The organism is Microbacterium sp. NPDC057407 (assembly GCF_042803895.1).
In the GTDB taxonomy this organism is placed as follows: domain Bacteria; phylum Actinomycetota; class Actinomycetes; order Actinomycetales; family Microbacteriaceae; genus Microbacterium.
This window is the reverse complement of record NZ_JBHVCA010000005.1, coordinates 110,578-191,572: the sequence shown is the minus strand read 5'-3', so window position 1 is coordinate 191,572 and position 80,995 is coordinate 110,578. Positions and strand designations below refer to the sequence as shown.

74 protein-coding genes (1 of these 74 cut by a window edge) are annotated in these 80,995 nt (G+C 71.2%); 29 read left to right on the top strand and 45 right to left on the bottom strand.

Annotated elements, in window-relative coordinates; genetic code table 11:
- Positions 1-116: 116 nt before the first annotated feature.
- The 12 genes from ACFUTX_RS14070 to ACFUTX_RS14015 form a co-directional block, all read right to left on the bottom strand.
- Positions 117-941 (bottom strand): phosphate ABC transporter ATP-binding protein, encoded by an 825-nt coding sequence (locus tag ACFUTX_RS14070; RefSeq protein WP_378865997.1) that lies wholly within the window; start codon positions 939-941, stop codon positions 117-119.
- Between the two features lie 338 nt (positions 942-1,279).
- Positions 1,280-2,158, bottom strand: a complete 879-nt coding sequence (locus ACFUTX_RS14065; RefSeq protein ID WP_378865851.1) for a sortase — start codon at positions 2,156-2,158, stop codon at positions 1,280-1,282.
- 307 nt (positions 2,159-2,465) lie between these two features.
- Positions 2,466-3,266, bottom strand: a complete 801-nt coding sequence (locus ACFUTX_RS14060) for a hypothetical protein (protein ID WP_378865849.1) — start codon at positions 3,264-3,266, stop codon at positions 2,466-2,468.
- A gap of 20 nt (positions 3,267-3,286) precedes the next feature.
- Complete coding sequence (locus ACFUTX_RS14055) at positions 3,287-4,402, bottom strand: hypothetical protein (RefSeq protein WP_378865846.1); 1,116 nt, start codon at positions 4,400-4,402, stop codon at positions 3,287-3,289.
- Positions 4,403-4,496: 94 nt separating this feature from the next.
- Positions 4,497-5,861 (bottom strand): hypothetical protein, encoded by a 1,365-nt coding sequence (locus tag ACFUTX_RS14050; RefSeq protein WP_378865843.1) that lies wholly within the window; start codon positions 5,859-5,861, stop codon positions 4,497-4,499.
- Between the two features lie 41 nt (positions 5,862-5,902).
- The gene (locus tag ACFUTX_RS14045; RefSeq protein ID WP_378865841.1) at positions 5,903-7,006 is read right to left on the bottom strand and encodes a hypothetical protein; all 1,104 of its coding nucleotides are present in this window, start codon (positions 7,004-7,006) and stop codon (positions 5,903-5,905) included.
- Positions 7,007-7,202: 196 nt separating this feature from the next.
- On the bottom strand, positions 7,203-9,830 hold the full coding sequence (locus ACFUTX_RS14040) for a hypothetical protein (RefSeq protein WP_378865838.1): 2,628 nt from the start codon (positions 9,828-9,830) through the stop codon (positions 7,203-7,205).
- A gap of 5 nt (positions 9,831-9,835) precedes the next feature.
- Complete coding sequence (gene pstS / locus ACFUTX_RS14035) at positions 9,836-11,485, bottom strand: phosphate ABC transporter substrate-binding protein PstS (RefSeq protein WP_378865835.1); 1,650 nt, start codon at positions 11,483-11,485, stop codon at positions 9,836-9,838.
- Entirely contained in the window at positions 11,482-12,741 is a 1,260-nt protein-coding gene (pstA, locus tag ACFUTX_RS14030; protein WP_378865832.1) for a phosphate ABC transporter permease PstA, read from the bottom strand. Before pstA ends, pstS begins: the two co-directional genes overlap by 4 nt.
- Entirely contained in the window at positions 12,741-13,817 is a 1,077-nt protein-coding gene (gene pstC / locus ACFUTX_RS14025; RefSeq protein ID WP_378865829.1) for a phosphate ABC transporter permease subunit PstC, read from the bottom strand. The genes pstA and pstC overlap by 1 nt, the downstream gene beginning before the upstream one ends.
- 174 nt (positions 13,818-13,991) lie before the next feature.
- Positions 13,992-15,686, bottom strand: coding sequence for a PASTA domain-containing protein (locus tag ACFUTX_RS14020; RefSeq protein WP_378865826.1), 1,695 nt, complete (start codon positions 15,684-15,686; stop codon positions 13,992-13,994).
- Positions 15,673-16,206: a hypothetical protein gene (locus ACFUTX_RS14015; protein WP_378865823.1), complete on the bottom strand. Its 534-nt coding sequence runs from the start codon at positions 16,204-16,206 to the stop codon at positions 15,673-15,675. Before ACFUTX_RS14015 ends, ACFUTX_RS14020 begins: the two co-directional genes overlap by 14 nt.
- 278 nt (positions 16,207-16,484) lie before the next feature.
- Here ACFUTX_RS14015 and ACFUTX_RS14010 point away from each other — a divergent pair, with 278 nt between their 5' ends.
- Together ACFUTX_RS14010 and ACFUTX_RS14005 are read left to right on the top strand one after the other, a co-directional pair.
- Positions 16,485-18,188 carry a M23 family metallopeptidase gene (locus ACFUTX_RS14010; protein ID WP_378865820.1) on the top strand — a complete coding sequence of 568 codons (1,704 nt, stop codon included), beginning with the start codon at positions 16,485-16,487 and terminating at the stop codon, positions 18,186-18,188.
- Positions 18,189-18,238: 50 nt separating this feature from the next.
- A complete protein-coding gene (locus ACFUTX_RS14005) occupies positions 18,239-19,174 on the top strand; it encodes an FKBP-type peptidyl-prolyl cis-trans isomerase (protein WP_378865817.1) in 936 nt (311 codons plus the stop codon).
- 160 nt (positions 19,175-19,334) lie between these two features.
- Here the strand turns inward: ACFUTX_RS14005 and ACFUTX_RS14000 are convergent, their stop codons facing one another.
- Positions 19,335-20,744, bottom strand: coding sequence for a serine/threonine-protein kinase (locus ACFUTX_RS14000; protein WP_378865814.1), 1,410 nt, complete (start codon positions 20,742-20,744; stop codon positions 19,335-19,337).
- Between the two features lie 242 nt (positions 20,745-20,986).
- Between ACFUTX_RS14000 and ACFUTX_RS13995 the strand changes: the two genes are divergently transcribed.
- The 3 genes from ACFUTX_RS13995 to ACFUTX_RS13985 are packed head-to-tail and all read left to right on the top strand — an operon-like array spanning position 20,987 to position 23,818.
- On the top strand, positions 20,987-21,664 hold the full coding sequence (locus tag ACFUTX_RS13995; protein ID WP_378865812.1) for a response regulator transcription factor: 678 nt from the start codon (positions 20,987-20,989) through the stop codon (positions 21,662-21,664).
- Entirely contained in the window at positions 21,657-22,964 is a 1,308-nt protein-coding gene (locus tag ACFUTX_RS13990) for a sensor histidine kinase (RefSeq protein ID WP_378865809.1), read from the top strand. The genes ACFUTX_RS13995 and ACFUTX_RS13990 overlap by 8 nt, the downstream gene beginning before the upstream one ends.
- Positions 22,965-23,020: 56 nt before the next feature.
- Positions 23,021-23,818, top strand: a complete 798-nt coding sequence (locus ACFUTX_RS13985; protein WP_378865806.1) for a PepSY domain-containing protein — start codon at positions 23,021-23,023, stop codon at positions 23,816-23,818.
- Between the two features lie 44 nt (positions 23,819-23,862).
- On the opposite strand, the gene ACFUTX_RS13980 is transcribed toward ACFUTX_RS13985, so the two are convergent.
- The 5 genes from ACFUTX_RS13980 to ACFUTX_RS13960 form a co-directional block, all read right to left on the bottom strand.
- Positions 23,863-24,867 (bottom strand): alpha/beta hydrolase, encoded by a 1,005-nt coding sequence (locus tag ACFUTX_RS13980; protein ID WP_378865804.1) that lies wholly within the window; start codon positions 24,865-24,867, stop codon positions 23,863-23,865.
- A 63-nt stretch (positions 24,868-24,930) separates the two neighbouring features.
- Complete coding sequence (locus ACFUTX_RS13975; RefSeq protein ID WP_378865801.1) at positions 24,931-26,304, bottom strand: FAD-dependent oxidoreductase; 1,374 nt, start codon at positions 26,302-26,304, stop codon at positions 24,931-24,933.
- Positions 26,305-26,357: 53 nt separating this feature from the next.
- Complete coding sequence (locus ACFUTX_RS13970) at positions 26,358-27,413, bottom strand: polyprenyl synthetase family protein (RefSeq protein WP_378865798.1); 1,056 nt, start codon at positions 27,411-27,413, stop codon at positions 26,358-26,360.
- Between the two features lie 154 nt (positions 27,414-27,567).
- Positions 27,568-28,299 carry a bifunctional demethylmenaquinone methyltransferase/2-methoxy-6-polyprenyl-1,4-benzoquinol methylase UbiE gene (gene ubiE / locus ACFUTX_RS13965; RefSeq protein ID WP_378865794.1) on the bottom strand — a complete coding sequence of 244 codons (732 nt, stop codon included), beginning with the start codon at positions 28,297-28,299 and terminating at the stop codon, positions 27,568-27,570.
- A gap of 113 nt (positions 28,300-28,412) precedes the next feature.
- A complete protein-coding gene (locus ACFUTX_RS13960; RefSeq protein WP_378865791.1) occupies positions 28,413-28,961 on the bottom strand; it encodes a DUF402 domain-containing protein in 549 nt (182 codons plus the stop codon).
- 76 nt (positions 28,962-29,037) lie between these two features.
- Between ACFUTX_RS13960 and ACFUTX_RS13955 the strand changes: the two genes are divergently transcribed.
- The gene (locus tag ACFUTX_RS13955) at positions 29,038-30,333 is read left to right on the top strand and encodes an isochorismate synthase MenF (RefSeq protein WP_378865788.1); all 1,296 of its coding nucleotides are present in this window, start codon (positions 29,038-29,040) and stop codon (positions 30,331-30,333) included.
- Between the two features lie 30 nt (positions 30,334-30,363).
- On the opposite strand, the gene ACFUTX_RS13950 is transcribed toward ACFUTX_RS13955, so the two are convergent.
- From ACFUTX_RS13950 to ACFUTX_RS13940, 3 genes are read right to left on the bottom strand one after another with little or no spacing between them, the layout of a single operon-like run.
- Positions 30,364-31,227 carry a polyphosphate kinase 2 family protein gene (locus tag ACFUTX_RS13950; protein WP_378865785.1) on the bottom strand — a complete coding sequence of 288 codons (864 nt, stop codon included), beginning with the start codon at positions 31,225-31,227 and terminating at the stop codon, positions 30,364-30,366.
- Positions 31,228-31,281: 54 nt separating this feature from the next.
- Positions 31,282-33,093, bottom strand: a complete 1,812-nt coding sequence (gene menD / locus ACFUTX_RS13945; protein WP_378865783.1) for a 2-succinyl-5-enolpyruvyl-6-hydroxy-3-cyclohexene-1-carboxylic-acid synthase — start codon at positions 33,091-33,093, stop codon at positions 31,282-31,284.
- A 2-nt stretch (positions 33,094-33,095) separates the two neighbouring features.
- Positions 33,096-33,590 (bottom strand): PLD nuclease N-terminal domain-containing protein, encoded by a 495-nt coding sequence (locus tag ACFUTX_RS13940; protein ID WP_378865780.1) that lies wholly within the window; start codon positions 33,588-33,590, stop codon positions 33,096-33,098.
- 97 nt (positions 33,591-33,687) lie between these two features.
- Here ACFUTX_RS13940 and ACFUTX_RS13935 point away from each other — a divergent pair, with 97 nt between their 5' ends.
- On the top strand, positions 33,688-33,996 hold the full coding sequence (locus tag ACFUTX_RS13935) for a DUF4229 domain-containing protein (protein WP_378865777.1): 309 nt from the start codon (positions 33,688-33,690) through the stop codon (positions 33,994-33,996).
- Positions 33,997-34,250: 254 nt separating this feature from the next.
- Here the strand turns inward: ACFUTX_RS13935 and ACFUTX_RS13930 are convergent, their stop codons facing one another.
- Positions 34,251-35,231 (bottom strand): 1,4-dihydroxy-2-naphthoate polyprenyltransferase, encoded by a 981-nt coding sequence (locus tag ACFUTX_RS13930; RefSeq protein WP_378865774.1) that lies wholly within the window; start codon positions 35,229-35,231, stop codon positions 34,251-34,253.
- Positions 35,232-35,371: 140 nt separating this feature from the next.
- Between ACFUTX_RS13930 and ACFUTX_RS13925 the strand changes: the two genes are divergently transcribed.
- Positions 35,372-35,758 carry a VOC family protein gene (locus ACFUTX_RS13925; RefSeq protein WP_378865771.1) on the top strand — a complete coding sequence of 129 codons (387 nt, stop codon included), beginning with the start codon at positions 35,372-35,374 and terminating at the stop codon, positions 35,756-35,758.
- Between the two features lie 72 nt (positions 35,759-35,830).
- On the opposite strand, the gene ACFUTX_RS13920 is transcribed toward ACFUTX_RS13925, so the two are convergent.
- The 5 genes from ACFUTX_RS13920 to ACFUTX_RS13900 form a co-directional block, all read right to left on the bottom strand.
- Positions 35,831-36,985: an AMP-binding protein gene (locus ACFUTX_RS13920; protein ID WP_378865768.1), complete on the bottom strand. Its 1,155-nt coding sequence runs from the start codon at positions 36,983-36,985 to the stop codon at positions 35,831-35,833.
- Between the two features lie 88 nt (positions 36,986-37,073).
- Positions 37,074-37,982 (bottom strand): 1,4-dihydroxy-2-naphthoyl-CoA synthase, encoded by a 909-nt coding sequence (locus tag ACFUTX_RS13915; RefSeq protein ID WP_378865765.1) that lies wholly within the window; start codon positions 37,980-37,982, stop codon positions 37,074-37,076.
- A 20-nt stretch (positions 37,983-38,002) separates the two neighbouring features.
- Entirely contained in the window at positions 38,003-38,803 is an 801-nt protein-coding gene (locus tag ACFUTX_RS13910) for an LLM class F420-dependent oxidoreductase (protein ID WP_378865763.1), read from the bottom strand.
- 21 nt (positions 38,804-38,824) lie between these two features.
- Positions 38,825-39,775, bottom strand: coding sequence for a permease prefix domain 1-containing protein (locus ACFUTX_RS13905; RefSeq protein ID WP_378865760.1), 951 nt, complete (start codon positions 39,773-39,775; stop codon positions 38,825-38,827).
- A gap of 1 nt (position 39,776) precedes the next feature.
- On the bottom strand, positions 39,777-40,112 hold the full coding sequence (locus ACFUTX_RS13900; RefSeq protein WP_378865757.1) for a PadR family transcriptional regulator: 336 nt from the start codon (positions 40,110-40,112) through the stop codon (positions 39,777-39,779).
- A 135-nt stretch (positions 40,113-40,247) separates the two neighbouring features.
- Between ACFUTX_RS13900 and ACFUTX_RS13895 the strand changes: the two genes are divergently transcribed.
- The 3 genes from ACFUTX_RS13895 (at position 40,248) to ACFUTX_RS13885 (ending at position 44,024) form a co-directional block, all read left to right on the top strand.
- Positions 40,248-41,213, top strand: a complete 966-nt coding sequence (locus ACFUTX_RS13895) for a TIGR03885 family FMN-dependent LLM class oxidoreductase (protein WP_378865754.1) — start codon at positions 40,248-40,250, stop codon at positions 41,211-41,213.
- Positions 41,210-42,871: an alpha-amylase family protein gene (locus tag ACFUTX_RS13890; protein ID WP_378865751.1), complete on the top strand. Its 1,662-nt coding sequence runs from the start codon at positions 41,210-41,212 to the stop codon at positions 42,869-42,871. The genes ACFUTX_RS13895 and ACFUTX_RS13890 overlap by 4 nt, the downstream gene beginning before the upstream one ends.
- 139 nt (positions 42,872-43,010) lie before the next feature.
- Positions 43,011-44,024, top strand: coding sequence for an o-succinylbenzoate synthase (locus tag ACFUTX_RS13885; protein ID WP_378865749.1), 1,014 nt, complete (start codon positions 43,011-43,013; stop codon positions 44,022-44,024).
- Between the two features lie 9 nt (positions 44,025-44,033).
- Here ACFUTX_RS13885 and ACFUTX_RS13880 read toward each other — a convergent pair whose 3' ends face one another.
- Positions 44,034-44,666: a TetR/AcrR family transcriptional regulator gene (locus ACFUTX_RS13880; RefSeq protein WP_378865747.1), complete on the bottom strand. Its 633-nt coding sequence runs from the start codon at positions 44,664-44,666 to the stop codon at positions 44,034-44,036.
- A gap of 147 nt (positions 44,667-44,813) precedes the next feature.
- On the opposite strand from ACFUTX_RS13880, the gene ACFUTX_RS13875 reads away from it, so the two are divergent.
- Positions 44,814-47,741 carry an MMPL family transporter gene (locus tag ACFUTX_RS13875; protein WP_378865745.1) on the top strand — a complete coding sequence of 976 codons (2,928 nt, stop codon included), beginning with the start codon at positions 44,814-44,816 and terminating at the stop codon, positions 47,739-47,741.
- Positions 47,738-49,732, top strand: coding sequence for a YhgE/Pip family protein (locus ACFUTX_RS13870; RefSeq protein WP_378865742.1), 1,995 nt, complete (start codon positions 47,738-47,740; stop codon positions 49,730-49,732). Before ACFUTX_RS13875 ends, ACFUTX_RS13870 begins: the two co-directional genes overlap by 4 nt.
- Before the next feature lie 521 nt (positions 49,733-50,253).
- Here the strand turns inward: ACFUTX_RS13870 and ccsB are convergent.
- From ccsB to ACFUTX_RS13835, 7 genes are all read right to left on the bottom strand, one after another.
- Positions 50,254-51,291 (bottom strand): c-type cytochrome biogenesis protein CcsB, encoded by a 1,038-nt coding sequence (ccsB, locus tag ACFUTX_RS13865; protein ID WP_378865739.1) that lies wholly within the window; start codon positions 51,289-51,291, stop codon positions 50,254-50,256.
- Between the two features lie 4 nt (positions 51,292-51,295).
- Positions 51,296-53,086 carry a cytochrome c biogenesis protein ResB gene (locus ACFUTX_RS13860; protein WP_378865736.1) on the bottom strand — a complete coding sequence of 597 codons (1,791 nt, stop codon included), beginning with the start codon at positions 53,084-53,086 and terminating at the stop codon, positions 51,296-51,298.
- Positions 53,067-53,909 carry a cytochrome c biogenesis CcdA family protein gene (locus tag ACFUTX_RS13855; protein WP_378865733.1) on the bottom strand — a complete coding sequence of 281 codons (843 nt, stop codon included), beginning with the start codon at positions 53,907-53,909 and terminating at the stop codon, positions 53,067-53,069. Before ACFUTX_RS13855 ends, ACFUTX_RS13860 begins: the two co-directional genes overlap by 20 nt.
- Positions 53,906-54,541, bottom strand: a complete 636-nt coding sequence (locus ACFUTX_RS13850) for a TlpA family protein disulfide reductase (protein WP_378865730.1) — start codon at positions 54,539-54,541, stop codon at positions 53,906-53,908. The genes ACFUTX_RS13855 and ACFUTX_RS13850 overlap by 4 nt, the downstream gene beginning before the upstream one ends.
- On the bottom strand, positions 54,541-55,173 hold the full coding sequence (locus ACFUTX_RS13845) for a histidine phosphatase family protein (protein ID WP_378865727.1): 633 nt from the start codon (positions 55,171-55,173) through the stop codon (positions 54,541-54,543). The genes ACFUTX_RS13850 and ACFUTX_RS13845 overlap by 1 nt, the downstream gene beginning before the upstream one ends.
- Before the next feature lie 24 nt (positions 55,174-55,197).
- Positions 55,198-55,917, bottom strand: a complete 720-nt coding sequence (locus ACFUTX_RS13840; RefSeq protein ID WP_378865724.1) for a DedA family protein — start codon at positions 55,915-55,917, stop codon at positions 55,198-55,200.
- A gap of 124 nt (positions 55,918-56,041) precedes the next feature.
- Positions 56,042-56,521 (bottom strand): DUF6264 family protein, encoded by a 480-nt coding sequence (locus ACFUTX_RS13835; protein WP_378865994.1) that lies wholly within the window; start codon positions 56,519-56,521, stop codon positions 56,042-56,044.
- A gap of 96 nt (positions 56,522-56,617) precedes the next feature.
- Here ACFUTX_RS13835 and aspS point away from each other — a divergent pair, with 96 nt between their 5' ends.
- The 5 genes from aspS (at position 56,618) to ACFUTX_RS13810 (ending at position 62,083) form a co-directional block, all read left to right on the top strand.
- A complete protein-coding gene (gene aspS, locus ACFUTX_RS13830; RefSeq protein WP_378865721.1) occupies positions 56,618-57,958 on the top strand; it encodes an aspartate--tRNA(Asn) ligase in 1,341 nt (446 codons plus the stop codon).
- Between the two features lie 144 nt (positions 57,959-58,102).
- A complete protein-coding gene (locus tag ACFUTX_RS13825) occupies positions 58,103-59,242 on the top strand; it encodes an ABC transporter substrate-binding protein (RefSeq protein ID WP_378865718.1) in 1,140 nt (379 codons plus the stop codon).
- 53 nt (positions 59,243-59,295) lie between these two features.
- Positions 59,296-60,177, top strand: coding sequence for an ABC transporter permease (locus tag ACFUTX_RS13820; RefSeq protein WP_378865715.1), 882 nt, complete (start codon positions 59,296-59,298; stop codon positions 60,175-60,177).
- Positions 60,174-60,971 (top strand): ABC transporter permease, encoded by a 798-nt coding sequence (locus ACFUTX_RS13815; protein ID WP_378865712.1) that lies wholly within the window; start codon positions 60,174-60,176, stop codon positions 60,969-60,971. Before ACFUTX_RS13820 ends, ACFUTX_RS13815 begins: the two co-directional genes overlap by 4 nt.
- Positions 60,968-62,083: an ABC transporter ATP-binding protein gene (locus ACFUTX_RS13810; protein WP_378865709.1), complete on the top strand. Its 1,116-nt coding sequence runs from the start codon at positions 60,968-60,970 to the stop codon at positions 62,081-62,083. The genes ACFUTX_RS13815 and ACFUTX_RS13810 overlap by 4 nt, the downstream gene beginning before the upstream one ends.
- A gap of 30 nt (positions 62,084-62,113) precedes the next feature.
- Here ACFUTX_RS13810 and ACFUTX_RS13805 read toward each other — a convergent pair whose 3' ends face one another.
- From ACFUTX_RS13805 to ACFUTX_RS13785, 5 genes are all read right to left on the bottom strand, one after another.
- Positions 62,114-62,371, bottom strand: a complete 258-nt coding sequence (locus ACFUTX_RS13805; protein WP_378865706.1) for a glutaredoxin family protein — start codon at positions 62,369-62,371, stop codon at positions 62,114-62,116.
- A gap of 34 nt (positions 62,372-62,405) precedes the next feature.
- Positions 62,406-62,699: a rhodanese-like domain-containing protein gene (locus tag ACFUTX_RS13800; RefSeq protein ID WP_378865703.1), complete on the bottom strand. Its 294-nt coding sequence runs from the start codon at positions 62,697-62,699 to the stop codon at positions 62,406-62,408.
- A 69-nt stretch (positions 62,700-62,768) separates the two neighbouring features.
- Positions 62,769-62,867 (bottom strand): 30S ribosomal protein bS22, encoded by a 99-nt coding sequence (locus ACFUTX_RS13795; RefSeq protein ID WP_003792170.1) that lies wholly within the window; start codon positions 62,865-62,867, stop codon positions 62,769-62,771.
- A gap of 81 nt (positions 62,868-62,948) precedes the next feature.
- Complete coding sequence (locus ACFUTX_RS13790; protein WP_045277098.1) at positions 62,949-63,140, bottom strand: helix-turn-helix domain-containing protein; 192 nt, start codon at positions 63,138-63,140, stop codon at positions 62,949-62,951.
- A 94-nt stretch (positions 63,141-63,234) separates the two neighbouring features.
- The gene (locus ACFUTX_RS13785) at positions 63,235-63,648 is read right to left on the bottom strand and encodes an ArsR/SmtB family transcription factor (RefSeq protein WP_378865699.1); all 414 of its coding nucleotides are present in this window, start codon (positions 63,646-63,648) and stop codon (positions 63,235-63,237) included.
- A gap of 134 nt (positions 63,649-63,782) precedes the next feature.
- Between ACFUTX_RS13785 and ACFUTX_RS13780 the strand changes: the two genes are divergently transcribed.
- Positions 63,783-65,162 carry a TrkH family potassium uptake protein gene (locus ACFUTX_RS13780; RefSeq protein ID WP_378865991.1) on the top strand — a complete coding sequence of 460 codons (1,380 nt, stop codon included), beginning with the start codon at positions 63,783-63,785 and terminating at the stop codon, positions 65,160-65,162.
- Positions 65,155-65,826: a TrkA family potassium uptake protein gene (locus ACFUTX_RS13775; protein WP_169581887.1), complete on the top strand. Its 672-nt coding sequence runs from the start codon at positions 65,155-65,157 to the stop codon at positions 65,824-65,826. Before ACFUTX_RS13780 ends, ACFUTX_RS13775 begins: the two co-directional genes overlap by 8 nt.
- 199 nt (positions 65,827-66,025) lie before the next feature.
- On the opposite strand, the gene proC is transcribed toward ACFUTX_RS13775, so the two are convergent.
- A complete protein-coding gene (gene proC, locus ACFUTX_RS13770; protein ID WP_378865696.1) occupies positions 66,026-66,871 on the bottom strand; it encodes a pyrroline-5-carboxylate reductase in 846 nt (281 codons plus the stop codon).
- Positions 66,872-66,941: 70 nt separating this feature from the next.
- On the opposite strand from proC, the gene ACFUTX_RS13765 reads away from it, so the two are divergent.
- The 6 genes from ACFUTX_RS13765 (at position 66,942) to ACFUTX_RS13740 (ending at position 71,486) form a co-directional block, all read left to right on the top strand.
- Positions 66,942-67,355 (top strand): ArsR/SmtB family transcription factor, encoded by a 414-nt coding sequence (locus tag ACFUTX_RS13765; RefSeq protein ID WP_378865693.1) that lies wholly within the window; start codon positions 66,942-66,944, stop codon positions 67,353-67,355.
- Position 67,356: 1 nt separating this feature from the next.
- The gene (locus ACFUTX_RS13760; protein WP_378865690.1) at positions 67,357-68,037 is read left to right on the top strand and encodes an SRPBCC domain-containing protein; all 681 of its coding nucleotides are present in this window, start codon (positions 67,357-67,359) and stop codon (positions 68,035-68,037) included.
- A gap of 136 nt (positions 68,038-68,173) precedes the next feature.
- The gene (locus ACFUTX_RS13755) at positions 68,174-69,286 is read left to right on the top strand and encodes an alpha/beta hydrolase (RefSeq protein WP_378865687.1); all 1,113 of its coding nucleotides are present in this window, start codon (positions 68,174-68,176) and stop codon (positions 69,284-69,286) included.
- Between the two features lie 52 nt (positions 69,287-69,338).
- Complete coding sequence (locus ACFUTX_RS13750; protein WP_378865684.1) at positions 69,339-70,304, top strand: cation diffusion facilitator family transporter; 966 nt, start codon at positions 69,339-69,341, stop codon at positions 70,302-70,304.
- A 6-nt stretch (positions 70,305-70,310) separates the two neighbouring features.
- Complete coding sequence (locus tag ACFUTX_RS13745; RefSeq protein WP_378865681.1) at positions 70,311-71,240, top strand: LLM class F420-dependent oxidoreductase; 930 nt, start codon at positions 70,311-70,313, stop codon at positions 71,238-71,240.
- A 42-nt stretch (positions 71,241-71,282) separates the two neighbouring features.
- Positions 71,283-71,486, top strand: coding sequence for an alpha/beta hydrolase family protein (locus tag ACFUTX_RS13740; protein ID WP_378865678.1), 204 nt, complete (start codon positions 71,283-71,285; stop codon positions 71,484-71,486).
- A gap of 6 nt (positions 71,487-71,492) precedes the next feature.
- Here ACFUTX_RS13740 and ACFUTX_RS13735 read toward each other — a convergent pair whose 3' ends face one another.
- Complete coding sequence (locus tag ACFUTX_RS13735; RefSeq protein ID WP_378865988.1) at positions 71,493-71,924, bottom strand: nucleoside deaminase; 432 nt, start codon at positions 71,922-71,924, stop codon at positions 71,493-71,495.
- 91 nt (positions 71,925-72,015) lie between these two features.
- On the opposite strand from ACFUTX_RS13735, the gene upp reads away from it, so the two are divergent.
- Entirely contained in the window at positions 72,016-72,648 is a 633-nt protein-coding gene (gene upp, locus ACFUTX_RS13730) for a uracil phosphoribosyltransferase (RefSeq protein ID WP_378865675.1), read from the top strand.
- A 330-nt stretch (positions 72,649-72,978) separates the two neighbouring features.
- Here the strand turns inward: upp and ACFUTX_RS13725 are convergent, their stop codons facing one another.
- Both ACFUTX_RS13725 and ACFUTX_RS13720 read right to left on the bottom strand, forming a co-directional pair.
- Complete coding sequence (locus tag ACFUTX_RS13725) at positions 72,979-73,299, bottom strand: DUF3467 domain-containing protein (RefSeq protein ID WP_378865672.1); 321 nt, start codon at positions 73,297-73,299, stop codon at positions 72,979-72,981.
- 41 nt (positions 73,300-73,340) lie between these two features.
- Complete coding sequence (locus ACFUTX_RS13720) at positions 73,341-76,883, bottom strand: TM0106 family RecB-like putative nuclease (protein WP_378865669.1); 3,543 nt, start codon at positions 76,881-76,883, stop codon at positions 73,341-73,343.
- A 564-nt stretch (positions 76,884-77,447) separates the two neighbouring features.
- Here ACFUTX_RS13720 and ACFUTX_RS13715 point away from each other — a divergent pair.
- Positions 77,448-79,502: an NAD(+) synthase gene (locus tag ACFUTX_RS13715; protein WP_378865666.1), complete on the top strand. Its 2,055-nt coding sequence runs from the start codon at positions 77,448-77,450 to the stop codon at positions 79,500-79,502.
- 39 nt (positions 79,503-79,541) lie between these two features.
- Here the strand turns inward: ACFUTX_RS13715 and ACFUTX_RS13710 are convergent, their stop codons facing one another.
- The gene (locus ACFUTX_RS13710) at positions 79,542-80,120 is read right to left on the bottom strand and encodes a hypothetical protein (protein WP_378865663.1); all 579 of its coding nucleotides are present in this window, start codon (positions 80,118-80,120) and stop codon (positions 79,542-79,544) included.
- Between the two features lie 146 nt (positions 80,121-80,266).
- On the opposite strand from ACFUTX_RS13710, the gene ACFUTX_RS13705 reads away from it, so the two are divergent.
- Positions 80,267-80,995 carry the 5' portion of a lipase maturation factor family protein gene (locus ACFUTX_RS13705; RefSeq protein ID WP_378865660.1) on the top strand. Its footprint extends 753 nt past the window's final position, so 729 of the gene's 1,482 nt are visible here — the first part of the coding sequence; it begins with the start codon at positions 80,267-80,269; the stop codon falls past the right edge of the window.

Here is an 80,995-nt window from a genome sequence, read left to right as displayed (position 1 = left end):
CCGCAACCCCAACCCCCTTTCCGACTATACACCCGGCCCGCGGCGGGGTGTCTCGGGTTTTTTTCGCGACTCGAGCGCGGGCCGAGGGAGCAGGGCCGCGAGGTACCGCGACCGGGTCAGCCGAAGACGCCGTTCACGTAGTCGTGGGTCCGCGGGTCGATGGGGTCGGCGAACATGGCCTCGGTGTCGCCGTGCTCGACGATCGCGCCGGGCGTGCCGTGCGAGGCGAGGAAGAACGCGCACTGCTGCGAGACCCGCTGCGCCTGCTGCATGTTGTGCGTGACGATGACGATGGTCACCTCGCTGGCGAGTTCGAGCATCGTCTCCTCGATCACGCGGGTCGACGTGGGGTCGAGTGCCGAGCACGGCTCGTCCATCAGCAGCACCCGCGGCCGCACAGCCAGAGACCGGGCGATGCACAGACGCTGCTGCTGGCCGCCCGAGAGTCCCGCACCCGGCGAGCGCAGGCGGTCTTTGACCTCTTTCCACAGTCCCGCGCGGGTCAGGCACGACTCGACGAGCTCGTCCTTCTCGTCACGCGAGGCTTTGGTGCCGGTGAGGCGCAGACCGGCGATGACGTTGTCGTAGATCGACTGCGCCGGGAACGGGTTCGGCTTCTGGAACACCATGCCGATCTCTTTGCGGGCGTCGACGAGCTTGCGGGTCGGGTCGTAGATGTCGTCGCCGTCGAGCAGCACCTCACCGGCGAGCGACGCGGACGGCACCAGCTCGTGCATGCGGTTGAGGATGCGCAGGAACGTCGACTTGCCGCACCCCGAGGGCCCGATCAGCGACGTGATGATGCCGGCATCCATTGTCAGCGACACCCGGTCGAGCACCTTGCGCTCGCCGAACCACGCCGAGACGTTGCGGCCCTCGAGACTGGCCGGCTGCGGGGCGAGAGGAGGGGCGGATGCTGCGTGCCCCTTGCGTCCTGGCAGACGAAGGCCCGGTCGGCCGCCGCCCGGGGCCAGACTCGACACGGCCGCCGTCAGGCGCGCGGGAGACCACCGGGGGGTGGTGCGCCCCGCGGGGATGATCCGGGTGACGTCGTCGGTCGGGGCGGTGGCGTCGAGCGGTGGCTCGGGCGGGGTGCCGGGGCCCTCCTCCGACGTGATGACCACGGTGTTCGCGGTGGCGTCGGCGGGCTCCGTCCCCTCGACGTTCGGGAGCGACGGATCGGGGGCGGCGGTGGTCTCCGCGCCCTGGTCATGCGCGGTGGCGGGCCTGGTCATCGGTGGTTTCCGTTTCGGGTACGGGAGGGGCGACGCTCGCGCGTCTAGAGGAGGTTGGGGAGGAGCCGGACGATCTCGCCCGTCACCCACAGCGACGCCAGCATCGTGAGGGGGGCGAAGACGATCCACGTGCGTCGCGCCCCCACGTTGCGGTAGGCCCAGACGGCGGCGATCTCGACCACGACGAGGAACTGCAGCGCGAAGACGAGCGCCCACGCCATCGACGTGTCGCCGGCCATCGCGGTCTGCGACGGCGACAGCGTCGTGAACCGGGTCTGTCGAGGGCCGGCAGGCTGGACGTCGCTGACGAGTTGCGCGTCGACGCGAGCGATGCCCGTGGGCAGATAGGGGGCGCCGCGGGCTGTGGTGAGGATGACCCGACTCTCGCCTGCCGTGAGGGGCGGTGGTGACGGGTCCCCGGCGTAGCGGAGCCCGATCACCTCGAACCGGTGCTCGCCCTGCCCGGTGATGATCGTGAACTCGTCTCCGGGGGCGAGCTCCTGGATGCGACCGAAGGGGCCGCCGAACCCGGCGGCCCGGCCCATGATGACGCTCTCACCCGCCTGGCCCGGGAGGCTCGTGTCGCGCCGGTGACCGGGACCCAGCTGGGTCGTGCCGGAGTCGGTGCCCTCGACGATCACCTCTCGCACGCCGAGGCGCGGAATGTCGATGATTCCCACCGGCGCGCCGTCGGGCAGAAGGATCTCGTCGACGTCGCCCTCCGACACCGGCGCGGTTCCTTCTTGCAGCTGGGCTCGGAACGCGTCGCTCAGCTGCTGCTGCGCGACGAGGTGGCGCACCTGCCCTACGACGAGGATGTTCAGGGCGAGGGCGAGCAGCAGAGCCGACAGCACGATCAGGCCGCCGCGCACGAAGATCATCCGCGGGGGAAGGGGCGGAAGCTCGGGCTTGACCTTCGGCACGCGACGTGGGGGCCGCGGCGGGCGCTGGTCTCGTGGCTGCCGCGGAGGCCGGGGGGGCCGCGGGGGACCGCCGGCGCCCGGCATCCGCCACCCCGTCACCCGACGGAGGGCCGCATCGAGCGCGTCGGCGCGGGGTCCGTTCTGCGTGACCGTCACGCTGACGCCCCCTCGCGCGAGGGGACGCGGTCGGGCACGTCGATGGTCACGGCATATTCACGCACGACCCCGCGTCGGTTCGGATGCGCACCCCTGAACGGCTTGTGAACGCGCAGCGCACGAGCGTTGGCCGCGGTCCGATGGCGCACGCTCATATCGGGAGCCCCCGGAGTCGGAGCCGGAGCCCCCGCAGGCTGAGCACCCACCACGCCGCCCCGCCGAGCAGTCCCAGGGCGCTGACGAGCGAGATGCTGAACAGGGGCGGGATCACCACGAGGGTGTTGCGTGTGATCGGCGCCACCTCGTCCCCATCCATCGTGGCCGGCGGGAAGAACCGCACGTAGGCGCGCAGCACCGTCCGCTGGCCCAGCCCGTCGATCGTGACGAGCACCCGCCGGGTCTCCCCCGCCTCCAGGTCATCCACCGGCACGGCTTCCGTCTCGGCCACGGTGGTGCCCGTCACATCGGCGACCCAGAATCGCGCGGTCGCGTCGATGGACGTGGCGTAGTTGTTCCGCACGACGAACTCGAGTCGCAACGTGCCGTTGTCCACGCCGAACGACGGAGTCGCGGTGGCGATGAGTCCGCTCATCGTGATCGGTCCCGACGCGGCAGCATCGTCGCCGAGCGCATCGTCGGCGGCGACCGGGTCGGGGATCGTGGCCTGCGTGTCGTCGACGGGCGCGACCACTCCTCCGCCCGATCCTCCGCCCTGACCGGGAGGCGTGAACGGCGGTCCCGGGGGGCGCGGCGGCTGGGGGGTCGGCTTGGTGGTCGGCTTCACGCCGTCGGTGACGTCGACCACGAGATTGCCGTCGTCGCTCGTGTCCGCGTGGGCGGGCGAGCCTCCGAGGACGAGACCTGCGACGAGGAGGACGGATGCGGCGGCCACCGCACCGACCTCCACCAGCAGGCGCGCCCAGGCGCCGGCATCCCGTGTCGCGCCTGGCATCGCGCGGCCGGCGCGGCCCCTCACGAAGACGACCCCGCCCCCACGACCTCGCGCTCGGCGGCCTTGCGGGCTGCCTCGGCCTCGGTGTACGCGATCCATTCCTCGGCGCGACGCGCGTCGACCTTCGCGCGCCAGCGCCGGACGATCAGCGCGATCCCTACGACGGCGAGGGCGATGAGGATCGTCCACGGCGGAGCGAACAGGATGGTGTCGCGCGACGTCGCCGGGACCGGCAGAAGCTTCGTCGCGTCGTCGCCTTCGACGAACGGGTTCAAGGTGACATGGGCGTTGAGGTAGCCCCAGCTCGCGATCCCCGGCAGGTCGGTCTCGTAGGTGCGGGTGCCGCCAGGCAGCAGCTCGGGGATGCCGTCGCCCTGCTCGGCGCCGGTCGGGATGCCGAACCACGTGCTGGCCCCGACGGTGATGTTCGACGCGAGCGCGATGTTGCCCGTGTTCTCCACGGTGTAGCGGACGCGGACGGAACCGGAGAAGGGATTCCACCAGTCGCCGATGTAGTCGGCGTTGAGCCCCGCGATCGACAGGCCCGCCTGGATGTCGCCCGAGACCCGGAGGTACATGCGCGTGCCGAGGCGGCGGTCGAGCACGACCTGACCGCTCGGCGTCTTGACCGAGGTGGCCAGTCCGCCCACGTGGTCGCCCGGCGTCGCGTCGGCCGGGACGCTCACGGTGAAGGACACGAGCCGGGAAGCACCCGGTGCGAGCTCGAACTGCAACCGGTCGGTGCCGTTCTCGAACGTCACCCAGCTGCCGATGTCGGTGGCCTCGGCATCCGTCTCCAGCAGGGCGAACTCGCCCGCCTCGTCATTGAAGGCGTCGGTCGAGAGCACGGTGAAGGTCTGCACCGTCGTGCCGGTGTTGCGCACCACGTACTGGTCGGAGATCTTCTGCCCCGGGTCGGCGGCGTAGCTGAACCGGGTGCGGCCGTCGGCGGAGCCGTCGGGCCCCGCCGGAGCCGCCAAGATGCCGATGGTGTCGTCGGCCGCATGCGCAGCGGTCGGGACCGTCAGGGCCGCGCCGGCGAGTGCGAGTCCTGCCGCCAGTGACACGGCGACGGCCCGCCGGACGCCTCGGGCGGCGCGACGGGCGAGAGCGGCAGAGGAGGTGCTGGTGATCATGGCAGGCAATCCGATGGGTGCAGAGGGGAAGAGGGGACACGCCGTGTGGGAAAGACGCACGAAGCACCTTTCCCACACGGGTGTCTCTCGACGGTTACTTCGAGACGAGGTCGAGGGTCAGGGTCGCGGTGTGCACGCCCTTCGCCGCGTTGATCGGAGCCTTGAACGTCAGGTTCGTGTCGATCACGGCACCTTCGAATTCACCGGTCGACGAACCGGCGGCACCCTCGGCGAGGACGCCGAACGAGCCTTCGCCCGCGAGCTTCGGGGCCCCGGCGGTGATGCCCTGGAAGAGCGTCGTGCCGACGGGGGCGTAGCCGAGGGCCGCAGCCGGGACGGTGGTCGAGCCCGGACCGGCGAACGCCGACGACGAGATGTTCAGGTTCCAGCCCGAGAGCACGTCGCGGTCGTCGAACACCGTCACCGAGCCGAGCGGCACCGGGTTGCTGACGCGGTTGCGGCGCACGTCGCCGAGGTCGATCGTCTGCGCCGCGGGAGCGACGAGCGCGAACTTGCCCGACGTGGTGACCTCGACCTCGAGAGCCGTGGTGTCCTGGTTGGCCGGCGGGGTCGCGGTGAGGGTGAACGAATCCCACGACAGGCCGGTGTAGTCGCTCTGGGAGACCCACAGCTTGGTGGCCTGACCGACCGGGACCGCCGAGGCGTTGATCGTGCCGCGGCCGTTGGCGTCGAGCACCACCGTGCCCGCGAGTCCCGTGGGGAACGAACCGTAGGTGAGCGTCTGGTTGGCCTTGCCGGCGCCCGCGTCGATCTCGAGCGTCGTGCTGTCGATCGTCTCGGTCACGAGGCCCGTGTCGCGCAGACCGGCGGTCAGGTCGGCCTCGGTCGGTGCGACAGGACCGACCGGCACGTCGTACGTGATCGGACCGTAGGTGTAGGTGTCGGTGTCACCGTCGATCGTGACCGACCGGTACACCATGCCGACCGGCGTCACGCCGGCGTTGGTGGTGAACGCGATGCCCACGAGCCAGTCGCCGTCGGCGGCGAACACCGAGTCGATGCCGCCGTTGTTCCCGAGACCGAGGTCGCCCAGGGTCAGGTTCGGCTGGAGGACGCCGCCGTTCGGGCCCGACGCGCTGTCGACCGAGAACGCGCGCCAGCTGCCGGTGCCGCCGGAGAGCTCGCTCGGCTTGGCGATGAACTTCCAGACCTGGTTCCACGAGCCGGCCGGAGCGTAGTCGGCCGGGTCGAGCTCGGCGTTGACGTCTTCGTGGTCCGAGGTGGCGAACAGGAAGTCCGCACGAGCGAAGACGCGACCGTCCTGCTCGGCGAGCTCGCCGTTCTCATCGAAGATGTAGAAGGCGCCGGGCGAGCCGTTGGGCTGCGGGTTCTTGATCGGGTCGCCGGGGGCCGCGTTGGCCGCGACGGCTCCACCGCCGACGAGGGCGATCGTGAGCGCGGCAGCGGTCGCCACGCTCCACTTCTTGCTGATGGTCATGATGTTCCTTCTCGTTTCTGAGGGGGTGTCGCGAAAGGGTTTCAGGAGCGGAGAGCGGCGCGGAACGGCGTCGCGCTGGCGGGAGCGAGGAAGCCGAACTTCTTCTTGACCGAGCCGGCCTGCGCGGCGAGCGTGCTCTGCGTGTTGCCGAGCTTGGATGCCGCGTTGCTGACGAGGTTGGCGAGGTTCGGGTCGTACTTCGCGTCGCCGGCGGTCACACGAGCGGCCTCGACGACGATGTACGTGTCGCGGCCCCAGGTGCTGTTGGCGTAGAAGGTCGGGTTGGGGACCGTGGCGGCGCCGGTGCCCGTAACCGCGGGGGTGCCGGCGATCGGCGAGCCGATCTTCACGCCGTCACCGCGGCGGTCGACGCCCGCACCCGTGTTCTGCGCCACCCACTGGGCGGCCGACATCGGGGTGACGGCGTTCGCCGGGAAGGGCTCGCCGTTGGCGAGGTTCGACGTGTCGTGCTCCTGACCCGTGACGACGCAGCCGCCGAGGGTGCCGATGCCGACCTTGCTGATGAAGTCGTTGCGCGTGCCCGAGCCCGTCTGCGGGATGACGGGGGTCACCGTGACACCGCCGACCTGGGTGATCGTGCACTCGAAGATGCCCTTGAGCGTCGCCTGGTCGAGGTTGTCGAACGCGGCGTTGGCCCCGCCCGAGTGCGCGTACGAGAGGGCGTCGCGGCCGAACGGGATGTACAGGAGCGGCCCGTTCGCGACGACCGTCGCGCCCGACGATGAGCGCGCGACGTCCACCTGGTTCGAGATCGTCACGTTGGCGGGGCTGCCCGGCGTGGCAGACGTGTAGGGGTTGCCGTCGATCGACCGGCTGAGGGCGCGGACGCCGTCGCCCGAGCCGTTGGGGCGACCGAAGCGGGGGCCGCCGGACTTGGTCTGGATGGTGGTCGAGCCGGTCGCGTCGAACGACGCAGCGAAGAGCCCGCCGGCCGTCGAGCGCACGTTGCTGCCGGTGATGCCCGAGCCGTTGGTGAGGGCGTTGAGCACATCCTGCAGCGTGTCCGACCCCACGACGACCGGGCCGTTGGCGACGGGCTCGGCGTTGGCCGCCGGCATCGTCACCAGGAGTGATGCAGCGAGGCCGAGAGCGGCACCCGCTGCGATAACCTTCTTCTTGTTCACAGCTTTCCTTTTCTGGGTGTGGTGTGACATCCGTCGGCTCTGACCAGCTGACGGCTTGACGGCTCTCCGCGAGGGGGGCCGTCAAGACTGTGGGCGAGAATCGGGTCTCTCATCCCGACCCCCACGCTGGGCCCGCCAGGTGAACGGGCGACCCTCGTGCGGCAAAGGGCCGCTGTACTGATCCTTTGCGGCCGGATCATGCGCGCCTGCGCAGTCTCGACATGAGCGGCACGGCGGCTGCGGCGGCGAGGCCCGCGGCCACGCCGACCGGAACGGCGGCGGCGATGGGTCCGATGGAGGGGTCTTCGGGCGTAGCCGCCCCGGCGAGCACTCCGGCGGCGTCACCGGTGGCGTCCGGCCCGTCCGGTGTCCCGGCACCCGGGTCGCTGGAGGGCGACTGCGGGGTCGACGGCGAGGTGGCGGGATCTCCGGTCACCGCCGGCGGGGTGTCGCCACCGCCGCTCGTGGGCGGCGTGGCCGGATCCGATGCGATGCCCCGCTCGATGACGTCCGCGGCGAGAAGGGCCTGGGTCACCCACGACTTCGGCAGCGGCGCGTAACCCGGCGGCAGTTCGCCGGAGTCGGTGCCGGGGCTCTGCCCCTGATCGGCGGCGTAGCGGATGAGGTCGGCGTACACGGCCCGGGCCGCGGCATCCGTCTGCCGCGGATTCAGCGCGGCGTACACCGGAACCGTCAGCGGATACGCGGTCGGCGCCGCCTTGGCCTGCGCGCCGGTGAAGTCGAGCTCGAGCACCTTCGACTGCGTCTTCGTCGCCGACATCGCCGCCGCGGCAGCCGCCATGCTGTCCCGCGTCGGCGCGACGAACTCCCCGGCGGGGTTCCGCAGCGACGCGGTGGCCGTCTGATACAGCTCGGCCGCGGGAGCCGTGGTGAGGCCGATGACCTTCTGGCTGCCGAAGAGCTGGCGCACCGAGCTGCCGAATTTCGGCGGCTTGGCGTTCTTGTCCCACTCTCCGAGCACGGCGCCGTCGCCGCGCAGCACCCGGTAGGCGCTGTCGGCGAAGCTGCCCATGTAGGGCCGCCACGTGACGAGGTTGATCGCGCCGCTCCCGTCGGCGGGGTCGCTCTCGCTGGTGTCGGGCTTCTCGATGGGGTCCGCCTTGGGGAAGCTGTTGGTGGGCAGCGTCAGCGCCACTCCGCTCGGGTTGAGGTCGGCGTTGGTCGAGTACCAGGGGTTCACGACCATGCCGTACTCGTCGGGCTCGCCGTCGAGCCAGGCCCGGGCGGCGGGGTCCGACATGACGTACTCCCAGACGCGGGTGGCGATGTCGGAGCGGCCGGCGGGCACCAGGGCGTCGGCGACGGATGCTGCGACCACGATCTGCTTCGACCACTCTGGGTCGTTGATCGCCTGGAACTCCTTGTCCTGCACGATCGTGCGGGGGTTCTTGCCGGGATCGGAGAAGCTCTTGTACCCGATGTGCGCCTTGTCGGCCCCGGCGGGGAGGGCGTCGACGTACGACGCGGTGAGGAGCTTCGCGATGAGGCGAGGAGTCAACCGCAGCTCGGTCATCGGCAGCCCGGCACGCGCCTTCTCTTCTGGCGAGGCGTCGATCGGGTGGGGCTGGCGGTCGATGGCGAACGAGATCGCGATGCCCGAGATGGCGACCGGGGCGTAGGTGACGGGGTCTGCCGTCCCGCCGAGCTGGGCGACGTCGACCGGCCGCGAGGTGAAGGCGAGCGGACTCGGCTCCGTGCCCGCCGCCCGGAGAAGCGCGTCGGCCTCGTTGCTGACGTTCAGCACGAACGGCGCACCGTCGTCACCCTGGCACAGCTGCGGCTGCCACGAGCCGATGGCGTCCGCGATGAGCTCGCTTCCTGCGAGCTGGCGCTCGGCGGCGCCGATCTCGCATCGCACGCCGAGGGGCTTGAACTCGAGCTTCACCGCGAGGTGGTGCTCCCAGGCATCCCACCACAGTCCGGAGCGGGTGATCTCGGACGACCCCGAATCCCCTTGGCCGCGGGGGATGATCACGAGCCAGCAGGACTGCCCGGTGACGGTGCCGTCCGACCGGGTGACCGGTGCGCCACAGCCCAGGGCGGTCGACTGCATGTTGGTCTGCACCTCGAAGGGGACGGATCCGGATCCGTCCGCGCCGGCACCGGCCCACTTCACTTCGTTCGTCGTCGACGCGGTGAAGAAGGGACTGGTGTTGAGGTCGACGAACTCGGCCCCGGTCTTCTGCACGACGTTGCCCGCGGCATCCGTCTTCAGGTTGTTCAGCACCCGGTCGGCGGGCGCGCGTGTCTCGTCGACGATGCCCTGAGGGTTCACGGCGACGAAGGGGATGCCGGTGTAGGTCGGCTCGAAGAAGCTGTCGCTGAAGTCGGTGTACTTACGGTCTTCGTCTGCGACGTCGTCGGCCTCGGTCGTTCCGTCGCGGTAGGTGCCGGCCCCGAGGGTGCCGCCGTACTGGCAGGTGCGGCGATCGGGGTGGCCGGGGTGCTCGGGGTCCTCGCCCCAGCACTGCGCGATCTGGAGGAAGTTCGTGCCGCCCACGGTGCTGGACGGACGCTCCGACGGCTTGCCTCCCGTCCAGCTCACCCGGATGCCCTGCGACACCAGGTCCTTGGTCTGAGAGACCGTCACTTCGAGGTCGGGCATCGGGGCGTCCTCGGCACCGGGCACGAGCGCGTCCCGCGCATTGGTGAGGATGACCGCGCTCGAGGTGGGCTCGTCGCCGCTCGCGGCGGCGGCCGGCTCGGCGTCGACCGCGACGAACCCCGCGCCGAGAAGCGCAGCGGCCAGCAGAGCGACCGCGAAGGCGCTGACGCCGGCGCGCACCCGCCGAGCGCGCGACACGGCGATCACGCCTTCGAGCCCGGGCGCGAGGAGCCGGTTGCGCCTCGCCGCAGTCGCGGCGAGAGGAACGGCGGCACGAGGACGACAGCGAGGAAGAGCAGCACGGCGCCGAGCATCACGGACTGCTGCCAGCCCCACCTGTCCGCGTCGACCGAGAACGGCGACGCGACGGCGACCCCTGAGATCGCCCCATCCCCTGAGATGAGGTTGCCCTCGGAGTCGTAGACCGGCGCATCTCCGCCGGAGCCGCCAGCGGCAGTGTCGGTGCCCGACCCGGAGCCGCCGTCGGCGGCACCGGAACCGCCCGAGCCGCCGGAACCGCCCGAGCCGGCCGAGTCGCCGTCCCCGCTGGCCGAGCCGCCCGTCCCGCCGCCGGTCACCGGAGTGTCTTGCGGGGCACCGGCCGTGCCGGTCGTGCACTGGTTGGGTCCGCGCTTGTCACACGCGGCGGGCTGCTTCGCGGTGAGCGCGAGCTGGTTGTTCGCGGGCGAGTCGCCGGGTTTGAAGGTGGGGTTGTTGCACTTCGCCGGGTCGGTGTTGGCCGTGTTGCCGGGGATGCGCTTGATCTGATCGAATCCCGCGAGCACGAGGTTCATCGGCAGGGGCGAGTACCCGAGGTCCTCGGCCTGGCGCTGACCCTCGCACAGCATGTAGCTCGCGAACACGCTCAGGGTGCTGCCCTTCGCCTTCGTGAACACGCCGCCCACCGCGGTGGGCACGATCAGGTACGAGTAGCTCGACAGCGGGTACGTGCGGGGGTCGGCATTGTTGTAGACGCCGTCGAGGATCTGCGTGAGGTAGGCGGGCGAGGAGGGATCGTTGTTGATGGATGCCTTCAGCAACGCGACGGCGACCGAGTCGGCGGTCGGCTCGACGTAGTAGTCCGCCTTGTTGAGCACCTTCGCCACCGGAAAGCCCTGCTCGAGCGCGTAGGAGTACTCCACGTACGTGATCGCGCCCTCGCCGTAGTTCTGCGCCACGTAGCCGGCCACACCGTCCGACCGCGCCTGCGCTTTGCCGTTCGGGGGCGTCGGGAACTGCGATCGCATGCCCGCCGTCCACAGGTCGGGGTGCTGCTTCGACATCCACAGCGTGAACTGGGCCGAGGTTCCCGAGCCGTCCGACCGCACGACGGGGACGATCGCCTTGTCGGGCATCTTCAGGCCCGGGTTGTCGGCCTGGATGGCGGCGTCGTTCCACTTGCGGATGGCGCCGGTGAAGATCTTCGTGATCACCGCACCCGAGAGGCGCAGGTTCGTCACCCGCTTGCCGGCGATCGTCAGGTGGTACATGAACGCCGTGCCGCCGGCGACGATCGGCATGTAGGCGTATCCGCGCGGCGGCACCTCGGGGGCCGACCCGTCTTCGGGCCGCGTCTGGAAGGGGATCTCGCTGACCGCGAAGGTCTTCGTGTCGTTGATGTAGTCACGACGACCTTGGGTCGATCCGCCGCCGGTGTAGTTGACGGTCATGCCGTAGTTCTGCTTGACGTTGGTGCGCCACTGGTCGAGGGCGTTCTGCGACCAGGTCGACCCCGACCCGTCGATCGGCTCGTACGTGACCGCGGCCGCGGGCGTCGTGCCGCCCCCGACGACCAGTCCGACGGCGAGCAGCGCGGCGATGGCGCGGGCGCCATGACGCTTCCAGGTGTTCATTGCGGTTCCTCCTGCGGACGTTCGGGCGTCCGGGTCGGGGTGGTCTCTGCGACGGTGGGCTCGATCCGGGCGAGGTCGCGACGGGAGCGTGCGAGAGCCGTGCGCTGCTGGCGCGGCGAGAGCACGCCGGGCCCCCGGCCGCCGAGCACGCGGGCGGTGGCGAAGAGGGTGAGCACGAGCAGCATCAGCACCGCGGCGGTGCCGAACCCGCGCGCGATGTAGTTGGGCTCGGGCGACCCGACGAGGGTGAACACCTGCAGCGGCAGCGAGATCATCGGCCCGTCGAACGGGTTGGTGTTGAGCACGTTGGTGACGCCCGAGGTGAGCAGCACGGGCGAGGTCTCGCCGATCCCGCGGGCGGTGGCGAGGATGATGGCGGTCACGAGACCCGAGCGCGCGGTGGGCAGCACGGTGTGCCAGACGGTGCGCCACTTCGAGGCGCCCAGCGCGTAGGACGCCTCGCGGAGATTGCCCGCCACGAGACGCAGCACGACATCGGACGCCCGGATCATGATCGGCAGCATCATGACCGTGATGGCCAGCGCCGCCGCGAAGCCCGAGCGCTGCAGTCCGAGGCCGAGGATGATCGCGGAGTAGACGAACAGGCCGGCGACGATCGAGGGCAGCGCGGTCATGGCATCGACGATGGTGCGCACGAACCGGGCGAACCGGCCGCCGACCTCGTTGAGGAACAGGGCGGTGACGATGCCGAGTGGGATCGTGATGGCCAGCGCGATGCCGATCTGGATGAGCGTTCCCACGATGGCGTGCGCGATGCCGCCCACATCCAAGCCATCGAGCGGGCCGGCGAACTGCATGTCCTGGAAGAAGAAGTTGATGTTCGTGAGGGCATCCCACCCGCGGTACAGGGTGAAGAGCACGACGAACAGCAGGGCGGAGAAGAGGATGACCCCGGCGCTGGCGAGCACGACGGTCATCACGCGGTCTCGCACCTCGCGGCCGTCGGCCGAGATGCTCACCAGCAGCGCGTAGATGAGCACGAACGTGAGGAAGGCGACGACCACGAAGCCAGCGATGCCGCTGAGCGGCGCGATCCAGCCGAACAGCAGCCCGGCCACCGCGAGCGCAGCGGCCGCCGCGCCGAGCAGAGCGAACCGGTCCTCGAGGCGCGCCGCGTGCACCTCGCGCCGCTCCCCCACCTCGGTGGCATCGCGCACGGGGATGTGGGTGCGGGGCTCGAAAGCGTCGGGGGTGACGGATGCCTCGGCCGGCGCCTCCTCCACGGTGATGGTCATCATGCCTCGCTTTGAGCGCCCGAGCGCGACCGGGCGACGATCGACGAGGCCGAGAAGTTCACGACGAGCGTGATGATGAAGAGCACGAGACCCGCCGCCATGAGCGCGGAGAGGGCGAACTCGCTGGCCTCGCCGTAGCGCAGCGCGATGAGGGCCGACACCGAGTTCGCGCCGGTCTTGAGCACCTGCCCGTTGATGAAGAAGATCGGCGAGATGATCATGTAGACCGCGATCGTCTCGCCCAGCGCACGGCCGAGGCCCAGCATCGTGCCGCCGATGATGCCGCCGCGACCGAACGGCAGCACGACCGCGTGGATCATGCCCCAGCGCGTGGAGCCGAGCGCGTATGCCGCCTCGCGCTCCCCGGCCGGGGCCTGCATGAAGGCTTCGCGCATGATCGAGGTCTGCGTGGGCACGACCATCAGCGCCACGACGATCCCGGCGATGAAGGCTGACGAGGTGAAGGCCGAGGCATCCGTCAACGGCGCGCCCTGATCGTCGGTGACCGCGAAGAACGGAATCCAGCCGAAATAGGTCGAGATCCAGCGCGAGACGGGAATCACCGCCTCCTGCAGGAAGAAGACGCCCCACAGTCCGAAGACCACGCTGGGGACGGCCGCCATGAGGTCGACGAGGCTGATCGCCCACTGCTTCAGTCGGCCCCGCAGCACCTCCGAGATGAGCAAGGACGTGCCGAGAGCGAGGGGCACCGAGATGCACATCGCGATGATCGCGATCGTGATCGTTCCGAAGAGAACGGCAGCGATGCCGAACTCGCCCGTCTCGGGCGACCACTGCTGCTCCGTGAGGAAGCTCACCCCCACCCCGTCGGGGGGAAGGATCGCCTGACCCGCGCGCAGGGCGAGGAACAGGCCGACCGCGAGCATGATCGCCACCGTGGTGCCGCCGGCCGCGAACGCGACACGGCGGAACACGGTGTCGGCGAGCGTGGGCGCGGCCTTGAGCGACCGTGCGGTCTGGTCCACGTCGGCGGCGGGCGGCAGCACCGTGGTGTCGTCGACGAGCACGGTGGTGAACAGGGCGTCGTCGCCCCGCGTGGTGCGGTCAGGGCTCACGACGACGTCTCACGACACGACGAGTCAGCCATCGGTCTCCTCGGGTGGAAGCTGAAGGCTCGGGGGCAGGGCGGCTCCCCAGGCCACCGTCACTCTGAGGGCCGAAGGTGAACGCCGCGCGGCGTGCCAGCCAAGAAGGTGTGTACCCGTTGTTGAGGAGGAATGAGCGCGCGATCATGGCGCGGGCGTCGGAGAGATCGTTGGGGTCGGCACGGGGGAGGGATTGGGCGAGGGATCCACCGGGCGCGGCGTGGTCGTCGGTTCGGGGAACGCCGCCGGGAGGATCGTCACCGAGGAACCCACGAGGTGGATGGTGCCGCCTGCCGGATCGGTCCCCGCGACGGGCGACCTCGACGCATCGGTGGCGGCGAAGGCGGGCGCGAATCCGGCTGACTGCAGCGCGGCGACGGCGGCGGCACGGGTCATCCCGGTGACGTCGGGGACGGCGTTCCACCCCGAGGCGACCATCAGCTCCACCTGCTCCCCCACCGCGAGGCGGCTTCCCGCGGCAGGATCCGACGCGACGACGGTGTCGCGCGGACGCGGCCCGTGGACGGGGGTGATCGGAGCCGCCTCGAACCCCGCAGCACGGAGCGCATCCACGGCCTCGGCCGTCGAGTACCCGGCGAGGTCGGGCACCGCGGCGAACACGGCCGCGGGAGGGACGGTCGCCGCGACGGAGGGAGCCGGCGCGGCGACCGAGGCCGACACGGACGGGGACGGCGGGGGCTCCACCTCCGCCAGCGACACCGAGGGCGACCGCGACACGAGGAGCGCGACCGCGACAGCGACCAGCGCGGCCGCGGCTGCCGACAGTCCTGTGCGCGCGAGGATTCCGCCACGCCTCGGCGCCGGGGCGGAAGCCGGTGCATCTTCGGGCGCTGCCTGGCGCGGTCGTATGGACTCCGCTGCGTCGGCGGCCGCATGCGCACGTGCCGCCGCCACCGCGGACGCCGACCGCGCCGGGCTGCGGATGACGATGGGCGCGGACCCCGGTTCACCCGCGGTCGCGGCGGCGAGCGCGCGCCTCATCGCCGTCGCTGTGGGGAACCGGTCGTCCGGGTCCTTCATCATCGCGCGCGCCACGACACGATCGAGCCGGCGCGGCACGTGGGGGTTCACCTCGGACGGCACCGGCGGTGGCCATTCGAGATGCGCCCGCACCGTTTCGCCCACGCTGTCGCACGGAAAGGGAGGGCCGCCGGTCAGCGCGAAATACAGCAAGCCGCCGACCTGGTACACGTCTCCCCTCGCGTCGACGGGCTCGCCGCGCGCCTGCTCCGGGGAGAGATAGTTGACGTTCCCGATCACGCCCTCGCGGCCGGTCGCCCGCGCGCTGAGCAGCTCGTCGGTCGCGAGCGCCGTCGTGCCCGAGGCATCCGCGGATCCGAAATCGAGCAGCTTCACACTGTCGCGATCACGCGCGGGGTCGACCATCACGTTCGAAGGCGAGACGTCGCGGTGCGCCAGACCGAGGGCATGGGCCGCGCTGAGCCCTCGCAGCACGGCGCCCACGACGGACGAAGCTTCCGCGGGAGGGAGCGGCCCCCGCTCGGCGACGAGACGGGCGAGCGTCGTGCCCGGTGCGCGCTCGAGCGCGATCCAGCTCCCGTGCGTCTCGTCGGTCCCCGCCGCGAGGACGCGGACGATGTTCGGATGCTGCAACCGCATCGCCCGCGCGGCTTCGGCGAGGAACGCCGCCCGGGCGGCGGGCCGCGCGGAGAGATGAGCATGCAGCACCTTCAACGCGACCGCCGCGCCCGACTCGACGTCGACCGCGGCGTGCACCGTGGCGGACCCTCCCGCGCCGAGCAGCTCGCCCCGCGCGAAACGGCCGTCGACCAGCGACGACGGGTCAGGTGCTCGCATACGGAACCGCGGGCGGCCGGCGACGATATCGTCCGGACGAATCGCTGCGGTCGGGGGTCTCCCAGACCACCGCGGTTCGGAATGCGTGCAGCGCGCCGGCCGCCGCGAGAGCCCCGGCAGAGATCGAGCTGTACCAGCGGCTGCACGTCACCACGGGCACGTCGTCGGCGACGATCACCCAGCCGCGCGACCCGTTGTGAGGACCGTGGATCAGCTCGATCGACAGCGCATCCGAATCGGCCTGCAGCTGCTCCACGTGGGCTCGTGCGGTCGAATACCGGCGATACAGAACGTAACTCCGGCCCAGCTCCCGGTTGTTCGTCGCCAGCAGTCGCCAGAGCACCGACTCGGGGTGCACGGGCGGCGCCGCCGTGTGTGTGCGGGAGGGCTCTCGCGCGGGTCCGGCCAGGAGTCCACGGAATCGCGCCCAGGCCACCAGCATCGGGTCGTCCGCTGCCGCGAACTCGGTGAACCTCACCCGGGCCGCGGCGGCTCCCGCCCCGGAATCATTGAACGCCAAGGGAAGTCCCCATTCCCGACGCGCGCATCGCCGTCGACCTGTCGCTGAAGACCCCACCTCGGATTGCTGTTCGGGTCAGCACGGAGGGCGTCCGAAGCAGATCGTGGGGCCCCACCGTGAATTCCGCTGCCGTGTCCGTCATCCATTGCGTGACCGGTGGGTTACGTAGCGGTTCTGGTGCGGTCGAGCCCCTGCCCGCATCCGTCGTTGAGCCCCGATTCACATCTCCCTCGCTCCGATGTCACCGTCTCGATACCTCGTCGGCCGACCGTGGGCGCGTGAAGCGTTCCACCCGTCCGGCACCTCTCCGGCGTGCGCTCGCGTTAACCATCGCGGTCGTCGTGGCCGCCGGGCTCGTCGGATCCGGGTCGCCGTCGGTGGCGACGGCGGCGTCGATCGTCGATGACACGACCACACCTGCGCCGGTGGAACCGGTAGACCCGGTCCCCGACCCCGCCGGCCCTTCGCCCGAGCCGGAACCGCAACCCGAGCCCCACCCCAGTGCTCCCGTCACGCCGACTCCGGCGCCGCGCCCGACGATCCCACAGGACCCGTTCGTGCCCCGGCCGACCCCCACGACCCCACCGCGCGATGTGACGCCGAGCGACCCCTGGGCGCCGGTGCCCGACGGGCAGGCGCCTCCCACGACGAAGCCGTCGGCGATAGAGCAGCTGACCCCGGACGGCCCCACCCCGATCGCGGCGCCGGCATCGTTCGGACTGGTGTACCCGACCAACCCGTGGATCTACAACGGGCTCGAAGGCACGCGCTACCTCGACGTGCGTGAACGCGACGGCAGCCGCGTGACCCGCTGGCACATGGGCATCGACGCGCAGGGCCGCGTACGTCAGCCGATCTTCGCCGTGGCGCCGGGGGTGGTCCAGAGCGGCACCTGGGGAACCACCCGCCAGGACGGGCACGGCTACGGCAATCAGGTTCAGATCGCGCACGCCCAGGGCTTCGCGACGCGCTACGCCCATCTCGCCGACCCACCGCTGGTGCGGCCCGGTGAGCGGGTGAAGGCGGGCCAGATCATCGGGTACATGGGCGGCAGCCAGCGCGGCGACCTTGCTGCGCTTTCCCGTCACCTCCACTTCGAGGTGACGAAGAACGGCGTCCACATCGACCCGATCGCGTTCCTCGAAGGCGCGAAGCCCGCGGCCGACGAGCGCCGCGCGGACGCGACCCGGGCGACGGGGGCGCAGCTGTACGAGTTGCGCCCAGACGGGGCATCCTTCGTCTCGACGGCCACGGGAGTCCGTCTCGAGGCCACCGCTCTCACCGCCGTGGCCACGGCCGACGGCGCAGTCGAGATCCTCGCCAGCGAGGGTGGGCGACTCGTCTCGCTCACGCGCAGCTCCGGCAGGTGGGCGAAGGACGACACCGGTGTTGCTCTGGACGCCAGCAGTCTCTCCGGCGCCGACACGGGGTCGCAGCATCCGGAACTCCTCGCCGTCGAAGACGGCACCCTGGTTCACCTCGCGTACGGCCCGGACGGGTGGAACAAGACGTCGACGGGCCACGAGTTCTCGGGAACCGTCACCGCCGTGAGCCTGCCCGGCGGCCGGATCGAGGCGCTGCTCGAGCAGTCCGGCTACCTGTACCAGCTCACCCCGGCCGACGGCGGCCTGTGGAACATCACAGACACCGGCGTCGAAGTCGGCGACGGCCTCGACGCTGTCTACGCGGGCGGCGACCAGCCGGAGGCGATGACGACCATCGGGGGCACCCTGCACCGGGTGTCGTGGAGCGGCGGCGCGTGGACCGCCCAGGCGACGGGCCTTCCGGCGACGGGCGACCTCGCGACCGTCTACCAGGACGGCGGCTGGCCGAGCGCCCTCACGCTTGAGTCCGACAGCATCGCGCTCACCCGCGTCGAGGGCGGCGTCTGGACCCGCTACACCTACACGGCCCGCCCGCCCGGAACGGTCTTCGATGCGGTCGTGGTCGGCGGCGAGCCCGTCGTCTACGCGGCCGGGTGACGGGACTGCCAGCTGTGAACCTCGAGATCCAAGGCCCCCGGAGGACCCCCATGCGCACCCGCGCCGCCGCTGCCCTGTTCGTCGCCACCGCCGCTCTCGCCGCGGGGCTTCTGACCGGGTGCACGCCGAGCGCTGCGGAATCCGAGCTGCAGGTGCCGACGCCGGTCGACCTGTGCGCGGCCGCGGCTCCGGCCGGCCCGGCCTCCGACGCGGTGGCCGTCGCAGGCGAGGTCGGATCTCCGGCCACCGTGACGCTCGCGTCGCCGCTGTCGATCACCGGCACGGAACGCACGGTCGTCGTCGAGGGCGATGGTCCGGAAGTGGATGCCTCGAGCCTCGTCTCGTACGCGATGACGGTGTACGACCCGGCCACCGGTGCCGCCGTGCAGAGTCAAGGCTATGACGACGCGGCGACTCTTCCGGTGCCGGCCGCGTCACTCGGGCAGTACATCGGCTGCGCTCCGGTCGGCTCACGCGTCGTGGTGACGGTACCGGCGAGCGACGCGGATGCCGCGAGCGTGCGCGTGTTCGACGTGCTCGATACCCGGCCCGGCGTCGCGACCGGGGAGCAGCAGTCACCCGTCGACGGCATGCCCTCGGTCGAGCTGTCCGACGGCGGAGCGCCGACGGTGACCATCCCCGGCGCCGAACCTCCGGCCGAGACGCGGATCGCCGTGCTCAAGAAGGGCGACGGCGACCGGATCGAGCCGGGTGACACCGTCATGCTGCACTACTCGGGCGTGCGGTGGTCGGACGGCACCGTCTTCGACTCGAGCTGGGCGCAGGGCGCTCCGACCGTACTGACGACGTCGAACGTGATCGATGGCTACCGCGAGGCACTGGAAGGGCAGACGGTCGGCTCCCAGGTGCTCGCCGTGATCCCGCCGGGCGCCGCCTACGGCGAAGGATCGATCAACGAGGACGACCTGGTGGGCGAGACGCTCGTCTTCGTGATCGACATCCTCGCCACGACCCCTGCGCCCTGATCGGTAGCTCGACATCGAACGGTCGGGCCGTGGCATCCGCAATCCTCACCCTCGCCGGCTGACGCGCGACCCGCACCCTCGAGTCGCCAAGACACGCCGCTCGCCGCGCGCGCGGTCGGCGTGTCTTGGCGACTCGGGCGCGCCAAGCGCGCAGGGGCAGTCAGTCGTCGTCGCGCTCTTCCTTGTCGCGCTGCTTGCGCTCCTCCTCGGCCTGCTTCTTCTGCTCGCGTTCGAGCTTCTTCTGCTCTTCCTCGGCTTTCTTCGCGGCCTCCTCCGCGGCCTTGCGCTCCTCTTCGGTCAGGCCTGCGTCGTCCACGCCGGTGTCGTCCTCGGCCGGCGCGGGCTCGTCCTCCACCGGCTGTTGGTCGGCCGGCTCCGTGGGCGCGGGCTGCGGTGGATCGGCGGGCGAGCCGAGCGACGAGATCACCGCCGCCGCCCCGATGCCGATCACGAGAGCCACCAGCACCGCCGCGAGGACGACGAGCAGACGGCGGCGTCGAGGATTCGATGCGAGGGTCCGCCGATCGGCGGCGAGCGGTGGCGGCGACCCGGGGTCGGTCAGCACAGCGGTGGGGGCGGCCTCGGCCGACGGGCCCGCCGCGGCCGCGGCCGCTGCGGCGCCGCCGAGCGCGGCCACCCCCGCCACTCCGGCACCCGCAGCCGGTGCGAGCAGCGTCGGAGCGGTGACGGGAACGGTCGCGGCACTCGTGGACGCGCTCGCGGGCACTGTCGTCGAGGCATCCGTCGCGAGCCGTTGCGCGGCCTTCGCCACCTGGGCAGCGGTCGGGCGGCGCGAGGGATCGACGGCGAGCATGCGCGCGAGAAGGTCGCCCCATCCCGCACCCAGCGAAACCGGGATCACCGGCGGGGTCTCGGCGCGCGCGAGCACCGCGTCGATTCCCGCTCCGTGCGGGTGCGCCCGCTCGCCGGTGAGGGCTTCCAGCAGCACGAGACCCAGGGCATAGATGTCGGATGCCGCGGCCGGCTCTCCCCCGCGGATCTGCTCCGGAGCGAGATAGGCCATCGTGCCGATCACCAGCCCGGGCGACGTCAGGCGCGCGGTGTCGAGCAGATAGGCGATGCCGAAGTCGGCGAGCTTGGCGCGCGGACGCCCACCGGGAATCTGCGGCGGGCTGAGCAGCACGTTCGACGGCTTGATGTCGCGGTGCACGACTCCGGCGCGGTGCACGACGTGCAGCGCCTCGGCGAGCTCGCCGGCCAGATGCGCGACCACCGCGGGCGGAAGCGCGCCGACCGCGAGCCGCGACGCCAGCGTCGGGCCGTCGACGAACTCCATCACGAGGTACTCCGGCTGCCCCGGCACGAGGCGCGCGTCGAACAGCGTCACAAGAGAGGGATGGTTGAGCGAGGCGAGCACGGTCATCTCGCTGCGGGCGCGCTCGGAGGTGGCGCCGTCGATGCCCGGGCGCATGACCTTGACGGCCACCGTGCGGCCCAGCGTCACGTCCTCGGCGCGATACACGCGCGCCATGCCGCCTTCGCCGACGCAGTCGCCGAGCCGGTATCGACCGTCCAGCAGTGCTGCGGTCTCCTCTTCCTCCCCGGGCATCCGATCCTCCCCGTCGCCGACGTCGGGCGCACGGCGACCCATCGAACCTAACCCGACGGCCGCGCGACCGCCGCCCCCTTGACCGAGACGCTCGAGCGTCGAAACGTCTCGGTGCCGGATGCCGCGGCCTCAGGCATCCGCGTGCTCTCCGCGACTCGTTCCCTAGGCGCCGGCCCCCCGCCCGGCGCCGCCGCGCCGCTTCTTCAGGTCGGATTCAGCGCTGAGCGGCGAGACTGGTCCCGATGCGGATTCTGGTGGTCGACGACGAGGCGCGCCTCGCGGACGGTGTGCGGCGCGGCCTCGAGGCCGAGGGCTTCGCCGTCGACGTCGCTCACAACGGCGTGGACGGTCTGTGGCGCGCCCGCGAGAACCGCTACGACGCGATCGTGCTCGACCTGATGATGCCCGGCATGAGCGGCTGGAAGGTGTGCGAGGCGCTGCGGGCCGAGCAGAACTGGACCCCGGTACTCATGCTCACCGCGAAGGACGGCGAGTGGGACCAGGTCGAGGCGCTGGACGGCGGCGCCGACGACTACGTGACGAAGCCCTTCTCGTTCTCCGTCCTCGTCGCACGGCTGCGCGCGCTGATCCGGCGCGGCGGCGTCGAACGGCCCGTGGTGCTCGAGGCGGGAGACCTCACGCTCGACCCGGCAGCCCACCGCGTCTCACGCGGATCCACGCCCATCGTCCTGACCTCTCGCGAGTTCGCCGTGCTCGAGTACCTGATGCGCCATCGCGGGCAGGTGCTGTCGAAGCGGGACGTGCTGACGGGCGTGTGGGACGACGACTTCGACGGCGACCCGAACATCGTCGAGGTGTACATCGGCCATCTCCGCCGCAAGATCGACCGGCCGTTCGGGCGCGAGGCGATCGAGACGGTGCGCGGGGCGGGCTATCGGCTGGCGGCGAACGGTGGCTAGCGGCCGCTGGCGCTCGGTGCGGGCGCGGACGACCCTGTGGGCGACGCTCGTCGTCGCGGTAGCGGTCGGGCTCGGCGCCGTCGCCTTCTACGCGGTGCTCGACGCCGGCATCCGCGCGGGCGCCGAGCGGTCGGCAGAGCTCCGCCTCGACGAGCTCTCGTCGCGCATAGAAGACGGCGGACCCCGGGCGGTCGCCGACCTCGACGACGAGGTGGCGGTGGTCGTGTCGGACGACGGTCGAATTCTCGCGGCGAGCGACGAGGCGCAGGAGCGCACCTGGACTGCGAGTGACGAACCGCAGGTCGTCACGGTCGACGACGAGCCCGTGCTGGTCGTTGCGGAAGAGCTCGACGGCGACGGCATCCTGCTCGTCGGCGTCTCGCTCGACGACGACCGAGCCACCCTCGCGACCGTGGCGGGCCTCCTCGCCGTCGCCGTCCCCACGCTGACCCTGCTCGTCGCGCTTCTCACCTGGTGGGTGGTCGGGCGCGCGCTGCGTCCCGTGGAGCGGATCCGCGAGAACGTCGAGAAGATCACGGCCGAGCGGCTCGACCGACGCGTCCCCGTGCCCGATTCGGGTGACGAGATCGCGACGCTCGCGGTCACCATGAACGGCATGCTGGATCGACTGGATGCCTCGGCTCGCGCGCAGCGCCGATTCGTCTCGGATGCCTCGCACGAACTGAGATCGCCGCTCGCGACGATCCGCCAGCATGCCGAGCTGGCGATCGCCCATCCCGAGTCGACGTCGGTGCGGCAGCTCGCGGACGTCGTGCACGACGAAGGGCTGCGCCTCCAGGGACTCGTGGATGCCCTGCTGCTCCTGTCGCGCCTCGACGAAGGCGGTCGGTCGGGCGAGGTGCAGGATGTCGACCTCGACGACATCGCGCTCGGCGAGGTTACGCGACTGCGAACGCTCGGTCTGCAGGTCGACGGCTCGGGCGTCGGAGCGGCACGCGTGCGCGGAGATGCCCGCATGATCGGGCAGCTGGTGCGAAATCTGACCGACAACGCCGCCCGCCACTCGCGAGGGCGGGTGGCGATCAGCGTCACGACCCGCGACGGGGTCGCCATGCTCACGGTGGAGGACGACGGCGACGGCATTCCGCCCGCGGAGCGCGACCGCGTCTTCGAGCGGTTCGTGCGACTCGACGAGGCTCGAGCTCGCGATGCCGGTGGCAGCGGCCTCGGGCTGTCGATCGTCCGCGGCGTCGCTGAAGCGGCGCGCGGCACGGTCGCGGTGACCGAGTCGCGGTGGGGTGGCGCACGCTTTGCGGTCACGCTGCCCGCGGCATCCTGAATCCGCATTCAGCACTCTTCAGCGCAGCTTCAGTGCCCGCGCGCGACCATCGGACCATGACCGATCCGAACAGCAAGCACCCCGACAACGACCGCACGCAGCCCGTCCCGGATGCCGCGGCGAGGACAGACGCGACCACCGGCACCGACGGTGCCACGGTGACCACGAACACGGCTGACGGTTCCGGCAGGAAGCTCAGCCCGCGCCGGCGCACCCTCGTGACCGCTGTCGTCGCGACGGTCGGCGCGATCGCGCTGGTCGGCGGAGGGGTCGCTGCGGGCACCGCGATCGCCGACGAGGTCGGCGACGACGACGACCGCACCAGCGCCCAGACTCAGGCTGACGACGACGGCACCGCCGACGACAGCCGCGACGATGACGGCACCGACGACCGCGGTTCGGACGACACCGGCACCGACGACGACGACTCCTCGGCGGGCGACGTGCGCGGAACGACATCGGCCGACGAGCTCATCGGCGCCATCGACGCAGCCGCCGAAGCGAGCGACGGCGAAGCGACCTCGATCGAGGCCGAAGCCGGCGGGGCCTGGGACGTCACGTTCCATGCCGCCGACGGCGCCGAAACCGAGGTGCGGGTCGACGGCGACGGCACGGCGAGCGTGGTCTCGGAGGAGGGCGCCGACGACTCCGCGCCGGAAGGCGCTCTCGACGGCGCCACCGTCGACGCGCTCGTGGCGGCGGCGCTGGCTGACACCGACGGCACGATCCTCGAGCTCAGCCTCGACGACGACTCCACCGCGATCTACGAGGTCGTCCTGCGCGACGCGGACGGGAGCGTAATCGAGCTGACGCTCGACGCCGACTTCGCCGTCGTCGGTTTCGACGTGGACTGATCCCGAGCCCCGCGGGCGAGTCCAGGCCCCAAGACGAAGACGGTTCAGGAGACCGGATGCCTCGGCACGAGGCATCCGGTCATCCATGTCTCCAGCAGCCGGTACGCGGCGGCTCGCGGTTCCGGTCGAGACAGGAAGACATCGTGGATGGCGCCGGGGATGCGGCCGACGGTGACGAGCGGGCCGATCCGGGTCGCGCTGCGCGCGATGTCGTCGACGACGAGGACCGAGTCCGACGAGGTCATCGCCTCGTCCCAGGCCAGCGGCGGCGACGAACGGGTCGAGAGCAGCACAAGCGCCGGGCATCCGACGTCGAGGCCTGTCGCGACGCGGCGGTGGCCGTCGAGGATCGCGGCGAGCCAGGCCGGCCGTGTGGGGAAGCCGCGCTCGGGCCGCCACGTGGGCTGTTCGATCGGCAGCGGCAGCGCGCCGACCTCGGTCTGCGCCCGCGTATAGAAGCCGAGGTCGACCGCCGGCTGCGTCCCCCGCGGGTCGATCCGGGCGCGAGCGTGCACGAGCGGCGCGATCGCCTGCCGCCCGATCGCCCCCACCTGCAGTTCGAGCCACGGGCTGTTCAGCACGAGAGCCGACGCCCTCCCTCGGTGCCGGTCGGCCCAGAGCGTCAGGGTGAGACCCCCGGTGGAGTGCCCCAGGAGGACGAGCCGGCGCGAAGGTGCGGCATCCGTCCCCTGTCCCATCTCGGCGAGCGCGGCCTCGATGTCGGTGTCGTAGTCGTCGAGCGAGTCGATGAATCCCGGATCCTGCCCCGGTCGCAGGCTGCGCCCGTAACGGCGCAGGTCGAGGGCGTAGAAGCGGGCGCCGAGGGCGTTCCAGAAACGGGCGAGCTCGGTCTGGAAGAAGAAGTCCGACCAGCCGTGCACGTACAGCACGTCGACGTCACGAAGAGGTCGCAGCCACGAGGCGACCGGGTTCGGGATGCTGCGCACCAGCGTTGCGACGACCGCCTCGCCGGCATCGTCGACACCCAGGTCGAGCGTCAGCTGCTCGAACCGTTGCCCGAGGACGTCGGGTACCCACTGCCCCGCCATGCGCCGAGCCTAGCGAAGTCGATCCGCGGGGCCCGAGTCGGGCCGGACCACGTCGAACCGCGCCTACTCGCCGCGCGAGATCGCCACCATGTCTTCGCGGGGCACGACCTTCACGCGCGCACGGCCGTGCGGGGCACCGAGACCCATCTCGTGCTCGTCGAGGCGGTGCCAGCCATCGAGGTCGGTCCAGCGCACGCCACGCGAAGCGAGCAGGGCGGGGATGGATGCCTCGGACGGGTCTTCCGGGTTCCACCACGAGCCCTGGTCGTTGATGAGGTGGCGGACCGTCTCCATCGCGTCGGACTTCGTGTGGCCGATGAGGCCGACCGGTCCGCGCTTGATCCAGCCGGTGGCGTAGACGCCGGGCACCCGCTGGTTCGAGTCCTTGTGCAGCGCCTGGCCCTCGTGGTTGGGGATGACGCCGTGACGCTTGTCGAACGGAACCCCGGGCAGCGGCGATCCGAAGTACCCGACCGCGCGGTAGATCGCCTGGATCGGCAGCTCGCGGATCTCGCCGGTGCCGACGACCCCGCCCTCGCCGTCGGGACGCGTGCGCTCCCAGCGGAACGCCGCCACCCGGCCGTCGGCGTCCTTCACGACCTCGAGCGGCTTGGCATAGAAGTGCAGGTGCAGACGCCGCGACGCCGACCCGCCGGCGTTGTTCACCGACTCGCGCTGGCGCCACGACTGCAGCACGCGGTCGATGACGAGGACCTGCTTGTTGCTCGCGATCGCAGCGCGCGACGCCTCGTCGTAGTCGAAGTCCTCGTCGTAGACGACCATGTCGACGTCGCGCAGCTCGCCCAGTTCGCGCAGCTCGAGCGGCGTGAACTTCACCTGGGCGGGACCGCGGCGGCCGAACACGTGCACGTCGGTGACGCGCGAGGCGGCGAGCCCTTCGTATACGTTGGCGGGGATCTCGGTCGGCAGGAGGTCTTCGGCGTGCTTCGCGAGCATGCGCGAGATGTCGAGCGCGACGTTGCCGTTGCCGATCACTGCGACCGATTCGGCGTCGAGCGGCCATTCGCGGGGCACGTCGGGGTGCCCGTCGAACCAGCTCACGAAGTCCGCCGCGCCGTGCGAGCCTTCCGCGTCGATGCCCGGGATGTCGAGCGACGAGTCGCGGATCGCACCGGTCGCGAAGATGACGGCGTTGTAGTGGCGCTTGAGGTCTTCGAGGGTGATGTCCTCACCGAACCGCACGTTGCCGAAGATGCGGATGTCACCGCGGTCGAGCACCTCGCGCAGGGCGGTGATGATGCCCTTGATCCGCGGGTGGTCGGGGGCCACGCCGTACCGAACGAGACCGTACGGGGCCGGAAGCTGCTCGAAGAGGTCGATCGACACGTCGAACTTGCGCTCGGCCTTCAGCAGGATGTCGGCGGCATAGATGCCTGCCGGGCCCGCACCGACGATCGCGAGTCGGAGCTTGGTCATGGTGGTCCTTTCGGGAGAACTGCGAAGATCGGATGCCGCGCCCGGCGCCGCGCTCAGCTCGAGCGGTCTGCGACAGCCTGCGCGAAGCGGGTGAGCGCCTCACGGACCGCGCCGTCGGGCAGCGGGGCGAGGGCGTCGACGGCCTCGCGCGACCACGCGTGTGCGAGGTCGAGGGTCGCCTGAGTGGCTTCGTGGTCGCGGAGTTCGGCGAGCGCGTCGTCGAGGAGAGCGGGGTCGGCGCCTTCGGCGATGCGCTCGACGCCGTCGTCGATGCGTTCGCGAAGGGCGAGGGAGGAGGCATCCGTCCGCTCCGACAGCACCAGGTAGGGCATGGTGGGCACCCCGGCGCGCAGGTCGGTGCCGGGCACCTTGCCGGTCTCGTCGGGGTCGGCGGACAGGTCGATCACGTCGTCGAGCAGCTGGAACGCGACGCCCGCCTTCTCGCCGAACGTCACCATCGGCGCCTCGAACTCCTTCGGGCCGTTGGAGAAGATCACGCCGGTCTGCGCGGCCGCCGCGATGAGCGACCCGGTCTTGTCGGAGAGCACCTGCAGGTAGAACTGCACGCGGTCGTCGCCCTCCTGCGGGCCGATGGTCTCGTGCATCTGACCGAGCACGAGCCGCTCGAAGGTGTCGGCCTGCAGCTTGATCGCGCGGTCTCCGTGGCGGGCCATGATCTGGCTCGCGCGGGAGAACAGCAGGTCGCCGGTGAGGATGGCGACGCTGTTGCCCCAGACCGCGTGCGCACTGGGGACGCCGCGGCGCTTGTCGGCGGCATCCATCACATCGTCGTGATACAGCGAGCCGAGGTGCGTCATCTCGAGGGCGGCGGCGCCCTCGATGACCTCAGGCGTGGCGCCGTCGCCCAGCTGAGCGGCGAGAAGGGCGAGGATCGGGCGGATGCGCTTGCCGCCCGCGTCGTACAGGTAGCGGCTGGTGGCGTCGGCGAGCGCATCGGCCGACCGCAGCTCGCTCTCGAGCGCGGCGTCGACGCGTTTGAGCCCGGCCTCGACGGTGGACAGCAGCCTGCGCGAGCGAGGTCCGGCGAAGATGCGGTCGGTGAGGCCCAGCTTGCCCGCGATGCGCGAGCCCGACGCTGAGGGTGTCACCCTCCCAGCCTACCGGGGCGCGTGCCCGCCCCGTCCCGCCCGCGAGCCCGTCCTGCCGGCCCCCGTGCCCTGAGTCGCCAAGACACGCCGACCGAGCGACGCGGGAACGGCGTGTCTTGGCGACTCGACTGCGGGAGCGGACGCCCGGGCCGGGTCAGCGCGGCTTCGTGGCGCGGTGCAGGGCGACGATGCCCAGCGAGAGGTTGCGGTGCGCGACATCCGCCCAGCCGACCTCGCGGATCCACGCCGACAGCGTGCGCTGGTCCGGCCAGTCCCGGATGGACTCGTTCAGGTAGTCGTAGGCTTCGGCGTTCGAGCTGACCGCCTTCGCGACCACCGGCAGCACCCGGTCGTTGTAGAAGCGGTACAGCCCGTTGAACGCCGGCGACGGCGGGTGCGAGAACTCGCAGATCACGAGGCGCCCCCCGGGTCGCGTCACCCGCAGCAGCTCGGCGAGCGCCTGCTTCGGCTCGTTCACGTTGCGCAGGCCGAACGACATCGTCACCGTGTCGAACTCGTCGTCGTCGAACGGCAGGTCGGTCGCGTCGGCCTCGACGAAGGAGAGATTCGGGATGCCTCCGTGCCGGCGCCGCCCCTCGGCGATCATGCCCGGCGAGAAGTCGGCGGCGACGACGGTCGCCCCGCTGCGGGCCAGGGCCACGCTCGAGGCGCCTGTGCCTGCGGCGAGATCGAGGATGCGCTCACCGCGCCGGGGCGCGACCGCGCGCGTCGTGGCCGCACGCCAGAGGCGGTCGTTGCCCATGCTCAGCACGGTGTTGGTGCGGTCGTAGGCGGGCGCCACCTGGTCGAACATGCCGCTCACCCGCGACGGGTCCTTGTGCAGGTCGGCGCGGTTCGGCTCGTGTTCGGAAGGGACGGATGCCACGCCACGAGTCTAGGCGCGGCCAAGGGCCCGGTCGCCCGGCGTCGTGCCCCCGCGGGTGTCGTCCCGCGGCATCCGGGATCCCGCATCTCGCGGGCGAGGTCGACCCCGCCGCGTCAGTCGAGGTCGAGAGCCGCGAGGCGGTCGAGCCACTCGCCCGGCGTGGCATCGTCGAACGGCGCCTCCCCCGCGATGACGCGGCGCTCGAGGTCGACCGCGACCGCCTCGAGCCGATCGACGACGTCGGCCGGGTAGCCGAACGCCACGCGGTGCTCGTCCCATTCGTCGCGGTCGTCGATGTAGACGCCGACGCCCAGCCGGTCGACGACGTCGAGGTCCATGTCGATCCCGACCGGCCCTTCGCCGTTCCAGCGGGCGTCCCACGCGAGGTCGATGTAGGTGCGGGTGCGCTGGGGCGCGGCGTTGCGGGTGAACACCCACTCGCCACCGGGCGGCAGCAGCGTGACATTCGGATGCTGCGGAGCGAACGTGCGCCCCGGCCGCGAGCTGTCCCACCCGGGGAGCTGGCCGAACCAGTCGCCCCAGCGGTCGCTGCCCAGGTAGACGCACTCATGGACCCAGTGGGGCGAGTCGTCCCACTTGCGCCAGCGGAACAGCAGGCGCGTCCCCGGCTCGGGGCGGTCGGAGACGGCGGCGTCGGTCACGCCGCGAGTCTATGCGCGCCCCGGCATGCGCCGGCCCGCGGTCCGGGGTGGGGCGCGGCGACTCTAGGCTGGAGGCGTGACCGACCCGCTCCGCCCGCCGCGCCTGGTGGTCGAGACCCGAGAGGTCGACCCCGACCGCGATCTGCTGGCGTTCGCCGACCCCCGCTCACCGCTGGCATGGCTGCGCCGCGGCGACGGCATCGTCGGCGTCGGATCGGTCGTCGCCGGGTTCGAGTCGGGCGGCACCGCACCCGAGAGCAGCGAGTCCATCCCGTCCGCGGCGGACGCGTGGCGGGCGCTGTCGACGGATGCCGAGATCGACGACCCGGTCGGCCTCCACGGCACCGGGCTCGTCGCCTTCGGCACGCTCGTCTTCGACCGCCGCTCACGGGCCACGAGCCGGCTGATCGTGCCGGGGGCCATCGTCGGCCGGCGCGACGGCCGGGCGTGGATCACGCGGATCCGCGCGGCGGAGGCCGAGGCATCCGTCACCGATCCCGAGCCCGTGCCGTACGGCTCGTACTGGTCCGCGACGCTCGGTCCGGGGGCGCTCGACCCGGCGGCGTACCAGCGCGCGGTGCGCGAGGCCCTCGCGGCCATCGCGGCGGGCGAGGTCGGCAAGGTCGTGCTGGCGCGCGACCTCGTGGGCACCGTCCCCGCCGACGCCGACCTGCGTCGCCTCGTGCGCGCCCTGTCATCCGGGTACCTCGACACGTGGACGTTCGCGGTCGACGGCCTCATCGGCGCGAGCCCCGAGACCCTCGTCACGGTGTCGGAGGGTCAGGCGACCGCGCGTGTGCTGGCCGGCACGATCCCGCGCGGCGCCGACAACGACGACGACGCCGCGGCATCCTTCCACCTCGCGCACAGCGGCAAAGACCTCGACGAGCACCAGTATGCGGTGCAGAGCGTGCTCGACGCGCTCGCGCCGCACACCGCCGACCTCCGCGCCGACGATGAGCCGTTCGCGCTCGAGCTGCCGAACCTGTGGCACCTCGCGACGGACGTCGCCGGGCGGATCGCCGACCACGCATCGGCCCTCGACCTGGTGGCGGCACTGCATCCCACGGCGGCGGTGGCGGGAACGCCGACGGATGCCGCGATCGACGTCATCCGCAGGCTCGAGCCGTTCGACCGCCGCCGCTACGCCGGACCGGTCGGATGGGTCGACGCGAGCGGCGACGGGGAGTGGGCGATCGCGCTGCGGTGCGCCCAGATCGGCCCCGATCCCGCGGGTGGGCTTGCCGGGCAGGGCGACACGCTCCCGGTCGTCGCGCATGCCGGCGCGGGGATCGTCGCGGGGAGCGACCCCGAGACCGAGCTGCTCGAGACGCGCGTCAAGTTCCGGCCGATCGTCGACGCCCTGGCCTGACGCCGCGGATCACGCGCCGTCGCGCAGCATTCAGGTCGCGGCGAGGCGCTTCTTCTCGGCCTCGATGTCGAACGTCGCCGGTGGCCACTGCGGGTCGATCTCTTCGAGCGCTTCGAGAAGGAGGTGCTGCACTGCCAGCCGCGCGTACCACTTGCGATTCGCCGGGACGACGTGCCAGGGCGCGTACTCGGTCGAGGTGCGGTCGAACACCTGCTGGTAGGCGTCCATGTACATCGGCCACAGCTGCCGCTCGTCGACGTCGCCCGGGTTGTACTTCCAGTGCTTGTCGGGCCGCTCGAGCCGCTCGGCCAGGCGCGACTTCTGCTCGTCGGCCGAGATGTGCAGCATCACCTTCACGACCCGGGTTCCGGCATCCGTCACCTGCTTCTCGAACGTGTTGATCGCGCCGTACCGCCGCTCGATCTCGTCGTGCGGGGCGAGTTCGCGCACCCGGCCGATGAGCACGTCCTCATAGTGCGAGCGGTCGAAGACGCCGATGACGCCCCGCTCGGGCAGCCGCTTCGCCACCCGCCACAGGAAGTCGTGGTCGAGCTCTTCGGGGGTCGGCTTCTTGAACGCCGTGATCGACACGCCCTGCGGATCGACCGACCCGACGACGTGCCGCACGATCCCGCCCTTGCCGGCCGAGTCCATCGCCTGCAGCACGAGCAGCACGGCGGCGTCGGTCGCGTCGACCCTGCTCTGCGCGAACAGCCGCTCCTGGTACTCGTCGAGCTGATCGGCGCCGGCCGCGAGATCCTCGGCCGCCTGCGCCTTGTCCTGCTCGTACCCCGGGGTCGCGGACGGGTCGACGTCGGCGAGCGTGAAGCCCTCCCCCACGCGGAGCAGCTCGTCCACGTCGCCGGTCCAGTGCTTCTGGCTCTTCGCAGTCATGTGCCCATCATGCCGTCTCGGGGTCCGCTCACGCCTGCGCCCGCGGACGCCGGGTCAGCGGGTGAGCGGAACCTCGATCAGCTGCCGGCCGCCGACCGGCGCGGTGAGGGCCTGATCGAGCGCGGACCGCGTCGTGACGCGCTGGTACTCCCACCCGTACGCCAGGGCGAGGTGCTCCAGCCGCACGGCGTGGGGCGTGAGCAGCACGCGATCCATGGCCTCCGGCCCGGCCACCTGGGCGACCTCGAGGCCGTCGAAGATGGTGCCGCCGCCGTCGTTGCCGACGATCACCTGCAGCCGCGGCTCCTCCTCGCCGGGCGGCAGCAGCAGCGCCCCGGCATCGTGCAGCAGCGCCAGGTCGCCCAGGAGCAGACGGGTCACACCGGGCCGCCCCCCGGCCTGGCTGGCCAGCGCGATCCCGGTCGCGGTGGCCACGGTGCCGTCGATGCCGGCCAGGCCCCGGTTCGCGTGCACGGGGATCTTCTTGCCGCCCAGCAGGTCGTCGGCGACGCGCACCAGGCGGGACGAGCCGAACACCAGCCGGTCGTGCGGCCAGGTCGCCCGCCACACCGCGTCGACGAGCGCCGCGCGGTCGAGCGGCGCGCGCACGGCCGCGAGCTCGGCCGCGATCGCGCCGAGACGCTCATGCGGAACCGCGGAGGCGAGGCCGTCGGCGTCGGGAGCCGGCGGGGAGAGATCGACGGATGCCTCGCGCGACGCCCGCACCCACGCTCCGAGCCAGTCGCGGTCGGGCTCGCCGACGTCGACCGCGACGGCGTCGACCGCGGTCGTGACGCCGTTCAGGTTGAGCGGTTCGCCCGGACCGCGAAGCGCGATCACCTCGACGGCGGGGTCGGACAGCAGCCGGGCGACTTCGCGGCTGAGGGTCGGATGCCCGAGCACGATCGCGCGCTCGACGCGTCCCCCGAGCTCGGGGTCGCGCAGCAGGGCGCGGTAGCCGTGCACGAGGTTCCGTCCGTACCGGGCGCCGCTGACGATCTCGGCGATGAGCGGCCAGCCGCCGACGTGCGCGAGCTCTTCCGCACCGGGCCCGGCGTCGGCTCCGGCGACCACCACCGTGCGCGGCCCGCGAGCGAGCGGCAGCGGGGCGTCGGCCGGGTCGTCGGGCACGTCGGACTCGCCGATCCCGCCCCCGCCTTGGTAGAGAGCACCGGATGCCTCGTCCTCCGCCGACTCCGCGACGGGCGGTCCGTCGGGGTGGGCCGCGATCGACACCGTCAGCTCGGGCGTCGGCACCCCGAACCAGGCGGGGAGGTCGCCGGCGAGCGGCTCGCGGAAGGGGAGGTTCAGATGCACCGGACCCGCCGAGCGGAGGCCGGCGCCCAACGCCGCAGCAACCGCTTCTTCGGCGACACCGCGCAGCATGAGACTCTGCTCGCCGTCACCCTCGGGGTCGGGCGCCTCGGGAACGGGCAGGTCGGCCTCGAGGCGGACGCTCGGCGCGAACATCCCGGGCTGGCGCGTGGTCTGGTTCGCCCCAACCCCGCGAAGCTCCGGGGGCCGGTCGGCGGTGAGCAGCAGCAGCGGCACCCCGGCATGGTGCGCTTCGAGCGCGGCCGGCAGCAGGTTCGCGACGGCCGTTCCCGACGTGCAGACCACGGCCGCCGGCATCCGGGTCTCCCGACCGATGCCGAGCGCCGTGAAGCCCGCGACCCGCTCGTCGATGCGGACGTGCAGGCGGATGTCGCCCCGGCGTTCGAGCTCGGCGGCGACGAGGGCGAGGGCCTGCGACCGCGAGCCGGGGCTCAGCACGACGTGCTCGACCCCGAGCTCGACGAGCCGGGTGAGCAGTGCGGCGGCGGCGTCGGTCGCGGCGGATGCGAGTCCGCGGCCTTCGTCGACCACGGTCAGCCGACGGCCCCGCGCTGACCGCGTTCGTCGTCGCCCTCGTTGGGACGGACGGGCGGCTCGGCCGGGGTGTCGGGCGAGGCGGCGTTCGGAGTGGTCGCGTTGGGAGTGGTCGCGTTCGGGGCGGCGTCGCCGGCGGCGGCGGGCTGGTCGTGCTGAGCCGTCCACCGCGGGTCGTCGTCTTCGGCGTCGAGCTGTGCGAGCTCTTCTTCGAGCCGGCGGATGCGTTCGTCCTGATCGGTGATCGTGCCGAGCCGGCCGAGGAACTCGGGGTCGTCGTCGGGCGCCCGCCGGGCTGCGATGGCCGACTTGCGCACGCGACCGACCACCAGCCACAGGATGCCGCCCAGCACCGGAATGAGGACCACGATGAACAGCCAGACGGGCTTGCTGACGCCGCGGTGGCGGTTCGGCGGCTGCACCGCGCAGTCGACGATCGTGTAGACCCACAGAGCGATCGCCACCAGGCCGAGAATCAGCAGCAGCCGAGTCATCCTCCCATCCTAGGCGTGCCGCACCCACCGCGGCCCTGTCGTGATCGAACCGTCGCCTGGCCGGGAGCAGCCGCGGGGCCTCGCCTACGATGGAGGGGTGAAAGCTCGCTCCGCCCTGGTGTACACGGTGCTGCGGCTCCTCGCGTTCCTGGTGCCGTTCGGCATCCTGATGCTGTTCCCGATCATGCAGCAGTACTACTGGCTGGCGGCGATCTTCGCCGCCCTCATCGGCCTGAGCCTCTCGATGCTCTTCCTGCGTCGCCCGCTCGACGAGATGACCGCCGGCATGGCCGAACGTCGCGCCCGCGCCCGGTCGCGTGCGACGGTCAGCGACGAAGAGGCCGAAGACGCCGCCGCTGGCGAGGTTGCGCGGGCCGAGGCATCCGACGACCGCACCGCCGACTGACGGCGCGTCGATACCCGGCGGTCGGGGTTCGCGCCGGGCCGGCCGGACGCTCGGGGTTGGGTCTGATCGGGGTGCGAAAGCACCCCGACACGCCGCTCAACCCGGCACGTCGTGCGAACACCACGCCCCAAGACCGCCCGCCGCCCACACGGCGCCCACGCCTCGGGTTCGGGGCGCGAAAACACCTCGACACGCCGCTGATTCCGGCGCGTCGCGGCGAGACCACGCCCCAAACGCGCCGGGCCGGCCGGACCTCAGCCGACGAAGGCCCAGAAGAGGAACGCGCCGTAGGCGACCGACGTGAGCGAAGTCAGCCCGAGGGCGACCACGAGCTCCCTTGGGTCGCGGTACGTCCACACGATGAGGATCGCGGGAAGCGCCGCCAGCAGCACGAGCAGCGTCAGCCACGCGATCGGGTAGAACAGCGCCAGGAAGACGGCGATGCCGAACGGCGCCAGCACGAACAGGGTGAAGAGCCAGCGGGTGGCGGTGCGTCCGATCAGCACGGTGAGGGTGCGCTTGCCGGCGGCGCGGTCCTGGTCGATGTCGCGGAGGTTGTTCGCCAGCAGCACCGCACAGGCCAGCAGACCCGCCGCCACCGCACCGAACCACGCCTCCTGCGGAAGGGCGAAGGCCTGCACCCAGGTCGTCCCGAGCGTCGCGACCAGCCCGAAGAACACGAACACCATCAGTTCGCCCAGGCCGTAGTACCCGTAGGGGCGCTTGCCGCCCGTGTAGAACCAGGCCGCCACGATGCAGACGGCGCCGACGATGAGGAACCACCACTGCTGCGTGCGGATCGTGATCGCGAGCCCGGCGACCGCGGCGATGCCGAAGAACAGCAGCGCCGCCGTCAGCACGGCTCGGGGCGACGCCTTGCGCGAGGCGGTCAGGCGGGCGGGTCCGACACGGTGATCGTCGGTTCCGCGGATGCCGTCGCTGTAGTCGTTCGCGAAGTTGACGCCGATCTGCAGCGACACCGACACGATGAGGCAGAACAGCGCGATCACCCAGTGGAACACATCGGCCACGAGGATCGCGGCGCCCGTCCCGATGAGCACGGGCGTCACGGCGAGCGGAAGCGTGCGCAGCCGGGCGGCTCCGATCCAGTCCTTGGCGGTCGCCGGCTCGACCGCGCGCGGATTGCGGGGCTGGTGCGCCTTCTGCGGGTTGCCGCGCGGGGGCTGCTTCTTGGGACCCGGATGCCTGCGCTTCTTGCTGTGAGTGCCTGCCACGACTCGTCATCCTAGAGCCCCCGCCGATGCGCCACGGCGCGAGGCGCCCGTTCGGGGCACAGCGAGCATGCGACGGACGGCGTGCCCGCGACATCCGCAAGCCCCTGGCGGCCCACGGCGGAGCGGCGCACGATCGACGCATGCTGAGCATCGGAACCACCGTCCTCACCGTCGAAGACATCGACCGTGCCGGCGCCTTCTGGCGAGCGGCCCTCGGCTACGTGAACCGCACCGAGCCGAGCGACGACTGGGTGATCCTCGACCCGCCCGACAAGAAGCACTGGAGCGACCCGGGCGCGAGCCTCGCACTGTCGGTCACCGGGTATCCGCAGCACTATCCGCCGCGGATCCACCTCGACATCTACGCCGACGATCAGCTCGTCGAGGTCGAACGGCTTCTGTCGCTGGGTGCGCGCGAGGTCGACTGGGACGGCTACCCCGACGACGCCGACTGGATCGTGCTCGAAGACACCGAAGGCAACCGCTTCTGCGTCGTCGACACCGCCGTCAAGCCCGAGCACGACTGACCCGGTTCGCGGCGCGTCGACGAGCCCTTCGGTGCCGAACGGCCCGCGCGCCCGGCCGCGGAGCTGCCCACGTCAGTGCAGCGCGACCACCGCGCGGCGGATCGCCTCGCGATCGGGCTTGCCCGAGGGCAGAGTCGCGAGCTCGTCGACGAGCACCAGGCGCGACGGCCGGGCGTGCGCGCCGACCTCGGCCTTGACAGCCGCGCGGGCTTCCTCGAGCTGAACCGCCTCGCTCCGGCGAAGGGCCTCACCCCGTACGGCGACGATGACGGATGCCTCGCCCCACCGCTCGTCAGGAACCCCGACCACCACGGCCGAATCCAGGCCCGGCACGTCCCGCACCACGCGCTCCACCCGGTCGAGCGAGACGTTCACCCCGCCCGACACGATGACGTTGTCGAGGCGGCCCCGCACGCGCAGCACGCCGTCCTCGAACAGCCCGGCGTCGCCGGTGCGGTAAAAGCGGGTGCCGTCGTCCGACCGCGGGAACGCGGCATCCGTCGCCTCCGTATCGCCCAGATAGCCGTCGGCCAGCACCGGGCCCGCCACCTGCACCTCGCCCTTCTCGACGCGCACCGTCACCCCGCGCAGCGGCACCCCGTCGTACACGCACCCGCCCGACGTCTCGGTCGCGCCGTACGTGCGGACGATCGTGGCGCCGGCGCTCTCCGCCCGCTCGAGGACCACGGGAGCAAGCGCCTGGCCGCCGACGAGGATCGCCTGGAAAGACCGCAGCGCCGCTCGGACCGCCGTGTCGTCGTCCGCCGCGTCGAGCAGCTTCGACAGCTGCGCGGGAACGAGGGAGGTGAAGGTGGGGACGCGGATGCCCCGTTCGGTCGACGCCATCGTGAGCGCGGCCGCCGCGAACGCCTGCGGCGTGAACGCACCCGAGACCACGGCCGGCTCACGGTCGGCGACGAGCGAGCGCACCAGCACCTGCATCCCCGCGACGTATGTGGGCGGCAGCGCGAGCAGCCACGCACCCTCGCCGATGCGGTCGGCGGTCGCGAGCGCACTCGAGGTGAGGGCGTCGCGGCTGAGCACCACGCTCTTCGGAACCCCCGTCGAACCCGACGTCGTCACGACCACCGCGGTGCCCGCCCGCACCTCGATCGGGACGTCGCCCACCATGCCGAGGCTGAGCGCCGGGCCGGCGCCGTGCAGGGCCGAGCGGAGGCCGCGCAGGATGTCGCGGGGATCGTCGCCGACCACCGGTTCGAGTCTCATCGTCCGTGCCTCACCGGGTTTCGACGCGCTCGCTCAACCTTGACCCGCCGCGCATCGACGCCGCTGCGCGGCACTGATCCGCGGCGCGTCAAAAGTGCCATGGGTAGGGGGACCAGTCGGGGGCGCGCTTCTCGAGGAACGCGTCGCGCCCCTCGACCGCCTCGTCGGTGCCGTAAGCCAGACGCGTGGCCTCGCCCGCGAACACCTGCTGCCCGACCATCCCGTCGTCGAGGGCGTTGAAGGCGAACTTGAGCATCCGGATCGCGGTCGGCGACTTCGTCAGGATCGTGCGCGCCATCGCGACGGCCTCGCGCTCGAGCTCGACGTGCGGCACCACGCGATTGACGGCGCCCATCTCATACGCGCGCTGGGCCGAGTACTCCTCGGCGAGGAAGAACACCTCCCGCGCGAACTTCTGCCCGATCTGACGCGCGAAGTACGCCGAACCGTAGCCCGCGTCGAACGACCCGACATCGGCATCGGTCTGCTTGAACCGGCCGTGCTCGGCGCTGGCGATCGAGAGGTCGCACACGACGTGCAGCGAGTGGCCGCCACCGGCCGCCCACCCGGGGATCACCGCGATCACGACCTTCGGCATGAACCGGATGAGACGCTGCACCTCGAGGATGTGCAGCCGCCCGGTCGCCGCGGAGGCCGACTCCCCGTCGTCCGCCGAGTACTGGTACCCGTCACGTCCGCGGATGCGCTGGTCGCCGCCCGAGCAGAAGGCCCAGCCGCCGTCTTTCGCGCTGGGGCCGTTGCCGGTGAGCAGCACGACGCCGATCCGCGGGTTCTGGCGCGCCTGGTCGAGGGCCGTGTACAGCTCGTCGACCGTGTGCGGCCGGAAGGCGTTGCGCACCTCGGGCCGGTCGAAGGCGATGCGGGCGATGCGGCCGTCCTTCGACACGTGCGAGGTGATGTCGGTGAGACGGTCGGCGCCGGGCGCCGGCATCCATTCGTCCTCGTCGAACAGCTCCGAGACCATGGGGTTCAGCATAGGCGGGCGGATGCTGCCACTCAGGCGCCGTTCTTGGCGTCGCGCCACCGGAGCCACGACTGCACCAGGTCGTAGTCCCAGTCGGGACCCTGGAACCCGAGGGTGAACAGGCGCACGCCGGCGTCGAACAGTTCGTCGGCGTAGTCCTGCCCGCGCTGGTGCAGCTCGTTGGAGACGATGAGTCCCGAGGTGTCGCGCTGCTCGCGCTCGGCCCAGCGCTCGATGACCTCGATCTTGTGCGCCAGCTCGTCGGGGCGCACGAAGCTGTGCCAGATGTCGGCGTGACGGGCGACCAGGCGGAGGGTCTTCTGCTCGCCCTTGCCGCCGATCATCACCGGGATCTCGCGGGTCGGCGCGGGGTTGAGCTTCTCCCAGCGGGCCTCGATGCGCGCCAGCCCCTCGGCGAGGTCGTCGAGCCGCGATCCGGCGGTGCCGAAGTCGTACCCGTACTCCTCGTAGTCGCGGGCGAACCAGCCCGACCCGGTCGCGAAGATGAAGCGGCCCACGCCGTCCTTCGCAGAGATGTGGTCGATCGTGCGGGCCATGTCGGCCTGAAGGTCGGGGTTGCGGTAGCTGTTGCAGTTGACCAGGGCGCCGAACTCGACGCGCTCGGTCTGCTCTGCCCACGCGGCGAGCATCGTCCACGACTCGAAGTGCAGGCCGTCGGGGTCGCCGTAGAGCGGGAAGAAGTGGTCCCAGTTGAAGAGGATGTCGACACCCATGTCTTCGAGGCGGAAGACGGCGTCGCGGAAGGCGGAGTAGGGGGCGTGCTGCGGCTGAAGCTGCACGCCGAGGCGCACAGGAGTGTCGAAGAGCGGCATGGGCACAAGCCTAGGTGCGGCTCAGCGGCCGCGGCGCACCTTGAGGAAGCCGTCGACGGAGTCCCACACCGCGATGCCGGCGAACACGAACCCGAGCACGGTGGCCACGATCGCACCGACCTCGGCACCGCCCGCCCCGAGGATCGTCGGGAAGTACTCGGGGTTGATGAGCCGTCCGTCCATCAGCAGCCAGATGGCCGGGATAGCGATCGCAGCGTTGAGCACGGCGTTGGCGATCGCCAGACCGAGCGTCCAGCGGCCCAGCGCGTAGACCGCGATCGCGAGTACGGCCTCGAGCGCCATGAGCACGAACAGGGCGAGGATCCACGCCGGCCACAGGTCGGGGTCGAGGAAGGACAGCCCCGGCTCCGTCGGCACGAAGCCGATGAAGAGGTCCCAGAGGATCGCGCCGGCGGCGAGGCCGAGGAACACCAGCGACCCGATCATGTCGCTGATGCGCGCGCCGCGCTGACGCGGTTCGGGCAGCGAGTCGGGCGTCCACGGGCCGGTGACCGGCTCACCGCGGCCCGTGCGCTCGACGACGAAGAAGACCAGCGTCGTCCAGAAGGCCACGTGCACCGTCACGGTGAGGGCGAGCGGCCAGATGGCGCCCATGATCTCGCCGAACGTGGCGCCTCCGAGCACCATCGCGAACGACACCCCGAACACCGCGGACGGGATGACGATCGCCCAGAGGAGCTTGAGCAGGCGCCACCAGTCGAGGTAGTAGCGGGGCCCGATGAGCCACAGCGGCCGCTCGGTGTAGCCGGCGGCGAGCTTGTCGGGGTCGCCGAGCTCGGTGAGCACCTCGCGCTCGGCGGCGTCGCGCGGCTGGCCTTCGGCGACGCGCGCTTCGATCTGGTCGTCGATGGACGCCCGCAGCTCGGCGGCGAGGTCGGTGCGCTGCGACTCCGGCACGGTGCGCATGGCGGCGTCGACGTAGCGGTCGGTGAGGGTGGCGGTGGCGGTCATGTCAGTCCTCCTGAGGAAGGGCGTCGATCGCGGCGGCGATCGCGCGGAAATCGTCGGTGAGTGCGGCCGCGAGACGGGCTCCGGCGGCGCTGGTGCGGTAGAACTTGCGGGGCCGCGCCTCGTCGGTGTTCCACTCGCTCGTGAGATAGCCCTGCTTCTCGAGCCGCCGCAGCAGCGGATACAGGGTGTTGGCGTCGGTCGGGAACCCTCGCGACCCCAGTTCTTCGAGCAGTCCGTACCCGTACCCGGGGTCTTCGAGCAGTCGCAGGCAGGCGAGCACGATGGTGCCACGCCGCAGCTCCTGCAGGTGGGTGTCGAGGACGTCGGTTTCGCTCATGGCTCACACGGTACTGTGCGTCACACACTATAGTCAAGCACACATTGATCTCGCCGAACCATTGGTGTCCGAAGCCTCACGGGCGCCCCCCGCAAGGCCTTGAGTGATCGCCGAGCCCGCGCGGAGACTCGGGGGATGGTTCTCGTCGGCTATCACGCTTCCCATGAGCAGCTGCCGCCCAGCGCGCTGCTCCGCCACGTCGTCGGCGCCGAAGCGGCCGGCTTCGACGCCGCGATGTGCTCCGACCACCTCGCGCCCTGGGGCGTGCGCCAGGGCGAGTCCGGGTTCGCGTGGTCGTGGCTGGGCGCCGCGCTGGCCTCGACCTCGTTCTCGCTCGGGGTCGTCAACGCCCCGGGCCAGCGCTATCACCCGGTCGTGATCGCGCAGGCGATCGCGACGCTCGAGGAGATGTTCCCCGGCCGGTTCTGGGCAGCGCTGGGCAGCGGCGAGGCGATGAACGAGCACGTCACCGGCGACCCCTGGCCCCCGAAGGAGCGCCGCAACGCGCGGCTGGACGAGTGCCTTCAGGTGATCCGGCGCCTGCTCGCGGGTGAACAGGTCTCTCACGACGGAGAGGTGCGGGTGCACCGGGCGCGCGTGTGGTCGCGGCCGCAGACCCCGCCACCGCTGTTCGGCGCGGCCGTCAGCGCCGAGACGGCGCAGTGGCTGGCCGGCCGGGTCGACGGCCTGGCCACCGTCGCGCAGAAGCCCGAGGATCTGCGCCGCGTCGTCGAGGCGTACCGCGGCGCGGGCGGCACGGGACCGTGCACTCTCCAGGTGCACCTGTCACTGGCGGAGACGGATGCCGCGGCCCTGGCGCTCGCGGAGGATCAGTGGCGGAACGGCTTGATCGGTCCGCCCCGCGCGTGGGACTTCGATCAGCCCGAGGACTTCGACGCCGCCGTCGGCGACCCCGACGAGGCTCAGCTGCGCCAGGCGGTGCTCGTCGACGCGGATGCCGCGTCCCTCGCAGAGCGCATCGCCGAGCTCGTCCGCATCGGCTTCGACCGGGTCTACCTCCATCACGTCGGCAAAGACCAGGACGCGTACCTCGCCCGCGCGGAATCGGAGCTGCTCCCGGCGCTGAGGAGCGCACTGTGAAGATCACCGACACGGGCGACCTGTGGTGGAAGACCGCCGTCGTCTACTGCCTCGATGTCGAGACCTACCTCGACGACAACGGCGACGGCGTCGGCGACTTCGCCGGCCTCGGGCGGCGCATCGACTACCTCGCCGACCTCGGCGTCACGTGCTTGTGGCTCATGCCGTTCTACCCGACCGCCGATCGCGACGACGGATACGACGTCACCGACTTCTACGGCGTCGACCCCCGACTGGGCACGCATGGCGATGTCGTCGAGGTGATCCGCACGGCTCGGGACCGCGGCATCCGGGTCATCGTCGATCTCGTGGTGAACCACACCAGCGATCGGCATCCGTGGTTCGTGTCCGCCCGGCGCTCCCCCACCTCGCCGTACCGCGACTTCTACGTCTGGCGCGACGAGCCTCCCGCGAACAACACGAACACGGTGTTCCCCGGCGAGGAAAGCACCCTGTGGGAGTACGACGAGAAGGCCGGTCAGTACTATCTGCACAGCTTCTACACGCACCAGCCCGACCTCAACATCGCGAACCCGGCGGTGCGCGACGAGATCGCGAAGACCATCGGATTCTGGCTGCAGCTGGGCATCTCCGGCTTTCGCGTCGATGCCGTGCCGTTCCTGCTCGAGCTGCCCGAGGGCGCCGACGAGACCGACCCGCACGAGTATCTGCGCGACATCCGCAGGTTCCTGCAGCGCCGCTCGAGAGAGGCGATCCTGCTCGGCGAGGTGAACCTCCCGTACCGCGAGCAGCGGAAGTACTTCGGCGGCGCCACCGGCGACGAGCTCACCATGCAGTTCGACTTCGTCGCGATGCAGGCGATGTACCTGTCGCTCGCGCGCTCCGACCCTCGGCCCCTCGCCAAGGCGCTGCGATCGCGCCCCGCGATCGCGATCGAGTCGCAGTGGGCGAACTTCGTGCGCAACCACGACGAGCTCACTCTCGACAAGCTCACCGACGCCGAGCGCGAAGAGGTGTTCGCCGCGTTCGCGCCCGACGAGAAGCAGCGCGTCTACGGGCGCGGGATCACCCGCCGGGTGCCGCCCATGCTCGACGGCGACCCCCGCCGGATCCGCATGCTCTACAGCCTGCTGTTCTCCCTGCCGGGCACGCCCGTGCTGTTCTACGGCGAGGAGATCGGCATGGGTGAGAACCCTGAGCTGCACGGTCGCATGGCCGTGCGCACGCCGATGCAGTGGCAGGACGACCGCAACGGCGGATTCTCTACCGCGCCGCCGTCGCGTCTTCCCGCGCCCCCGCCGACGGGCGGCTACTCACCGCAGCACGTCAACGCCTCGGATCAGATGAACGACGAGGGATCGCTGTTGCACTTCATCCGGCAGCTCACGGCGCGGTACCGCATCTCTCCCGAGATGGGCTGGGGCGACCTCGACATCCTCCCGCACGACACGCGCAGCGTGCTCGCGCACTCGGTGCGATGCGACGTGGGGCGCATGATCGCGCTGCACAACTTCTCCGCCGAGCCGGCGACGGTGCGTCTCACGATCGACGACGAGCCTGAGGGCGCCGACCTCAGCGACCTGTTCGGCCCGAGTCGCACGCCGATCGGCGTCGACGGTGCGGTCGAGATCGATCTGGCGCCGTACGGATGGACCTGGCAGCGGATCGCCCGGCCCGGCGACGGCCGGATCGGCTGACCCTTCTCTCCCGCCGCCGACCCACCAGTCGCCAAAACACGCCGTCCGCGCGCTCCGGAATCGGCGTGTCTTGGCGACTGAGGGAATGTGCGCCACCCAGCGCGGCGGGGAGGATGCGGGTGCCCGGTGCCGAGGCATGATGGGTGATGTGAGCTCCGCGACGACGCCCGTTCCCCCGCTTGCCGAATTGCTCGCGAGCGCGCGGGTCGTGGCCCTGCCGCTCGCGACGCGCTTCCGGGGCGTCGACGTGCGCGAAGCGCTCGTGTTCGAGGGTCCCGAGGGCTGGACCGAGTTCTCGCCCTTCGCCGAGTACGGCGACGACGAGGCGGCGACGTGGCTCGCCGCCGCGATCGACTTCGGATGGATGCCGCAACCCGGCGCCCTGCGGAACGAGATCCCGGTGAACGCCACGGTGCCGGCGGTGGCCGCGGCATCCGTCCCCGCCGTACTGGCGCGCTTCGACGGGTGCCGCACCGCGAAGGTGAAGGTCGCCGAGCCCGGCCAGCGCCTGTCGGACGACGTGGCCCGCGTCGCGGCGGTGCGGGAGGCGATGGGCCCGGAGGGGCGGATCCGGGTCGACGCGAACGGAGGGTGGAACGTCGACGAGGCCGAGCGCGCGCTCCACGCCCTCGCCGAGTACGACCTCGAGTACGCCGAGCAGCCCTGCGCGACCGTCGACGAGCTGGCCGAGCTGCGCCGCCGCGTGAAGTACATGGGCATCCCGATCGCCGCCGACGAGAGCGTGCGGAAGGCGTCCGACCCGGTCGCGGTCGCCCGGGCCGGCGCGGCTGACCTCATCGTGGTGAAGGTGCAGCCCTTGGGCGGCGTGCGGCGAGCGCTCGACATCGTCGCCGAGGCCGGTCTGCCCGCGGTCGTGTCGAGCGCACTCGATACGTCAGTGGGCCTGTCGATGGGGGTGGCCCTCGCGGCCGCGCTGCCCGAGCTCGACCTGGACTGCGGGCTGGGCACGGCGTCGCTCTTCACCGCCGACGTCACCTCGCCCGCGCTGGTGCCGAGCGGCGGTGTGCTGCCGGTGGGTCGGCTCACGCCCGATGCGGCGCTGCTCGCCCGGCACGAGGCATCCGCCGACCGCCGCCACTGGTGGCTCGATCGCCTCGCGCGCTGCCACGCGCTGCTCGCCCGCGGCGAGTGAAGCCGCAGGCTACCGGGTCTCGATGAGCAGCTGCGCGACCCGCGCGAGCTCTTCGTTGGTGCGGCGGCGCATCTCGGCGTGGTCGACTCCGGCCATCGCGGAGCGCACGGCGGCACCCTCCCAGACGGTGAGCATCACGCGCGCCGCCTCCTCGGCCGGGAGCCGGAAGCGCAGCACCTGCGACCGTCCGATGTCGTCGATGATCTGCGCGACGCTGCGGCGCATCTCGTCGTCCTGTGCGAGGTAGGCGGTCGCGAGCTCGGGGTTGCGGAGCGCGTGGATGCGGATCTCGGCCATCAGCAGCACGCCCAGGCGGTCGTCGGCCGACAGATCGAGCACCTGCTGGACGATCTCGAACACGTTCGCGGGGGCCACGCAGGCCCCGTCGCGCTCGAGCGATCCGACGCGCTCGCGCACGACGGCGACCCGGTCGCGCGCGACGTTCGCGGCCAGCTCGAGGAACAGCTCGTCCTTGGTCTCGAAGTTCGAGTAGAAGGCGCCGCGGGTGAAGCCGGCGCGCTCGCAGATGGCTTCGACGGATGCCGCGTCCAGCCCGACCTCGGCGAAGACCTGGGCTGCGGCATCCAGCAGCTTCTGACGGGTCGCCTCGCGCCGGCGCGAGGTGGCGGCTACATCGGTCATCCGTCCTCCTCCTCGCTCGGAGTTCGAGCGGCAAAACACACACGTACTACTCAGGTTCGCTGAGCAAACCAGCTCTACGATACACTCATGTATCCGATACAGCGCTGTATCGAACCCGTCTGACAACTACCGGAACGCGGAGGCGCTGTGTCCACTCTGCTCTATGCCCTCGGCCGCTGGTCGTACCGCCACCCGTGGCGTGTTCTGGTCGCTTGGCTGATCCTCCTGGGGCTGGCGGGCGGCGGCGCCGCGGTGTTCATGAAGGGCACCGACAACTCCTTCTCGATCCCCGGCACGGAGGCGCAAGAGGGCATCGAGCTGCTCGACCGCAGCTTCCCGCAGGCCAGCGGCACGAGCGCGCAGCTCGTCATCGTGGCGGCCGACGGGGCGGCGGTGACCGACGACCCCTACGCCGGCGAGATCGACGACACCGTCGCCCGGCTCGAAGACCTCGACGGCGTCATCGCCGTGACCGACCCGTTCAGCGAGATGGTGTCCGGCATGGTGTCGGACGACGAGTCGGCCGCCATCGTGCGGCTGCAGTTCGACGGGCAGGCGACCGACGTGTCGGAAGAGACCGAGACGGCGCTCCTCGAGGTCGCCGATGATCTGCGGGCCGCCCTCCCCGACGGCTCCGAGGTCGCCATGGGCGGCGATCTCTTCTCGACCTCGGTCCCGGCGCTGTCGATCATCGAAGCCGTCGGCGTGCTCATCGCGCTCTTCGTCCTGATCGTCACGTTCCGCTCGTTCGCGGTGGCGTGGTTCCCGCTCATCTCGGCCCTCATCGGGGTGGGCCTCGCGATCGCCCTCATCTTCGTGTCGACCGCGTTCGCCTCGATCTCGTCGACCACCCCGATGCTCGCGATCATGCTCGGTCTCGCGGTCGGCATCGACTACGCCCTGTTCATCGTCGCCCGACATCAGGACCAGGTGCGCGCGGGCGTCGAGCCCGAGGAGTCGGCCGCCCGGGCCACCGGAACCGCCGGCTCCGCCGTCGTGTTCGCCGGCGTGACGGTGCTTATCGCGCTCATCGGCCTGGGCTTCGCCGGCATCCCGTTCCTCACGACCATGGGCATCGCCGCCGCGGTCGCCGTCGCAATCGCCGTCGTCGTCGCCGTGACGCTCACGCCCGCTCTGCTCGGGTTCGCGAAGGAGCGCGTGGCCGGATGGGGCCACGGCCGGGCGCGGCGAGGGATGCCTCTTCCCTCCCGCCGCCGCGGCACGTCGGCGACAGAAGACGCCGAGGCCCTCGCGCGCGCCGCCGCCGCCGACGCGTCGGCCGACGGGGCGCCGCAGCCCACCGCCGCAGCCGCGGCGCACGCGCCGGTGAAGAAGCCCAACCGGTGGGTGATGCTCGTGACGCGGCATCCGATCATCACCACCCTCGCCGTGATCGTGACCCTCGGCGTCATGGCGATCCCTGCGGCGAGCCTCGCGCTGGCCCTCCCCAACGCGGGGCAGCAGCCCGAGACGAGCCAGGCGCGTCAGGCCTATGACCTCACCGCCGAGCACTTCGGCCCCGGATCGAACGGTCCGCTGATCATGACGGGTACCATCGTCACCTCGACCGACCCGCTCGGCCTCATGTCCGACCTGGGCGACGAGATCGCGAAGGTGCCCGGCGTGAAGGAGGTCGCCCTCGCGACGCCCAACGAGACGGCCGACACCGGCCTCGTGCAGATCGTGCCTGAGACGGCGCCCGACGACCCCGCGACCGCCGAACTGGTGCGAGACCTGCGGGCGCTGGCTCCCGAACTCGAGGAGGAGTACGGCGTCGACCTCAAGGTCACGGGGTTCACCGCCGTCGGCATCGACATCTCGGACCGGCTCGGGTCGGCACTGCTGCCCTTCGGCATCTTCGTCGTCGGCCTGTCGCTCGTGCTGCTCATGGTCGTGTTCCGGTCGATCTGGGTGCCGATCAAGGCCGCGCTCGGCTACCTGCTGTCGGTCCTCGCGGCCTTCGGGGTCGTCGCCGCCGTCTTCGAGTGGGGTTGGGGCGCCGACCTCCTGCACGTGACCCGCGAAGGTCCCGTCATCAGCTTCATGCCGATCATCCTCATGGGCGTCCTGTTCGGGCTGGCGATGGACTACGAGGTGTTCCTCGTCAGCCGCATGCGCGAGGACTACGTCCACGCCCGCCGCTCCGCCGCCGGCCACGCCACGCGCAGCGATCGCGACATCGCGGTCGGCGCGGTGCGGTCCGGCTTCACCGCCTCCGCGCGCGTCGTCACCGCCGCCGCGATCATCATGTTCGCGGTCTTCGCCGCCTTCGTGCCCGAGGGCGACTCATCCATCAAGCCGATCGCCCTGGGCCTCGCGGTCGGCATCGCCGTCGACGCGTTCCTCGTGCGCATGACCCTCGTCCCCGCGGTGATGACGCTCCTCGGCGACAAGGCCTGGTGGATGCCGCGCTGGCTCGAGCGCGTGCTGCCCCATTTCGACATCGAAGGCGAAGCGGTCGAACGCGAACTCGCGTATGCCCAGTGGCCCGAGCCGAACACCACGGCGGTCGTCGTGGGCGAGGGCGTCGCCGTGCGCGCCGACGGCGGAGCGGCCGGCGACATCACCCTCTTCGACGGCGCGAGCTTCCGCGTCGAACCGGGCGGCACCCTGATCGTCACCGGAGATCCCCGAGCCGCGCGCGCGTTCGGGCTCATGGTCGCCGGCCGCCTCGCACCGAGCGACGGGCTGCTGCGGGTCGCCGGGCACCTGCTCCCCGGACGGGCCGCGTGGGTGCGGGCACACGTGGGCGTCGCCCTCCTCGCCGACGCGGACGACCGCGTGCGCGAACTGCGCCGTGCCCTCGCGGGCCGCACCGGCCTCGTCGTCATCGACGGCGTCGACACCCTCGAACCCGCCGAGCGCGACCAGGCCGCCGCCCTGCTGCGCGACGCCCAGGCGGCGCTCCGCGCCCGCTCCGACGGCGACACCGGAAGACTCACCGTCGTCGCCACCGCCCAGGCCGACGGGCCCGCGATGGCCCTGCTCTCCGACGCCCGCCGCCCCGACGTGACCTCGGTCGCGCTGCGCGCGGGCGCGGCATCCGCTTCTCCCATGACCGAGGTGAACGCATGACCCTGTCCATCGAACGCGCCCGCACCCGCAGGCCCGTCACCTGGCTGACACTCATCGGGGTGCTGCTGCTGCCCGCCGTCATCGGCGGCATCCTCGTCGCCGCCCTGTACAACCCGACCGAACGGCTCGAGTCGCTCAACGCCGCCATCGTGAACGAAGACGAAGCCGTCACGATCGACGACCAGCTCGTGCCCCTCGGTCGCCAGCTGACGGCCGGACTCGTCGAAGGCTCCGACGACCAGCCGAGCAACCTGACCTGGACGATCTCGAACGCCGACGACGCCGCCGCCGGTCTCGCCGACGGCACCTACGCCGCGGTCGTGACGATCCCCGAGAACTTCTCCGCGGCCGCCACCTCCACCCAGCCCGGCGAGGTGCCCGAGCGCGCCACCATCGAGGTCGAGACCCCGCCCGACAGCCTCATCGTCGACGACGCCATCACCGCCCAGGTGACCTCGGCCGCGGCATCCATCATGGGAGAACAGCTCTCCGAGGTGTACCTCGAGAACGTGTTCCTCGGCTTCACGACCCTCGGCGACCAGCTCGGCGAAGCGGCCACGGGTGCGCAGTCGCTGGCCGACGGCGCGGGACGGGCCGCCGATGGGGCGGCGCAATTGGCCGACGGGATGCCGCAGCTCGCGTCCGGCGCGAGCGGTCTCGCCTCGGGAGCAGGTGAGCTGCAGAGCGGCCTCGGGCAGATCGCCGGCGGCATCAGCGGCGCCGCCGACGGGGCCGAGCAGCTCGCGGCCGGGGTGAATTCCGGAGCCGCGGAGCTGGAGCGGACGGGGATCGTGCCCGACCAGCTGACGCAGGCGGCGACTGGCACGACGGCCGCCGCCGAGGCGGCGCTCACGGCAGCCGACACGACGTTCACGACGCTCCAGACACTCGCTGCGTCGTGCACTCAGTCCGAGGACTTCTGCAAGCAGCTCGGTGCCGCAGCAGCCCAGGCGGGCGCAACCTCGGCGATCCTCGAGGGTACGGGGACCACACAGAACCCCGGGGTGGTCACCCTCGCTGAGGCGACCGCGAGCGGGCTCGATCAGCTCGACCAGGGCGTGACCACCGAGTTCGCCGGGCGTCTCCGCACCATCGGCTCGAGCGCCACCGCCCTGGCGTCCGGCCTCGACCAGCTCGCCGCGGGCGCCACCCAGTCCGCGTCCGGAGCCGGGGAGCTCTCTTCCGGGGCCGGCCAGCTCGCCGACGGGATCTCGCAGGCGGGCGACGGCGCGACCTCGCTGGCCGACGGGGTCGCACAGCTGGCCGACGGCACCACGACGCTCGCGGACGGGCTGGACGAGGCATCCGGGGCCCTTCCGTCGTACACCGACGCGGAGGCGACCAGCCTCGCCGACGTCGTCTCGAACCCCGTCGAGGCCGACGGGCTCGGATCGTCGCTGTTCGGGGCATCCGCGATTCCGCTGCTGTCGACGCTCGCCCTGTGGTTCGGCGGACTCGCGACGTTCATCGCGCTGCAGGCGGTGTCGCGGCGCGCCCTCACCGCCCGGGAGCCGTCCGCGGTGCTCGCGTTGCGCGGGTTCGCCCCGGCCGCGGCCCTCGGCGCGGCGCAGGGCGTGCTGGTCGCGGCGGTCGTGCAGCTGGCCGCGTCGTACGACTGGGGTCAGTGGTGGGCGTTCCTCGGGGTGAGCGTCGTAGCCGGTGTTGCCTTCGCCGCCGTGAACCAGGCCCTGGTCGCGGTCTTCGGAGGCGCTGGCCGGTGGATCTCGGCTCTCATCGGTGTGCTCGCCGTGGCGACCGGTGTCGTGTCGACGGTTCCCGGGGTGCTGTCGCAGATCGCCGGGCTGATGCCGACCTCGCCCGCCTACAACGGCATGCTCGCCGCGCTCACCGAAACCGGAGGCCTCGGCGCGGCCGTCGTCGGCCTGATCGTGTGGACGGTGCTGTCGTTCGTCGCGACGATCCTCGCCGTCGCGCGGCGCCGCACGACGTCGGCCCGGGCCGTCCTGGCCGCGGCCCCGTCGCCCGCCTGACCCGCCCCTCGCCTCGCCGGCGTCGCCCCTCCCGGGCGGCGCCGGCGTCTTCTGTCCGGAAGCGTGTGCCTCAACTCAGGCTGGACGGGCCAGCCATCGGCGCCAGCCCCGGGAATCCCCGCTCCCGCGCGCTCGGCCATCGAACGGAGCCTGAGTTGAGGCCAGGGTCCGGGCAGAACGTCGGCGCTTTCCCTCGCTGCAGGCGTTGGAGGCCCCCAACTCGGGGGGATCCGCCGCCGAGGGCCGACGGTGTGCACGCGGGGCGGCCTCCCCTGCCGTCGCATGCCTCAACTCAGGCCGGGCGCACCCCGGCCCCGGAACCCGCCCCGAAACCCGGGCCCCGCGCGCCCGCCGGCCGCCCCCAGCCTGAGTTACGGCAACGGTCGCGCCGAGCCGACACCGCCCCGAGCACAACGTCGGCCATCCGGTCGCGATCGCGCGAGAAAGCGGGGGAACAGCCCTCGGCGCCGCCGATCTCCGACGTTCTGCACGTCAGGACAGCACGCCCCGCCGGCGGCGGGTCAGCTCAGGCCGGAGTAGGCGTGGAGACCCTTGAAGAACATGTTCACGATCGTGAAGTTGAAGATCACGGCGGTGAAGCCGATGATCGACAGCCACGCCGAGCGCGACCCGCGCCAGCCGCGCGTCGCGCGGGCGTGGATGTATCCGGCATAGAGGACCCAGATCACGAAGGTCCAGACCTCTTTGGTGTCGAAGCCCCAATAGCGGCCCCATGCGTCGTTGGCCCAGATCGAACCGGCGATGAGGGTGAAGGTCCAGAAGATGAACCCGAGGATCGCGAAGCGGTACGCCAGCGACTCGAGCGCATCGGCACTCGGCAGCGTCCGCAGGAACCGCGGACCCGTCTTGACGACGCCCTCGGCCTCAGCGGCGGCGATCGTCTTGCGCTCCCGCCGGGCCTGCATCAGCTGCAGCACCGAGAGCCCGAACGCGAGGGCGAACAGGGCAGTGGCGAGCGAGGCGACGAAGACGTGGATGACGAGCCAGACCGACTTCAGCGGGTCCATGAGCGGCACGATCTCGGTGTAGAACCAGATCGCCGTGCCGCCCAGCAGCACCACGACGAGTCCCGTGATGAACGTGCCGAGGAACCGCAGGTCGTAGCGGAACAGCACCCCGAGGTACACCGCGACGATGAGCAGCGTGCCCGTCAGCGCGAACTCGTACATGTTCGACCACGGCACCCGCCCGGCCGCGATCCCTCGGGTGACGTCGGCGCCCAAGTGGAACAGGAACCCGAGGACGGTCAGCGAGGTGCCGATGCGTGCCCACACCAGTCGGGGGCGTGCGGACAGGGGGGCGTGGAGGGATGCCTCGGCGGCCCGCTCCTGCGCGCGCACCTGCGCGATGCCGGCCCGGCCACCCGCCCCGACGGCCGCCAGCTCGCGCACTTCGGCGTCCTTGGCGTCGACGGCGACAGCACCGCGCCGCGCGAGATCGACGGCGTAGGCGATGAAGGCGAGGGCGTAGATCGCGATCGCCGTCCAGACGAGGACCACCGACACCGAATCGAGTGAGAGGGCAGCGGTTTCGGGCATGATCTCAGTCTACTTTCGGGTTCTGGCTGGTCGTCCGGCGGTCGCCGAGGTCGCCGGGCTCGACGATCCCGGCACCGGCGAGCGCCTCGGCGTGCTTCGCGGCGAACTGGTCCACTGCTCCCGCGAGTGTCGGGTCCTCACCTCGGGCGAGCCCGGCGTACTCCACGCGCAGCCCCGCACCGGACGGCGTCACCTTCACCCACATGCGCCGGCGCGGGACGAAGAGAGCCGCGAGCAGACCGGCGGTCGCGAGCACCGCGAACACGAGCACCCAGGCGGCTGCGGCATCCCGATGGATCGACAGCGACGCGTACCGCTTCACCGACCCCTCGTATCCCTGGGCGCCGTCGGGTGCCTCATTCTCGAACGTGATGGAGCCGTACCCGCCCGGCAGGTCCCGCGTCTCACCAGGCGTGAGTTCGATGGCATCGACCCCGGTGCCGCGGCCGGCGAGCTTCTCCATGCCGCTCGGATCGAGGGTGTACACCGACCGGGGTGTGCCGTCGTCGATGCCGAGGTCGCCGACGTAGACGTCGAGCGACAGCACGGGCAGCACCAGATCGGGGTACGCCGAGGTGAACGCGCCCGACTCGAGCGGGGCCTGCGTGGGATAGAAGAATCCGACGAGGCCCATCTGGTCGGGCAGCCCGTCGGGCACCTTGACCACGCCGAGCGAGGTCAGGTTGTTGTCCTGCGGCAGGAAGGGGACCGACTCCGAGAACACGACGTCGCCGTCGGCGTCGCGGATCGTGATCGTGGGGGCGTATCCGTTGCCCATCAGGTAGACGCGGTCACCGGCCATCTCGAGCGGGTGGTTGACGCGCACCTCACCGGGCTCGGGCTGCCCTCCCGCCCGCTGGGTGGTGAGGTTGGCGACGAAGTCGCCCGCCTGTCCTGAGCCCTGCGCTCCGAGCGGCTGGTACGTGACGTCGAAGCGGTCGAGGGTGAGCGAGTACGGCGCGAGTGCGTTCTCGTCGACGAAGCGGCCCGGGTTGAACGAGGTGTAGTCGAGCATCGAGTTGACGAACGTGCGTCCCTCGATGATTACGGTTTGGCCGGTGTAGGTGAAACCTCCGCCGACCCCGACCGAGATCAGCACGCCGACGAGTGCCGCGTGGAAGACGAGGTTGCCCGTCTCACGCAGGTATCCCCGCTCGGCCGAGACCGAGAGCGTCGAGCCGGTGTCGTACCGCTCGACCCGGTACCCCGACCGCTTCAGCTGCTGCTGGGCCAGTTCGACGGCGGAGACGGCGGCGACGGATGCCTCGGCCCCGGCGCCGTCTGCCCCGGCGTCGCCGTTCACCCCGCCGGCGCCGAGCCGGTACTCCTCGGTGCGATGCACGTCGAGGCGCGACAGCCGCGCAGGCGTGCGCGGGGGCTGGGCCCGCAGCGCCTTCCAGTGGTGCTTGGTGCGCGGGATCACACAGCCGATCAGCGAGATGAACAGCAGGATGTAGATCGCCGAGAACCACGGCGACGTGTACACGTCGAACATGCTCAGGTTGTCGAGGATCGGCGCGAGGTCGGGATTGTCGGCGAAGTACTGGGTGACGCCGTTGGGGTCGGCGCTGCGCTGCGGCACGAGCGAGCCGGGGACGGCCGCGATCGCGAGCAGCAGCAGCAGCACGAGGGCGGTGCGCATCGAGGTGAGCTGACGCCATCCCCACCGCAGCCACCCGATGATCCCGAGCGCGGGCTGGGTGATGTCGTCGCCGCCGTCGGCGTGGTCGGACGGCCGGAGCGGCCGCGACGGGTCGTCCGAGGCGGTCGAGGTGTCAGAGAGGGAGCGGGACACTGCGGAACACCCCCTGCAGCTGAGCCATGATCTGCGTCCACACGCCGGTCACCATGAGGAGTCCGAGCGCGATGAGGAGCACGCCGCCGGCCACGTTGACGGCGCGGATGTGCCGGCGCACGAACGCCACGGAGCGGGTCGCCCACCCGAATCCGAGGGTGAGGAGCACGAACGGGATGCCGAGGCCCAGCGAGTACGCCACCCCGAGGAGCGCCGCCCGGCCGGCAGAGCCGCTGTCGAAGGCCATCGTAAGGATCACGGCGAGGGTGGGCCCGATGCAGGGCGCCCACCCGATGCCCAGCGCCACGCCGAGGAGCGGCGCCCCGATGAGGCCGAGGTTGCCTCGCACCTGCGGCCGCGCGATGCGCTGCGCGAGCCCGAAGACGCCGACGAACACGAGCCCCATCGCGATCACGACGACCCCGAGGATGCGGGTGATGAGCTCGGCGTACTCCAGCAGGAAGCGGCCCAGCGTGCCGCCGAGCATCGCGATGCTGACGAACACCACCGTGAACCCGGCGATGAAGAGCACGACGCCCAGGAGCAGCCGGCCGCGGGTCGGGGTCGAGGCATCCGTCCCCGCCCGCACCGCCGTCGCGGACGTCGCAGAATCCCGCGTATCACCCAGCGAACCGCCCGGATCCTGCGAGCCGGCGACGATTCTGCGCGGTTCGCGTGCCGTCACGGCGCCGCCGATGAATCCTAGATAGCCGGGCACCAGCGGCAGCACGCACGGCGACAGGAACGAGATGAGCCCCGCGAGCACGGCGATGGGGATCGCGACCAGGAGCGAGCCGTCGGCGACGAGCGCGCCGGGGTTCACGACTCCTCCAGCGCGTCGGACACGAGCGTCTCGAGGATCGAGGTCTCGCTCAGCTGGCCGATCACGCGGGCCGCGACCCGGCCTTCGCGGTCGAGCACCAGCGTCACCGGGACAGCGTTGAGCGGCGTCTGCCCGGCGAAGGCGAGCTTGATCGACCCGTCGACGTTCGCGAGGGCGCTCGGGTAGCTCACGCCGTACGTCTCGGCGAACGCCTGCGATGCCTCCGCGCCGTCGTACAGGTTGATGCCGAGGAACTCGACCCCGTCGTCGGCGAACGCCTGATTGACCTCTTCGAGCAGCGGCGCTTCGACGCGGCACGGCGCGCACGCGGCGTACCAGAAGTTCACGACCAGCACGTCGCCGCGGTAGTCGTCGCTGGTCGCCGTCTCGCCGGTGTCGAGCACGCCCTCGAAATCGACCGGCTCGGTGCGGTCGCCGGGCGCGATCTCGACGACCTCGAACCCGTCGGCCGCGATGAAGCCCTTCCCGTCGCCGGAGCGGTACTGCTCCGCGAGCGGGTCGCTCGTGCACGCCGCGAGACCCGCGACGAGGGACAGCGCGAGGAGAGCGGATGCCGCGGCCCGCGCACGCCCGAGAGGCCGGCCTGCCCGGGATCGACCGCGAGCGACCATCACACCGCCCCCACGTCGACGGCGCCCGACAGCGAGGCGGGCTCGGCGTAGGCGATCTCGGTCCACTTGCCGTCGTCGCCCATCTCGAAGCTCGTGACGCTCGACAGGGCGCAGCGCCGCTCGCGCGGGTCGTGCCGGAACGGCAGACCGGCGACCGCGAGGTGCGTGATCCAGATCGGCAGCTGGTGCGAGACGATCACCACGTCGCCGGACTCGACCTCTTTCCACGCCTGCGTCATGGCCTTGTCCATGCGCACGACCACGTCGGCGTACGGCTCGCCCCAGCTCGGCAGCGCCGGCTTGCGCAGGTGGCGCCAGTTCCACGGGTTGAGCAGCGCGAGCGTCATCCGCCGGCCCTCGAAGACGTTGGTCGGCTCGATGACCCGGTCATCGATGCGGGGCTCGAGTCCGAAGAGCTCGGTGAAGGGCTCGGAGGATTCCTGCGTGCGCTGCAGCGGCGAGCACACGAGCGAGCTCACCGGGCGATCGAGCGAGCGCACGTATTCCGCGGCCTGCCTCGCCATCTTGCGGCCGTCGACGCTGAGCCCATAACCGGGAAGTCGCCCGTAGAGCACGCGGCTGGGGTTGTGAACCTCCCCATGGCGCACGAGATGAAGGCGGTCGGCGGGCACGTGTCCAGTCTACGGCGGGCTCTTCTATGAGTCGCCTGAGCGCCGGTCGGCGCCCACCGTCTCGCGCTCGACCTCGGCCTCCGGGGTCTTGTCGTCGCTGCCGCGCGATGCCGCGATGAGGGCGCGCGTGCGCACGAACACGAACCACGCGACCGCGAGGGCCACGACCCCGATCACGACGTACTGCACCACGTCGACGTACTGCTCGACGATGTGCCACGACTCGCCGAGCAGGAATCCCGCGAGCACGAACGCCGTGTTCCAGATGAGGCTGCCCAGCGCGGTGAGCGCCCCGAACTTCCACAGCGGCATCCGGGTCACCCCGGCGGGGATCGAGATCAGGCTGCGGAAGATGGGGATCATGCGCCCGAAGAACACCGCGACCCCGCCGTGCCGGTGGAACCACGCGACGGTGCGGTCGATGTCCTCCGGGTGCATGAGGGGCACGCGAGAGGCGATGCGCCGCAGGCGGTCGACGCCGAGCCATGCGCCGAGTCCGTAGAGCAGGAAGGCGCCGACGATCGAGCCGGCGGTCGTCCAGGCGATCGCTTCGAACAGGGTGAACGAGCCGTTGCTCGCGGCGAGGCCGGCCATCGGCAGCACGACTTCGCTGGGCAGCGGCGGGAAGAGGTTCTCGAGCGCGATCGCGATGCCGGCGCCCGCGGGCCCCACGACGTCCATGAGCGAGACGGACCAGTCGAGCAGGGCTCCGAGCCACGAGCCGTCGGAGGTGGTTTCGGTCATCGGGGGCTTCGCCTTCGGTGATCGGATGCCGCGACCCGGCCGGGTGCGCCGAAAACCACGCTAGCCGGGCCGGATGTGTCGTTCCTGGGTGCTGACCCCCGAATCCGTGTGACCGGATCCGGCGTCAGACGGAGGAGCCGGGCACGCCGGCGGACGTCACGGCGAACGCGAGCGCCAGCGCGCCGACGATCGCGGCGGCTCCGACGAGCGGAACCCAGAAGGCCAGGCGGCGCTTCACCATCAGCACGATGGCCACCACCGCGGTCGCGATGAGCGCGACCCACGGCAGGATCATGCCCATCAGCCAGCCGATCGTGATGAGCTCGGTGCTGCAGTCCCGGACGCCGCAGGGGTCGGATGCCATGACGAGGAACATCCCCATGAGAGAGGCGAGCGCGGCCAGCACCGCGTCGCCCACGAGAAGGATGATCGTCACGACGACATCCCACACCCGGACGGGGCGCTTCGCGGTGCCTGCGGGCGCGACGCCGACCGGAGTCGGCTGCCACGGCGGCGGGACCGGCGGCTGCTGCGGCATCGTCATGCTCGCATCGTAGCGACGACGGTCCCCTGCCGTGCGCGCCTCTGGCGAGGAGGTCTCGATACGCTCGTACGTCGCTACTCGACCTTGACCCCCGTCGCCTCAACGCGAGCATGCGCTCGCATTGACCCGACGGGCGTCAACGTAGACTGGTCCCTCGTGAGTGAACGCGTTCTCGTGAACCAGCTGCAGGGTCTCGCCGACGGCCCCGTGTCCGTCTCCGGATGGGTCGAGACCGTCCGCGACCAGAAGAAGGTGCAGTTCGTCATTCTTCGCGATGAGACCGGCGCGGTGCAGCTCGTGAACCCGGCGACGCGGCCGGCCGAAGACGGTTCGGAACAGGATGCCGCGGCCCTCGCCCTCACCGACCTCATCTCGAACCTCGCGACCGGCACGTTCCTCACCGTCACCGGCGAGCTCAAGCACGACGAGCGCGTGAAGCTCGGCGGCGTCGAGATCAAGATCGCGAACCTCGACATCGCGGCGGCCGCGCTCCCCGAGACGCCCATCGCGGCGGACAGCGGACTCGACAAGCGCATGGACTGGCGCTTCCTCGACCTGCGTCAGCGCCGCAACAACCTGATCTTCCGCGTGCAGACGACGCTCGAGCACGCGATGCGCACTTACTGGATCGAACGCGACTACGTCGAGATCCACTCGCCGAAGCTCATGGCGTCGGCCTCGGAGTCCAACGCCGAGCTGTTCGAGGTGCCGTACTTCGAGGAGAAGACGGCCTACCTGGCCCAGTCGCCGCAGTTCTTCAAGCAGATGGCGCAGGTCGCCGGGTTCGGCAAGATCTTCGAGATCGGCGACGTCTACCGCGCCGACCCGTCGTTCACCAGCCGCCACGCGACCGAGTTCACCTCGATCGACGCCGAGATCAGCTGGATCGACTCGCACGAAGACGTGGCCACCATGCAGGAGGAGCTTCTGCAGACGGCCTTCCAGGCGGTGAAAGACAAGCACGGCGCCGAGATCGAAGAGCTCTTCGGCATCGAGGTCGTGGTTCCCCGCATCCCGTTCCCGCGCATCCCGCTCGCCGAGGCGCGCCAGATCGTGAAGGACCGCGGCTACGACATCCCGCGCACCGACGGCGACCTCGACCCCGAGGGCGAGCGGCAGATCTCGGCCCACGTCGAGGAGACCTACGGCCACCAGTTCGTCTTCATCACCGACTACCACCCCGAGATCCGCGCGTTCTACCACATGCGCGACGAGCAGACCGGGCTGACGAAGAGCTACGACCTGCTGTTCAAGGGCGTCGAGATCACGACGGGCGCGCAGCGCGAGCACCGGGTCGACGTTCTCGTCGAGCAGGCGAAGGAGAAGGGGCTCGACCCCGAGCACCTGGCGTTCTACTTCGACTTCTTCCGGTACGGCGCCCCGCCCCACGGCGGGTTCGGCATGGGCCTCGCCCGCGTGCTCATGCTACTGCTCGGCGAGTCGTCGATCCGCGAGGTCACCTACCTCTTCCGCGGTCCCACGCGTCTCGCCCCCTGACCGGATGAGCGGCCATCGACCGCTCATCCGCCGTTCACCCGGCGTCCCGCTGACGATTCATTCACGGCTCGTAGCGTCCACTCGTTCCCCGTTCGCCGAGCGCGTTCCCACGCGCCCGGCAGCGGCTACCCGAGAGGATCACACATGTCCCGCATCACCACCCGCCGCCTCGCGGCGGTCGTCGCGGTCGGAGCCGTCGCGGCGCTGACCCTGGCCGGCTGCGCCGGAGCCTCCACCCCGTCCGCCGAGGGCGATGGCTCGACCGTCGACGCGTCGACGGCGACGAGCCTCGCCGACTTCGGCTCGCTCGAAGACCTCGAAGAGGCCGCGAAGGCCGAGGGCCAGCTCAACGTCATCGCCCTTCCCCGCGACTGGGCGAACTACGGCGAGATCATCGACCTCTTCGCCGAGCGGTACCCCGAGATCACGATCAACGAGCAGTCGCCCGACATCTCCAGCGCCGAGGAGATCCAGGCCGCCGAGACGAACGAGGGCCTCGACACCGCCCCCGACGTGTTCGACCTCGGTCTGACGGTCGCGCTCGAGAACACCGACTGGTTCGCGCCGTACCAGGTGGCGACGTGGGACGACATCCCCGACGCCCTCAAGGAGCCGTCGGGCCTGTTCGTCGGCGACTACGGCGGCTACATGTCCGTCGGCTACGACTCGTCCGAGTTCGAGGCCCCCGAGTCGCTGGACGACCTCCTCGGAGACGAGTACCGCGGCGCCGTGGCCATCAATGGCGACCCCACCCAGGCCGGTGCCGCCTTCGCTGCGGTCGGCCTCGCGACCGTGCAGAGCGACGGCACGCTCGACGACTTCCAGCCGGGCATCGACTACTTCTCCGAGCTGAACGCCGTGGGCAACACGCTGAAGGTCGACGTGACGTCGGCGACGGTCGCGAGCGGCGAGACGCCGGTCGTCTTCGACTGGGACTACCTCAACGCCGCGCACCAGACCGACAACCCCGACTGGGAGGTCGTCGTCTTCCCCGGCGTCGGGTACGCCGGCTACTACAACCAGGCGATCAACCGCGATGCCCCGCATCCGGCCGCCGCGCGCCTGTGGCAGGAGTTCCTCTACAGCGACGAGGTGCAGAACCTGTGGCTGAAGGGCGGCGCCCGCCCCGTGCGCATGGAGGCGATGATCGAGGCCGGCACGATCGACCAGGAGCTGGCCGACGCCCTCCCCACCGCCCCCGAGGAGACGGTCGTCCCCACCGAGGAGCAGTCGGCGAACGCGGGCGAGCTCCTCGGCGCCGAGTGGGCCGCGGCCGTCCAGTGACCCCAGCCCCGGTCCTCGCCGGTCCCGACCTGGACCGTGCGACGAGCGCAGCCGTGCCGGAGCCATCCGCTCCGGCACGGCCGGGCGCCGGCGCGGGATGGGCCGTCATCGGGCTCGTCCCCTTCGCCGCCTACCTGCTGCTCTTCCTCGTGCTGCCGACGGTGCTCGCCGTCGGGTCGGGACTGTTCGACGGTGAGGGCCGGCTGACCTTCGACAACGTCGCCGCGCTCGGCGACCCCGTCATCCTGCAGACGTTCTGGAACTCGACCTGGATCTCGCTGCTCACCGCGGTGGCGGGCGCCCTGATCGGGGCGCTCGCCTGCTACGCGCTGCTGGGACTTCCCGAGACGGGGGCCGTCCGCACGATGGTGGATGCCGCGTCCAGCGTGCTCGCCCAGTTCGGCGGCGTCATGCTGGCGTTCGCCTGGATCGCGACCATCGGCCTCCAAGGGGTCGTGACCCAGGCGCTGCTGACGTGGTTCGGGATCGACATCTTCGCCGACGGCGCGTGGATCTACGCGCTGCCGGGTCTGATCCTCCCCTACCTCTACTTCCAGGTGCCCCTCATGGTGATCACGTTCATGCCGGCCATGTCGGCCCTGCGCCCGCAGTGGGCCGAGGCGAATCTCACGCTCGGCGGCACCGCCGGCGGATTCTGGCGTCACATCGGCATCCCCGTGCTGGCGCCGTCGTTCCTCGCGAGCCTGCTGCTGCTGTTCGCGAACGCGTTCTCGTCGTACGCGACCGCCGCGGCGCTGGCGAGCCAGGGCTCGCAGATCGTGCCGCTGCAGATCCGCACCGCGCTGACGAGCGAAGTCCTCCTCGGCCGCGAGAACCTCGCCGGAGTGCTCGCCTTCGGCATGATCGTCGTCGTGGCCCTCGCGATGTGGGGGTACGCGGCGATCCAGCAGCGCGCCTCGAGGTGGCGCGCATGACCGGCATCGCCCCGCGCACGGGCACGCGGTGGGTCATCGGCGTTCTCGTCGGGGCCTTCCTCGCTCTCCCGCTCGTCGCCACGTTCCTCTTCACCCTCTCGTCGCGCAACGGCGCACCGACGTTCGAGCGCTGGGCGGGTCTGCTCGACCCGGCGAACGCGTCCGTCTACCGGCCGATCTGGACGGGCCTGGCGAACTCGCTCGTCCTGGCGGCGGCGACGGTGCTGATCGTGCTGTTCGTCCTCGCGCCGACGATGGTGCTCGTCGCCCTGCGGTTCCCCAGGCTCCGACGCCCCTTCGAGTTCATCGCGCTCCTTCCGCTGACGATTCCCGCCATCGTGCTCGTCGTCGGGCTCGCGCCGATCTACCTCCAGATCGGCCGCACCCTCGGTACCGGCGCGTGGACCCTCGCGTTCGCCTACGGCATCCTCGTGCTGCCTTTCGCCTACCGTTCGATCCAGGCGTCCATCGACGCGGTCGACCTGCGCACGCTCACCGAGGCGGCTCGCACCCTCGGAGCCAGCTGGTACACGATCCTGGTGACGGTGATCGCGCCGAATCTGCGGCAGGGGCTGCTCGCGGCATCCCTCATCTCCGTCGCCGTCGTGCTCGGCGAGTTCACGATCGCGTCCCTGCTCAACCGGCAGGTGTTCCAGACCGGGATCCTCGTCGTCAGCAAGATCGACGGCTACGCGGCGGCCATGTTCACGCTGCTCGCGCTCGCCTTCGCATTCCTCCTGCTGCTCGTCATCGGCCGTGCCGGCCGCGCCCGATCCGGAAGGACCCGCCCATGACCTCCGCCGACACCGCTCCCCGTCCCCTGCCGTCGACGGGCGACAACGCCCTCCTCGCCGAGGCCGGCGCCGGCACCCGCGTGGAGTTCCGCGGTGTCGTGAAGGACTACGGGCAGACCCGCGTGCTCCACGGGGTCGACCTCGACATCGCGCCGGGCGAGTTCGTGTCGCTGCTCGGCCCCTCGGGCTGCGGCAAGACGACGGCACTGCGCGTGCTCGCCGGTCTCGAGCCCGCGACGGGCGGCTCGGTGCTGCTGGGCGGCAAGGACATGACCCGCGTCGCCACCAACCGGCGCGACATCGGCATGGTCTTCCAGTCGTACTCGCTGTTCCCGCATCTGCGCGTGCTCGACAACACCGCGTTCGGGCTGCGCCGGCGTGGGGTGGGCAAGAGGGATGCCGCGCACCGCGCCGCCGATGCCCTCGACCTGGTGGGACTCGGTCACCTGGCCGACCGCTTCCCGCACCAGCTGTCGGGCGGCCAGCAGCAGCGTGTCGCGCTCGCGCGGGCCCTGGTGACCGAGCCGCGCGTGCTGCTCCTCGACGAGCCGCTGTCGGCGCTGGACGCGAAGGTGCGGGTGCAGCTGCGCGACGAGATCCGCCGCATCCAGCTGCGCCTGGGCATCACGACGGTGTTCGTGACGCACGACCAGGAGGAAGCGCTGGCGGTGTCCGACCGGATCGCGGTCATGGATGCGGGACGCATCGAGCAGATCGGCTCGCCCGAAGAGCTCTACCTGCACCCGGCCACGGCAGGCGTCGCCGCGTTCGTGGGCGTGTCGAGTGTGGTGTCGGGCGTCGTCTCGGGCGGGTGCGTCGAAGTGTGGGGGCAGCGCATCCCGCTCCTCGCACCCGAGGCCGAGGGAGAAGTGGACGTGTTCCTGCGCCCCGAGAACGTGCGGTTGGTCGGTGCGTCCGACCCCGGGGTGGAGGCGGCGGTGCAGGAGAGCACGTTCCTCGGCAGCTTCCGCCGCACTCTGGTGCGGACCGCGGACGGGTCGCTGGTCCGGGTGCAGCACGCGGCTTCGGAACGGGTGCACTTCGACGACCGCGTGCGCATCGCCGTCGACCCGGTGCCGGTCGCGGTGCGCCGCCGCCCCGATGCCGCGTGACCCGCGGCATCCGTCCCCGCGAAGCTCCCGTCAGCGGGTGAGCGCAGCGGTGAGCGCGTCGCGCAGCCGGTCGGGAGACACGCGCCAGTGGCCGTGCAGCGATCCGTCGATCAGCACGACAGGGATCTTCTCCCACCACTGCGCGTAGAGGGCGGGATCGTCGGCGATCGACAGCTCCTCGATCTCGACCTGGTCCTCGGGCAGTTCGGCGACCACGGTCTCGACGATCTCGCGGGCCACCTCGCACAGGTGGCAGTCGGGCTTGCCGATGAGGGTGAGGGTGGTCACGCCCTCAGTCTAGGAGCGCGCCGGATGCCTCGGCTCACTGCTCCACGGGGTAGCCGGCCGCGATCCACTCGTCGGTGCCGCCGTCGACGTTCGTCGCGTCGTATCCGCGCGCGACGAGCGCCTCGACCACGCGGCCCGAGCGCCCGCCCACCTTGCAGATGACCGCGAACGGACCGTCGGGCAGCTCGTCGAGGTGCTCGCCGATGGTCGACATCGGGAGGTTGACGGCACCCGGCACGCGCCCTCCCTCGAACTCCCATGGCTCACGCACATCGACCACGGGGGTGTCGGGCCGCTCGCGGAGCTGGTGGACGGTCATCGCCGGCATGGGGTCTCCTTCGGGGTCGGGCATACACGAAGCGCCCGTCCGGAGACAGGCGCTTGGTGCCGAGGCCGCTTACTTCTTGTTGCGGCGCTGGTGGCGAGTCTTGCGAAGCAGCTTGCGGTGCTTCTTCTTCGCCATGCGCTTGCGGCGCTTCTTGATGACAGAACCCACGGAAAACCTCACAATGTCGGGGTCTGGGCGCGACTCTTGCGCGCCCGGGAACGGGCAGATCGAAAAATGCCTCGGGACAGTCTAGCCGACGTCGGCGATCGGCCGTTGCAGGGCCTCGGTCACCGCGGACTCGGGCACACGGTAGCTGCGGCCGAATCGCACGGCCGGCAGTTCGCCCGCGTGCACGAGCCGGTACACCGTCATCTTCGAGACGCGCATGAGCTCCGCGACCTCGGCGACGGTCAGGAAGCGCACGTCGGGCAGCTCCGCCATTTCATCCCTTTCCCCAGAAGTGCTTGCCACACTCTAGAGCTTCGCAGGGACGCGTGTAAACCTGTGTGACGGGTGATAATTCTGAGCCGAGTGCTCAGCGCCCGGGCAGCTTCTTCAGCGCGCTGGCGACGGCGTGCTTCGCGGATGCCGCGGCCCGGCCCACGACGTCGGCCGCGAGTGCGGCCGAATCGGGCAGCGACGACGCCGGGACCAGCGCCGACACATCGTCCGCGCCGTTGCCGAGGAACGGGACGAGCCAATCGTCGACCTCGTCGAGGGGCTCGGCGGAGAGACTGTAGTACCGGTGCTGACCGACCTCGCGCACCGAGACGAGATGCGCCTCGCGCAGCACCTTCAGGTGCTTCGAGACCGTCGGCTGGCTGGCACCCAGCTCGCTCACGATCTGCGACACGCTCGTTCCCCGTTCGCCGGCGGTGGCACGATCGAGAAGGAGCCGCAGGATGTCGCGACGCGTACCGTCCGCGATCACGTCGAAGATGTCCGCCATGTGCTCAGATTAGTCATGAGCCCCGCGGAGTACCATGAGGACGACCGCCGGACCGTGGCATAGGGAGGACCCGCATGTCGGAAGGCTGGCGCGTCGTCGGCGCTCGCCGCCTCAGCGCGGTCGGTCACGAGGTCATGGAGTTCTTCCGCGATCTCACGCAGCGCTCCCCCGCCCGCTTCGCGATCATCATCTTCCTGTCGCTGATCCTCGTCTTCACCGGCTTGTTCTCGTTGCCGATCGCGAACGCGAAGGGAGAGGTCACACCCTTCGCCGACGCGTTCTTCACGGCGGTGTCGACGATCTGCGTCACCGGCCTCGCGACGGTCGACATGGCGACCTACTGGTCGCCGTTCGGGCACGTGCTCGTCTTCATCGGCGTGCAGATCGGCGCCCTCGGCGTCCTGACCCTGGCCTCGATCCTCGGCCTGGTGATCTCGCGGCGCCTCGGGCTGCGCGCCAAGCTCATCGCGGCGAGCGACTCCAATCCGCTGCGCACCCATGGCGGCCCGGTCAACGAGGGCCAGACGGTGCAGCTCGGCCAGATCGGCTCGCTCCTCCTGACCGTCGCCCTCTCCACCCTCGTGATCGAGGCGATCGTCGCCGTCCTGCTCTTTCCGGGGCTGCTGGTCGCCGGGGTGCCGTGGCAGGTGGCGCTCTGGGAGGCGCCGTTCTACGCGGCGATGGCGTTCACGAACACCGGCTTCACGCCGAACCCCGAAGGGCTCGAACCCTTCGCGCACGACTACTTCTTCCTGACCGTCCTGATGTTCGGCGTCTTCCTCGGCTCGATCGGCTTCCCCGTCATCTACACGCTGCGCCGACACCTCTGGCACGTGCGGCGGTGGTCGCTGCACACCAAGCTGACACTCATCACCACCGTGGCGCTGTTCTTCGCCGGCGGAGTCGCGTTCCTCGTACTGGAGTACGACAACCTCCTCACGCTCGGGCGCGAGGACGCCTGGGACACCACCTTCCAGGCGTTCTTCCTCTCGGCGATGACCCGTTCGGGCGGCTTCGCGGTGCTCGACATCGGCGAGCTGAACCAGTCGAGCCTGCTCGTGGGCTGCATGCTGATGTTCGTCGGCGGCGGCTCGGCGTCCACCGCCGGCGGCATCAAGGTCACGACCCTCGCCGTGATCGCCCTGGCCGTGTGGTCCGAGGCGAAGGGACGCGCGTCGAACCAGGTGTTCGGCCGCCGCATCCCCAGCGACGTGCTCCGCGTGGCGCTGTCGGTCGTCGCGTGGGGCGCGACCATCGTCGCCGTCTCGACGATCATCATCACGCAGATCACCAAAGCCGACCTGGGAGATGTGCTCTTCGACGTCATCTCGGGCTTCGCGACGGTCGGGCTCTCCACCGGCCTCACTGCCGAGCTTCCCGACAGCGCCATCTACGTCATGGCCGTGACGATCATCATGGGTCGCGTTGGTACAGTGACTCTCGCCGCGGCCGTGGCCGCGTCATCCCGATCGCAGCTGTACTCGCTGCCCGTGGAAAGGCCGATCGTTGGTTGAACGGATCCGCAGCGACGCTCCCGTCCTGGTGATCGGGCTCGGGCGCTTCGGCGCCGCGTGCGCCGGTGAACTCGACCGCCTCGATCGCGAGGTGCTCGCGATCGACGACAACCTCGAGCTCGTCCAGAAGTGGTCGGAGCGCGTCACCCACACCGTGCAGGCCGACGCACGCAACATCGACGCGCTCAAGCAGATCGGAGCGCAGGACTTCCAGGTCGCCGTGGTCGCGGTGGGCTCATCGATCGAGGCATCCGTCCTCATCACCGCCAACCTCGTCGACCTCAAGGTGCCGCAGATCTGGGCGAAGGCGGTCTCGCAGTCGCACGGCAAGATCCTCGCCCGCGTGGGCGCCAACCACGTGATCTACCCGGAGCGCGAGGCCGGCGAGCGCGTCGCGCACCTGGTGAGCGGGCGGATGCTGGACTTCATCCGCTTCGACGACGACTTCGTGCTGGCCAAGATGTATCCGCCGAAGTTCATCCGCGGCGTCGGCCTCAACGAGTCGGGCGTGCGCACCAAGTACAACGTGACCGTCGTCGGCGTGAAGAGCCCCGGCAAGCCGTTCCGCTACGCCGAGGCGGCCACCGTGGTGACCAACCACGACCTCATCATCGTGTCGGGCACGAACTCCGACATCGAGCGTTTCGCCGCGCTCGACCGCTGAGCTGCCGGCCCGGCGTCCCGCTTTTCGGGGCCGATGTCCCACTTCTGGTCGCCCCCACCGCCCGCAGGCGCCGAAAAGTGGGACATGCCCGAACCCGGCATGCCCCGCACTCGAGTCCGTGTCCCACCTTTGGTCGCCCACACCGCCCGCAGGCGCCGAAAAGTGGGACATGCCCGAACCCGGCATGCCCGAACGGGGGTCAGGTGCCGGCGGCGAGCTCCTTCGCCCGGGCGAGGGCGGCGTCGGTCGCTTCGGCGAAGATCCGGTCGAGGCGCGCGTCGTGAAGAACGGCGACAGCGCGCTCGGTGGTGCCTTTCGGGCTCGTCACCCGGCGCCGGAGCTCGGCGGGGTCGACATCGGATGCCTCGAGCAGCGCGGCTGCGCCGATGAAGGTCTGCTCGGCCATCAGCCGGGCGTCGGCCTCGCTGAAGCCCTTGCCGACGGCCGCTTTCGTGAACTCCTCCACGACGAGGAAGAAGTACGCGGGACCCGAGCCCGAGATCGTCGACAGCTCGTCGATCTGCGACTCCGGCACCTCGATGACCGAACCCACCGTCTCGAACAGGCGCCGGACGACGGCGACCACCTCCGGGCCGGCGTGAGAGCCGGCGGCGAGCCCGGTGACGCCCTTGCCGACGAGCGACGGCGTGTTCGGCATCGAGCGGAGCACGGCGACGTCGGAGCCGAGGATCTGCTCGAACGTCGCGATCGTGACCCCGGCGGCGATGCTCACCACGATCGTTCCGGGACGCAGCGACGGGCCGATCTCGCGCAGCAGGTCGGGCACCATCGCCGGCTTCACGCCGATCAGCACGATGTCGGCGGTGGTCGCGGCATCCGTGTTCGCTGACGGTGCGTCCTCGAGCGAGAGGCTCGTGACGCCGTCGAGCTCGGCGAGCGCCGCCGCCTTGTCGGGCGTGCGGTTGGTGACCGTCACTCCGCCCGCAGCGAGTCCCGACCGGACGAGGCCGTAGAGGATGGCGCCGCCCATCGAGCCGGCGCCGAGGATCGCGATTGGAGGAAGAGGCGGGAGGGTGTCAGTCATGGCGCCATCCTACGAGCGATGGTGCTGTTTGCGTCTTGACTTATATAAGACGGGATGCAATGATGAGCGCATGCACGCGCTCGACGTCCTCGGAGATCCGGTTCGCCGCCGGATCCTCGAGCTGCTCGCCGACGGCGAGCGCAGCGCGGGTGACATCGGCGCGGCCGTGCAGGCGGAGTTCGGCATCTCGCAGCCCGCGGTGTCGCAGCACCTGCGCGTCCTGCGCGAGGCGGGATTCACGAGCGTGCGCCCCGAGGGCACGCGTCGGCTCTACGCCGTCGACCCCGAGCCGCTGGCAGCCGCGGCGGCGTGGTTCGACCCCTTCCGCCGCTTCTGGCAGCCGCACCTCGACGCGCTCAGCACCGAGCTCGCGCGAGGCAAGCGCGAGCGACGCCGGGCAGCCGAGCGCGACGCCTCGCGAATCGACCCCGAACCCACCGAACCCGCCGAACCGAACGAACCGACCGATCCACAGGAGGACTGACATGGTCGACGTGCAGCGACAGCTCGACGACGTGACTCGCGGAGTCGCCGCGACAGAGGTCGACGGCGCCCCGGCCAACGTGCAGACGCTGGCCCAGACGTATCCCGCGCCCATTGACGACGTGTGGGATGCCGTCACCAGCGCCGACCGCATCGCACGGTGGTTCCTGCCGATCTCGGGCGACCTCCGCCTCGGCGGCCGGTATCAGATCGAGGGGAACGCCGGCGGCGAGATCCGGGAGTGCGTCCCGCCGTCGGAAGGCACCGCGCACTACACCGCCACGTGGGAGTTCGGCGGCGGGGTGACCTGGCTGACCGTCACGCTGCGCGCTGAGGGCGCGGACGCCACGCGCTTCGAGCTGACCCACGTCGCGCGCGTCGCCGACATCCCGCCGGGGTTCTGGGAGCAGTTCGGTCCGGGCGCGACCGGTGTCGGCTGGGACGGCGGGCTCCTCGGGCTCGCCCTGCACCTCGGCGGCGCGGTGGACGGCCCCTCCCCGTCCGAGGCGGCGGCGTGGGCGGCGACGCCCGAGGGCGATGCGTTCTACCGCGGTGCGGCCGACGCGTGGGGCGCCGCGCATGTCGCTGCCGGCGCCGACGCCGCGGCCGCCACCCGGGCTGCGGCGAACACCTACGGGTTCTACACCGGCCGAGCACCGGAGGACGAGTCCGCGGCCGAGTGACGCCGTGATTCCGGATGCCGGGGGCCGAGGCATCCGGAACCGCAGAAAGTTCCTGCGGCGGGCGCGGCTCGCGACGATATCATCGTGGCAACGGGGGCGAGGGCGCCTCCGGCGTGGACTGCGGGAGGCCCTGAAAATGACCCTCTTCGACGGCATCACCGAACGCGTCATCGAGACGCCGCGGCTGAACGTCAACATCCTCGAGCGTGTGGGCGACTCACCCCAGACGCCCGCGGACCGCACGGTCGTGCTCATCCACGGCAACGTGTCGTCGTCGCTGTTCTGGCAGGAGCTCATGCAGGACCTGCCGTCCGACCTGCGGGTCATCGCGATCGATCTGCGCGGCTACGGCGGCACGGAGCATGCACCGCTCGACGCCACGCGCGGCGTGCGCGACTTCAGCGACGACGTCTTCGGCGCGCTCCAGGCGCTCGGCATCGAGACGGCGCACTTCGTCGGGTGGTCGATGGGCGCCGGCGTGATCATGCAGTACGCGCTCGAGCACCCGGTGCTCAGCCTCACTCTCGAGTCTCCGATCTCGCCCTACGGTTTCGGCGGCACGCGCCGGGACGGCAGCCGTCTCACCGACGACGACGCCGGCACGGGCGGAGGGGCGGCGAACCCGGACTTCGTGCAGCGGCTCATCGACCACGACGTCAGCGACGACGCCCCGACCTCGCCGCGCAGCGTCTTCCGCTCGGGCTACGTCGCTCCCGGCTTCCAGACCGAGAACGAAGACGTCTGGGTCGAATCGATGCTCACGACCTCGACGGCCACCGGCAACTACCCCGGAGATTCCGTCACCAGCGCGAACTGGCCGGGGTTCGGCGCCGGCGACATCGGCGTGCTCAACACGATGACGCCCGGCCACTTCGACGTCTCGGGCATCGCCGACCTCGCCGAGAAGCCGCCGATCCTCTGGGTGCACGGCACCCTCGACGCGATCGTGTCGGACGCCTCGTTCTACGACCTCAACAACCTCGGCAAGCTGGGGATCGTGCCGGGCTGGCCCGGCGACGAGATCGCTCCGCCTCAGCCGATGGTGACGCAGATGCGCGACGTGCTCGAGCGCTACTCGACGGGCGGCGGACAGGTCACCGAGCTGAGCCTCGACGGTGTGGGCCACACCCCGCACCTGGAGCGCCCGGCGGAGTTCCGCCACGGCCTGCTCACCGTGATCGGCTACGTGGGGCCGGCCGCCCACCCGGCCCCGCCGACCGAGGCGGTCATCATCCGATCCGCCGATTGACGGTTTCGCAAGGGGGTCCCGGACGTCTCCGGCGCCTCCGTAGACTCGTCGCATGAGTGCTTCCGGCGGCAGCAAGGCGATCCTCGCGGCCTTCCTGGCCAACATGGGCATCGCGCTGGCGAAGTTCATCGCGTGGTTCATCTCGGGCTCGGCCTCGATGCTCGCCGAGGCGATCCACTCGGTCGCCGACTCGGGCAATCAGCTGCTGCTGATGCTCGGCGGCCGCCGCGCGAAGAAGCGGGCCGACCGCGAGCACCCGTTCGGTTACGGTCGCGAACGCTACGTCTACGCGTTCGTCGTCTCGATCATCCTCTTCTCGGTCGGTGGCCTGTTCTCGATCTACGAGGGCGTCGAGAAGCTCACGCACCCGCACGAGCTGACGAACTACTGGATCCCGATCGCCGTGCTCGTCATCGCGATCGTGCTCGAGTCGTTCTCGCTGCGGACGGCGATCCGCGAGAGCAACCACGTCCGGGCCCGCGGCCAGTCGTGGGTGTCGTTCGTCCGGCACGCGAAAGCCCCCGAGCTGCCGGTGGTGCTGCTCGAAGACATCGCCGCCCTCACCGGCCTGGTCTTCGCCCTCTTCGGCGTGGGCATGACCTTCCTCACCGGCAACCCGATCTTCGACGCGATCGGCACGCTCATGATCGGGGCACTGCTGATCCTGGTCGCCATCGCGCTCGGCATCGAGACGAAGAGCCTGCTGGTCGGCGAGGGGGCGACGGATGCCGATCACGACCGCATCGTCGACGCCATCGCCGCGGGGTCCGAGGTCGAGAAGCTGATCCACATCAAGACGCTCTATCTCGGACCCGACGAACTGCTCGTCGCGGCGAAGCTCGGCTTCGCCTCCGACCGACCCCTGGGCGAGGTGGCGGCCGACATCGACCGCATCGAGCAGCGCGTGCGCGAGGCCGTGCCGACCGCCCGTGTCATATACCTCGAGCCCGACATCTACCGCCCCGGCGACGATCCGGCTCCCGCGACCGAAGAGTTCATCGTGCGGTCGAGCGACTGATCCGGCATGGAGTACTGCGTCTTCACCGAACCCCAGCAGGGGGCGAGCTACGACGATCAGCTCGCGTTCGCGCAGGCCGCCGAGCGGCTCGGGTTCGACGGTTTCTTCCGGTCCGACCACTACCTGCGCATGGGCGCCGGCGACCCGTCACCCGGCCCGACGGACGCGTGGACCACGCTCGCCGGTCTGGCCCGTGAGACCTCGCGCATCCGCCTGGGCACGCTCGTCTCGTCGGTCACCTACCGGCAGCCGGGCATCCTCGCGATCCAGGTGGCGCAGGTCGACGCCATGTCGCACGGGCGCGCCGAGCTCGGACTCGGGACGGGCTGGTTCGAGCGGGAGCACCGGGCCTACGGCATCCCGTTCCCGGCGAAGCGGTTCGGCCTGCTCGAGGAGCAGCTCGAGATCGTGACGGGGCTGTGGGGCACGGCCGCGGACGCGACGTTCAGTTTCTCGGGCGAGCACTACGAGCTGGTCGACGCGCCCCCGCTCCCCCGCCCCGTACAGGAACGGGTGCCGGTGATCGTCGGCGGGGCCGGGCCGCGCCGCACACCCGAGCTCGCAGCTCGGTTCGCGACCGAGTTCAACATCGGCTTCCAGCCCGAGGCCATGATCGCGGAGAAGTTCGCGGGCGTGCGGGCCGCGTGCGAGCGGCTCGGCCGCGACCCCGGGTCGCTGAAACTGTCCGTCGCGCTGCCGACGCTGGCCGGAGCATCCGAATCCGAGCTCGAGCGCCGGGCGGCGAACATCGGGCGCACGGTCGACGACGTGCGCGGCGACACGAACATCGTCGGCGGTCGCGACGAGATCGTGGCGAAGGTGCAGCGGCTCGCCGCGCTCGGCGCGCAGCGCGTGTACCTGCAGCTGCTCGACCTGCAGGACGTCGAGCAGGTCGAGTTCCTCGGCACAGAGGTGCTCCCGCGCCTGCCGCGCTGATCAGCGCCGCGGCGCGGTGCGGGCCTCACCTACCTCGACCGCATGCGCGCACCGCTGTTGGTGATGCACGGCACGGCGGACGAGGTCACGCCGGTCGGGTGGTCGCGCTTCCTCACGTCGCAGTGGGAGGCGGCGTCGAAAGAGGTCGAGCTCATCGAGGTCGAGGGCGCCGATCACTGGATGAACGGCGACGGCGGTTTCGTCGCGCACGCGGTCGCGACCTTCCTCGCCGAACAGATGCCCTGACGGCGATCAGCGCCGCGCGTCGAAGAAGTCACGAAGAAGAGCGGATGCCTCGGCCTCCCGTACCCCGGCGACGACCTCGGCGCGGTAGGGCAGGCGTCGGTCGCGCACCACGTCGTACATCGATCCGGCCGCACCGGCCTTGTCGTCCCACGCGCCGAACACCAGCCGCGACACCCGCGATTGCAGGGCGGCACCCGCGCACATCAGGCAGGGCTCGAGGGTGACGACGAGGGAGCACCCCTCGAGGTTCCAGGAGGCGAGGGATGCCGCGGCCCCCCGCAGCGCGACCACCTCGGCGTGGGCGGTGGGGTCGTGGGTGGCCTCGCGGAGGTTGCGTCCTCGGCCGATGACCCTACCCGAGGCATCCGTCACCACCGCGCCGACGGGGACGTCGCCTTCCCGCCCCGCGGCGGCGGCGAGGTCGAGGGCGAGGTCCATGGCGGCGGCGTCGGCGGGCTGGACGGTCACACGTCGAGCGTAGGCCCACGCTCACCTCGGGCACGTCGCCCGCACGCACTAACCTGGGGTCATGCGCCTGCACGTCGCCGACCACCCCCTCATCACCCACAAGCTCACGGTGCTGCGCGACCAGCGCACCTCGTCGCCGGTGTTCCGTCAGCTCACCGAAGAGCTCGTCACGCTGCTGGCCTACGAGGCGACCCGCAACGTGCGTGTCGAGCCGCTCGAGATCCAGACCCCCGTCACGACGACGACCGGCGTCAAGATCGGCGAGCCACGGCCACTGGTCGTGCCGATCCTGCGCGCCGGCCTCGGCATGCTCGAGGGCATGGTCAAGCTCATCCCCACCGCAGAGGTCGGCTTCCTCGGCATGGTGCGCAACGAAGAGACGCTCGAGCCTTCGACGTACGCGGAGCGCCTTCCCGACGACCTCAGCGACCGGCAGTGCTTCGTGCTCGACCCGATGCTCGCCACGGGCGGCTCGCTCGGCGCGGCGATCGAGTTCCTGTTCGCCCGCGGCGCCCAGGACGTCACGGCCATCTGCCTGCTCGGCGCCCCCGAGGGCGTCGCAGCGATCGAGAAGCAGGTCGACGGGCGCGACGTGACGCTCGTGCTCGGCGCCCTCGACGAGCGCCTCAACGAGAAGGGCTACATCGTGCCCGGTCTCGGCGACGCCGGCGATCGCCTCTACGGCACCGTCTGACCGGTCGGCGGCGTCCCGCATTCAGGGGACACAACGACGCGGGCCCTCCGCGGCGGTCGACGCGAGTGCCCCCCGGCCTTCTCCGAGTCGCCAAGACACGCCGCTCGGCCGCGCGCGGGTCGGCGTGTCTTGGCGACTCAAGGGGGCTGCCCGCTGATGAGTTCGGGCGCGGCCGCGCCCACCGTGCGGAAAAAGAACGGTGCGGCACCCGCCCCTCGCCGAACGAATGCCGCACCCGCGCCTATCCGACGCATGACCAACGGTACGTCGAAGAAAGAATCGGCCGAACGGGCTTGACACGGCCGGGGGAGGCCGTTTAGAGGCTGCGGCTCAGTCGTCGAGGAGCGGGCCCGGGGTCGTGCGACGGCCGGTCTCCTGCTCCCAGAACTCCAGCTGCTGGGTGAGCGCTTTCGCGAGCTCGAACACCTGCTCGGGAGGGATGCGGATGCGGCTCACGACACGCGCCGGCACGATCGTGTGCCGCTCCCCCGTCTCGGGGTCGACCTGGTCGCGCGGCGGCTGCGCCAGGGTGAGGAAGTCCATCACGAAGACCGTCGGGGTGTGCCACACGTTCGCGAAGTCGGCGTAGGCTCCGCCGATGAGCTCGGGCGGCAGATCGATCTCGAACTGCCGGGGCGCCTCATCCACCATCGGTTTCTCCTCCCACGCGTCGGGCCGAGTCTACGCGGCGGTCAGCCGCGGCCCACGAGGCGGGCGAACCCGCTGAGCCGCGCGACACCCTCGGGCGTGTACGGCAGGTCGTCGAGCAGAGCCGGCGAATGGATGAGGTATGCCGTGTGCTTCGCCCGCGAGATCGCGACGTTCAGCCGGTTGCGCAGCAGCAGGAACTCCAGCCCGCGCGGGGCGTCGCGCCCCGAGGATGCCGCCAGCGAGACGATCGCCACGGCCGCCTCCTGGCCCTGGAATCGATCGACGGTCCCGACCCGCACCTCGCCGAACCCGGCAGCAGCGAGCACCTCCTCGACGGCGACCTGCTGCGCGTTGTAGGGGGTCACGACGATGATGTCGCGCGCCTCGAGCGAACGCGGCGGCAGGACGGTCGCGCGATCGGCCTCGTCGACGACGACATCCGTCCATGCCCTGCCGACCAGGTCGCGAACGATCCGGACCACCTCGTCGGCCTCTTCGGGCGACTGCGTCGAGTTTCCGTGGTGTCGCACGGCGACGGGGACGAGCCCCGTGTCGACCCCGTCGATGCGGCGCAGCGCCGTGGAGGGGTGAGCTTCGAGCTGCCCCCGGTACGACAGGTGCGACACCGGCTCGGCGACGGCAGGATGCATCCGCCGGGTGCGGGCGAGGAAGTACCCGTACTCGGGTGGGATGACGTCGGCGCCGTCCATCACCCAGCCGAGGGCGGAGGTGTCGACCGGTTCGGGGTGCGTGCCCTGACTGACCTGCGGCAGCTGCTGCGGGTCGCCGAGCAGCAGCAGGCGAGGCGAGGCGACCGACACCGCGACCGTCGACGCGAGGGAGAACTGCCCCGCCTCGTCGATGACGAGCAGATCGAGGCTGCCGCGCGGGATGCGGCCCTGGTGGCTGAAGTCCCAGGCCGTGCCACCGACGACGAAGCCGGTGTCGGCGTGCTCGGCCGTGAACGCCGCGACCCCGTTCTTGGGGATGACAGTGAAGGCGTGCTCGGCCGACCCGTCCTTCGGCGCCTTCGCGACGGCCTGTGCGGGAACACCGGCGGCGATCACACGGTCGAGCAGCTGCTCGACCGTCGCGTGGCCCTGCGAGACGACACCCACCTTGAACCGGTGGTCGCGCACGAGGCGCGCGATGACGTGCGAGCCGACGTAGGTCTTGCCCGTTCCGGGAGGTCCTTGGACGGCGAGATAGCTGCGGTCGAGGTCGAGCACCGCCCGGACGATCGCGTCGACGTCGTCGCCGGTGCTCGCAGGGAGGCCGCCCGTACGTGTGCGCGGCGGCCGCCGGCGCAGCACATCCGTCGCGGGATCGGCGGGCAGGTCGGGTGCGGCGTCGATGACGCTGTCGGCCCACGCGTCGATCGCGGACTGCTGGTTTCCGGCGGACGGCGGAGCCGCAGGCGTCAACGCGACCGGCAGACGAGACCAGGTGACCCCGTCGACGGCCGTCTCTTCTACGAGCGCCCCGTCGTCGAGCACCTCGAGCACGGTGATCGAGCGATACGAATGGATCCACCGCACCGAAGGCTCGAACGGGTAGGGGGCCGGCAGCTCGTAGAGCGCGAACGGAGCGGCTCCCTCGGTGAGCCTCGTGCCCGGCGCGAGCTCGCCGCGCAGCTCGATCGTCCGCCGCTCTCCGCCCCGACCGCTCTCGGGGAAGTGCCAGTCCTCGACCACCCGGCTGCGGGCCGGATCGATCACGACGACGTCGCGGGTCTCTTCCCACAGCGACACGGGCTCGCGCAGCCGGAGGAAGTGGGTCGCCCAGAACGACTTCGCCTCGCGCGGGTAGTAGTCGATCGCGGCCGCACCCAGGCGCAGCGACTGGGCGTCTGCGCTCGCGACCGGCTGCTCGGCCGCCAGTCGCTCCAAGGCCAGTGCCCGTGGCGACGGTTCGTAGGCCCTCTCGTCGGGCTCGGGATTGGGCGACGGACGCATGCCCGTCTCGCGGGCGCGGTCGACGAGCCAATCGCGCAGCCGCAGCGTCGAGACGCAGTCGTAGCGGTTGTAGTCGGCCAGGTCGTCGAGGATCCGCCGGGCCTCGGCATCCGCCCCGTCCGCCGCCAGCGCGCGCGCTTCGACGTAGCGCACGATCGAGTCGTCGCCCTTCTGCACATCGCTGGTGCGGACCTCGTCGCCCATGTACAGCGGCTCGAGCTTCTTGATGGAGTACGACCGCGACCCGACACGCAGCGCCCGCCGCACGATCGGGTACAGGTCGACGAACACGCCGTCGCGGAGCAGCCGATCGACGTCGGCCTCGCGCACCCCGTGCCGCGCGGCCATCGCGAGCAGATGAGTGGGTTCGTAGGGAGCGTAGTGATAGATGTGCATGCCCGGATGCTGCTGCCGCCGCAGCTGGACGATGTCGAGGAACGTCTCGAGCGCCCGCTTCTCATCGGCGAACGTGTGCGCCCAGAGGGCGGTGTACTGCTCTCGCGCGTCGACCCAGCCGAACAGGTAGTCGATGCCCCACTGGATGGGATCGCCTTCGCGACCGGGCGGGTTCGGCTCGGTGTGCAGCGGATCGCCCTCGAAGTCGAAGAACAGGTCGCCGTGATCGGGCCGGGGCAGGGCGCCGAGCGCCGGCGGCGCGACCACGCGGTAGGTCGGCACGGGAGGAATGCCCGCATCGTGGGGAGCCGGGGCGGCGAGCGGCGGTGTGCCGGCCGGGCTCTCGAGCTGCAGACGGGCCTGGGTGCGCAGCATCCCGAACGTGTCGGGGTTCATGCCTGCGGGACCGGCGGGCGCTCCCGCGAGCTCGTCGATCGTGCGCACGCCGGCGGCACGCAGGCGCTCTCGTTGGACCGGACGCATGCCGGCCACCAGCAGCAGATCGCGGGATGCCACGACCTCGGCGTCGCACGTCGCACAGCGTCCGCACGCCATGACGTCGAGGTCGCCGCGCGGGTCGCCCCACGCGATCGGCGCACCCGCCGAGCCGAGGTCGATCCGACGATCGGCGATGAGCGCGGCCAGGCGTTCGCGGCGCAACCGGAAGACGGGAAGCAGGTCGTCGACCTCGTGCTCGCTGACGCTGCCGTCGCCGAGGAGCAGCTCGACGCGGTCGGAGCGCGGCACGCCGAGGCGGTCGAGCTGATCGACGTAGGCGGCCAGCTGCATCAGCGCCGTGACACGCGCGTGGCGCGCCAGCTTGGTGTCTTGCACGAGCCACGCGCCGGCGCCGTCGCGCACGAGGAAGTCGGCGAACCCGACGAAGTCGGTCGTCGCGAACGCTGCCTGATACACGACGTCGGCGTCGGAGGCGAGGGCCGCGTTCGTGAGCGCGACCGCCTCGGCGAGCGCGATCGCGTCGGACGAGCGCGTCTCGGGAATCTCGACGACGCCCGCGCCGAAACGCGCGACGTAATCGGCGAGCACCTGCCGCTCGTGCGCCGTGCCGAGCCGACCGGCGCGCTCGAGGGTGAGGTCCTCGGGCTCTTCGACGGCCTCGACCCGGCCCAGCTTCGCGTCGATCGCGCGGAGCCACGCGAACTCGCACTCGGCCGCGGCCTTGAGGTCGCTCGCACTCCAGACGATCCGGCCTTCGTCTTCGATGTATCGCATTCCGCCCTTCCCCCGTCGACATTAGCCGCGGCATCCGACACCCCCTGCCCCGCGCCGACACCCACCGCGTGCGGGGCGCGAACCGGGCACGACCCGCCGGACGCCGCGGCGCGGCGCGCGATATCGACGCCCCAACCACATGCCATCCGCCCCCCAGCAGGTTCGGGGCGCGAACCCGGCACAACCCGCCGGACACCCCCGCGCGGCCCGCCACATCGACGCCCCAACCACACGCCACCCGACATCCGCCAGGTTCGGGGCGCGAACCGGGCACGACCCGCCGGCCACTCCGGCGAGGCGCGTCACATCGACGCCCCAAACACACGCCACCCGCCACCCGCCAGGTTCGGGGCGCGAAACCCAGTACGACCCGCCGAACACCCCCGCGCGGCCCGCCACATCGACGCCCCAAACACACGCCACCCGACATCCGCCAGGTTCGGGGCGCGAACCGGGCACGACCCGCCGGACGCCGCGGCGCGGCGCGCGACATCGACGCCCCAACCACCCCTGCGGGCGCAACCCCCTCCCCGGCGCTTCCGGCCGCCTGCCAGGATGGGAGCCATGAGCCTCCCCTTCGAGAGCGCCTACCGCCACGGGTTCGCCCGCGTCGCCGCCTGCACGATCCCGGTCGTCATCGCCGATCCGGCTGCGAACGCCGAGGCGGTGCTGGCGTCGGCGCGCGAGTGCGACGCCGACGCCGTCGCGGTCGCCCTCTTCCCCGAGCTGTGCCTCACCGGCTACTCGATCGAGGATCTTCTGATGCAGGACGCCGTGCTCGACGGCGTGGAGGCGGCGATCGAGCGGCTGGTCGAGGCATCCGTCGATCTCTTCCCGATGATCGTGGTCGGCGCGCCGCTGCGGCACCGCAACCGTCTGCACAACTGCGCCGTCGTCATCCACCGAGGCGAGCTGCTCGGCGTCGCGCCGAAGTCGTACCTGCCGACCTACCGCGAGTTCTACGAGCGCCGCTGGTTCGCCCCGGGCGACGATCAGGTCGGCGAAGACATCCGCGTCGGCTCGCTCGAGGCGCCGTTCGGACCCGACCTGCTGTTCGAGGCCCTCGACGTGCCGGGCCTGGTGATCCACGCCGAAGTGTGCGAGGACGTGTGGGTGCCCATCCCGCCGTCGGCGGGCGCCGCCCTTGCGGGAGCCACGGTGCTGCTCAACCTCAGCGGCAGCCCGATCACGATCGCGCGCGCGGAAGACCGCAAGGATCTCTGCAAGTCCCAGTCGCTGCGGTGCCTCGCCGCGTACGCCTATGCGGCCGCGGGGATGGGCGAGTCCACGAACGACGTGTCGTGGGACGGGCAGACCATGATCTACGAGGGCGGCAACCTGCTCGCCGAGACGGAGCGCTTCCCCGACGGTCCACGGCAGTCGGTCGCCGACGTCGACCTCGACCGGCTCCGTCAGGATCGCCTGCGCCAGGGCACGTTCGACGACAACCGCCGCACCTACGAGCCGCAGTTCCGCGTCGTGCACTTCGAGCTCGACCCGCCCGCGGCCGACGTCGGGCTGCGGCGCACGCTCGACCGGTTCCCGTTCGTCCCCGACGACCCCGCGCGCCTGGCGCAGGACTGCTACGAGGCCTTCAACATCCAGGTCTCGGGGCTCGTGCAGCGCATGGAGGCCATCGGTCGTCCCAAGCCGGTCATCGGCGTCAGCGGCGGTCTCGACTCGACGCACGCGCTCCTCGTGGTCGCGCGGGCGATGGACCGCATGGGGCGACCGCGCAGCGACATCCTCGCGTACACGATGCCGGGCTTCGCGACGAGCGAGCACACCAAGTCGAACGCGATCGCCCTCGCCGAGTCGGTCGGCGCGACCATCGAGACGATCGACATCCGGCCGGCCGCGACCGAGATCCTCGAGGGCATCGGTCACCCCTTCGCCGAAGGCGAACCGGTGCACGACATCACGTTCGAGAACGTGCAGGCCGGCATCCGCACCGACTTCCTCTTCCGGCTGGCCAATCAGCACGGCGGGTTCGTCATCGGCACCTCCGACCTGTCCGAGCTGGCGCTCGGCTGGGCGACGTACGGGGTGGGCGATCAGATGAGCCACTACGCCGTCAATGCCGGCGTGCCCAAGACGCTCATCCAGCACGTGATCCGCTGGGTGATCTCGCATCGCGAAGGCGTCGATGACGCCGAGGCGGCCGTGCTGCAGTCCGTGCTCGACACCGAGATCAGCCCGGAGCTCGTCCCGGCGGGTCAAGACGGCCGCATCCAGTCCACCGAGGACCGCATCGGCCCCTACGCCCTGCACGACTTCGCGCTGTACCACGTGCTGCGCTTCGGCTTCCGGCCGTCGAAGATCGCGTTCCTCGCGTGGCGGTCGTGGCACGATCCCGAGGTCGGCGCGTGGCCGCCCGGATTCCCCGACGAGGACCGCTACGCGTACGACCTGCCGGCCGTGGCGAAGTGGCTGCAGGTGTTCCTGCGTCGGTACTTCGCGTTCGCGCAGTTCAAGCGCTCGGCGATCCCGAACGGGCCGAAGGTCTCGCCCGCCGGTTCGCTCTCGCCTCGCGGCGACTGGCGTGCGCCGTCCGACGGCAACGCCAACGCGTGGATCGCCGAGCTGAAGGCCGCGCTCCCCGAACTCGTCGAGGAGTGAGCGGACGGATGCCTCGGGCAGAGGCATCCGGAATGCCGGTCAGGCGGGAGCAGCGCCGTAGGCGAGCGTGATCACCCAACTGTCGCGCGACAGGTCGGCGAGCTGGTAGTACACGCGGCGGTCCGGGATCCAGCCCTTCGTCAGCGGGCTGTCGAGGCGCACGTGGTCGGCGGCGACCCGGGCACCGCGACCGTCGGCGTCGCGCACCGCCTGCACGCGGGTCCAGTGCGCCAGGAGCTTGGCGACATCGTCGGTGTCGGGCAGGTGCGAGTGCCGCCGCATCTCGCGCAGCGTCGCGTCGTCGGGGTGCGCGTCGCGCAGATCCAGCCCGAGCGGAACGGCGGGATCGGCGACGGCGACCACCGTCGCGGCCCGGAAGTTGGCGTTGCGGATCCGCAACGGCACCTCCTGCCCGTCGATCTCGGCGATGAGCTGGGTGTGGAATCCGAACTGGCCGGGCGCCTCGCGCTCGATCCGCACCGACCGCTCCTCGACGCCCAGCTGCGCCGCGACGATCTCGCGGGCCAGTTGGCGCTTGCGGTCGTGCTCGGGGAGCTTGGGGTCCCAGCCGAGCCGCGCGGTGACCCCCGCGGGCGTGTCGAGCAGCACCGATTGCATCGTCCACCTCTTCCCGCACCGGACCTCGGGCGCGTCTTCATCCTGGCGCGGTCGGCAGCCACCACGGAAGCGCCGCGCTGTACTCCCTCGGCGCGGGCGCGGCAAGGCCCCGCGCGGCCGGCCGCCGCCGGTGCCACGATGAGCGCGTGGACGGGTTCGCGGCAGTCGACTTCGAGTTCGCACGGCAGGTGCTCCAGCGCGGCATCGCGGCGCTGTACCTCGTCGCGTTCGTCTCGACGTTGAACCAGTTCCGCCCGCTGCTGGGTGAGCGCGGATTCCTTCCGGCACCCGAGCTGCTGGACTGGGTGCGTACGTCGCCCCGCGGGCGGAAAATGCTCCGCCCGACGCTGTTCCGCTTCATCGACTACACCGACCGCCGGCTCGTCGCGCTGTGCTGGGCGGGCATCGTCCTGTCGGCGGCGCTGGTCTGCGGCATCCCGCAGCTGCTCTCCCCCTGGGCGTCGATGGTGTGCTTCCTCGCGCTGTGGCTGGGCTACATGTCGGTGGTCAGCATCGGGCAGACGTTCTACGGCTTCGGCTGGGAGATGCTGCTGCTCGAGGCGGGGTTCCTGGCGGCGTTCCTCGGGTCGGACCGGGAACCGCCGCCCACGGTCGTGATCGTTCTGTTCTGGTGGCTGGTGTTCCGCCTCGAGTTCGGCGCGGGGATGATCAAGATCCGGGGTGGAAGCGAATGGCGCGACCTCACCGCGCTCACTTACCACCACGAGACGCAGCCGATGCCGGGACCGCTGAGCCGTCAGGCGCACCTGCTGCCGCGGTGGTTCCACAAGGGCGAGGTGCTCGGGAACCACTTCGCGCAGCTCGTGGTGCCGTGGTTCCTGTTCGCGCCGCTGCTCAGCCTGTTCGTCGACGGC

What these genes read in the sequence shown, in the direction of transcription:
- ACFUTX_RS13740 (WP_378865678.1), top strand. Translation starts at nt 71,283, where the DNA reads ATGCGCGCACCGCTGTTGGTGATGCACGGCACGGCGGACGAGGTCACG.
- ACFUTX_RS13870 (WP_378865742.1), top strand. Translation starts at nt 47,738, where the DNA reads ATGACCCTGTCCATCGAACGCGCCCGCACCCGCAGGCCCGTCACCTGG.
- pstA (WP_378865832.1), bottom strand. Translation starts at nt 12,741, where the DNA reads ATGACCATCACCGTGGAGGAGGCGCCGGCCGAGGCATCCGTCACCCCC.
- ACFUTX_RS13840 (WP_378865724.1), bottom strand. Translation starts at nt 55,917, where the DNA reads ATGACCGAAACCACCTCCGACGGCTCGTGGCTCGGAGCCCTGCTCGAC.
- ACFUTX_RS13765 (WP_378865693.1), top strand. Translation starts at nt 66,942, where the DNA reads ATGCACGCGCTCGACGTCCTCGGAGATCCGGTTCGCCGCCGGATCCTC.
- ACFUTX_RS13880 (WP_378865747.1), bottom strand. Translation starts at nt 44,666, where the DNA reads ATGACCGATGTAGCCGCCACCTCGCGCCGGCGCGAGGCGACCCGTCAG.
- ACFUTX_RS13925 (WP_378865771.1), top strand. Translation starts at nt 35,372, where the DNA reads ATGCTGAGCATCGGAACCACCGTCCTCACCGTCGAAGACATCGACCGT.
- ACFUTX_RS14055 (WP_378865846.1), bottom strand. Translation starts at nt 4,402, where the DNA reads ATGATCACCAGCACCTCCTCTGCCGCTCTCGCCCGTCGCGCCGCCCGA.
- ACFUTX_RS14000 (WP_378865814.1), bottom strand. Translation starts at nt 20,744, where the DNA reads ATGCCCGGGGAGGAAGAGGAGACCGCAGCACTGCTGGACGGTCGATAC.
- ACFUTX_RS13950 (WP_378865785.1), bottom strand. Translation starts at nt 31,227, where the DNA reads ATGACTGCGAAGAGCCAGAAGCACTGGACCGGCGACGTGGACGAGCTG.
- ccsB (WP_378865739.1), bottom strand. Translation starts at nt 51,291, where the DNA reads ATGCCCGAAACCGCTGCCCTCTCACTCGATTCGGTGTCGGTGGTCCTC.
- ACFUTX_RS14050 (WP_378865843.1), bottom strand. Translation starts at nt 5,861, where the DNA reads ATGACCATCAGCAAGAAGTGGAGCGTGGCGACCGCTGCCGCGCTCACG.
- ACFUTX_RS13780 (WP_378865991.1), top strand. Translation starts at nt 63,783, where the DNA reads ATGGAGTTCTTCCGCGATCTCACGCAGCGCTCCCCCGCCCGCTTCGCG.
- ACFUTX_RS13715 (WP_378865666.1), top strand. Translation starts at nt 77,448, where the DNA reads ATGAGCCTCCCCTTCGAGAGCGCCTACCGCCACGGGTTCGCCCGCGTC.
- ACFUTX_RS13760 (WP_378865690.1), top strand. Translation starts at nt 67,357, where the DNA reads ATGGTCGACGTGCAGCGACAGCTCGACGACGTGACTCGCGGAGTCGCC.
- pstS (WP_378865835.1), bottom strand. Translation starts at nt 11,485, where the DNA reads ATGAACACCTGGAAGCGTCATGGCGCCCGCGCCATCGCCGCGCTGCTC.
- ACFUTX_RS13980 (WP_378865804.1), bottom strand. Translation starts at nt 24,867, where the DNA reads ATGGCGGGGCAGTGGGTACCCGACGTCCTCGGGCAACGGTTCGAGCAG.
- upp (WP_378865675.1), top strand. Translation starts at nt 72,016, where the DNA reads ATGCGCCTGCACGTCGCCGACCACCCCCTCATCACCCACAAGCTCACG.
- ACFUTX_RS13975 (WP_378865801.1), bottom strand. Translation starts at nt 26,304, where the DNA reads ATGACCAAGCTCCGACTCGCGATCGTCGGTGCGGGCCCGGCAGGCATC.
- ACFUTX_RS13995 (WP_378865812.1), top strand. Translation starts at nt 20,987, where the DNA reads ATGCGGATTCTGGTGGTCGACGACGAGGCGCGCCTCGCGGACGGTGTG.
- ACFUTX_RS14060 (WP_378865849.1), bottom strand. Translation starts at nt 3,266, where the DNA reads ATGCCAGGCGCGACACGGGATGCCGGCGCCTGGGCGCGCCTGCTGGTG.
- ACFUTX_RS13940 (WP_378865780.1), bottom strand. Translation starts at nt 33,590, where the DNA reads ATGACTCGGCTGCTGCTGATTCTCGGCCTGGTGGCGATCGCTCTGTGG.
- ACFUTX_RS14020 (WP_378865826.1), bottom strand. Translation starts at nt 15,686, where the DNA reads ATGCGAGCACCTGACCCGTCGTCGCTGGTCGACGGCCGTTTCGCGCGG.
- ACFUTX_RS13985 (WP_378865806.1), top strand. Translation starts at nt 23,021, where the DNA reads ATGACCGATCCGAACAGCAAGCACCCCGACAACGACCGCACGCAGCCC.
- proC (WP_378865696.1), bottom strand. Translation starts at nt 66,871, where the DNA reads ATGACTGACACCCTCCCGCCTCTTCCTCCAATCGCGATCCTCGGCGCC.
- ACFUTX_RS13735 (WP_378865988.1), bottom strand. Translation starts at nt 71,924, where the DNA reads ATGGACCTCGCCCTCGACCTCGCCGCCGCCGCGGGGCGGGAAGGCGAC.
- ACFUTX_RS13815 (WP_378865712.1), top strand. Translation starts at nt 60,174, where the DNA reads ATGACCGGCATCGCCCCGCGCACGGGCACGCGGTGGGTCATCGGCGTT.
- ACFUTX_RS13810 (WP_378865709.1), top strand. Translation starts at nt 60,968, where the DNA reads ATGACCTCCGCCGACACCGCTCCCCGTCCCCTGCCGTCGACGGGCGAC.
- ACFUTX_RS13755 (WP_378865687.1), top strand. Translation starts at nt 68,174, where the DNA reads ATGACCCTCTTCGACGGCATCACCGAACGCGTCATCGAGACGCCGCGG.
- ACFUTX_RS13895 (WP_378865754.1), top strand. Translation starts at nt 40,248, where the DNA reads ATGGTTCTCGTCGGCTATCACGCTTCCCATGAGCAGCTGCCGCCCAGC.
- ACFUTX_RS13790 (WP_045277098.1), bottom strand. Translation starts at nt 63,140, where the DNA reads ATGGCGGAGCTGCCCGACGTGCGCTTCCTGACCGTCGCCGAGGTCGCG.
- ACFUTX_RS13720 (WP_378865669.1), bottom strand. Translation starts at nt 76,883, where the DNA reads ATGCGATACATCGAAGACGAAGGCCGGATCGTCTGGAGTGCGAGCGAC.
- ACFUTX_RS13885 (WP_378865749.1), top strand. Translation starts at nt 43,011, where the DNA reads ATGGGTGATGTGAGCTCCGCGACGACGCCCGTTCCCCCGCTTGCCGAA.
- ACFUTX_RS13710 (WP_378865663.1), bottom strand. Translation starts at nt 80,120, where the DNA reads ATGCAATCGGTGCTGCTCGACACGCCCGCGGGGGTCACCGCGCGGCTC.
- ACFUTX_RS13915 (WP_378865765.1), bottom strand. Translation starts at nt 37,982, where the DNA reads ATGCTGAACCCCATGGTCTCGGAGCTGTTCGACGAGGACGAATGGATG.
- ACFUTX_RS13750 (WP_378865684.1), top strand. Translation starts at nt 69,339, where the DNA reads ATGAGTGCTTCCGGCGGCAGCAAGGCGATCCTCGCGGCCTTCCTGGCC.
- ACFUTX_RS13825 (WP_378865718.1), top strand. Translation starts at nt 58,103, where the DNA reads ATGTCCCGCATCACCACCCGCCGCCTCGCGGCGGTCGTCGCGGTCGGA.
- ACFUTX_RS13850 (WP_378865730.1), bottom strand. Translation starts at nt 54,541, where the DNA reads ATGGTCGCTCGCGGTCGATCCCGGGCAGGCCGGCCTCTCGGGCGTGCG.
- ACFUTX_RS13905 (WP_378865760.1), bottom strand. Translation starts at nt 39,775, where the DNA reads ATGACCGCCACCGCCACCCTCACCGACCGCTACGTCGACGCCGCCATG.
- ACFUTX_RS14005 (WP_378865817.1), top strand. Translation starts at nt 18,239, where the DNA reads ATGCGCACCCGCGCCGCCGCTGCCCTGTTCGTCGCCACCGCCGCTCTC.
- ACFUTX_RS13725 (WP_378865672.1), bottom strand. Translation starts at nt 73,299, where the DNA reads ATGGTGGATGAGGCGCCCCGGCAGTTCGAGATCGATCTGCCGCCCGAG.
- ACFUTX_RS13745 (WP_378865681.1), top strand. Translation starts at nt 70,311, where the DNA reads ATGGAGTACTGCGTCTTCACCGAACCCCAGCAGGGGGCGAGCTACGAC.
- ACFUTX_RS13900 (WP_378865757.1), bottom strand. Translation starts at nt 40,112, where the DNA reads ATGAGCGAAACCGACGTCCTCGACACCCACCTGCAGGAGCTGCGGCGT.
- ACFUTX_RS13785 (WP_378865699.1), bottom strand. Translation starts at nt 63,648, where the DNA reads ATGGCGGACATCTTCGACGTGATCGCGGACGGTACGCGTCGCGACATC.
- ACFUTX_RS13910 (WP_378865763.1), bottom strand. Translation starts at nt 38,803, where the DNA reads ATGCCGCTCTTCGACACTCCTGTGCGCCTCGGCGTGCAGCTTCAGCCG.
- ACFUTX_RS13800 (WP_378865703.1), bottom strand. Translation starts at nt 62,699, where the DNA reads ATGCCGGCGATGACCGTCCACCAGCTCCGCGAGCGGCCCGACACCCCC.
- ACFUTX_RS13920 (WP_378865768.1), bottom strand. Translation starts at nt 36,985, where the DNA reads ATGAGACTCGAACCGGTGGTCGGCGACGATCCCCGCGACATCCTGCGC.